The following is a 115343-nucleotide window of genomic DNA, read 5'->3' as shown; positions in this document are numbered from 1 at the left end:
AATGTAGTCAAACCTGTTACTAATGGAGGAAGGGATGAAAATAGAGAAATTACGTCTCAAAAAATAACCCCAGATTGTAGCAAGGAAGAAATTTGTGGATCTTATGCTCGTTTTTATGGAGAAAATGGAAAGATAGGTTATCAAGGTTTTAATACATCTGATTTATTAAAGAATTTGTATTCTGAGATGTACGGTAATCCTAACATTGCACCATATATAGAAAAGGGAGCAGAGGGTGGTTATGGTGCAGTAAATTTTAAATTTGCCTTTACTGATACTCTTAGTTCAATAAGCTACTTTAGTGATATAAAATGTGATAAATGCATTAATAGTCCACAAGAGTTAGCGTGTCAAGAAGAAGGGATTAAGAGTTTCTGCTACTCTAACGACTACTATGCTACTAAAGAATGCAACAAGAATTTTTTTTCTAGAGAATCATGTCCTGATCTCGTTAAAGAGTTCGGTGAAATAAGTGTTATGAAAGCAAAACAAGTTGCACCATTGATACTTGTTAATAACTCAGGACAAATGATAGATAAAGAGGGCAATAACACTCAAATACACTATAATTTATTAAAGCCTTATCTAAAGGCTAATGGTAAAATCAAGGACTGTGGAAATGACCAAAAGTGTAAGAATTATATTCCAGTCATGAAGAAAGTTGCATGGGATACTGATAAGGAAGTACTGTTAAAAACTGTTTTTGATGATATGCAAAGAGCGAGTCCTTACTATGAAGATAATCCTGTTTCTGATGATACTAATTTTATATAAGACTAAATGTTTCTGGGGAGTGTTAAATAAACTGTGTCAAATCGCATTTTTAGTTCAACTCAATTTTTAACCTACTAGGAAAAAAGATATCAAGTTGAGAGATAGTTAAAGCCCAATCATGTATAGGCATAGTCCATTTTTCTCTTACCTTTTTTATAGCACAATATACCTGTTTATACAAGGCATTTGTGCTAGTAAATGAGCCCTTGGTTTTAGTAAATTTTCTGATCTGTATATGTAGTCCCTCAATAGGATTTGTGGTATAAATTAATTTTCTTACAGGGCCAGAATATTTTAAATAACTAGACAAATTTTCCCAATTATTCTCCCAAAACCAACGGATATTTTTCTCCCCATTTTTCCTCCAGTTCAAGTAAATAATTCTCGGCAATTTCTCTACTTGATATGTTTTTTTCAAATCATTCATGAAAACTTTTGCTCGATGCATATTTCAGTGAATTTCTTATCTGATGTACTATACATTTCTGCTTTAGGAAATACACTGTTTATTGCTTTAGGAAAGCTTTTTAACACATACAATCAGGATATCTTCTACTCCTTTCTCTTTTAAGTCATTTAACATCCCTAGCCAAAAGTTAGCTCCCTCACTTTCTGCTATATAAAAGCCTAAAACTTCTTTCCTTTCATTCTGCTAATATATTCTACATATATTTACTTACGCAATGCCCGTCTTCTTTGACCTTAAAAAACCATAAACACTATTGGATACACTGATTGCAGCGGACGACTGCGCCATTCGTTGATTACCGGTAACAATTTGTCAGTAATACTTGATATCTCTGCTGCAGATATTTTATATTTCTTCTACATGCGATGCTATATCCCATGCCACTGGCATATGTACTTAAAACCTTTGCTTCAAGTTCGGTTTGTTTGCCTTTTTCTGACTACTTGTGGCTCGAAACTTCCTTCTCTATCTCTTGGTGTCAATAGTTCAAATACTTGTCCGTAAAGTCTTTGAATTTCTTCGGTTGTTTTCTTCGCTTTCAGCCGACAAATGGTTTTCTATCTCGCCTTCCCTCTAGCAGTTTTTTTATAAATGGTGTTAATGCTCCATCTCTTTCCGTCAATGGTCTTCCTTCTCGTATAGATGATAAGATATTTGTTTCTAATTCTTTATAGTCTACCAAACCGGTAGTTCTGTTTGCTTGACTCATTGTCAAACCTCCATTTTTTTATCAATTTATTACTTTACTTCTCGGTTTGACACAGTTTATTTAACACTCCCAAACTTTCTGCAATTCTTTAATCTCACTTATGGAAAGACCTGTACACTTGACAATAGTATCAATATCAACATTATTAGCCAGCATCGCTTTTGCTACTTCAATTTTCCCTTCAATTTTCCCTTCAATTTTCCCTTCAATTTTCCCTTCAATTTTCCCTTCAATTTTCCCTTCAATTTTCCCTTCCTCTCTAGCGTCATCAAGTTTTTGAGCGAGGATGGCTTCTCCTTTACGTAGATCCATTATTCTCTCTTCATAAGCTACTAAATCTTTTTCATTCCAGCGAAACCTATCTAATTCATCATATGCTAGCTTTATTATTGGCGATTCCTTTGCTATTTTCTTTAAATCTTCATCTGTGGTTTCTTCTGCATATTTAAAAAAGAAACACCACCTTTCTATCGTGCTTTCTAACAGCTCTACTTTATTTTTTGCAAATTTAGGTAATTCAATAAAGATAAATTGCAAATCTTTTAAGTAGTGTCCATTGGTTTTTATATCTCGTATATTATGAGTAGAAATATAGTCAACTTCTTCAGGAAGTAAGTTACAATTAGAAATAGCAATAAAGAAGACCTTCTTTAAATCAATGTAATTACCAGATTTATCTAATTGCCTTGAATAAGCCTTAGCAGCGTATAGTTGAGCACGTTTTTCAAAGCCTTTATCACGAGCGAGCTGCATTTCGATGACAAATCTATTACCAATAGAATCTTTGCAAAGGACATCAACAATACTTTGTTTATCAGAGGCAATCTCAGGGTCCATGATAGTGCTTAAGAATTCAATTTCTTTTATTTCATTACTTCCAGAAAATCCTAAGATATCGTTCAAAAAGTGAATAAGAATATTTTTATTTTTTTCCGTTCCAAAGATTTTTTTGAAACATAAATCATTGCGAGGATCAAGAAATTTAGAAATGGCCATAGTACTCAGAGAAAAATTAATAATTATACACTATTCTGCACAAATATTCAATATTTTTACGTCTAAAACCGTATTTGTTAAGCTTCAAATATAAAGAGTGACTTTTATTGAGTGGAATGTTAGGTAAGCAATTTCAAAAGAGTCTCTCTTTGCCACTCCAGTTCATTTAAGCGTAAGCCTCTAAACAATAGTATGTTCCTCATTAGTTACAAATTCTTCGACATTGCTATTTTCAAGTGAATTTGAAGGCCTATCATAATAGGATACGATTGCAGCAGCAATTAGACAACAAACTCCAACTGCTATTCCTACCGCTAACATTCCTGAGTAAACTGCAATAGCTACTCCTAAAGCAACTCCAGCTATTGCTAGCGTAGAAGCGGCTACAATAGGTAGTTTACTTTTCTTTTCACTTCGCGTAGCATCATTATTTAAATTACTCGGCTGTTGATTATTATTTTGAATACCATTTGTTTGATCTGTTGCTACAACTGAAGTTTCTGAGTGTAATCTTCTTAAAACTAACGGTGTGTTATTTTCCTCTAGAAAAATTGACTCATTAACATCTTTAGATTTTTCATCTGTGTCGCTCTCTCTAATAGTTGCACGACTTTCATTATAATCTTCTGCATCAAAAAACTTATCATCACTGTTCTCATCAATTTGAGCTTCCGTTTCTCTTGTAATATTCTCTTGCTGATTAGATGGCTCTTGTGCAAAATCTTTCATTTCTTTTACCCCTGACAGTCCATTGATGATAAGTTTGTATTCATCCTTATTTGGTATAATTCTATCGTAATTCGGTAAAATACCCTTAATATTTTCACTAAAATATTTATTTATCTCTGCTAAAATTTTTTGCTCTTCAAAGGTAATTTTTTCAGGATCACCAATATCTACCTTACACATAGCAAAATCTTTAAGAGCTTTTTTCAATTCTGAATGAAGTTTCGCATGTTGAACTAGATTCTTAGCCAAATCTTGCAGAAATAGTTTAATATCTTCTTCTGCGAAAGAGTAATTATTGGGCAAATCATCTCTTCTTTGTTCAGGAATCATACCACATTCAAAGAAAAACTTTTGCATTTGAAGGTCTTGATCATAGACATGAGATAGTGTGTGTCCTTGCTCATTTCTTAAATTAATTAGAAAAGGATATTTATCAGAATCATCCAGCAAAACCTTTATTCCCTCTTTATGATAACCGTGTCGTGCAAGATCAAAAAATAAACTCCTTACAGTGCTTTCATCTAGCTTGCAAACATTACTCTTAGATTTTGCTCTTGCTTGAGACCATGATTTTTTCAGAAGTTCAAAAAGAGCTCTAGTTCCGCCATTATTGTCTATACGAGCAATTTTACCTATGAACTCGCAGCATTTCTCAGATTCGGCTAAAGCTTTTGCTTCTTTGTTACCAATCTTATTGTGACGTAAATTAAGTTTAGTAAGTTTTGTAAGATTACTCTTAGCGAAAGCTTCTACTCCTTCTGCATCAATACTATTATTCGCCAAATCAAGTTCAGTAAGGTTTGTAAGATTACTCTTAGCGAAAGCTTTTGCTCCTTCGTTACCAATCTTATTGTCAAATAAATTAAGTTTAGTAAGGTTTGTAAGATTACTCTTAGCTAAAGCTTTTGCTCCTTCGTTACCAATATCATTGTGACTTAAATCAAGTGTAGTAAGGTTTGTAAGATTACTCTTAGCTAAAGCTTCTGCTTCTTCGTTACCAATATTATTGCCAGTTAAATTAAGTTGAGTAAGGTTTGTAAGATCAACATCAGCGAAAGCTTTTGCTCCTTCTTTATCAATCCCACACCAAGTGAGAGAAAGTTCTGTAATATTTTTGTTCTCTTGCAAAAAGCTTATCAAATTATTGATATCTACTTGTTCATTATAAACATCTAATATGTTGCCTTTAACATACTCACTGAAATCCATTTTTATCCTACTAATGTTATTTGATTAACAATTATAACAAATTGTTTTACAATTATCAACTTTATGAATATATTAACTGAACTATATTATAGTTTGCAGAAAATACTGGATTCTATAGCGTTACAACAAATTTAATCATTTACTCTTTTAAAAGATGCAAGAAAAATGCCTACCTTTGTGAGAACACATTGCGTAAAAATAGGGTTGTGTAAACAAAAATGCAAAACTGTTGCAACAAAGCTAGGCAAGCCATTTCGTATATAGATATGGATGAAATGAGCTAATATGGCTAGTTTTAGCGTATAGCAAAGTCAGAATATAAAAAAGTTCGTATGGATCACGTGGTAGACCAATTGATTCCAAGAAAAACAGTTCTCACGCTTGCTGATTTTAGTTATCGGAAATGGCTGTATTGTTTCAGTTTTGAGTAATATGTAAAGTTGAATTAGTACTTAAAAATAGAAAGAGTACATTGCAGTAAAAAAACAGAAGTGTTTTTGCAAGTACTGGCTTTAGTTTTAAAAATACAAACTAAAATAAAATGCTAAAAAGTTCTTGCTCTGCTAGATCTTTTTAGCTATAATGTGATTCAATGTAAAGAATACATGGGGTGTTAGATGAATTGTATTATGTACATCATTCAGAAAGCAATCCTGGCTTTTTTAAGAATATATCTAGTTTAGTAAGAAATCAAAAGAAAGGCACACTGTTACTCAGCAATCAAAGTTACTTAGGATTACCGTAAAGTTTCTACAGCAAATTGGTTTGGTACAGCTGCATAAGAATCAAATGAATTAGATGTCAAAACCAATCTTCAGAAAAGAGGTTTACGACAAAACAATCAAAATATGAATATTAAAATATAGGGGGCTTTATGTTAGGTAAAGAAAATACAAAGGAACAAGTAACAGATAATCAATCTAGGTTAATAAGAACGCAAAAAGAAGACACATTGTCATCTAGTAGTCAGCAAATATTACAGCTGCCAGAAGGTTTTACAATAGGGAAAGCAGTTGGAGGAGGGGATGGTTTCTTTCACGCGGTTGTACAAGGACTTAAGCAATTAAAGCCAGGAACAAGTGTTACTGTGAAATCTTTGAGAGAAATTTGTAGGAAGCAAGCTTTAATTAGTCAAGAAATGAAAGAAAAGATTATAGCCGATGCTAGAAACCGTGAAGATTCTACAGTAATACCTCCAGGGCCTGGTATTGATGATGATGAATTATGGAAGACTTATTTGGTTGGTATAGAATACAGTAATGAAGATATAGAAAGAATGCAGAAGGACAATAAAGAAGTGGCTTCATCATTAACTGATTTAAAGTATGGAAATACGTTGCAGGTTCCTATATGTGGCAGACCTAAAATTGAGGGAAGCATGATTTGTAATGAATATAATGTTAAGCTGCATGTTATTGAATATCTTCCCATATATGAATGGTCAGGGTCTCTTATTGATGGATTAGGATCCAAATTTGTAAGTACAGATTATAATGAAAAAGATACTATACATATAATAAATAAAGGAGATTTTCATTTTGAGCCAATCTTGAGCGAGACACTATTAATAAGTGAAATACAGAAAGAATTTACTAGTATTCTAGAGGGTTCTAATCTTATAGAAGATAGAAAGCTTGAAAAGCTAAAAAGTTTTTTTGAAGCATATCCGAGTCTAAACGTTAATTTTCAGGTGAATCAATATAATGATACACCGATACATATTGCTGTTCGTGCTGGAGAATCAAAAATTGTTAGGTTTTTGCTAAAGATAGGAACGCAAGTTGATGTTTTAAATAGAGAGGGAAAGACTCCTATAGATATTGCTAAAGATAATAACAGAAAAGATATCGCTAAGATACTGCAACCGCTTATTTCATATAAAGAAGTTGATATACCAGGAGATGGCAGTTGCTTATTTTGGTCTGTTGCTTTAGCTTACTTAACTCCCGTAAAATTTGATGATTATGCCTTTCATGAAAGGTTTAAAGAATTATTTGCGAGCGACTATGATGTACATTCAATTCAAAGGCTAATACAAAGTAATGCAAATATTTATGAAGATAGTGTAATGAAGCAATTAGTAACGAAGACATTTCGTTGTGAGGTTGCTGATGAAGTATGTTTCAGCCAAAGAAGATTTGAAAATAAGGTTGAAATTATGGATCTTTTTGAGAGTCACAGTGGAAGTTATTTTACAGGAGGTACCTTTAAAAAAGAGTTTGAACATGAATTCGGTGCTGAAAAAATTGAGCAGTATAATATTGACACTAGTAAACTCCAACCCAATTTTTTTGATGAAAGTGCAATAAAGGAAATTTGTACTGAACTTAATAAGATAAAAAAACGTGATCAAGTTCAGGAATTTATATTTGATACATACTTGAAATGCATGGAAATGACTCAAACTTGGGGTGGAAAGAATGAAATAAATGCAATGTCTGATCTACTAAATACAGCGATAATAGTGTCTGAGAAAGATTCAAAAGATCTTATATACAATGAAAAGAAAAAATACTGTAACAAAATACGCTTGTCTTATAAAGAAAATAATCATTATCAATTTTATCAAGTAGAGTATTCAAATTTGATGAAGTTTGTTCTGAGTTTCATTCAATCATTTGAAACGAGGCTTATTATATATGATATACTTGCAAGTACACTGAGAGAGGGGAACAGAATATTTTCGGATGGGGTGAGCATTAACAGGTTTGTGCAAAGTATTTTTGGATGTTCAACACATGATGATTGGGAGATGTTTGGTATGAAAGCATCTTTGAGAGAAGGTAATGTAACAAAAGCGACAAAAAGTTTTATTAATCTATCAGACTTAATAGGAACGTTTAATGAATATAAACTGGGCTTTAGAAAAATATTAATGGATGCTGGATGCAATATTTTTCAAAGTTTTGAAATGCAGTTTGAGAAAATAGGCTTTGATCATATTTCAAAGATAGCAGATGATATCGTAGATAAGATAATTGAATATTACATTCAGAAAGAATACAAGGGAGATTTGAGCAATATAAGAATAGCTGAAACCCTTGTTCTAAATACATACTTTCAAGGTATGTCTGCGCAGTATGGAGAAATAAGTTATAATCTTAGAGACCTATATGAAAATATCGGAATTGCAGAAGGCAGTGAAGGCTCTTTCGTCTATTATAGAAAGAAAAGTGAGGATAAATCTAGTCAGTATGGTTATCGCCGTTCCCTTATGGGTGAAAAGTCGAAAAGAACATATGATACAAGATATATTAGAGTAGAAGCTACAAACGTAGAACTTGAAAACTATGTGTATACTTTAGATGCCTTAAATATACAAGAATTTAAGGCTAAAGTGGAGAAGGTATTTTATATTGTCAATAAAGAAATCCAAATTCCAAGCAAAAAGATAATTGAGGATCTTATAGTAAAAATTAAATCCCATATTGAACAAGAGGTAAGCTTTTTAAACGAGCATATCTTATTTTGTTGTCAAGAGCGCAAACAAAATTTAGATATGAATTTGAAATACTTAGTTAAAGAAGAGGGAAAAAAAGAACAACATATAATAGGAGGCAAAGAGTTAATAGGAAGAACTGAAAAAAATAGTGATGTTGTATCTTTGATGGAAAAAAATTTAAAAACAATTCCAAATTCGTTTTATTATCTAAAAGTAAAAGAAGCATTTGTAAATCATGCTGAAACAGTCTCTCAAAACTATAGCAACCTACTTGAATCAGAGCATGGTAATACAGCAAGATCTAGGAGTTTTTGGCCTAGTATAAAAGTATCAGATATAAAAAGATTATCATCTCTACTTGGGAAAATGAATTTTAAGGATGTATGTGCTCCAGTAGAAGAATTCACTGGAAGAAAGAAACAAATAGAGGAGATATATACAAAATTACATGGGGGAGAAGTAATAATAGTAGGTCCATCTGGAATTGGCAAAACTCAACTAGCTAGAAAATTTGTTGAAGAAAACAAAGGAGTTTATCTTCATATCTATGAGGTAAATACTCAAGATATATTGTCCATAGAAAGTTCTTTTGATTCCCTTGTCCGAGATAGGCTAAGCATGTGTATGGAAAGAGAAAGAAATAAAGGAGAGGAAAAATGCCTATTCCTTTTTCAGGGAGTTAAAAAAGAAGATCTAGAGAGAATTTTAAAGATCAGAGGTAAAAGAGGTGGTTTTGACTGCTTATTTACTTCTTCTGATCAAGGTTATCAAGATATAGCAGAAGTGTCTTTAGATAGTCTTGGAGAAAAAGAAGCTATACAACTTGTAAAAAGAATTTTAGAGATAGCAGATAAGTCGCAAGATGAAAAAATAAAAGCACTAATAAGAAAACTCGAAGGTTTTCCATTAGCTATAAATCTAGCAGTAGCATGTATTAAAAACAAAGGATCAAGCTCTTTGAGCGAAGCATTTGGAATTTTTGAATATTTAATACAATACGAAAGGTTTAATCAGAAATTTCCACGAAACACTAGACAAAATGCATACGATAGAATACTGCAAATAACATTACTAATCTCGATGGAAACAATAGAAAAGATGAGTTCTGGAGAGAAAGTTCTAAAAATTTTAAATGCTATGGCTTATTTTGGTCATGGTACAATTGATCCCAATTTATTTCTTCCCTGGATTAGATATGAGGATAGGCTATACTCCATTTTTAAATTGCTAGAACAATATTCGATAATTTATCCAAAAAAGGAAGGTAAATACAAGGTCTATACTATGCATGAATTAATAAAAAAAGTAATACGTTCACAGTTTACCATAGATGAGGAAAAATACATATTAAGTTGTATCATAGAATTGGTATCTGAAACTGAAGGAGGGTTTTTAGATGTAGTTCACCTCTTATCTTTGTTTTATCATGGTCAAAAATATGACTATCTAATAGAAGAAAATAAGAATCTTCCTTGTTTAATTTTAAGTGGCTTAAATGAGTTATATGAGTATCAAAAAGTTATCAATCTTACGTCGCAATTATATCAATTACTTGCTGTAGATGATGGATATTCAAGGTTGATCAAATATGAGTTTGCCTGTGCGCGAGCTGGTTTGGGATGGTATGATAAAGCATTAAAAGTCTTTCTAGATTTGAAAAAATTAGAGAAGGTAAATGATGTATTTCCTTCTCTTGCTTTGGATAAAAAAATACTTTCTATTTATCTCAAACAAAAAAATTATAAAAAAGCATTGTCGTACAGTAAATACAATAACTTTATATTTACTAGTTCATTTAACGAAGAAATCATGGAACTTATAGAAGAACATCTAGATATGGCAGTTATTATAGCTGAAGTATTTGTAATGCAAAAAAGATATACTGATGCATTTACAACTTTGTACTATGTAAGACAACTGAGAAATGAAATTTTCCTTAAAATAAGTGATTTTAACTCCGATGATGATCCTTATCTTGATCCTTCCGAGGTGTATGAATTTTATAATTTAGATACAAAATATATCTATGCCTTAGCATATTTCTTTATGAGTCAAGAAAGAAAAAAAGTAACTATAAATGAAGAAGCGTTACCACATAAAGAAGATTTACCTCGTGAATTGAGTATAAAAGCTTTATTTAGGCAGCTACAAGATATTCTGATAAATCAAGAGAGTAGTCAGTACTTACAACCGGCTCCTTATTTTGTTGCAATAGAGGTAGGAAAAGTAATTCAAAGAGAATTAAGAGAGAAAGCATTGCAATATTTTGAGAAAGTGCTGAAGCTACAAAAAAATTATGGATTTTTAGATAATCATCCTAACGTACTATCTGTGAAGTTTTATATAGCTGTTTTACATAGTTGCTTAGAGGATAAAGAAAAAGCATTACAAGAACTTCAACGATTGCAAGAATTACAAGAGAAGGTTATAGGGATAAATCATCTTGATACTTTAGATACTGTATATGCTATACAAAAGTTGTTTACTAGAGATGAAGATAAATCAACATATTTAAAAAATGAGGTAGAAAAAAGAGAATCGCTCTTACAATTTGAAAAATCTGATTTGAATGCTAAGGGTGTTTCAATCTTAAAAGAGCTTTATGTAGAAAAAAATAGCGAAAGTTCTTCTTCAGTATCAAGTGAAGAGTTACTGCTAGGAAACAAAAGGTTTCTAGACATAGAGAGTACAAAAACTAAAAGGAGAAAAATAGATAACCAGCCAGCCAGTAAGATTTATCTTAACGATGTCAACGTAAATCTTAGCCGTCAGCAAGATGCTATAGTCAATTTATAATATTGACTGGCAAAACATTATCTTCTTACAACAGATGGGTCTAGATGCTTAAATTTTTAATATTATTTAATGATAATCTAAGGACAATTACAGTAAGGTTTCAGCAGAAGTTTAGATACATGGTTCCAGAGTGTGATGGTAGTGTAAATACATGAGGAGCACTGTAAACATATAAATTCGAAAGGTGTAAGACCATTAAGAGTTTTAATTCTTCTAGCATAATTGTAAGCCATCATAAAATTGTAAAGATGCTTTTTGAGCTGCTGATGTGAGCGGTGGTAATATTTTTTAACTGTAGCATTTTTAAAAGTTTTATTCATACGTTCAACTTGCCCATTTGTCCAAGACTTTTGTCAAACGGTGTTCAGTGTCATTTTCTTCACAAACTCTATTAAATATGTGTTGAAAAGCGTATTTATGGTGCTTCTGGGAGGCTTTGTTGAATGGCAAGGAATGAGGAGGAGTAATGAAAGGAATTTACGAGGCAAATTTGAAAATAGGCATACCTATATCAGTAAAGTTATTAATCAAATAGCATTTTAAAAGCACCTCTTTGAGAGGGAGTGTTAAATAAACTGTGTCAAATCGCATTTTTAGTTCAACTCAATTTTTAACCTACTAGGAAAAAAGATATCAAGTTGAGAGATAGTTAAAGCCCAATCATGTATAGGCATAGTCCATTTTTCTCTTACCTTTTTTATAGCACAATATACCTGTTTATACAAGGCATTTGTGCTAGTAAATGAGCCCTTGGTTTTAGTAAATTTTCTGATCTGTCTATGTAGTCCCTCAATAGGATTTGTGGTATAAATTAATTTTCTTACAGGGCCAGAATATTTTAAATAACTAGACAAATTTTCCCAATTATTCTCCCAAAACCAACGGATATTTTTCTCCCCATTTTTCCTCCAGTTCAAGTAAATAATTCTCGGCAATTTCTCTACTTGATATGTTTTTCCTGGTAGGTTAAAAATTGAGTTGAACTAAAAATGCGGTTTGACACAGTTTATTTAACACTCCCAAACTTTCTGCAATTCTTTAATCTCACTTATGGAAAGACCTGTACACTTGACAATAGTATCAATATCAACATTATTAGCCAGCATCGCTTTTGCTACTTCAATTTTCCCTTCAATTTTCCCTTCAATTTTCCCTTCCTCTCTAGCGTCATCAAGTTTTTGAGCGAGGATGGCTTCTCCTTTACGTAGATCCATTATTCTCTCTTCATAAGCTACTAAATCTTTTTCATTCCAGCGAAACCTATCTAATTCATCATATGCTAGCTTTATTATTGGCGATTCCTTTGCTATTTTCTTTAAATCTTCATCTGTGGTTTCTTCTGCATATTTAAAAAAGAAACACCACCTTTCTATCGTGCTTTCTAACAGCTCTACTTTATTTTTTGCAAATTTAGGTAATTCAATAAAGATAAATTGCAAATCTTTTAAGTAGTGTCCATTGGTTTTTATATCTCGTATATTATGAGTAGAAATATAGTCAACTTCTTCAGGAAGTAAGTTACAATTAGAAATAGCAATAAAGAAGACCTTCTTTAAATCAATGTAATTACCAGATTTATCTAATTGCCTTGAATAAGCCTTAGCAGCGTATAGTTGAGCACGTTTTTCAAAGCCTTTATCACGAGCGAGCTGCATTTCGATGACAAATCTATTACCAATAGAATCTTTGCAAAGGACATCAACAATACTTTGTTTATCAGAGGCAATCTCAGGGTCCATGATAGTGCTTAAGAATTCAATTTCTTTTATTTCATTACTTCCAGAAAATCCTAAGATATCGTTCAAAAAGTGAATAAGAATATTTTTATTTTTTTCCGTTCCAAAGATTTTTTTGAAACATAAATCATTGCGAGGATCAAGAAATTTAGAAATGGCCATAGTACTCAGAGAAAAATTAATAATTATACACTATTCTGCACAAATATTCAATATTTTTACGTCTAAAACCGTATTTGTTAAGCTTCAAATATAAAGAGTGACTTTTATTGAGTGGAATGTTAGGTAAGCAATTTCAAAAGAGTCTCTCTTTGCCACTCCAGTTCATTTAAGCGTAAGCCTCTAAACAATAGTATGTTCCTCATTAGTTACAAATTCTTCGACATTGCTATTTTCAAGTGAATTTGAAGGCCTATCATAATAGGATACGATTGCAGCAGCAATTAGACAACAAACTCCAACTGCTATTCCTACCGCTAACATTCCTGAGTAAACTGCAATAGCTACTCCTAAAGCAACTCCAGCTATTGCTAGCGTAGAAGCGGCTACAATAGGTAGTTTACTTTTCTTTTCACTTCGCGTAGCATCATTATTTAAATTACTCGGCTGTTGATTATTATTTTGAATACTATTTTTTTGATCTGAAACTGGTATTTTAGTACTGCCACTTTCAGTAGTTATGTTACTAGAGTTACCGTTGGTTGTTAAAAATTCTGGTTGTGTACTTTGTTGATTACCATTACTTTCGAGTTCTGAAGAAACTTCACTGTGCTCACTAACGTTTGTACTTATCTGTCCAACATTGCCAGTTGTTTCACTTACATGCTGAGGAACTTGCTCATCAACACTGGAAGAATAAGATTGACTAACTGCTTGCAGTTGCTTATTGCTTGGATTGCCAAGGTTTCTGCTTGGTGCATTCAACACTGCAACGACTGCACATAATTGCAGCCTTGGAGCGTGCCGTACTGCAACATCTTTAAAGTTAACAAAGTCAATCAGAGATTTTTTATGAACCCCAAGTTTTACTTTCAGCTCATCTCTGTTTTCTTCCAAACAGGCTTTTATTTTATCAATTGCATCAAAAAAGTAGAATCCTTTTTGCCGACAAAATTTGATCAATGGCTTATGGTTGTCTTCGAATATTCTAGCCTCTATTTTAGGCATTATTTTAGCTTTAAGCTGCAGATTTTCCGGACTGACATATAAACCATCAACTTCCAGCTTTGTAATAGTTTAGACTTGATCTGACAGGCATGAATTATCTGACAGAAGAATTGACAGAGTCAAAACCAAAATCAGCATCCTGTTTAATGCTATCAATATTTTTCTGATAAGCAATATGCATACTATCAAAAAAGGTTTGCATAGGAGTCTTACCATAGCAATATTTACCCGAATGCGGTCTAGATCTATTGTAAGAATGCACCCAATGGTCTACATCTAACTGAAGTTCTGCCAAAGAGGTGTAAATTTTCTTTCTAAAAATAATATTGTAACATTCATCTTCTGTGGAACCTTTCACATATGCCATTAGTCTGTGGAGAACGAGCTTTGGTTCGAGAATGATCAATATTTTCTACCCCTAAATATAGCTGGTAAGCTTGATTTTCAGGTCTGCCACAATACTCTGTACCACGATCCGTCAAAACACGTAGCAATGATACTTTCTGTTCATCAAAGAACGGTACTACTCTATCATTAAGAAGATCAGCAGCTGTAATAGCAGTTCTTTCCGTTAGCAAAAGCAACTCTGGAATAGGTATCAACAAAGGTTTGCTGGTCCAATACCTTTGATATTACCAACATAATAACTGTCTTGGCTACCTAAGTATCCTGGATGCTCTGTTTCAATTTCTCCATGGGCCTCTTTTTCTTCCTTAGCCTTTTCTAGAGCTGTTATCTGTTCTTCTGTTAAAATGATACCATCCTGAGCTACTTTTGCTTCTAATGCCTTTAACCTCTTTTTAAAATTTTCAAGATCGTTTCTTTGCCACACTGATCTTATTCCACTTGCGGAGATCTCTCTTTTTCAGTTCGTTTGCTGCTCTTTCTTGTCCGTATGCTGGAAATTCTATTGCTATTTCAATTACTGCTTTTTCTATATCCTCCGACACTCTATTTGCATACAATGGCTTGCTTTTGCTTATCTCGTATAAAGCTTCTTCCCCTCCTGTTTCATACAGTTCTTTGAAGCGGTAAAATGTATCCCTTCATTACTTTACACGCCTGTGATACATTTCCTAATTGCTTTGCAAGTTCTAGCAATCCCAACTTTGGTTTTAGTATTTTTTCTTGTGTTGTACTCATATCTGACACTCCTTTAAAACTTGTTTATATTTTTATCTTACTTTATTTGCCTGTCAGATTAAGTCTGAACTATTACAGTTAAATAGAGAAGGTTACCGAACAAAATCAGATATCTTTAAAAAAGCGACGGTAAGGAGAATAATAACAAATCCAATATATATGGGAAAAATCAGGCATTATGAAAAAGAGTATGAAGGAAAGCATGAAGCAATAATAGAAGAAGAAAAGTGGCAAAAAGCGCAGGAATTGATAAAGAATCAGCCATATAGAAAAGCAAAATATGAAGAAGCATTGCTAAAGGGAATAATAAAGTGCAAGAGCTGTAATGCAAATATGACGCTGACGTACGCAAAAAAAGAGAATAAAAGGTATAGATATTACGTATGCAACAATCATTTAGTTGGAAAAAGCTGTGCGTCAAAGAGTCGGAATATAGTAGCAGGAGAAGTAGAAAAAGAAGTAATGAAGAGAGCAGAGCACCTATACAAAAATTGGCAAGAAAAAGCGGAAGAGTGGAAAAATTTAAGTTTCAGAGAACAGAAAGAAGTAGTGAAAAAGTTAATAAAGGGAGTAATGGTAAAAGAAGATGGAATAGAGGTACGTTCTGAATCAGAGGAAACATTTATACCAATAAAGAAAAAAGGAAACAAATGCACAGTAGTAGAACCCGAAGGGAAAACAAATAATGCATTGCTAAAAGCAGTGGTGAGGGCTCACCTATGGAAACGGCAACTAGAAGAGGGAAAATATGTAAGCGTAGGAGAACTGAGTGCCAAAATTAATATAGGTACAAGACGTATACAGCAAATTTTGAGGTTGAACTATTTAGCACCAAAAATTACAGAAGACATAGTAAATGGAAGGCAGCCAAGGGGTTTGAGGTTAGTGGATTTGAGAGAAATACCGATGTTGTGGAGCGAGCAACTAGAGAAATTTTACGGGTTTAAACAAGCTGTCCGCCAATAAAAAATAAGATAATTTCTTTAGAAGAATCTTTGGATTATTAAACTTTCTGCAACTCTTTAACCCCAATTATGGAAAGATCAGTAAATTTAACACTCACACTGAATTGGATAAATTGATTGTAAAAAAATAAGATTTTCAATAAGTTGCTTGTATAGTCGGCCTTTCATAGGTAACAAAGCCAACTCTCCTGCTATATCTCCTTACCCCCTTAAGTTATAATTTTGCACTGTTATTTGATTTACTACAGCTTCAGCATTGCTATTCTCAAGTGACTTTGAAGGCTTATTACAATAATATATGATTGCAGCAGCAACCAGACAACAAGCTCCAACCACTATTCCTACCACTAACATTTCTAGGTGAACTGCAATAGCTACGCCTAAAGCAACTCCAGCTATTGCTAGCATGGGAGCAGCTATCGTAGGCAACTTACTTTTTGCATCTTGTGGATTAGGGTTGTTTTTGTTTTGATAACTAAGTTGTTTGCTGTTTACTACAGACTCTTCTTCATCACTTCTAGATGTCGAAACATTCTCACTTACATAACTTGGTACTGTAGGTACTGTTAAATTTTGCTGATCATCTTGCTCATTAGTTAGTTGTAAATTTTCTGTTTCTCTTGAGTTACATCCTCTAAATGCAACAATAGGTTGTCGATTACGTGGATTTTTTCCTAAAAGGAGAACCATTAACATACTCTTTATATCTTTATTTAAAGAAACTATATCCATTTCTTTCTTCTTTTTTGCTTCCTCTAATTTTTCTTTAATCTCTTCCAACTTCTTTTTTTTACTATCTCGTTCATGTTGTGGAAGTTTTTTAATTTCATCTTTCGCCATCATAAGGAAGCCATCAAGATTATGTAAATGTGTGTAGACTTCTCCTGTGTTTTCATTAATTGAAAAAACCCTTATACAATATTCTTTTATAGTCTCAAGAGTTATAGGATCCATATCAAGCTCATCATCCACAAGATCTGTATCTAAGTTTGTATCTGAAATTTCTTGACGTACTACTGGCGTGATATAAAGAGTATTTGTCATATTCATCGAAACAGAAGAAAATGAACTTAATGCGTAACGACGATTATTTTCGGAAATTTCCTTCATGAATCTATATATTTTAAGACGTAATTCGTTATATTCTTTATAATGTGGAACTTTATAAAATAATTTACTAAGATAAAATTTTGTTTTTTCAATGCTATTTCTTTGTTTCAAGTAACTTTCCTGTATTTCAAGAAATTTATTATTGATCATATTTGAGCAAATTTTTTCGTTATATTCACCTACATTACCTGTAACATTAATTTCTTGCTCTATTGGTTTATGCCGATCAAAACACACTTGAATAGTAATTTTGTCCTCATTTAATAGATTTGGATCTATAGCAAATAAAAAATCTTTTTCTTGTGAAGTAACAATGCACTCAGGTATTGTGCATATTTTTTTATCTTTATTTTTAATGGTAATATTCGCATTAATACGTTTACCTTTCAATAATCCAGCATTTTGGACTTTACCAAAATCAGATTGAAGTTGAACGTGGGTTAGTGGTGATCCATCCACCTGCAATTCCGTAATATAGGTGAAATCATAATCTTTACCTACTCCTACAGAATAAATTCTTGGTAACTTCTTATCATTGGAATTGTTCTTAATCTTCTTTATTACCTCCTTCGGATTCAGATCATCTACTACATATTCGCTATTTTTTCCATCAGTAATCACAAATATAGCAGTTTCTTCAGGGTTAAATTTCGTATAAGATTCTAATTTTAATACCTCCAGCACTCCTTTGCCAATATTAGTACCCCCTCTTACTTGAAGATTTTTTATTTTATCATGAGAACTTTTACTTTCTCCATCTAATAAAATAGTAGCTTTATTGTCAAATTGAATAACACTAATCTTAGTATCATCTCTTAATTCAGAGATTATCTTACAAACACCTTTTTGCATCGCTTCTATTCGTGATATATATTTTTGTGTTTCGTAAACAAAAACATCTCTTTCAGACATTGAACCACTAATATCAAGTACAAATATCAGATGTTTTAAGTCATCCTTATCTTCATTATCTATTGTAGTAAATGAAAGCTGCGCTAACTGACCTTCTGAAAATGGGTCTTTACCAACAACAAAACTTGCTTTTTTTATACTGAACATATTGTGAACATAAATATACTATAATATAACAACAAATATCTTAAAATGTCAATAAATATTATTTTTTCTTACTTATTTCATGTAATGCTTCTTCTTCTCCATTTTCATATAACTCCTTAAATCGATAAAATGTATCACGAGAATAACCCATCACTTTACACGCTTGTGATACGTTACCTAGTTGCTTTGCTAATTCTAATAACCCTAACTTTGGTTTTAGTATTTTTGTTTCTCATATCTAACACTCCTTTCTTTTATTATTTTATAACTTACTTTTCTAAAGTGTCAGATCAAGTCTTGTTTAATACAACTAATGTTACGTGAGTTAGATCAATAACAAAATCAACTAAAATCCATATTTTAAATTCATCATTCCAGATGCGTGTGATTCATGGAAGTTATTACAATAAAAATGTAAGATCAACAAGACTTGATTCATTAGATAGGATTTAATCTGATAAGTCAGCAGCCATAATCTCTATGAGTCACAAAGTGAAAGCACCATATTAATTAGTGTAACAGTAAATCCGATCATTTACTGTTTTTAAAAATAGTGCGTATATTTGTGAGAGCAGCTCAAGTAAAGGCAGGGTTGTGAAAATAAAAGCCTGGAATTTTTGCAACAAAATTAGGCAAAACAGTTCGTATGTAGATATCGATGAAATAGGCTAATATGGGTAGTTTTAGCGTATAATGAAACTACCATATAAAAAAGTTCGCATGTATCACTTGGTAGACCAACTCATCCCAAGAAAAATTGTTCTCACGTTCCTTGGTTTTGGTTACGGAAGATAGTTATTTTATTTAAGTTATTAGTGAAATATGTTGCTAGATTAATAGCAATTTTCTTGACGAGGAATTTACGGCAAAAACGAAATTTGAAGATAGAATGAAGTAGTCTAAAAATAAAATGTCAAAATACACATAAAAATCACTTGCATTCCCGATTTTATCTACTAATATATAGAAAATCTAGTATAACATTAGGTTTTATGTGAAATAGATGGAAGGGTTTATGACTGAAAGCAATGTATCCAATAGATAAAGAAAGGGATAATTCAGGAGCTAATCAATTTCAAACACCTGGTAGTGGTGGTTGTTTTTTTGGCGCTGTTGCTTTGAGTTACTTAATTCCTGTAAAAGACGATGAGTAAAGATTTGGTACAACATACAGGGATTCGTTTAGAGATGATAGTAATAAAGAAAAAAGGCAATAATTTAAAAGGAGATGTAAAATATTACTACTTTAAGTTCTTTTTTTAGAGTTAAATAAAACAGAAATATTAAAAAATGTAAAAATAAGGAGTTTATATGGGTTTTTTTAATAAAAGTCAAAGTCTCACTCAGCAGGACATTAATTCTATTAGACGGGTATTTGGTTCTAATAAAACTAGCTTTGAATCTATAGAGACACTTTATGATTTATCAGGCCGTTTATCTGAGGTTAATAGCGAAGAATTTTTGAAATATATAAAAGGAAAATCACCGCAGGAAAGAGAGTTTTTGATTCGCTTAGCTGGAGAAAAAGGAGTAATCATTAAAGGGGAGGATAAAAATATATTATCAGAGTTGATTAATATTCAAAAAAACTCTGAAAAATTTTTAGAAAATTCTCAGACTTTTATTGAGCTATACCCTGTAACTGGTAATTCTTTAGACAAAGAATTTATGAAAAATAGTCTAAAAACTGGTGATAGAAATAGTGTGACCCCAGGGGTAGAAATAAATACTATACGAAAGAAAAGAGGAGCAGCTCAGAGTACCATCCTTATATGCCCCCCTTCTCCTATCCCTAGTATTCGGAGCCAAGAAGAGTTTAAAAACAATCCAGCTGCTTGGCTTGGTAAAAACTCGGTTAGTACTTTTGTGTCAGGATCTCTTGCACTTAGGGCAAAAGTTGATTTGAAAAATGGGGTTATATACCCCTTTAGTTTGACTAAAGTTGGTATAGACAAATATGTTTTATCTCCTAATACGAAGGATGTTAACGGTGTCAAGGGGTATTGGTTAGGGACTGGAGATAAAATTACTATCGATCCTCATCATGGTCCTAGTTTTATTTTCACAGGTGAGCTTCAAGGATGCTCAATTCATATAAAATACGACAAAACTACGAATAAAATGGAGGTTTTCCATCGTAATAGACAACACGTCTATCAGATTCATTTTGATGCCACAGGAAAACCTATAGATAGCTATGGCAACCCTATTAGTGAACTAGCCGGTGTTGAACAACTGTTAGATAAGAATGGCAACCATATAGAAGCAATACCCAACGGTTCACTCTCTCTAAATGATGGGGTGTTGGGTAAAGATGGTCGACCTATTACTACGATTAATGGCAAAAACATAGAAGAATTATTGAATGAAAATTTAGATAGGGGAACTGATGAGTTAAAACAGTTTTTAGATTACGATTTGAAAGGCGGTACAACTATAAGTTGGGAAGAATATACTGTAGGATTACCTAAGAATTATATTGCTATTAATGCCGCTAATCCTGATCTTCCTCCCATTTATACAACGCCTTTTTTATACCGACAAGATAACGGTAAGTGGGTTTTTATATCCCAGCAAATTAAATACACTCCTTGGGCTGCAGCGGGAAAAGACATCCCTAATTTTGAAGGAACCGGTAAGATTTTTACAAAGGAAATCGAGGGCATTCCTTTACCTCCTCGAGGAAGAAAAAGGCGATCAGCGCAAGCTCATTGTGTTATCACTTTAAAAGGGAGCAAGAAATCTAACATTGATAATGTAAGACTTTCTGATTTGTCAGTTGATAAAATTAAAAAAATAGATGGAGATATGTTATCTGATTATATTAGAAAATTCCCTGAACATGAACATCAGTTACTTGGAATTGTCTCTCAAGCAAGGGAAGCTGGTGTACCAGTTGTTACTGGTGAATCGTCTAGGAAAGCAATAGAGAAAGAGAAAGTTCAAAAAAGTGGTTCAGAAACGGGTTTAACCCATAGAAATACTGGATCAGATGCAAGAGAAGTACAGGTTAATGCTCACCCTCGTGAAAATTCTATCTCTAGAGAGAGAGTTCAAAAAAGTGGATCAGAAACGGGTTTAACCCATAGAAATACTGGATCAGATGCAAGAGAAGTACAGGTTAATGCTCACCCTCGTGAAAATTCTATCTCTAGAGAGAGAGTTCAAAAAAGTGGTTCAGAAACGGGTTTAACCCATAGAAATACTGGATCAGATGCAAGAGAAGTACAGGTTAATGCTCACCCTCGTGAAAATTCTATCTCTAGAGAGAGAGTTCAAAAAAGTGGATCAGAAACGGGTTTAACCCATAGAAATACTGGATCAGATGCAAGAGAAGTACAGGTTAATGCTCACCCTCGTGAAAATTCTATCCCTAGTAAAACAAAACGAGGATTCGCGGCTTCATTTGGTGCTGACCTTGCGGCAGGAATAGTTATGGAGGGTGTCAGGGAGATACCTGTGGTTGGTTGTCAGATAAAACATGCAAAGACTTATATAAAAGATCAGGGTCAAAATATTTTGGATACTGTTACATTCAAGAAAGCTCCATGGATTGGTATATTGGATTCGTTAAAAAATGGGTGGAATCTTGCTAAAAATACTTTTAAAAATATCAAAGAAGGCGGAAAGGGAGAAAATTGCAAAGATCCTAATAGCATAGAGGCCATGATGAATAAGCAACTTAATGCTATAGAAAACAATTCAAAAGGAATAGATAGGAATTATGATGCTATTAGAGAAAATTATGCTGAAATTAAGCACGTATCAAGTCAAGTAGATAGGAATTTTGATGCTATAGAGAGGAATTCAGAAGCTATAGGTGCTAACTATAATGCTATTAAAGAAAATTATGGTGCTATTAAGCAAAACTATGGTGCTATTAGAGATGTTGCAAATAAAGCAGATAGAAACTTTCATGGCATAGAAAATAATCTGAGGGCTATAGATAGAAATTATGAGGGCATTAAACAAAATTATGGTGAGATAAGAAAAGTTTCAGGGCAAGTTGACAGAAATTTTGATGCTATAGGTATAAACTACAATGCGATTAAGGATAATTATAGAGCTGTTAAACAAAACTATGGTGCTATTAGAGATGTTGCAGATAGAACAGATAGGAATTTCGGTGCTATTAGGGAAAATTATGACTTAATTAGAGAAAATTATGGTGCTATTAAGCAAAACTATGGTGCTATTAGAGATGTTGCAGATAGAACAGATAGGAATTTCGGTGCTATAGGTATAAATTATGGTGCTATTAAGAAAAATTATGACGCTCTTAGAGAGAATTATGGTGCTATTAGAGATGTTGCAGGTAGAACTGATAGGAATTTTGATGCTATAAAAGATAATTTGGAAGCAATAGGTACAAACTACAATGCTATAAAAGAAAATTATGGTGCTATTCAAAATGTCTCAAGACAGGTAGATAGAAATTTTGATGCTATAGAAAACAACTCAAGAGCGATAGGTATCAATTACGATGCTATAAAAGAAAATCATGGTGCCATTATGCAGAACTATGGTGCTATTAGAGATGTTGCAGGTAGGGCAGATAGGAATTTTGATGCTATAAAAGATAATTTGGAAGCAATAGGTACAAACTACAATGCTATAAAAGAAAACTATGGTGCTATTAGGGATGTTGCAGGTAGAACAGATAGGAATTTTGATGCTATAAAAGATAATTTGGAAGCAATAGGTACAAACTACAATGCTATAAAAGAAAACTATGGTGCTATTAAGCAGAATTATGGTGCTATTCAACATGTCTCAAGACAGGTAGATAGAAATTTTGATGCTATAGGTATAAATTATAATGCAATTAGAGAAAACTATGATGCTATTAAGCAGAACTACGGTGCCATTCAACATGTCTCTGGTCAAGTTGATAGGAATTTTGTTGCCATAGAGCGTAACTTTGACGTGCTTAGAATAAATAATGGTCTGATTCGAGTAGTTGATGGAAAAGTTGATAGAAATTACGGTGCAATTCAACATGTCTCTGGTCAGGTAGATAGAAATTTTGGTGCTATAGAGCGTAACTTTGACGTGCTTAGAATAAATAATGGTCTGATTCGAGTAGTTGATGGAAAAGTTGATAGAAATTACGGTGCAATTCAACATGTCTCTGGTCAGGTAGATAGAAATTTTGGTGCTATAAAAGATAACTTGAAGGGAATAATTGTAAATTATCATGCAATCAGGGAAAATCTTGGTGCAATTAAAAATGTTGAAAATAAGGTAGATAGAAACCTTTATCTTTTAAGTTATGGTCTGGATAAAAATTATGGTGCTATCAGAGAAGTCGAAAATAAAGTAGACCGAAATTATGGTGCCATAATGGAGATTGAAGATAAGGTAGATAGAAATTATGTTGGGCTTAGGAAAGTTGAAGGTAAGGTAGATAGGAATCTTTACCTTTTGAGTTATGGATTAGATAAAAATTATAATGCTATTAAAGGAGTTGAAAGCAAAGTAGATAGAAATTTTTACTTTTTAGGTTATGGATTAGATAGAAATTATGATGGAATTAAACAGGTTGAAAGTAAGGTAGATAGGAATCTTTATGTTCTAAGGTACGGCTTGGACAGAAACTATGATGGAATTAAACAGGTTGAAAGTAAGGTAGATAGGAATCTTTATGTTTTAGGCTATGGCTTAAATAGGAACCTTAATATTCTAGGACACGGCTTGGATAGAAATTTTGATTCCATAAGGCAAAATTTCCAAGAAATAAATAGAAATTATCAAGCAATTAAGCAGGTTGAAGATAAGGTAGATAGAAACCTTTTAGCAATGTTAGAAGGATTTAAATTTCTAGAAAGTAAAGTTGACGAAACAAGAAATGAGATAAAGGAAGGCTTTAAAAAACTACGTGAATTTGTCAAGACATCTAAAATAGAAAATGTAGCTTCAAAAATAATTACATTTATTGATTACTTTATAACAGAGAAAGATTTAATTAGACAGTTTAACAAGGACCAGCTTGTGATTAAACTTGAAGCTAGGAACAGTATATTACATCGGTTACAAGATACTCTTACTTTACAATCATCAAGTACTCTGCATGTAAGTTTAAATGATATCATTAACCAAAGGTTTGCTATTCCGGAAGATGCATATGATGAAATAGCGTTTACTACCCTTGACTTACTTTATTCTGGAACACAAGCTTATGTTTCTGTAATGTCTTTTCTTGTTCAAGGCTATGGTTATCTTGCTGATTACTATTATCAGAAGAATGATATAGAAAAGTACAATTATTATCTTTCTTTGCTTTCAATAACTTCTAAGGACTTTGTAAATTCATTAAGTGCTAGTAGTGGACTATTGGATAAGGTAACTAGTATACTTGATGAAGTTCAACAGTTACATTTTATACAGGAAGAGAGAGAAGATATAGTAGAGGTTTTGTCAGAGAGAAAGGATGTTATAAATCTAGTTAGATCTGAACTTAATGATATCAAGAATTTACCTGAGAATAGACCAACGATACAAATAGGTTATAACTTTTTAAAATCAAATATAAGTACACCTATTGTAGAATGGGAAGATGGGAAGAGAGTTAGCTATGCAGTACATTTCAAAGATCAAAGTACTTACTCTCAAGTTAGTGATTGGTCTATACCATATACGGTACATGGTAAGGCAAATCCGTTTCTTAATATAGGTATTGATTTGCAAGGAAGAGAACGTCTTATCTTTAGGAAATTTGGTAACAGTAGTCCAGAGTTAGTTGGTATAATCACAGATAGTAATCAACAAGAGTTTAGAGATATTAATCATGATCTTTATAATGCTGTAATGCGACCAAATGAACAAATAGCTATAAATGAAATAGATCTTCTAATGAAAGGTGGTGCTGATATAAATACTGAATATCAAGATGGAAAATACATAATGCATGCCGCCGCAGAATCAGGCAATTCTAATATTACTTTAGCTTTGATAAAGAACGGAGCTGATATTAATGCAAGGGATATAGATGGACGTACACCACTTTATATCGCTTCTGAACTTGGGCATAAGAACCTTATCAAAGATTTAATAGCAAATGGTGCTGATGTAAATGCAGACACTTATTTAAGTTGGACTCCTTTACATGCTGCTGTTCATAAGGGTAATGAAGATGTTGTTAGAATATTAATGCAAAATGAAGCTGTTGTAAATTCTACAACTCAAGAAGGATTTACTCCGTTACATTTTGCCTGTTCTTCTGGTAAAGATGCGATAATTGATCTTTTACTTCTAGATAATAAAGTTAATATTAATTCAAGTTCTGATCAAGGACTAACTCCTTTACATCTAGCTGCAATTGGTGAATATGATTCTGCTGTGGAGTTATTACTCAGAAATAGCACGATTAATGTAAATGCTAAGGTTAAAGGTGAGCTTACACCTCTCCATTTTGCATCTTCATCTGGAAATTTAGGGATAGTTAAACTTTTAATTTTACAGGATACGATAAACGTTAATGAACAATCTGCTGATGGATGGCTTCCATTACATCTTGCAATTCTTTTTGAAAAGGAAAATGTAGCCCTTGAGCTATTAAAAATTGAGGGGATTAAGGTAAATTTAAAAGGAAAAGTTGGTTTAACTCCACTTCACCTTGCAGCTATGAAAGGTCAAAATAGTGTTGTATCAAGTTTACTTGATAAGCAAGCGCTGGTTGAAGAGCGTGATCAGTATAATTCTACACCTCTTCACTTTGCTGCTGAGAAAGGAAATTTAGAGATAGTACAAACTCTCATTAACAAGGCTAATGCTAGTTTCAACGCTAAGCAACAAGATGGTTATACACCTTTAGCTCTTGCTGCTCTCAATAATAAGTTAGATATAGTAGAGTTTCTTGCTGATAAGGGTGCAACCGTTAATACTAAAAATAAAGCTGGTATTTCTCCTATAGATTTTGCTGCTTGGAAAGGCAATTTAGAAATGGTTAAACTGCTTGAACAAAAGGGCTCTGACCTAAGTAGTGTATTATATTGGGCTGCATATGGTGGTCATTTGGATATAGTTAGCTATTTAATAGAAATAAAAGGTCTTAACCTAAATACAAAAGATAACGATGGTAAAACTCCAATACACGATGCAGCAAAACAAGGTCACTTTAGTGTAGTTAAGTACTTAATTGAGAAAGGAGTAGATTCTAATACTAGGGATAATCGTGGAAACACCATCATACATTTTGCTGCTTATAGTGGTAATTTAGAAATGATAAGGTACCTTGCAGAAAATGGAGTTGATGTAAAAGCCACTAATAACTACAATACTACTTCTCTTCATTTGGCTAGTTTGAATGGGCATTTGAATGTAATAAGATATCTTGTAGAAGAAAGAGGTGCAGAACTCAATGCAAAAAATAACGGTGGAGATACTGCTATGCACTTTGCAGCCTCAAATGGCTACTTACGTATAACTAAATATCTGCAAGGAAAAGGAGCGAATGTTAACCTTTCTAATCAAGTTGGTTGGACCCCTACACTAGAGGCGGCATATAGAGGAAAATGGTTTATTGTAAAATTTCTTGCAAATCAGGGTGCAAATATCGAGAAAATCAATGTACATGGTAACTCTGCTCTACACTTTGCAGCCCGAGATGGTAAAATAGATATGGTAAGCTTACTTATAAAAAATCAGTCTAATGTTAATGCTATTGATCAGGATGGGTATTCACCTGCATTCTGGGCTGCTAGATATGGTCATTTGGAGATAGTGAAGCTTCTTGTAGATCAAAAAGGTGCAAATTATAAAATTGCCGATAAATCTGGTATGTCTTTCTTACATACAGCTGTCCTGTCGGGCAACTTAGATTTAGTAAAATATCTTGTAGAGGAAAAAGGAGTGAATGTTAATGTGCCTGATAACAGTTTTCATACCAGTACACCTCTACATCTTGCTGCTAACAACTTTGAGATAGCAAAATACTTGATAGAAAAGGGTGCTGGGATAAACACTGTTGACGAAAATAATGCTACACCTTTGTTAAAAGCTGCTAATCAAAAGAGCTGGAATGTAGTTAGTTATTTAATAGAAAAAGCTGCAAATGTAAATCTAGCTGATAAAGAAAATAATACTCCTATTCATGAAGCTGTTAAAAGTGGTGTTTTAGATATTGTAAAATTTTTGATAGAGAAAGGTGCTAACGTTAATGTAAAAAACAATTATGGTTATACACCTCTACATCTTGCAACTTTAAATAGTCACTTTGATGTGCTCGTGTATCTTGTAGATGAGAAGGGTGGTGACTTTAATATCAAAGATAATTATGGTAATACTCCTTTACACTACGCTGCTTTGATTGGTGACTTAAGCATAGTCAAATATCTTGTAGGAAAAGGGTCGGATTTTAACATTAAGAATAATGAAGGCAAAACTCCTTATACTTTAACTAGTAGCCTAAATGTAGCAAAATATTTTATAGATGAAAAAAATGTTGGTTACAGTACCAATATATTTAATGCCGTTAAACACAACAATTTAGGTATATTAAAGTATTTAGTAGAGAGACAAAGTGCCAGCTCTAATGTAGTAGATGATAGAGGTAAAACTCTTTTGCACTACGCTGCAGAAATGGGCTACTTAGATATTATAAAGTACCTGATTGGGGAAAAACACGTGGATGCTGGTAAAAAGGATAATTTTGGTAATTCTGCTTTGCATTATGCAGCTTTGAATGGTCATTTAAATATAATAAAGTACCTAGATGAAATGAATACGGATAAGGAAGTTCTGAGCTATAGTACTAATATATTTGATGCTGCGGGAAAAGGTTATCTAGGTATAGTAAAATACCTTATAGAAGAAAAAAGTGCTGATTTTAAGTCAAGCGATAGTAAAGGAAAAACTCCTTTGGAGTACGCTGCCATAAATGGACATTTAAGCATAATTAAATACCTAATAGAAGAAAAAGGAGTGGGGTATAATGGTGATATATTCAATGCTGCTGAAAAGGGTTATATAGGTCTTATAAAGTACTTTATAGAGGAAAAGGGTAATGATGTGAACTCTAAAGACAGTTTAGGTTGGACTCCATTGCATAGAGCTGCTTATAACGGTCGCTTAAATATAGTTAAATATCTTGTAGATGAAAAGCATGCTAATGTTAATGCTAAGAACAATGTTAATTTTGCACCATTACATGCAGCTGCAGAAAAAGGTCACCTAGATATATTGAAGTATCTGATAAGTAAAGGTGTTGATGTTAATTTGAAGGCTGGCAATGGATATACTGCGCTAGATTATGCTGCTGTAAATGGCCATTCGAACATAACTAAGTATCTAATAGAAGAAAAAGGTGTAAGTTATAATGTGTTTGATGCAGTTAAAAGTGGATACTTAGATGCAGTAAAATATTTTATAGAAGATAAAAACGTTGATGTTAACGTAAAGGACAGCGATGGTAAAACGGCTTTGAATTTAGCAGCTTCTTTAGGTAAGTTGGATATACTAAAATATCTTCATAGTAAGAATGCTAGTTTGACAGCTGTTGATAATAAAGGTGATGGGCCTTTACATTCTGCTGCATTAAATGGTCATTTAGATATAGTCCGGTATCTTTTAGAGAAAGGGGTTGATATAAATATTAAAACTAGTGATAGTTATCATTATACGCCTTTGCATTGGGCTGCCCAAAACGGTAAGTTGGAGATAATAAAGTATCTTTTAGAGAGAGGAGCGGATTCTAATGCCAAGGATAATTATGGGTATACACCCCTACATCGTGCTGCTTTTTCAGGTAAATTAGAGGTAGTAGAATACCTTATAGGAAAAGGTGCGAGTACTAATATTAAGAATAATAATGGAAAAACGCCATTAGATATCGCAAGAGAAAAAGGTTACCTAGGCATAATAGAATATATTACAAAAATAGAGGTTATAAATGTTAATAATATATTTCAAGCCGTTAAAAATGGTGATCTAGAAAAGGTAAAATACCTAGTAGAGCATGGAGTTGACATTAATGTTAAAAATAATGAAGGCAAAACACTTTTGCATTATGCAGCTTCGAATAAATATTTGCATATAGTTAAATATCTAGCTAACGATAAAAATGTTGATGTAGATGTCAGGGATAGTTCAAACAATACTCCTTTACATGAATCTGCTTATTATGATGCCTTAGAAGTAGTAAAATTTTTTATTGGGGAAAAGCATGCTAATACTAATTCTCGAGATATTAACAACGAAACACCTCTTCATAAAGCAGCATGGAATGGCAATTTGGATGTTGTAAGGTACCTGATAGAAGAAGGAGCTACTATTGATTCCAAAGATAAGAACGGTAAAACACCTTTACAAACAGCTGAGGCAAATGGTAAGCAAAATGTAGCACAATATCTTATGTCAGAGATGCAACGTTATTCTAGCCGTAATATCTTTGATGCTGCTAAAAATGGTGATCTAGGAACAGTAAGATATTTAATAGAAAATGGTACTTCAGCTGATGTTAAAAATGATAAAGGAGAAACACCATTACACTATGCTGCTTTAAATGGTCACTTAAATATGGTTAGGTATCTTATAGATAACAAACATGTCAGTATTAATGATAAGGACTACTATAACCATACCTCTTTGCATTTTGCTGCTTTAAATGGTCACTTAAATGTAGTAAGGTATCTTGTAGATGAAAAAAATGCTGATTTTAATGTGAAGAATGGCAATGATGATACTCCTTTGCATAAAGCAGCAGAGAATGGATACCTAGATGTGGTAAAATACCTCATAGGTAAAAAACATGGAGATTTTAATGTAAGAAATAAACAACTTGAAACACCTCTACATAGGGCTGCTTGGGCTGGTAGGTTAGATGTAATCAAATATCTTGTAGATGAAAAGCATGCTGATATTAATGTCAAAGATAAGAGAGGTTTTACTCTGTTAGACTATGCTAGCTGGAATAATGGATTCAATGATAAATCAGAGATGGTTAGCTACCTTGAATCAAAAGGTGGACGTCATCGTACTCGTCGCAGTATTGTGCGTGGGGGAATCCCAGAGCATTCTAGTATCTCAAGTAACCCTTCAGGAGATCATAAAATAAAGGATGAAGTACTTTTTAATATCCAAAACTATTCAATGGATCAACCTGAAATAGCAGCAAGTAGTGGTACAAGACCATCTTCATGGATAAACGATTTATCTGGTTGGGCAAGAAGCTTTGTGGGTGGATTGTTAAGTTCTAAACCTGAAAGTACTAAAGGTCCAATCTCACAAGTAGATGCAAGAGTGGATGTAAATGGTACGATAATGTTACTTGACATACTCATTAGAAAAGTTATAGGTCGGAAATATATTTCTACAGTAGATCAGTCTATATCTCAACTAGAAGCACAGGGCTATGCGCTCAATATTACAAAGGGATTTGAGAAAGTAGTAGAGCAAGCTGGATTAAAAAGTGGTGTATCAATACATCGATTAAATATTGATTATATGGGAATGCAAAAAGAGATTACTAGAAAAGTCATGAGTGGTAAATTTGATGAGGTTTCAGGGATTTTAAGCTCATATGTAGAGAAAGCGTTACCTGGTAGAGAAGCAGGATACCCTGGTAAATTAAGCGAGAAAAGGTTTAATGAGTTTATGATTAAATTTAATAAGGGGCTAGATGTGACATTAAATCAATCAATAGAGCAGATATTACACAACGGAGATGATAGATTAGAAGTTGATGGTGCAAAACAAATGAGTTTAGAACCTCAAAGTTATTTAAGTAATGCTTCAGTCCAAGGTCATTTGACTCAGAATAAGGTTAAATTAATTTCTTAATATCATCTAAAGAAAGGCCGGTTATTTCAGCGATAACATCAATAGATACACCGGCCTTAAGTGAGTTTTTTGCAACTTCAATATCCCTTTCTTTTCTGCCTTCCACTTTGCCTTTTTGATGGCCGATGAGGATGCCTTCTTGTCTACCTTCTAGTTTAGCATCATCGAGTTTTTGAGCAAGGACAGCCTGTTCATCACGAATACGCTTGATCTCCTGTTCATAGGCAATAAATTCTTTTTCTGACCAGTTGAATCTATTTAGTTCTTCATATGCTCTTTTAATTATTAGATCACTTCCTATTATTCTCTCTAGCTCTTCTTCACTAGTTTCATCTGCATATCTAAAGAAGTAGACCCATTTTTCAACTATACTTGAAAGCTGATCTTCTTTTGTTTTTGGAAATTTAGGCAACTCAATAAATATAAAGTAAAAATCTTTTAGATCATGTTCATTAGTATCTTCATCGCGAATGGTATGCTTTGACTTATACTCAGACTTATCAGGAAACAGTATACAATCTGCTATAGCAATAAAGATAATTTCCTTAAGGTCATGGTATTGATCACCTTTATCAGCCTGCCTTGAGTAAGCTTTAGCAGCATAGTATTGTGCACGTTTTTCAAAGCCTTTGGTTTTAGCGACCTGCATTTCGACTATCACTTGTAGCCCATTTTCATCTCTACAAAGAACATCGACAATGCTTTGTTTTTTGGAGGCAATCTCAGGGTCTTGAATAGTACTTAAAAACTCTATATCCTTTATTGCACTTTTACCAGTGAAGCCAAGAATATCATTAAGAAAGTGAATAAGAATATCTTTATTTTTTTCAGTACCAAGTGCGTCCAGAGAAGGCGAGTATTGTTCAGTAGGAAATAGACCTACCAGGATAAAAGTCGGAATCCTGTAGCTTGGGTAGCAGCATAAAGGGAAACCAAAATGTTGAAGCCTACCGACAACATTATCGTAGGATAATGGCGAATTACCAGGCCGTAGCGAAAGCGAATGCACAGATTGCCTCGAAAGGAATATTCTGAAGGTCGAGCCATCTTGGTACTGGCGAAGACAGAATAGACCAGACGAAAAACGAATGAAACGATTGGTCTACTTCAGCGGGGTGTTAGTAACAGCATGGCAATGAGGACATACAAAGCAACTGGAGAAGCCCTCCTCATCCCAAGGAGAAACACCTTGGAGAGGTAGGTTCTATAACTGGAAAACAGGAAGTGAACTGAAGATGAGAGGGTGACGGATGGGTGCGTAGTAGTGAAGAAGTGAGGTAACGCTCATGGAGCAAAGGCACCCTACTAGCAGGGATCTTTTAACAAAAGGAAGGTAAAGGTAAAAATGACAAAAATGCCGATAAAATTACAAGACCTGAGAAGAAAGATATACACCAAAGCGAAGGCAGAACCGGAATGGCGATTCTGGGGAATCCATGTTCATGTCTGTAAAATGGAGACACTGGAGGAAGCTTACAAACTAACGAAGAGGAGTAATGGGGCACCAGGGATTGATGGGGTGACATTCGAATCGATAGAGACAGAGGGCTCAAGAAAGTATCTTCAACGAATAAGACACGAATTAATAACCAAGACCTATAGCCCAAATAGGAACCGGAGAAAGGAAATACCAAAATCTGGAGAAAAATTCAGAACGTTGAACATACCCTGCATCCGGGATAGAATAGTGCAAACAGCACTGAAGCTAATACTTGAACCGATATTCGAATCAGACTTCCAAAAAGGATCATACGGGTATAGACCTAAGCGTAATGCGCATGAAGCAGTACAAAAAGTAACGGAAGCAGCAATCAAAGGCAATACAAAAGTAATTGACGTAGATCTAAAATCCTACTTTGACAGTGTGCGACATCATATTCTGATGGAAAAGATTGCCAAAAGAATAAATGACAAAGAAATCATGCGCATGATTAAGCTAATCCTCAAAATAGGAGGAAAACGAGGAATGGCACAAGGATCACCACTTTCACCACTACTAAGCAATATATACCTAAATGAGGTAGATAAAATGTTGGAGAAAGCAAAAGAGGTGACCAAAGAAGGAAAGTACCAACGTATGGAATATGCCAGATGGGCAGATGATTTGGTGATACTGATCAGAGAATACCCGAAACGGGAATGGCTAGAAAGAGCAGTATACAGAAGGTTGGAAGAAGAATTAGCAAAACTAGAAGTGAGAGTAAATGAAGAAAAGACAAAAGTCATTAACCTAAAGAAAGGAGAAACATTTAGCTTCCTAGGGTTTGATTTTCAAGAGAATATCACAAAACAAGGAAAGTGGAATGTCAGGAAAACACCGCAGATGAAAGCACGAACAAACCTGCTACGCAAGTTGAAGGAAATATTTCGGCGCCATAAATCGCAACCGATAAAAAGAGTGATAAATGACATCAATCCGATATTGAGAGGGTGGGTAAACTACTTTAGGATAGGAAACTCTAGTCGAAAGTTCAGTTACGTAAAACACTGGGTGGAAAAGAAGGTAAGACGCAATTTAATGCGAGCCAGGAAAGCAAAGAAAGGGTTTGGTTGGAAGAAATGGAGTAGCGAATGGATATACAAAACGCTGGGTCTATATTCAGACTACAGAATAAGGTATTACAGACCGAAAGCATCACCAACACAATATGTGATAAACTTTGGTAAAGAACTTGCTAGGAAAGCGTAGTGCGGGAAAACCGCATGCTGCGTTTGACGAGGCGGGAGCTGGAAACGTTAACATGGGAATTTGGATTGAGGCCCAGGATGAAAATAATGGATCAGCCACCAAACCCTAAAGAGGCGCGCCAGTTCTCGACCCTACAGATGCGCTTGAACGATATATCATTCTTAGGATCGAGAAACTTGGAAAGAGCCATGAGAAAGTAAGATAAAAAGCATTCATAATTATACACAATTGTGAAGAAATATTCAACGTTTTTGTGCTAAAGTCTATTAAAGTTAGCTAAATTTCAAGAGTTGGCAAAAAACTACCTTCATAGATGACCATAGAATGCTACTGCGCACCTTAGCTGTTTATTTTATCATCTTTTACAACTCCCTCCATAAACCCCAGCAAATGAATTCATGAGCTATAAAGAGCTTTAAAAACACTTATTTTGGGTGTGAGAGATTAACCTCCTAATAAAAATACAAGCCCAAAAGCTCAATTACAATTTACCTAATATCGTGAGGACAGGTTCATTAATCTCCCACACCTTTACAGGATAAAGATCTTGAAACTTAGTGTCAACATTTCAGTAGCAAATTTATGTTAAATCTATATCCTGTCAATATGGACAAAAAGAAGGTTATAATATATACAGATGGAGCTTGTTCTGGAAACCCTGGTCCCGGTGGATGGGCAGCCGTGGTAATGTATGAAAATAAAAGTGTCTTTATCAAAAAACGTATCTCTGGAGGTGAAGAAAACACAACAAATAACAAGATGGAGCTAAAGGCTGTAATTAATGGACTAAAGATGTTAAAAATTTCCTGCAAAGTTATTGTACACACTGATAGTCAGTATATTAAACAAGGTATAACAGAGTGGATCAACAAGTGGAAAACAAATGGTTGGAAGACAGCCGATAAAAAGCCAGTGAAGAACAGAGAATTATGGCAGGAACTAGATGAAGTTGCTTTGCAGCATGATATTAATTGGAAGTGGGTTAGAGCTCACAACGGTAATATGTACAATGAGGAGGCAGATAGACTTGCTAGAAAGGAATCTAAAAATCTAAAATATAGAGATTGTGAGGTCAAGAAATCACCAAAAAATAGAGGGAACTCTAAGTTTCATAGATTGGGTGGAGTATTATGGCAATAATTCTTTTAGATACAAAAACAATAAATCGTATAGCAGCAGGTGAAGTAATCGAAAGGCCAGCAAGTGTAGTAAAGGAATTAGTAGAAAATGCAATAGATGCTGGAAGTTCAGAAATAGAGATCAAAATAGAAAGTGGTGGGCGTAACCTTATCACTGTGACAGATAATGGAAATGGAATAGAAAAGGAAGATTTGGAACTTGCGTTTATGCGCCACGCTACTTCAAAATTAAGCGATGGTGAATTAATAGAGATCAGACATCTTGGCTTTAGAGGAGAGGCTCTGCCTTCAATTGCAGCAGTAAGCAGAATGAAATTATCATCCAAGGCAAGTGGAGCAAAGGAAGCATGGTCTATAAGATATGAGGGAGGAGAAAAAGTAAGAGAGATTACCCCTTGTTCTTTGTTGCAAGGTACATATATTGAAGTTTGTGACTTATTTTTTGCTACACCAAATAGACTAAAGTTTCTAAAAATCGAAAGGGCAGAAACACAAAGTATTGTTGATATTGTGAATAACTTAGCGATGATTAATTATAGTATTGGGTTTACTCTCACTTCTGGTAATAAAAAGCTCTTAAAATATGTTAAGCAAACTTCGCTGTTCAACAGATTATGTGAAATAGAAGAAGAATTTCAAAGCAATTCACTGGAAGTTAAAGAGGAAGAAGAAGGCATCAAACTTAAGGGACACATCTGTAAACCTAATGTCAATCGTGGCAACTCAACTCAGATTTATACGTTTGTTAATGGAAGGCCAATAAAAGACAATCTACTTGTTGGTGCAATTAGATATGCGTATCACGATTTTATTCCAAACAATAGGTATCCTTTTGCAGTGTTGCATTTAGAAGTACCATATGACCAAGTAGATGTAAATGTGCATCCAAATAAATCGGAAGTAAGATTTCAGAATAAAAGGCTAATATATGAAATAGTGAGAAGAGGGATAATAAAAACACTATCAACGAGATTTGCAGCGGGTGATCAAGGTATTGAAGAGGAGCTAATTTTTAATGATAGTAAAAGCCAAGAGCAGGTTGATAGTCAAGAGAAAAAAGATCAAAAAGAGTTTTATGAAAAGAGACCAAGTCTTTTAGAAAATCGTCTAATGAAAGAATTCAATGCACCAGATGAAAGAAGGCAAAGCTTACCAGAAACTTTTAAGTATGGAGAATCCCCAGCCCAAAAGGGAACGATGGTTTTAGAAAGGAAGCAAATTGATTTGGTAGAGGATCATCCCCTAGGATATGCACGTTGTCAGGTCCACAATACTTACATTATTGCTGAGGCTGGAGATAGGCTGATTATAGTAGATCAACATGCAGCCTATGAGAGGTTGATATACGAGTGCTTAAAGCAAAAATCAAGCATAAAAAGACAAAAACTTCTTCCTGAAACAGTTGAAATTAAAAACCAAGCTGTAATGGGGATGGTTAAAACTTATAAAGATGAGCTTTTTGAAATGGGTTTTGATATTGAAATACAATCAGAAGATAAAGTAACGATAAAAGAAATACCTGCAATCTTGGGAACAATAGATATAAAAGAGATGCTAGTTGATATAGTAGATAAGTTAATGGAAATGGAAGATACGTTGCCAATAGAGGATAAGGTGAATAAAATATCAGCCACAATCGCTTGCCATGGAGCAGGAAGAAAAATGAAATTGGAAGAGATGAATGAGATACTAAGACAAATTGAGAAAACTCCATATCCTGGTCATGAAAGACCAACGTATATAGAAATGAAACTAAGTGATATAGAAAAATTGTTTGAAAGGAGATGAGTTCAGTTTGTCAAAAAGGTTCCCAATTAAGTATACGTAACAGCTCTTCTGGTTATGGAGTATAAAATGTGAAAAAAGAGAATAAATGCTCTAATTTTTTAGATTACAAAGTAATAGGACAGGAAGTAAGAAATCGTAGATTAGCAAAGGGATATACTCAAAAAGATTTAGCAAAAAAAATCGGAACAACATATCAGGTAATACTTCAATACGAAAAAGGAACACGCAGAATTTCAATTAAGAAGTTATATGAATTAGCAGAAGCATTATCAACAACTGCTAGAGATCTAGCTTGCGTACAAGAAGTATCAAATGAGGGAAGGTATGAGGGAGAAGAGGTATTAAATCTAGTAAGAAGACATAGAGAGATTAAGGATCAAGAATTACGTGAAACGTTTTATTTATTAACTAAATTCATCCGTATTAGTGAGGAAGAAAGTGGAAAGGCGGTAAAAATAGAAGTAGCAAAGGGTTTGGTTAAGGAAGGAGTTTCTGCTCATGTTATCTCTCGAACAACCAATTTATCTGTTGATGAATATGATAATGATGAGAAAAAATTTTCCATTCCGTATAAAGTAGGTCAAAGAGTAAAAGAATGGAGGTTGAGAAGAGGATACACTCAGGAAGATTTAGCAAGTAAAGTGGGCATAATAAATCAAAGAATATATGAATATGAACAAGGACGAGCTGCTGTTTCACTTAAAATGTTAGATGAAATAGCAAAGATGCTATTAATTAATATTACAGATCTGCTTCCAGAAACAAGAGAAAATGAGAATAGTGAAGTGGAACTATCAAGGTTAATAGAAGAATACAAAAAGATTAAAAGCCAAGAATTACGTCATGTACTCATAAAATCTCTGTTTGAAAGCATACAAGTTTGCAAAGAGAAAGTGAAGAGAGTAGAAAAGATGAAAATTGCAAAGAATTTAGTTAAGGAAGGAATTTCTATCAATATTATTTTAAAAACAGTAGGCATCTCTTTAGACGAAATTCAACAAATTTAAAATAAAAAAATCAGTATCTATTAATATCTTTACTTTTTGATGAAAAAATAAGTAAAAAAGATTTAAAAATTGATTTGACTTCACTCAAAAGCTATGGCTTTATGCCAATGCTGACAAAAAACAGCAGTAAATATATAAAAACATTTTGTTATTAGTGAAGGGTAATTTTTATGAATAATAAGGAAAACAGTAAGGATCGTAGAGAAGAAATAGAATTCAGAGCATTAGAAAGCAACGGTAAAGCACTACTTGATCGTGAAGTAATAGAAACGTTTCTAAGTGCAGTGCATGACAGGGAAGAAGCTCGAATTATTGCTAGAAAGCTAATAGATAATTTTGGAATAGGAGGAGTTTTAGGCCAGGAAATAGATGACTTGAAAACTATAGAAGGGATAACCGACTCTACAGTAGCAGTAATTTTATGCCTAAAGGAAGCTGCAAAGAGAGTACCAAGAGAAGAGTTAAAGAAAGGACCTGTAATGGATAACTTGGAAACCATCGTAAAATATTTAAGGGTGAGTATTGGTTATTCAGAGGAGGAAAAGATGAAAATAATATATTTTGATCAAAAGTGCCGTTTAAAGGGGGAAGAAGTGTTCACTGGTACAGTGGATAAGGTACCTTTTTACATAAGAGAGGTAACAAGAAAGGCATTAATAAGAAAAGCGATGTCAATAATAATATCGCATAACCACCCAGAAGGAAGGTTAAAGCCATCTGATGAGGATGAAGCTGTAACTAAAGACTTGGCTAAAGCTTGTCAGACTATAGGGATTAGGTTACTGGATCACATTATCATCACAAGTGTTGGGTATTTTAGCTTTAAAGAGCAAGGACTGTTATAAAGCAGATATTTGAAGATTTTCATGAGTTGTTTAACTACTTGAATGAAGAAAGTATTTGCAAGTGCATTAATTATTGCTTACAATTAATGAGAAAGTATATATTAAATTAATAATAAAGTAATAAAGTCGGTTATAGACTTAGTTAAATATATTTAATAGCGGAGGCTAATATGAGTAATAAAATAATTGTACCTTTTGATGATCAAGAAGGAGGTACTTACGAGTTAAACATTGATCTTGATAGATTATCAAAAGGTGAGGTGTTAAATGCTATTGTGGGGATTGGCCGTACTAAGGAGCAATCCACCTTTGTAAGCAAAATTAATAAGGCTAAAAAGTTTGGAGAAGTGCCCTTCCCTAATAGAGACGTTCAAATCAACTACGGAAAAGGGCTTGACTACATATATGGCACAAAACCTTTGAGTAATCAAGCAGATTATCCAGAAGGGTTGAATCCATTTGCTTCAGCTTTGCAAAAAATAAAGCCAAGTGCAGGTGAAAGTGAAACTTTGAGCTGGTTTAAAAGTGAAGTGGTAGAGGCAAAGAATGTAAATGAATTGCACAAAGTTATAGACAAAGTACTAGCTTCTGGAGGAAGGCTAAATGCATGTAATGATGGAGAGTGGAGCTTTGCTGAATATGTAGTATTGGGTACACATTTTCATAAATTAGAAAAAAGTGATCGAAAAAAGATAATGCGTAAATTAATGCTAAGCGGTGCAGAGTTTCATGATACTTTATTGGAGAATAAATTGATAGGTGAAATCTATAATGAGCTACAACCAGAAGTTCAGCCACAGATAGATAAGCAACTAGAAGAACTAGAGAAAGCTGGCGAAAGTGCTGTTCAGGAAGGAGAATTAATAGATATCGAGATAGATAATAAAATGCTTTTTATGGAATTCTCTGAAGATAGCAAGGTAGAGGTAGCAAAAATACTGAGAGAGTTAGGGAGTAATATTTTAAAAATGGGTAATAATGCAGTTGAGATCAGAAGGGAGGAAGGAGGTGTAAGAAATTACGTTGATGTATCAGATGGTAGCTCTGTTGTGTTAGAAATTCCTACAAGCGCTGGTAAACTAAATATTATATTGTACCATGATGTAAAAAAATATGATCAAGTACAAGTTAGAGTAGAAAACAAGGAAATGTGGGCTGAGCTACAACAAAGAGGGGAAGAAATTGGAAAAAATTGTCTTTTTGCTGGAGTAAAACTTAAAGAAGCAGTAGAAAAGGGAAGTTTTATGAGATGTGGCATATGGAATAGCAAGCAGCTTATGAAGGAGGTTGATAGCCCAAGTGAAAAATTGTCTTCATGGGTAGATAAAGTACGTGAAAATAGTAAAGAATCTTTTAGGGGGCTTTAATTCATTTATTTTAAGGTTCCAGAGTCTACCATTATATCTGGAGCCTTTGAGCTATAGTAGAAGATATTATATGTATGGTTCTTTGTATGGAAAAAAGTCTAGACTGTGAAGTAGGGCAAAAAGTGAAAAGTTGGAGGTTAGAGAGAGGGTATACTCAAAAGGATTTAGCTGAGAAAATTGGTGTAAAGTACTGGGTAATACTGCAATATGAGAAAGGGAACCGTAAAATTCCAATTAAGAAGTTATATGCCATAGCAGAAGCATTATCAGTAAATGTTAAAGGTCTAGTTTGTGGAGAGACACTACCAAATAAAAAAAGATATTTTGAAGATGAAGAAATATTAAATTTAGTAAAGGGGCATAAGGATAAAGAATTAAGCGAGGTATTTTATTTATTAACCAAATTTATTCGTTTGAATGAGGAAAGAAGCAGAAAATCGGTAAAAATAGAAGTAGCAAGGGGTTTGATGAAAGTAGGAGTTTCTGCTCATGTTATCTCTCGAACAACTAACCTATCTATTGGTGAGTATGAGGAGAACAAAATTCCTGTTCCATACAAAGTAGGGCAAAGGATAAAAGAGTGGAGATTGATACGAGGATATACACAAAAAGATTTAGCGAATAAAGTTGGCATAACAAATCAAGGAATATACGAATATGAACAAGGGCGAGCTGCTGTCTCACTTGAAATGTTAGATGAAATAGCAAAGGTATTATCAATCAGTATCATAGATCTACTTCCCGAATCAGATGAGGATAGTGAAGCGGAAGAAAAGCTATCAAACTTGATAGAAGAATACAAAAAGATTGAGAGTCGGGAATTACGAAATGTGCTAATCAAGTCTTTATTTGAAGGTATACATGTTTGTAGAGAAAAGGTCAGAGAGGAAAAGAAGATTGAAGTTGCAAGGAATTTAGTGAAAGAAGGAATTTCTGCTGATATTATCTTGCAAACGACAGGCTTATCAAATTATATGATTGAGAAATTTTTGTGATTTCATAAAAACTTAGCCAATAGTGGATTTTTTTTGTGATAGAATATATGTTTGCTTCTGTAGGAAAAACAGCTTTTAGAGGATTTATCTATGATAATTCAGAGCATATTGGCTCAGTAAGCTACGAGCTGGGGAAAAAAATAGAAGGTTGTAGGATAGTACAAGGGTATACTCAGGCAAAATTAGCAAGCAAAATTGGTTTAACACATAAGGAAATACATAACTTTGAACTAGGGTGCAAGGCTATTACAATCAAAGAATCGTATATAATAGCAGGAGCATTGTCAGTTAATGTTATAGATCTACTTCCAGGACCAACAGTACTAAGAGAAAACAGTTGGTATGAAGATGAGGATAAAGAAATAGTCTATCTAACAAAAATACATAGAGAAATTAAGGATCAGGAATTACGAAAGAAACTGTATCCATTAGTAAGGTTTGTATATATTAGCGAAAAAATTAGTCAAGAAGAAGCGAAAATAGAAGTAGCAAAGAATCTAGTGAAAGAAGGAGTTTCAGTTGATATTATTTCCCAAGTGACTCGCTTATCTACTTATGAGTATGATGATATAGAGAAAGAAATTTGTACTGATTCTATACTCTACAAAGTGGGGAAAAGGATAAAAGAGCAGAGATTAATACGGGAATACACTCAGGAGGACTTGGCAAATAAAATAGGTTCAACACCTAAAGAAATACACGACTATGAACGAGGATATACAGACATTCCAATTGAAATATTATATAAGATAGCAAAGACATTATCAGTTAACATTAAAGCTCTTGGACTAACAGAATATGAAAATGAGCCAGTTTTTAGGTTTATAGGTAAATGCGAAAAAATTGAGGATCAAGAATTACTGGATACGGTAGTTAGATCTTTATCTGAAGGAATGCAAACTGGTAAAGAAAAGGTTAAAAAAGCAGAGAAAATCAAGATTACAAAAGATCTAGTTAAGGCAGGTATTGCTATTGATATTATTGTGCGAGCAAGTGGCCTAACTGCTGATGAGTTGGGTGAGTGTGAAAATTAAATGTGTTTAAGATATAAGTAAAGTTAGTTAATGATTTAACCAGCAGAATTTGCTAACCAACTTTTTTGGCTCAGTTGAATTTTGCTTGGTATAAATTAAGATATGAAATCGCAAAGTTTATCTATTAATTTCTGATTGTCCTCTATCATTGCCTTTGCCTCTTGTTGAAGAGATTTGATATTTTTTGATGTAATGTTATCCATGTCAGCCGACGCTAGCTTCAATTGCGATTGTATTCTTACGTATCTATTGCCTATTACTTGATTCATCTGATAATTTACGCAGTCCAATCCAGAGGCAAACATCACATTTAACAAAGGTTTTATCCAGCCTATTTTTCCAAATCTCTTTGAATTGGCATACTCTATGCTTCTATCTGTTCTTCCAGTACCTATCGATAACAGTAGAATATCATCATTTGGAAATAACCTCTTACCACTTGCATATGCACAAGCCGCTGGATTATTTGCAAATACCCCGCCATCCACTAATACCATTTCCTTGTGGTTGATTTTAAGATATTTAGGTGCAAAGTAAGTAGGTGCAGCCGTTGCAGCTCTGAGTGCATCTTTCAGCTTAATATTACCTTCTTTCCAGCTTTTGAAGAAAAATGGGCAATTATTCTGAATGTCGTAACTGGTAAGCAGTACATTATTTAAAGTGTTTTGTAGAGTATCATCACCAAAATATTTGTCCAATACAAATTCAATATTTTTATATGGGTATTGTGCACAGTTAAACCAAGATAATATTGATCGCCTAAAAAATGAAGACTTGAAAATATATGGTCCATATTCCCGATAGAACTCGACTAAATCATTAGCAGAATATTGAGGTTTATCTTTTTTACATAATCCAGCTACAACAATTCCACCGGTTGAGGTCCCTGCCATAAGATCAAAGATTTCAGCTATCGGTTTTCTTGTCCTTTCCTCTATTTCTGCTAGAATAATGGCTGGTATGATGCCTCTAATGCCACCTCCATCAACGGATAAAATATATTTAATCATTGTGAATTTGGGTAAAGGTATTAAGATTTAATTTTTCCGCTTAGAACGTGTAATTTAAACTCATCCAATTCCTCAGAAAGATTTTTCACCCTTTCCTCAAGTACTAACACTTTTTCCATTAAACCATATTCAATAAGTTTATCGTGAAATTGTACCCTTGAGTCTAGCTTGGATAACCACCATATAAATGCTACTGTTTGGATTAATAACGTGATAATTACTGTAATTGGGATTTTTTGATTTTGCATAATAATTTAAAATGTGAATTTATTATGGATAGTTTTGGAAGTTTATGTACAGATTATAGAAAACTTATAGCTTTAGTGATTACTTTTTGTTGATTCGTATTGATCCTCTGCTTCTGCAAGTAACTTTATTATTTGATCGTAGGGCTTGTCTTTGTTGTGCCTTGACCTTAACACAGCTACATTTCTAGGTTTTTTTCCATCATCGTTTATAATGTTAGGATTAGCGCCTTTTTCTAGCAAAAATTTGATAATCCTTAAATCACCATAATATGCAGCATTATGTAGTGCTGTGCTTCCATACTTGTTAATAATGTTTACGTTAACTCCCTCATCTATTAAAAACCTAACTATCTCTAAACATCCCCCTTCTGCAGCGTAATGTAACGCAGTTAACTTAGGCATGTGTGTATCAATATCTAATAAATTTTTTACTGAGAATTTTACAGTCTCTAAGTTACAATTTTGAGAAGCAATGCGTAATATCGTTTTATAATTATCTACAGCTTTTGCCTTCATGTAGGAATAGGTAGCAATAATACATACTATTACTGTTATAAGCCACCAAAAATGCAGCTTGTTTTTTGTATCTTGACCCAATTTATCCATATTCAACATCTTTTTAATATTAAATAGATCATTTACTCATTTTTTATTAACATCACTTACTCAAAGATGCTGACAACATAGTAAGGTAACCTGAGCTATTTAAAGTATGCTCCGCTCTATTAACTATCCATTCACTATCTACTGCTTGATTGAAACCTATAAGATTAAGTTTAGCTTCTGCAAATAACTCTGGATTACCAGGCATAGTTATATCTAAAGTTTCATTGTTACGTTTCAATTGTTTTAACTTGGCATTTGCTGCACTTAGTGCTGACTCTGCATTTGAGTAAAGTTCCAGCATAATATAACTTGGTTCACCGCTACCAACTGTTTCTTTAATAGTTTCACCTTTTTCATAGCTATACCATTTTGCTACTACTGAATTATACTTATCACGTACGGTAAAATGCACTTTCCAATTAATTGTGTCTTGAGGTATAATAGTAGTTGTTCCTAAAGCTTTTCCTGTGGCTGATTTTGCCATATTTTTTGAAATAAACAATATATACCCACCAGCTAATTTTGCCATTGCTTCACGCTCTGTTGCGATCTTTGTTAACAGACTTATATCACTTTCATCTGCCTGATTAATATGGGGTATCAATACATTCTTAAATTCCTCAGCAACTTTATGTCCATATCCATGTTTTTGAGCTATTTCTTTCACTAAGTTTTCTATGGTAATTTGATGCCATTCTTTTGATACCTTTGCTTTTAAAGATATTCTTAAATTTGTTGCATGAGCTTTGATTAATAGAGTCTTAGGTGGACCTTGTATCGTAACTTCGTTGACTGTATATATACCCATTGGAAAGATTCCCGTTTCCTTATAACCTAGTGCTATGTTCAATTCATTTGGAACTTCTACATTTTCATTGCCATAATCAACGCATACCTCTGCAACATCATCTATAGTACCAGATTCATCAGTAAGATGCACCGATATTACATGATCTTTTATTCCTTCAATGCTAAATTCAGGTTTCATTTACTCCCACACTTTTAACTTCGATTTTTTTAATTGCTCTTGTATTATAGGTAACTTAATTTTTAATCCTGCAGGCAAAAAACTTCCATACTCCGCAAGTCCAGGATTTTCCTTCAATACTAATTCTACTGCTCCAGAGCTATGTCCATAGTGTTTAAAGCATATGTAATCCAACATTTCATTTTCTCGTGCTATATAATGTACTGTCATACATAACTCCTTAAACTTAAGCTAAATTCAACCTTTTTTGGTAATCCACAGGGAAAATACGACGTTTGCTTTTCTTCTAACCGCACAATAACAAATCTTCCCAAAACATTCCCTAAATTATCTACTAAGATACTTGGTTCATGATTTTTCTCAGTTTCTTTCATACTTTTTAATTGATTTAAATCATTCAGATTATGGAAATAAATTACTCCTTCTAAGTCTACATTTTCTGCACCTTGACCAATATTTTGTAATGAAGGTATTTTACCAATGCACTCAATTGTACTCCAACGATTTTCTTTACTATACCTTACACTTGTTGGAGAAAGCTTATGTTGACCAAGTGATAGCATTAATAAATTGGTTCTATTGAATCAAATAGAACGTCTCGCGATTTTTCTCTTATTCTTTTTATCACTGCATCGGCAAGACTACGTACGTCTTGGTTAGGTTCTGCTTTTATACTTATATTAAATGTAAAAGTTTGATTGAAAATTTTTTGTTCACACTTTTCACAGTCTTTTAAAACTTTCTCTGAATTATCTGCTACAGAACTTTTTTCTGTAATCACACTTTCAATAATATTCGTTCTACTATTTGAAACTCCACTAAAAGCATTATTATTCAATAAAGGATTTCCTTTACTAAAAACATTATTTTCACTAGTTGCACTGCCTATTTTTGCTTCTACTGGTTTCTCTAATGCTTTTATTGGACTATCATTAAAAAATTTTCCTATACCAGTCCAATTTTCTATAGATTTTGTAATTGATTTCCAGAGACTTGAAAAAAAGTCCTTTACCTTTTGCCAATTAGCAATTACAAGCGCTGCACCAACTGATAGTCCAGCAATAGCAGCTCCTATAGGATTGGTTAGCGTTAAAGCTTTCAGTCCCATGATCACTGCTGGAATTACTCGCGCTGATAACGAAGTTAATACTGGCAAAAGTGTTCCCTGCAAAATAGCCTTAAAAGTTAATATTCCACCTTCAGCCAATGCAAATGCATAACCAAAACCTACTACTGCAATCTTGCCAATAATAAGAGCTGAAATTATGCTCATAACTCCTGTAGTCAAAATTGGACACTTCTCTGCGAACCAAGCTATACCTGTAGATATAGACCTCAAAATCTTACTTATCCAATTTAAAGTAGGTAGCATAACTGACCCTAAGTTCATTCCTAGCTCTGCTATTGTATTTTTGAGTAGCTGCAAATTATTTGCTGTAGTACTTGCGCGATTGTCAAATTCTTCTTGCATGGAATGTTTATACTTTTCTTTGTCAGCTACAAGAGCTATGGCACCTTCATATTTTTTTAGACTTCCAACTATCAATGCAATATCATCTTGATATTCTTGACCAAAGAGATTGAGAAGGATTTGTGAACGTTCCTGTCTATCTACTTTTTCTAGAGTTTCAAAAAAATAAAGTAGAGCGTTTTGCCCGTTTTGAGCAACTTTTTGTGACATCTCTTCTGCAGTTATGCCCATGGATTCCAATGTTGCTTTAAATTCTTTTCCTTGTCCCTCAGCAGTTTGGAGCTTAGAAAGTAAAGCGTTTATGGCAGTTCCTGCTTTTGCTGGTTGTTTACCTAAACTAACGAAGGCATTTACTAAACTACTTGTCTGATTAATATCTAAACCAAATTGTTTTGCAGTACCACCAACTATTGCTAGAGCTTCAACCATATCTTTTGCTTTGGCAGCAGTGTTATCTGAGAGGTGATTTATAACGTTGCCAACTCCTTCCATTTTTTCTTCTGCAATTCCATAAATGTTAGCGAGTTTGGCAATAGAATCACCAGCTTGTTCAGCAGACATGTCAAATGCTGTAGCCATTTTAGCTACTGTTGTGGTAAATTCAAGTAGCTTATTTTTGTCAATACCAAGTTGACCACCACTTGCAGCTATTTGTGCTAACTCTGCAGCTGATAGCGGTATTTCACGAGATAACTTCTTTAATTTTTGAGCAAATTCATTAGCTTCGTTTGTCCCTTCTTGAAAGCCTACTACTTTCTTAACATCAGCCATAGCACTTTCAAAGTCAATAGCAACTTTAATTGGCGTTGCAAGCGAAAGTCCTAGTCCTATAGTCTCCATTACTTGTGATCTATAATGCGCTTTTTTTGCCAAAGCATTTTGCTGTTTTTGTATTACAGATCCTAATTTATTGTATTTCCCTTTTAGCACTTCAATAGATGAACCAAGTTTAGTTTGATCCCTCACTAAAGATTTAATATCCTTTCCACTTTTCCTTATTTCTTCATTTAATGTGTGAAGTGCATCTCTCTTTTTAATATAAGCCTCTTTTGCCCTTGATGCCGATGCTTTCAATTTTTCGAATTCATTTCTCAGTGCTTTGCTTGGCTCTTTTTTTTCCTTCTTCTCTTTAGCAACTGCTGTAGCTGATTCTTTCGCTTTCTTCTCCGCTTCCTTCCAATTCTTCATGGCTTCAAGGGCATCATGATTTAGTTGCTTAAATTTGGAAACAGATTTCATTGATGAATCAAGCTGCTTTATACTATCACCCAACTTAGAAAGCTTTGCTGCACTACCTGTCATTGCATTATTAAAACTGCCATCTAACGTTGCACCTATTTTTATTGAAAGCATTGACATTTTTTTGTTACTCCTTCACTTACTTCTAACCACTTTAGAAACTCTTTTGTACTCATATTAATAATTTGCTCAATTCCACTTCCTGTTGTTGAGCTAAGTTTTAAAATATTGAATCTTAACTCCTCTGTTCCAGCGGCGACAAAAAACCTTTTAGCACCTTCTGTATTTCTACATAATCTTTAATACATAAATCTTCAACTACTTCTTTTGGTACGGATGCTAGATTAGCAATTAAAGCTACTTCTTTCAAAGCTTCTCCTTCTATGCGTTCTATAGCCAGTAAATCTCTTACTTTAGGTTCACGCATCGATAATTCTGAGACAGAAATACCATCAACTGTTATTGGATTATCAAGTTTTACTATTGTCATACTTTCTCCTAAAAAATAAAATTCTAAAATCTTTTTAAAACTAAACCTAAATACCTAGAACTGCTTGTAGCAAGGCCATCTGATCAACACCATTAATCTTGCGAATCATATTCTCAGCATCGATTTCTATCAGCTCATTGCCACCTATCGTAAGTTTATAATAATGGGCAGCTACAGTGCATTTGAGAGTGGCTTTTTCAGCAGGTTTCCAGCTACCAAAATCAAATTCTCTGAATATGCCCCTAAGGTTGATTATTACTCCTTCAATATCATTGCTACCACTTCCTTGCATCCCTCCACGGAGCGTCAAAGCTACTGAATTCCCATTTATCAGCCCAAATAGCCGAAAGAGCTCTGTATCGTATTCAGAAAAAGTGAAATCTGCTTCAAGCTTTTCCATGCCCATGTCAATGCTAATTGGTATGTCCATACCCCCTGCACGGTATTCTTCTGTTTTGATAGTGAGCTTCGGCAAGGTTATTTCATCTATTTTTCCTGCATAACCACGACCATCAACGAATACGTTAAAATTTCTCAGTATTTTCGGTAACACTTCGCTTTCTCCTAACTTATATTTACAAGATGGGATCTGAATATTATTTGCTCAGCTGGATATGGCGGTGTAAACTCAAAATCAAAATATACTTTTCCACTTGCAATATTTGTTGGTGTATTGAGTTCTGGGGTTGCATAACATTTTCCGCTGATAATTGCTCCTTGCGCTTTTAAATTAGCCAAATAAGAATTCACCCCCTCAATCACATCATCTATATAAGTTTTGGTAATATTGCGATCAACTGCCCATAGATGAGCTCGAAGTAAACTATCATTGATTAAATCTGCAGTACGCCTCACTGACAGAAAAGCCCATTTCGAATCATTTGAACATGTTCTATTTCCCCAAAGCCTATAGCCATTTTGATGAATTATCGTTGTTACTTCATTTTCATTTAAATGGTTTGCTCTACAATTTGTATTACCGAGCGTAAAATCAATAGGCCTGCTTGTTCCAACAATACCGTTTATTTCTTTATTTGAAGGTGAGTGCCAGAAGCCTTGTTCGCTATCTACTTTCGCTATTAAACCAGCTACAAATGGGCTTGCTGGCAAAATTTCTTCTTTTACCTTAACCCATGGATCAACTACGTAAACTCTTGAGCTGCCTACACTTTTTCTCCACTTGATTGCTTCTTCATCATTAGTATTTGGTCCATCTGCAACTATTATAGCTCTTAATTTTTCTGCTATAGGAATTAATGCTGAAACCACTGAATTTTTGCCATCTTCTGGTAGTTGGTGAGTAAATTGAGGTGCAATTAATATTCTTGGGGCAACATGAACTATACTTTCACTGCTGAGGAATGCCTCTATCCCTTGATACTCTCCAGTCTCTTTATCAACTCCACCAATTATATTTTGAATAGTTTCGCTTTCTTTGAGCTTTGAATCGCTGTTTTCACTTTCTTTAACTCGAATAACTACTACTGTTGCACCAATTTGGGAAAATATTCCATTTATTGCAGAAGGTAAACTGCCACTCTTTCCGAGCTTTGCTGCTTCCTTTAAGCTTCCTGCAACTAACACTGGTTTATTTAGCGGAAATTTTTGCTCGTCAGCATCAGGTGCAGTACCAATTACACCTATCACTGATGATTTAGCTGTACGTACTGTCTTTGCTCCTGAGGTTACCTCAATAACATTTACGCCATGTAAAAATTCTTCAGCCATTTCTTTGTATTTTTTTCCTGAAATCATCTAGCAAAGTCTGTAGCTCATTTTCACTTTTAGCTTCTTCAATCTTTCTTTTGGCTAAATCTTCAAGCTCTTCACATTTAATTATTGCTTTTACTGCTTTTTTCACTTTTTCCTCAATTATTCTTGCCATTTCAATAACCGTAATACCACGGACTTTTGCTAAAGGTTCTATAATTTCTTTATCCTTTTTATTCATAGATTCTGGTGCTGCTAGAATGCTTTTTGCGGCTTCCGCTTGAATCTCATAAGATTTAGCTTTTTGGTGAGAATGACCTGCATATTGGTGAGTATGATTATCATAATAGAAACGCATACTATCAAATGCACAAAGCTTCGCATTATCCAGTAACTCCTTTTGTATATCTTCTTTAGTACGCTGAGCAATTTCTCCTCCCTCTGTTAAACAATAACTTTTTTGCCAATCAAAATCTTCTGGTGCTTCATACCAATCATTTCCAGTTGGCTTACTTTTAAGCGTTGTTGTTTCAACTTGTTTATCATTCTCAAATCTAATGTAGATAGACATTGTTTGTTACCTCCAGAGCTCATAGGTTTCAGATAATCCTGGACATTGCCACGCTCTTAGTGTTCTCTCTACATCTATTTCAAGTCCTGTAGTCAGAAAATTGCTGCGAAAATTATATATTCCCCACTGAATAAATTGACCATAGATTGTGCTATACGTGTGCTCACTTGCAAAGAACTCAGGTGTCTCACCAACTCTTTCACCTTCTGAGTGAAGATTAGATGACGTATAAAGTAACACTGTAACGGTTTTTCCTGCTGGAATGAGTATGTTACCTGATGCAATAAATTCAGGACTGTTAATTTCATGCTGGTAAATACGTGTCCAAGTAATTCTCGAAATCTCTGACTTCCTTGTATTAGTTTTATCAGGTGTACCTATAAATAATCCTGCTCCTCCATAATTAACTTCATCTTTATACCACATTGCAGATCCAACAAAGTTTAGAGTTTTACTTATATCTACATTGCTTGTGTTTTTTACGAATATTACTCCCAATGCAGCATAAGGGTATTTCAGCATATTGAATTGCTCAGAAAATCCATCATACATAAATCTTGGGTATGATTCTCCATAGATAAATGTACCTTTGCTTCCCTCTAAAAAACTGAGTTGTCTTGGCCGATAAAAACTAACGTAATCTGTATTGTACGTATGGCTACCTGCTAGTAGTTGTAACATATAGTCAGTTTTTGTTATATCACTACTCCACTTTCCAAGCTCTGTCGTAAAAGTTCCGTGGCCAAAATAATTATTTTTTCTGCCAAGTACACCAAATAAGAAAGGTAATGACCCTGGTTCAACCATGTTGCGCTTTCTTATTTCATTTATAAGAGACACTTTTAACTGTTCATCCCGAGTTTTTACCTCATTTATCAGGGATGTTTTTAATTGGTTATCACGAGTTTCTATTTCCCCAATAATTGATGAGCCAGATGGTACATTATTAACAGCACGAAAATCTTCTACTAAACCTTTAAGACCATCTTTATGACTATTACTAATGCTATTTATTGCTGCAATATTGGCATTCTTTCTCGTATCAAGTAGCGATAAATTTGTTGTTCCTTTTTCATCAATTCTCTTTAATAACTGCTTCTCTGATTCAGAGATCACTGCTAAAGAACTAGCTTTTTTATTATCCAGATCAGTTAAGTGTTTTTTTGCACTATCAAGAAGCTCTTTTAGCTTACCATCAGTCATCTGTACAATTTCAGAAACTGCACTTTTGTCGACTATTGATTCCAATGCTTTAGCAAGATATGCTAATTGATCTGGTGTACTGTTTGCTGCTAAATCCTTAAGCCTCTTTTGTAGTGCATCAATTATTCCTTTTACTTCAGTCATCTGCACAACGTTGGAAATAGCTTTTTTATCTGCTATCAATTCCAGCGATTTTGCAAGATATGCCAGTTGATCAGGTGTGCTACTTGCTGCTAAATCCTTTATCCTTTGGTATATTGCTTCTTTCATTTCCAAAAATTTAAAAAAGTCTCAAAATTAAACCGCTCAAAATTACTCTTAAGTTGATTATGCTCATCTTCTCTTTCGGTAATATCTTCATCTATTTTTTCTATAGCTCTTCGAATACGTACCACATCTTGAACTGCAATATTTTCTGGATGAGGCAGTGGATATCCTCGTTTGGTTTGGTCAACAGTCATTATGTGACAATCACTCTGAGATTTTTTACCTTAGGGCGATAAACAACTGTTCCACTTAAAACTAATTTTACCCTAGTCTCATTGCCATTAAAATTTGATAGTACATGAGTTCTCTCCACCCAATTTTCCCCAATTGGTTTTCCTGATGTTAAATTTACTAATTGCCAATCCACATTTTTTTGCACATATGCTTTTACATCTGCAGTGCCAGGTATTAGCGCATCATACGTTATGGTAATTTTAGTGTTAGCTCCTGCTGTAATACTTCTTGTAACATAATCTCCAGACTCTGAAAGATTACCTAGAACTAGCTGTAACCCAGGATATAGCACTGGACTTTTTTCTTTTGACCCTTTTAAATTTGCCTTTACTGTTAACTCTCCAGATAGTCTTTCACGCAGCGCGAGCGGCAAGTTATCAGATAGAAAATTTTCTTTTCCTTCTTCATCTGTCAGAATAAATTCTACATTGGTATCAAATGCTACTTTTTCGACGTTCGTCAAAACAATTAAATCTGATACGTTATTTGCAGTAACTTTACCAAGATCAATAACGTGAGAATTTTCAGTGAACTTCGTTGCTAAAAGCCTAAAAGTTAGATCTAAATTTTGATGTGGTGTCCAAGTACTTGCGTTGCTAGATGAAAGTAATACTCCTACTTGATATGGCTGACTTGTTACCCAACGGCTATTTACTGCATCATATTTGCCAAGTTCTGCTATTTTTACTGCAGTACCAGGATCATCAGTAAGCAGTACTATTGCATACTCCTCTCCTGCATGGCAAAACACTGGTGACCACTTTATACGTGTTGCTGTGCCATCTATCTTTATATCTTTTGGCTCAATATAGCTTTCAGCAATGACAGTTTGTGAGGGCATTCCCACTGCTGTTTCTCTAATCTGCACAGCAACACGTTTTTTGCCTCTATTTATAAACCATAACTCTAGACCTCCTATGTGCCTGCTTTCATTTAGAGTAAATGTTTGCGCTAAAGGATCAACTCGTCTTGCTGAGATCACTCTTCTTCTTTCTTCTATGGTAATTGTTTTTTTACCAGTATAAGTTGCCTCTCCATAGCTTCCTTTATCCCCATAAAACTGTACTAATTTAGTACCTGCTGGAATATTTGCTGGGATTTTTATCTTTCCCTTTAATTTTCCCTGGTTGTTGGCTGTGAGCATATTTTTACCTCTTACGCAGTAGGCTGAATGAAGATACCATCGAACTTCACCTCCTTGAGCTTTTCATTTGGCTCAAAGCCTTCGATCTCAAAATTCTGTACTGCTTCTCGCATAAATTCAGTTTCATAAGAATTACTTGACAATAGCTCTGTTGTTTCTCTAGTATTAAACACTCTAGTTACTGGACTTTTCCAATTCGTGGTAACCTCTGTCCAGTGATCTATATTTTTATTTAGAGTAATTTGTGCCGGGACTGGATCAAAAGCTTGATATGGATTGATCTTTTCTCCTTTAGTCTGTAAAAGCTGCTCCAGTACCGGTTCAAGTTCATATGGCAAAAGATATCTTTCCCCACCTTTTTCAATATCTGCAACTTCTACATCTATTGGCAGAACTAGCTCTCTATTTACTATTGCTGCAGACTGGGAAATTCCTTGATCACGCATATCATCATCAAAGAATGAATCAACAAATACTCCTTTTTTGGTGGTAGGTTCTCTTGAATTTGCATCATTGCGTAAACGTTCCTGTGCAACTAGAGCATAAAGATCATTTATTCCTTTTTTCATTGCTTCAAGCTCATTCATCGGTACAGCATGAATAGCATTATTCACTATTTTTACCCCTTCTTTTTCTCCGTTTTTCCACGTCTGATGAATGTAGCAGAGCAAAAGTTGTCCAGAGGGCGCTTTAGGCATCGATGGTCGCCAAGGGTGAGCTATACCTTTTATTCTCCTTACTGCTCCTTTGCTATCGATAGTAATTAAATCATAGCGGGGCATTTTCCAGGTGTAATCAATCAGAACCAAGCTGTTATCAACTGCTCCTTTTACTTTGCATCCCTGTTCACTTATATCTTCAGGGCTTACATGAGTACGACAGCGGTAAGTTATTTGATAACTACTTCCAGGAGCTGGTTCTTTACCTGGTAATGACCAATCAATGTTTCCTGCGTTTAATTTGTAATCTATACTATTTTCATAAATAACATTGCCTTGTTTAACTTGAATAATCTCAAGTACTGCAGAGTCAGGTATCGGATCAATAGCTCCAGAGTATGAACCATGAGTAACAGTAATGGTTTTCTGAACAGTTATATCTACTTTTTTAATTTCACTTATTGGAAAATCATTAACTTTAAGTTCCATTACTCTTTGGCTATTTGGCTGAAAAGTATGCGGTTCTGATTCAACTAATTTTATATCAGGATCTTCATCAAAGGAAACACGAATACTGTGAGGTAACTCAATTTCATAGCCATCAACATGAGCTTTGCCCTCATTAATCACAAATATTTTTTTTCCTCCTTCTCCCTCTTTCTTTTGCAAGAACATTACTTCAAGACCATTTACGACGTAGGAACCATTGGCTTCTTTGTCATAACGAGCAAGAGCAGTAGTTACTATGTTTGCTTGTGGTGGAGGTGAATGTTCTATTAATACTCCATTTTCAATATTGTAAATTGGGTAAAATTCGCCATTTGTAGAGTTAACAGTAACACTTTCTACTTGGTATCCCCAAATGGTGGAAACTTTAAGCCTTGCTGCTCCTACTTCCTGATAATTTCTTGTACCAATTGCAGGATCACGAAGGTTTTCATCCTCAAGTTCTGTAATGGTAGATTCTACATAATAAACACCTATGCGAACTATAGTACTCAGTGGAATAGTAAATTCTTCTTTTTCGACTTTTCTAACTGCTCCACGCAGATAGATTTTTCCTCCTTCAAGAGTAACTTTACCAGTTTCTCTATCTATAATACAATTACTTCCTGTTACAACATCACCATCACGAAATATTGCATCTCCTATGCCTTTAAGCTTAGAAAGAGCATACTCCTGAGTTTCATTTAATTCTGCAGACTGTAAACCTCTTCCTGCCAGGAACAAGCTTTTTTCGTATTCTTTGTCAGGATTAAAACGGTTATAATAGGCGTTTAAAGTCATTTTGTTTCAAAAAGTTACAACAAATGAAAAAGTTTCCCGAGTTGCAGATGTTCTGATAAGTGGTACTGTATGTTCCAAAACCAATAAAATCCCATGGTCTTCTATATCTTGAGGTTCAAAATATCTCTGTCCTTCAGGTAATTCTTTTTTTACTTTAGTACCAACCATAACCCCTAGCTCTCTGATTACTCGATTTGCTGCATCCGTGAAATCGAAAGTGAATTTGAGAAAAAGATTATTGGTTGGTACATCAGAAGGCCTAAACCTTCCAGAAGGAGTTATAAGTTCGCCGTTTTCATCACCTGTGCAGAATAGCACTTCATCTGCAGTACGTCTGCCAAGTTCATTCAAGAGCTTTATAGAATTTATAGGTTCAGGTGGTGTGCTTTGAATGTACTCTATGGTAACTTTATCACTTACTGGAATAGAGCTATTTTCCGTACGTTTAATTACACCAGTACTGCTATCAACTATATAATCTATACTTGGCTGATAAGTTGTTTGTCCTGTAAAAACCCTTACATCTTTAATAGTATGGTGATCTAGAGCTATTTCATCCTCAACAAAAACTTTTTCGACTTGATGACTACTTTCCCAATTGGCATCACCACTGCCCCAAGCAAGATGGATAGATTGCTTTTTGATGCTGGCTGCTATTGCTGCTCTGCCTGATTGCGTTAGAATTGACATTATCTGTTTTCAACCCTCCTATTATATATAATCGCTTTTTCTCTTCAATTTGTTCAATTTTTTTTTATTATTTTTTTATGGTAGTATTGACACAACTGTTTAATATACTACAGTTGTCATAATATTTTTTCTTTTGGATAATGATTGCCAATCAAGAATTCTGGGAAGATGATCTTGAAGTTCCTGCTACTGAGTTACTATTGAGTTTTCAAAATCCTGATTTGTGCAAAAGTTGGATTAACTCTCTTAATAATAAGCAATTAAATGTTATTCTTAAACAACACTTCAATTATCAACAGCATTTGTTTGATAATAGTCCTTATTATGACTATAGGTCAGTTCAGCAAAAGCGTAAATTCCTTATCGACAGCAACCTTGATTATTTACCTAATTATTATTTAATCAGCTACTTTAGCCGTTTGAAGTCTGATTCAGCCATAATTGAGATAGCAAAGCCTATATTGAGTGGCGATGTAAAATATGATAAAAAATCTATACTATTTACTCTCTTTCTTATTGACCATAACTTGCTGAAGCACGTCTTTCTTTTTAATAAAGTTCAAAAAAGAAGTTTTTCATCATTTATTTTAAATAATCCTCCAAGACAAAGACAGAGCTCATTTAAAGATTTTTTGTCGAAAGAGGTACTGCGAGAGATATTAACTCAACATGATTCTCTAGCAAATGACAACTTTGAAAGTAAGTTCAAAGGTTTTTTTTACTACCAAGACCGCATTTACTTATTTATACGTCGTGCTAGTGATTCAGACCTGGTACTTAGCTCAAACCAAGTAATACACGGTTACAAACCTGACTGGATTATTCTTGACTTCTCTTTAAATAGCAATCAGGTAAATTTGTGTACTAAAAACCTCAAACGTGGCTTAGAAATAGCAAACAGCATTGCCAGTCGATATTTTCAACGTGAATGCTCATTTATTAATCTACGTAATCAGAATAAAGTTGCCCAAGTGCGTACATTCTTGACTGACTGTGTACATGAATTAATAAAAGACATCAAATTAATTGAATTAAAGTTTACGTCACCTGAACCAAGCACTTATTTTACATTAAACACAAATTCCATAGAAAAGTGGTTAAAGGTGTTAGAGCCTTCAATTGGCAGTATAATCTACAATATTAGTCTTGTTCAACATATAAAGGTGATATTTAGAAACAAAAAAGTTACTCTATCTTTTCATGCCAATACAGACTATATAGCGATCAATTATTCAGAACACGTACTTGATAAAAAAGAACGTGAAGATTTTAAGTTAATGTTTTCCAATACTTATGGACTTACCATTCTGTCAAAAGCAAAATCCAACTTTCTACAGGCAAATAGTTACTAATCTGCTACGGTGGAGTGACTCTTATGATACACCTAGCAGAGATTATTTAGAAGTTGCACAATACCTGTCAAGTCTTGGGTTTGTAAATTTAAGAGAATATTACTTTATAATCTGTGCTAATGATGAAGATGAGTTTGATTTTCATGTAATAAATCCTTTCTGCAACAATAGATTAGAAATTGTCAGCGATTATGATGAAGATTATGATAACCCAATAATGTGTGACCTCTGTGAACGTGATATTTTACCTGATACTTATAAAAAACAGCGTTACTTTTCTTTAGAGGTAAAAGTTAATCATTTGAAAGTTATAGAATGGTTTGAAAAGCAATTAGCAAGTTTAAAGATTACTTGTAATAAAGTAGCAACCGGAGTTTATTATGTTATTGTTGACACAAGCCTTATCAGCTTAATTATTCCCGAATGCTGTCCTGATAACTCATACTCTGCTGTGGATAAGTTAAAAACCACCCCTACTGCTTTAATAACTTTTAATAAGGAGAGTCTTAAGCCACCACTGAATCTACACATTGTTCCTATAGCAGATCTAATTTGCGAAGATCAAAGTTTAAATGAAGTATTGCATCAAACAGTAGAAAAAGGAGTACCAGAATTATTACCTAATGTTTCTTTTCAGGCATTCAATTGCTATTCTTACATTCCATTGCAACAGACTAAGTCTACTCCAGCAGAAAAGACTTTTCAGCTCCATATTAAAGGCAATGACATTTGTGTTAATGGTATAGGAGTTATCGAAACACAGTCAAAGTCTGGAAGAATATTTTTTATTTTCTTAGATCAATTTTTTCATGACTTTAAAAGTGGAATTTCTCCAGAGCAATACAAAACTTTAAACGTTGGAGAAATTGCAAATCGCTTAGAAAACATTCACGATGTTGAACAACAAATTCGCAAACCAATAAATAGAATGCAAAAAACTATAGCAGAGAAATTGGCTATAACTTTAGGTTTAAATGTCAAAAAAGACGATATTATTCAAACTCTGCCATGGTCAGGGATAGGTACTAAGGAATATGGCTACAGGCTTAATCCTTTTACTATTGTTCTTAAAAAATGAGTGTTATTAAATATCTCTCCTCGTTAAATGCTCAGCCACTTTCATAACTTTTACGCGCTCTGGTATTTCTTTTTCATAGAATTTAATATAACCTGAAGCAACTAATGCGTTAACATATCTACGAATGGAATGACAACTCTTCAAACCAAATGTATCTTCAAATAAATAGCAAAATTGGCTTTTAGTATAAAATTTTCCCTTAGCTGCTCTCTCATTAATTAACCGTAAAATGATGTCATAACTTTTTTTTCGACGTTGTTTTACAGTTGGTTTTTCTGATACAGTTTGCCAACTGTCATTTACTTTTTCGATCTGCATAGGTAAAATAGATTTACCATTTCTAAGTTCAAATATCAATTGACGAGTATTTTGTTCTCCGTTTGGCTTGATCATCATTATCCCTGAAGTATAAAAACTTCTTAAAGCCGATGCTCCGCTAAAGTTTTGAAATGGTTCCTCTACTAATGACTTTTTCGATACCTTGTTAGTATTGTGCGTTAAAATGATTCCACAACTAGGGTTTGTTATAGACCTCAATTTTTCAACTCTATCTTTTAAAAAACAAAACATCGAGCTATTACTATTTTCTCCTTTATATTGATTGAAATCAAAAACACCACGTAGTGTATCTATAGCAATGATATCAACTGTTTTAACGTCTAGTCTCTCTGCTATAATATCTTTTACTTCTTCTACTCCTTGAGAATTCAAAAGTAAGCTTGTTTTTGGTGTAATAATTAAATTTTTTGATATTAATTCTAGAGATTTATCATCAAATTTCAATTGTTGTAGCCGTTCCTTAATGTAGGGATATTCAAGATCAGTTTGAAGATAAAAGATCTTTAATGGTCTAATTGGAACCATACTCAAAAACGGTAGTCCCGCTGACAGATGTGCTAACCAAGAAAGCAGTAGATCAGTCTTGCCAACCTTTGGAGCTCCTCCAAGTAGTAAAAGTCCTCCAGGAGTAAGAATTCTCGGTAAAATTATATCCTCTGGTGATGGAGATTTATCATTTAGATAATGACTAGCAGGAAATGCTTTTTTCTCAGATAATACACTTAAACTTTCACGGTTCTCAGATGATATACCTAAACTTTCAGGATTCTCACAGGACATACCTAAATTGTCTAGTTCCACTGCTACTTTTTTAACATATTGTTCATCTTTTTCCGGCCAAATTATTATATGCTTATCTGTTAGCATAGACCAATCCGTTTTCTCAATATCATCATCTATTGCAGTTGTTGCTGTAAAACCTCTCTTTATTAAACTATCAGCACGGTTTTCACCTTTAACTATAATCACTTCATCAGACTTAATAATACCGGGAATGTTATATAATGGCTTCAGACCATTCCTAGAGGTTCTTAGATTCCATATATGTCTATAATTGTTTTTATACAAATAAACATAAGCTATAGCCTCATTATTTTTATCAAGGTAGCTATATTTTGCTATTATACGCTCACTAAGCCACTTGGTTATAAGGCTGGTAATCTCAGAAAAATCAGTTTTATTGGTTATTATGCTCCAGAGTTCAATAATATCTCCGTTAGTTTTCTTATCACAGTTATACCAAGTGCCAGTTTGCTTACCTTCTGCCACTACCATCAAGTGGTCTTTATTAATATTTCCAGAATAGAACCCATAACCAAATTTACCACCAGGCAATAAGTAAGACAGACACTCTTTAATATTGTGAGCCAATAACATTTTTATCTCTTGTCTTGATTCAGTAATGCAAAACTCCATGTAACCTCCGATTAATTTACTATAAAAATAGTTGCAATTTATTTAGAATGGTATCCAATCAGCGTCTGAATTTTTCTCTTGTTCAGGAGTAATGACCGTAGCAATTCTGTTCCTATCTCCATAGGTATTATTAGCCTCAATGCCTACTTTTGCTGTGAACTCCAGGCCGTTTAAATCTGCAATTGAGTTGATTTTTCGCGCAAGAACTGCTTTTTCTGATGTGTCATTTGTATGAATATTACGAGCTGACTCTAAAATACTGCGAATCATAGAACGTCCAGATTCTCCCCAAGTATCTTCTTTACCTTCTGATTTGCCACTTTTAATACCAATTATTTGGTAAATCTTACATTTTGCGTATGGACCTTCAATGACGGTAAATTCAGCGTTTAAATAGATGCTGCCAGTATCATAGCTTTTAGTGAACCAATTTTCGTAACCACCAGGCTTAATTGCCATTTTTACCTTGACTATTGTACCTTTAGGTATTAAACTACTCTGTAGTTTCGCATTATTGAAATCAGTTAAAAAATCTTGCAGCATAAGTTGCCCCCTATATATCAATTGATTTTAAAAAAAAGCTCAGTTATTCCATTGATCAAGAAGCTGCCAGCTACCGTTGATCTTATCGATAAGTTTATTTGGCACACGTTCACCATTGCGTAGCTCAAATACTATTTGACGTCTGGTACTTTCCTCATCATAAGCAACCATCACCATGCCAGTAGTGTAAAATCCCCTGAGAGATCCAGCACCACTTAAGCCCTGAAATGGATCTTCTTCGAGCATTTTCTTGGATAATTTTTTCGTGTGATGCGTTAATATTATTCCAGCATTTGGGTTAATAGCATTACGTAGTTTTTCAAGAGTTTTTTGCAGAAAGAATAGCATAGCGCTATTATCGTTTTCATTGCCATACTCACTATTAAAGATGTTGCGCAGAGGGTCCACTGCCAAAATATCAGGCTTAAAGCGTTCCTTCGCAATTTCTTTTATGTAATTTATTTCTTCATGGCAAAATGATAAATGCACTTTTGGCGTAATTATTAGGTTATTAGCAGCTATTGCCAAAAGTTCTGGATCAAGTTGAAGACATTGCAAACGTTCCTTCATATATTCGTATTCAATTTCAGTTTGCATGTAGAAGATTTTCAAAGGTCTACTTGGAGTCATACCAAGAAAAGAAACACCTGCAGCCATATGGACAAGCCAAGAGATCAAAAAGTCACTTTTACCTATTTTAGGAGGGCCACCTAGAACCAATAAACTTCTCTGAGTTAAAATTCTTGGTGAGACGATGTCTTTCGGTATAGATGATTGGTCATTCAAATATTCTTTCATACTGAAAAAGGGAATCTTTTGACCAGTAGTTAAAAAGTCTTGTAACATATGTAACCTCCAAAAGTTAGTTGTGTGGCATAAATTGAGTAGAAGTAGAAAAGGTTTTAGTTTTGATTTTTGTAAGTAATTTACCTAAATGCGGCTCTTCAACCATATCAAGGCAACCACTACGATCTTTAGCAGGATATCCCCAAGAATTAATAGTATGGCAAACAAAGGAACGTACCTCTGTACCATCATCCTTCTTGATGCTTACCATGCTAATTACTTCATCAACAATACCAGGTATTTCACTGGCAGTTTTAGCTCCTTCGCATTGTGGTAGCCAAGTTGGGCGATTGAAGTCATCTAAATATTGACCTAACGTACCAACTGTAATGATATCTTTATTGGGAATATGTTGAAACTGATTGAGCCAAGCCATCATTTCTTGAGCAAGTAACCCGTATGCAGCTCTCATGTCTTGTTTGCCATTTCTGTCAGAGAAAGCTTCTGGTTGCATTTTTGCCCATAAAAGACATAACCGCGAGGCTACTGTAATACTGTCGATAAAAATACAGCTATATTTAGAGAATTCTAGATCTTTGTACTTACTGAATACATGCTCATAGTGTCTTTGACTATATGCTGAATCAGATTTTAATGCAGGATTAGGTCCACCAATTAGGCAGGCAATATCGCGAGCTTGATTCCAGGTACGAATACTTATAGAATCCCCTTGCCAATCTTGAACAGCAAGTAGCCCAGCTTCAAAATCAAGACAAAGTGTCGGTTCATTCAAAGTTTTAAGCAGACTGGTCTTACCAATTCCATATGGTCCGAAGATTACTATCTTCACACCTGTTACCATTTTTACTCTTTGTTCACTATTTATTATTTTTAAAGTCATAGTTTTATTACCCCTTCATAATATGTAATCGCAAAATGACGACGATTTGTTCAAAAATTTTCATAAATATATTTTGAGATGAGCAAGTTTAGCGCGTATTTGTTCTCTAATGTCATAGATGGTTGTTCTAGATATTCCATGTATTTCTGCGATTTCAGAGATACTATGAGATTCAAGCTGATAACAAATGTCCTGCCAGAGCTTTGGTAGTTTTGAAATTGCTTCGTTTATATCAACACTAGCTGCTACTTTATCTGCAAAATTACTATTTTCATCAATAACATCATCCAAGTCAGTAATATCAACAAATGCTACGCCTGCTTTACTACCACGTTTAGCACAGGATTGTTTGCGTAGAAGGCTTATTGCATGGTTTTTTATGACACTATGAATAAATGCATTTCTACCACTTTCTTCACCATTATACTGGCTTAAATCAGACCAAGTTTCACATAAGAGCTGCTGCTTTATATCTTCAATATCAGAATTAACACAGCATTTATAAGATTTAATTTGTCTAGCACGTTTTCGTATTTGTTTAATGATTGAAGGATCAATACCAGGATATTTATTTTTAGATTGCATATAGCACTCCATGAAAGATTGAAAGGAATAAGGATGAAGGGTTTTAACCTCACTTTGTACGGCATGGGAAAAATTCGTTCCCCCATATGAAAAAATAAAACTATTGATATTCTGGCCTTTTTTCTTGAAGCATCCCCCATGTGAAAAATTTGTTCAGACATGGTTCGGTGAAAAGAAGAAAAATAGGTTGATCCAATAAGATTTCTACTAAAGAATTAAAGATTTTATAAAACTTTTTTAACCCTATAAAGAAAGGTGAATTTTTTTGTCAGGCTTGTAAGAAATTTCTTTACAAACAACAAGCGTTATTGCATAGAGGTGGTATAATTCATTACAGAATCGTCTTGAAACGCAATTGAAGGTCATTTTATTTTTTTCTAAGCATTTGTTTAACCGCTTCTTTCTGGAGCATCTAAAATTCATAGTCCTCTATAATAATTATACCGGATTAGTCACAACTTTTTCCGGAAATTTTTCAAAAAAAGTTTAAATAATTTTAAAATTGGTTCGATAAAGCTCATCAAAAAGACAAAAATGATTAGGCCTTTTAAATCTACTAAAGACTTTGATTTTAAAACTCAGCATGTTTATCCTTCCACTGTTTGTTAGGTTTTTTATGTTCTTTCAAGTTAATTCAGCTTTAAAAAAAATTTCTTTATAACTAAAATAAAACATGATAAAGTTGGGCAGGAATCTTTTGCGAAGTTAAAATGTAGTGTTAATTGCCTTTTAATCGGTTTTAATGTGGTTTATAAGCGTTCTTTAGTTCAAGGTAGTATAATTGACCTTAAAGTCGTAGAATCTTTTAAAAACGCTATTGTGAGCCATTTGTTCTTTTTTATTCAATTTAAATATCTTAGTAATATTTTTGTAGTCTTTTTACTTTCATTAACATTTTATACTGTTTGTAATTTACTATTATTTATTATTACTTTTATTTATTACTCATATATATTATATAATAATATAAGGGTTTTAGGAACGTAGAATCAGCCATAATGGCCAACTTTAGAGGGGTGCTTTCTAGGAACACTTTTAGGAATAGAGAGTATAAAGTTTAGGTTTCTAGAGGTATTTTTCATTCCTTAATTTCTGATTACTGATTCAGTAACGCAGGAATAGGAACATAATTCAATTATTAGTGGTATGATTTTTTATATATTCTATCAACTTCTAGTTGAAGTTATAATATATAATGTATTCCAATGCTTGTAATAAAAAAATAGGGTAAACCCTCAGATGCTTGAAGAGCTTACCCGTAATTTTATCTACAACTAATTTTGTTATTGGAAAGACAAATAGAACATATTATGAATTTGCTTAAACTCTTCAATTATAGTCAAAAAGGGCTGTTTCTAATTTGTCTTGTTAGCAATGAGATTTGGTATAAGAGGTTGTCCGGAAACTAGTAAAAGGCTATGATATTTGAAATTTTAGTATGGGGTAAAGATGAGAAAAAAGTATCCAACAGATCTAAGTGAAAGGGAGTGGGCACAAATAGAGAAGTACTTCAGAGTATCATACAAAAAAGGAGGAAGACCGCCAAAATATAGTAAAAGAAAAATGTTAGAGGGAATTTTCTATGTATTGCGTACAGGGTGCCAATGGCGGTATTTACCAAATGATTTTCCGCTATGGAAGACTGTATATGAGCAGTTTAGGCAATGGAAGAAACAGAGGATTTTTGAGAAAATGAACTATGATATCACTAAATATAGTAGGTCAAAAATGGGAAGAAATGAAGAGCCGAGCGCATGCATAGTGGACAGTCAGTCGGTAAAAACCACGGAAAAAGGGGGATCAAAGGTTATGATGGTGCAAAAAAGGTAAAGGGGAGAAAAAGACATATAATCACAGATACTCAAGGATTTGTGCTTGGTTGCTATGTAGGAGCTGCAAGCGAAAATGACAGAGATGGGGTGAAGATGGCATTGGACAATATGAAGAAAAAATACAGCAATATTAAGAAAATGTGGGCTGATATGGGGTACCAAGGAAAAGATTTAAAAACCCATATAGAGGAGGAATATGGGATAGACATTGAAATTGTGAAAAGGCCTCCATGTAGGTTTTGGGTGCATAAAGATACACCACTAGAACTATTGCCACAACGGGATCCTGGATTTTCAGTACAGCCGAGAAGGTGGGTGGTAGAGAGGACTTTTGCTTGGATCAATAGAAATAGAAGACTATCAAAGGAGTACGATTTACTTACAACATCTACTGAAAGTTTCATATATCTGGCTATGAGTAAAGTTATGTTAAGTAGGAAATATGCTTGAGTTTACTAGTTTCCGGACAACCTCTAATACCTTCAGCTCCATGAATAAATTTTCCAACACCACGAGCAAAAGGGCCTTCTCTAACATCAAGCCATTTATCTTCTCTCGAGCCTGTAGACATTCCTTTTACTAACTTCTTTGTTTGTAGAAGTTCTTGTACTATACGCTCTAGTCTATCTCTCCCTAGACCATGAAGAATATCAGGTAATCTGTGCCGTTGTTTGTATACTCCTGTATTTCCTGTATGAGTGAATGGATGCCCTGCAACAGCAGATCTTGCAATTGCATCAACAAGATACATTTTAAGGTCTTTTTCACTAGCATTTTTACCTTTTAGTTGCACTGTTATATCTTCTAATAGCCCTGTTTCTTGGTTTCTCAGGTAAGTACGTACAGTTCGGTCAGCTAAACCATTTGCCTTAACAACTGCTCCATAAAATAACGCATTCTGTCTTGGAGCTTCTCCTATTGATTGAAAGATCTCTGGCTTAGCTGTACCTTCTACTGGCCAAAAAGCATATGAGCATCTGACACCATTAACAAGAGCAGATGTGCCTCTAATTGCATCACGTGCTTGTTCAGCAGTTAATATAGGCTTTTCTCCTTTTGGTTTTCTCAGATGATGAGCAGTAACTATCGAAGCTCCGGTACTACATGCTAAATCAGACAAGAAACACATTAGATAATCTCCTACAGCAGGATCAGCATTTATGTCTGCATGAATAAACGATGCAAGAGGATCAAACACAACTAATTTTAGATCTTTAATTTTATCAAGTTGTTTTATTATAGACTCAAATTCAGGCGAAACTTCAATAATTTTACCACGAATACTTCTCAGTATTGTCAGTGATCCTCTTACGTTTGGTAGTGGTACTATAAACAGCTTATCTTTAAATTTTAATCTTTTACATTCAGGATCAAGACGTTCAAGCCGACGGTGTACCTCGCCTGCATCATCTTCTGCTGAAAAGATTACTACTGATCCATGTTCAGTAACAGGTGAACCAAAACCACATATCTGATCTGTGTCACTTGCAACCTTAAGCGCCAAATCGAGGAGTAGCATACCCTTACCTGTATCTCCCATAGCAGCTACTATTGAAGTAACACCCAAGGGAAATATTCCTTCAACAAGAAACTTTTGCTCTGGTACTGGACCTACAAAACGATCTGCACTCCAGTCTAAAATGTTCAGTGGTGGTCTAATAATTACCTTTTTCAAGTTATTTTCAATGAAGTCAGAAACATTTGTGTTTTCTTGTACATAGTCCGCAGCATCCCAACCTTTTGGTTTACCTTCTGGAATTTTGACTATAGAAAGCGATGCAATACCTAAGCTGAGAAGTTTTGTAGTAGCATTTTCAGCATATTGTTTACCAGGCTCATCGTTATCCGGCCAAATAACAATATGCTTGCCTTTAAGTTGTGACCAGTCAGTTTTGTCCGCATCTGCATTTGCTCCAGACATTGTGGTTGTTGCAGTAATTCCTTTTTCTATTAGTGCTTCTGCGCATTTTTCACCTTCAACAAGAATGATTTTATCAGACTTCAAAATACCAGGGATATTGTATAGTGGTCTTGTATCAGGTGCTTTATAACTCAACGTTTTAACATTAAAAGGCTTGTATACTTTTTTCTTTCCAGGAAAATCAGAACGGTAAACTTTTACAATCACCTGACCATTTTCATCATAATAATTCCAACTGTAGGTAATAAATTTCTCAAAGTCTTCGTCAATGTATTGCTTCTCTGTATATTTTTTGTTATACCCAAGCCACTCAGCTATAGAAGCCATTATCTCATGAAATTCTGTTTTGGAGTGTACTTCTGCCCAAAGATCAATAATATCACCACCTTGATTTGTTGCAAAATCTTTCCAAAGCCCAGCTTTACTACCAGTTAATTCTACTACTAAACTTTTTCCTCGATTACCATGTACATCACCTACATAAAACCTATTACCATGAAAAACCCCATTTGGTAGCAAGTAAGAAAGACAAGATCTGAGATCGGCCAGAAGCCTTAATTTTATGTTCGCTGTTTCTTCTGATGATGGTAGATAACTTTGTGAAATAGTATTGTTGAAATCGCATGAAATATTCATAAATTCTCCATTAAAACTTATCAGGGATTTTTTCTGTTTCCTCATAAGTAATTAATCGCAAAATGAAATGAATTTGTTCAGCGTAATTTGAAAAAACATAAAAAATAATATTTTTTTGAACATTCTGTGAAGTTTTTGCGATATATATTAGTAGAGGGGTATGAAAGTTTGAAACTCGTAATTTTCACTCCCACTATTTTCAAGAGGTAACTTAAGTGTCCATGTTATTGCTTAGGCTACCTCCAAACAAATATCTTACAGAATGTCAATCCTAACACTGGACCTCGGCAAACAAACGGGCTGGGCTATTCTACATGATGGAATAGTTCAAAGTGGCAGTGAGAGTTTTCATACTAGTCGTTTTAGTGGAGGTGGCATGTGCTTCTTAAATTTTCGTAATTGGCTTAATTCTTTGAAAGAGATTTCTGTAGTGTATTTTGAGGAAGTAAGAAGACATCTAGGAACTGATGCAGCGCATTGCTACGGTGGTTTTCTTGCCGTTCTATCTGCTTGGTGTGAAGAACATCATGTGCCGTACAAAGGTGTTAATGTTAAAACTATCAAACGCTTTATAGCTGGTAATGGTAACGCAAGTAAGAGTGAAGTTATTGAAGCGATACGTGAAAAAGGTTTTTTACCTAGAGATGATAATGAGGCCGATGCTTTGGCATTAATGTTCTATATTAGTAAAGATATTAATAAGACGAAAAATCCATAAAAAGTGGGTCCTTTCGGCCATACTGGCGGGTTTGGTGGGTCAGACCCCAGGCCTTCTTTAGCGTCAGAGATATTTTGAATATTAACTTTTTAATTATTAAGATATGAATTTAGCAATCCACTACTATCCTGTTGAAAACCTCGTCGAATATAAGCGTAATCCTCGTAAAAATGATGATGTAGTAAATAGAATGTGTGCTTCTATTCGGGAATTTGGCTTTCGTATACCAATAGTTGCAAAAAGCGATGGAACTGTGGTTGATGGTCATTTAAGACTTAAAGCAGCAAGAAAACTTGGTATGGAAAGTATTCCAGTGGTCTTAAGTGATAATCTAAATGAACCACAAACCAAAGCTTTTCGGTTACTGGCAAATCAATCAGCTAATTGGGCAAAGTGGGATGATGAGCTTTTGAAAGTAGAAATTCAAGAGTTAGAAGATTTACAGTTTGATCTTAAAATGACTGGATTTGAATTAGAAAAAGTTCAACATTTCCTTGATGATTTAGATAGTGAAAAAGAAGATCTTTCTGACTTAGCTATTGATGACAAAAAAGTAACAAAACCAGGTGATCTATGGATTTTAGGTGATCATCGAATCTATTGTGGTGATAGCTCTGTAGTTGAATCATATAAAGCGCTGTTAGATGATAAAATGGCAGATATTACTGTGTGTGATCCTCCATATAATGTTGATTATGGTAGCAGTCAGGAGAGAGAAGATAAAAAAATATTAAATGATAATCAAGGTGAAAAGTACGAACTTTTTCTCTACGACATCTGTTCCAATATTTTAGCATATACGAAAGGTGCAATTTACATCTGCATATCATCATCAGAGTTTTCAACGTTGCAAAAAGTATTTGAAGAAGCAGGTGGTCGTTGGTCAACATTTATCATTTGGGCAAAGAATCATTTTACACTAGGCAGATCAGATTATCAAAGACAATACGAAGCAATGCTCTACGGTTGGAAAAATGGCAATAAACGTGAGTGGCATGGAGGAAGAAATCAAAGTGATCTGTGGTTTTATGATAAGCCAACGCACAATACACTACACCCAACGATGAAGCCAGTAGAGCTAATGGAGAGAGCAATAGTAAACAGCAGCAGATCAGGAGACATAGTTCTTGATCCATTTAGCGGCTCTGGAAGTACACTGATTGCATGTGAGAGAACAGGAAGAATTTGTAGGACAATAGAGTTAGATTCAAAATTTGTAGATGTAACCATAAAACGTTGGCAAATATATACCGGAAGAGATGCCCTTTTAGCCAGTACTGGTAAAACTTTTGCAGAAATTCAAGAAGAAAATTCGTAAAAAGGAGCAATAAAGAGAGGAGGAAAAGAGTGGAAAAAATCACACAAACAGAGTGGGCAAGAGAACAAGGATTTTCAAAGCAATACGTCTGTTATTTAGTAAAGAAAGGAATAGTTGAGCTGGAGAATGGACTCATTGACCGAGAACAAGCAAATAGGGCTATAGAAACAATCAGAGATCCAAGTCAACCGCTGAGAAGAAAAAACTATTCAGAAAACGGAGAAAAGCTTTCCACAATGTTGCTAAAAACGCGAATAAAAAATGAGATGGAACGTGGTAAATTGCTTGAGGCAAAAGCTAAGGCTGAAATAGGAGAACTTGTAGCAGTAGAGGAAGTAAAGCGCGATGCATTTAACGTAGCAAGAGTTGTCCGTAATAATTTGCTTAATATTCCAAATAGAGTTTCAGCACTGCTTGCATCACTGAGTGACACTGAAAAGATTCATATGGCGCTAACCGAAGAGATTACAAACTCATTACAAGAATTATCTAACGCTAAATTTGAATAATGTCTGCTAAGTTAAGTTTAGAATTAATAAAGTGCCTCATTAATCAACCTGGATTAGATGTTAATGTCAGAGGATCAAACGGAAAGACACCACTGCATTATGCAGTAGAAATTAACGAGCTTAGTATGGTTGCACTCTTACTGAACAGGAAAAATATTAATCCACTGATCGCTGATGATGATGGTAAAAGTGCGCTTTCTTGTGCAAGAGAAGAAATATTACAAGCACTAATCAATCATAAATATGGATCAGAGGGAGATAGCTTGCTTCACTTAGCTGCGATGTTGAATGAAGCAAATGCTGTAAGATTTTTACTTAACAAAGGAGTTAATGTTAATGAGCAGAATGCTTTACTACATACACCATTACACTTAGCGGCAGGAGCTGGACATGAAGAAATAGTAGAAATTTTAATTAGAGAAGGAAACGCGGATAAGGATGTTCTTGACGTGAGAAATCATGCAGCAATTCATTATGCAGTAAACAACAAGAAGCTAGAAGTAGTAAAATTACTTTCAAATCTTGGTGCGAATGTCAATATAGCTGGTAGCGGCAGAAATGCAATGAAATTATCTTCTTTGCACGTAGCTATAAGTAGTAGTAATTACGACGAAAGGGACTTATGTTTAGATATTGTAAGATGCTTAATAAATGTTCCTAATGCTGGGGTTAACTTACAAGATTATGAAAATAAAACGCCACTACATTATGCTGAAAGGCTGAAAACAATAGAAGTTTTACTAACGCGAGAAGATATAGACCCTTTAATTAAGGATGATAATGGCAAGACACCATTTTGTTATGCAAAAGAAGCAAATAGATTAGATATAGTAAAGATTTTAGCAAGTAATAGATACGGAGCTGATAAAAACAGTTTGCTTCATTTAGCTGCCAGAAAAGGATATGAAGACCTAATAGACGGTATTCTTGGTGAAGGAGTTGAAATAGATGCTGTAGATGAGAGTGGAAAAACGGGAATTTATGTTGCTGCAAAGCATGGTCACTTTAACGTAGTAAAGTTGTTGCTAAAGAGAGGAGCAGATGCCACGGATGTTTTTCAGTATGCAATAATAACGAACAACGCAAAATTAATAAAATTACTGAGCAAAGAGAAGGAAATAGTGCTATTTGGAAGACAGAAGAACTTTCCAACATTTCATTTATTGAGCAATAAATATTTTGAAGAAAGGAAAATAGCAGACAAAAAAATAAAGAAATATATCAATATTGTCTGTGTTTCTATAACAGTATGTGCAATAGTGATAGTGGCTAACATTATAGCTGCGGTAATGGTGGGAATAGTTGCGTTCATAGCTGCAATAACAATGAGTAATTTAACTCAGAAGTACATAGAAGAAGCACTTGAAAAGAAAATGTTTATTGAACTTGAAAGTGAGAAAACAAGTGAGTGCAGTTCTATTTTAAGTGATGTTGAGGTATCATCTAATGATGGTGAAGAGCTAGCGATATGATATATGCTACATCTTTTTCTGAAGGTTTAAAACCAGATCCAGAGCTTAAAGTATCAGAGTGGGCGAATGAGTATCGAGTTCTAGCATCAACTGCAGCATCAGAGCCAGGTAAATGGAGAACGGAAAGAACTCCTTATTTAAAAGAAATAATGGATTCACTATCACCATCTTCACCTGCAGAAAAAGTAGTATTCATGAAAGGAGCGCAGATTGGGGGAACAGAAGCTGGTAACAATTGGATTGGCTACATCATAGATCAGACACCAGGTCCAATGCTGGTAGTACAGCCAACAGTTGAAATGGGAAAGCGTTGGTCAAAAGGAAGGTTTGCGCCGTTAATAGAGAGTACGCCATGTTTAAAGAGTAAAGTAAAAGACCCAAGATCAAGAGATTCAGGGAATACTGTACAAAGTAAGGAATTTCCAGGTGGAATAGTAGTAATAACCGGAGCAAATAGCAGTGTAGGACTTCGTTCTATGCCAGTAAAATATCTCTTTCTTGATGAGATAGATGCATATCCAGGAGATTCAGGAGGAGAAGGAGATCCAGTTTTACTCAGCATAGCTCGTACCAATACATTTGCACGGCGAAAGATTTTTTTAGTATCAACACCAACGATTCATGGAATAAGCAGAATTGAGAAAGAATTTGAAGCAACAGATAAGAGATATTTTTTTGTTCCCTGTCCGTATTGTAATTACTATCAAGTTCTAAAATGGTCACAAATAAAATGGGAAGATAAAAATCCAAGTACAGCACACTATATATGTATAGAATGTGGTGAAAAGATAGAAAATCATCAAAAGACAGAGATGCTTGAACGTGGAGAATGGAGAGCTACAAATCCAATGAAAGGTGAGAAAAAAGGATTTCATCTTTCAAGTCTTTATAGTCCAGTAGGCTGGTATAGCTGGACTCAAGCAGTAGAAGATTTTCTTCATGCAAAAGAAAGTGAACAATTACTGAAGGTTTGGATAAATACTACACTTGGAGAAACCTGGGTAGATAAAGGAGAAGTACCAGACTGGAAGCAATTATTTAACAGGAGAGAATTTTTTCAGATTGGCACAGTACCAAGGAGAGAAGTGGTACTTACTGCAGGAGTAGATGTCCAAAAAGATCGTCTAGAGGTGGAAGTTGTAGCATGGGGAAAAAGTCGTGAAAGTTGGTCAATAGACTACCAGGTATTTGAAGGTGATACTGGAGGAGGAGAAGTATGGGGAAAACTTTCGGAGCTCCTCAATCATCATTTTATCGGTGAAAATGGTCTTGAATACATGATAAGTATGATGGCGGTTGATGCTGGGTATGCGACACAAGAAGTATACAATTGGGTAAGAGGTCATCAAGGCTCTGGAAGAGTAATGGCAGTAAAAGGTGTAAATAAAGCATTAGTACCACTTAGCAGCCCAAGTAGAGTTGATATAACAGTTGGTGGTCAAAAGCTAAAAAGAGGAATAAAGCTCTGGCCAGTGGGAGTATCGATATTAAAATCAGAGCTTTTTCAGCTACTTAATATTTTAAAAGAAGGTGAAGAAGCTCCAGCAGGATACTGTCATTTTCCTGAGTATGCACCTGAGTATTTTAAGCAGCTAACGGCAGAGCAATTAGTCAGCAAGGTAGTAAAAGGATACACTAAACAAGAGTGGCAGAAGGTAAGAGAAAGAAATGAAGTACTAGATTGCCGAATTTATGCGAGAGCAGCATCTATTGCACTTGGAATTGATCGTTGGCCAGAGAGTAAATGGAGTAGTTTAAGTGGAAAAATAGAAAGTAAAAAACCTAAAAAAGTGAGACAGAGTAAATGGCTTAGTAGTCAAAATGTACAGTGAAGAATATTTAACTCAAGTTGAGAAAGCAATTCAAAAACTGCAAAGCGGAGAGCGAGTAGTATCAATTGCATATGGTGACCATGTGGTGAGATATGCTGAAGTTCAGATAAATGACTTGCTGAATTTACGGCAACGTATTAAGGCTGAATTGAAAATTGCAGGTGTGAGACCGAAGAGAAGAATTGTGATTGCGACAAGTAAGGGGATTGACAAAATTAATTAAAAATATAATACTATATATTGAGAATATTATAACTATAGGAGGTAACATGAATATAAAAGAATTACAAGAAGAACTAGTTGGAAAAATTGCGTTGATTCCTACAGAAAATGATAAAGTTAGTGTTGAAAGAGCATTAAAGATTGTCGATGAGGTAAAAGATCATATTAACGATACCATTGTTTTCGGTGATCAGCGTCTTACAGCTTTAGATTATGTGATTATTGCTGACAGCCAAGGTAGTAATCCAAAAATAAGTGAAAGACCAAGAATAGGTAATAGAGCATTAAAAGAGCTAGAAGATGCTATTAGAAATATTGGAGGAAGAACATCAGAGGAGTTAGGGCTGGTACAAAACATCTCCTATAGTCGAAGTGAATTTCAGAGAGCTGTAAGAGATTTCCTGGAGGGAACTAGAGAAATGAATCTTATAATGACCGGAATTGAAGGCTCATACAGAAATTCATATCGTCGAACAACGAGAGATATTCCTCGTATTTTCGCTCATTCTGCCCTATTTGCAGGTTCGCTCTACCTAGTATGTACATCTGGAAATTATAATGATGAAGAGTTTTCAATGTCTAGGTATTTAACAGGTATATTTGGAATAGGAGTTTTCACTATGTTGCAAGTACCACAGATCATGAATTGTTTAAGAGAGCTCACTCTTGGTCAACAGGAGAGACAACCTTTTATGAGTTTAGAAAACGCCACTGTGCAACCTAATATAGAAGAAAGGAGTCTATCTTAAATTTAAGTGTACTTCTGGTAAAAATTAAATAGAGATGTGCTTGTATAGGAACTGCTTGAATAAATAACAGGTGTTGATAGCTTATTGACTGGATTTTCTAGCAGTTCACTTTAGTTACAAATAGTGCAACAATCTGTTGCGTAGTTAACAATCTAAATGTTACTCAAATCATTCAAACAACTATTTAACAAACCAAAGATAAAAAGTTCTGCATGGGATGCAGCAGGCTCAGGGAGAAGATTTTTTCACTTTCAACCAGAGTTAGGAAGTATAAACAATTTGCTGTCTCAAAGCCTTGAAACTTTACGTAGTAGATCACGTGATATGGTGAGAAAAAATCCATATGCAGCAAATATTATTGATACAATAGTAAGTAACTCTATTGGAACAGGAATAAAACCGCAATCAAAAGCAAGAGATGGGGAATTTCGAAAGAAAGTGCAAGAGTTATGGCTAAAATGGACAGATGAAGCAGATAGCTGTGGAATAAGTGATTTTTATGGATTACAAGCTCTAGTATGCAGAAGTATGATAGAGGGAGGAGAATGTTTTGTACGTTTAAGAACGAGAAAGCTAGAGGATAGATTTTCTGTACCGCTACAACTGCAAGTACTTGAGTCTGAACATTTAGATAATAAAACAAATCAAACTTTAGGAAATGGTAATGTAATAAGAAACGGGATTGAGTTCAATAGACTTGGGCAAAGAGAAGCATATTACTTATTTAGAGAACATCCAGGAGAAGGCTCATTTGGAGAATCAGTGAGAGTACCAGCAAATGATGTTTTACATATTTATAGACCTTTAAGACCTGGGCAAATTAGAGGAGAGCCATGGCTTTCGAGTATACTTCTGAAACTTTATGAGCTTGATCAATACGATGATGCAGAGCTAGTGAGAAAGAAAACTGCAGCAATGTTTGCGGGATTTATTACAAGACTCGATCCAGAAGCAAATATCATGGGAGAAGGTGAAGCAAGTGAGCAAGGAGTAGCACTATCTGGCCTGGAACCTGGAACAATGCAGCTTTTAGACCCAGGAGAGGACATAAAGTTTTCAGAGCCATCTGATGTTGGAGGAAGTTATGAAGCGTTTATAAGACAGCAACTCAGGGCAATAGCGATTGGTACAGGGATAACATATGAGCAGCTAACAGGAGATTTAACCGGCGTTAATTATTCATCCATTCGAGCAGGGCTGATAGAGTTTCGTCGTCGATGCGCTATGCTGCAACATAACGTTATAGTATTCCAATTTTGCAGACCAGTATGGAGTAGATGGCTAGAACTTGCCACTTTATCTGGAGAGCTTTCTACAACAGATAATCAAGTATTTAAAGATGTAAAATGGATACCACAGGGATTTGATTGGGTGGATCCACTGAAAGACCAGCAAGCACAGCAAATGGCAGTAAGGAATGGATTTAAGAGTCGATCGGAAGTAGTATCAGAAATGGGTTACGATGTAGAAGAAATTGACCAAGAAATAGCAGAAGATCAAAAGCGTTCTGATTCTTTCAACCTTTTCTTTGATTCTGATGTCAGGACACAAACAAAATAAATCTCATTTACATTATGAAAATTTTACAAACCAACTGGCTATGTAGGCCGATGATGATAGAGCAAAAAAGCTTTGACCTGTTGTCACTATATAACGGAAAACAACCTATCTTTAAAAATATAAAACATGCAGTAAATCAGAATATAGAAAAAACAGCAGTAATAGCAATACATGGAATTTTGACCAAAAAACCAGGGGCTTTTGACGATTTTCTGGGAATGACATCATATGAGAAAATTCAAGAAGAAATAGAAGAAGCATTATCAAACAAAGATATAGAAACTATTCTGCTTGATATAGATAGCCCCGGAGGAGAGGTAAACGGTATATTTGACCTAGCTGACTTTATTTATGAATCAAGAGCAAAAAAGAGGATAATAGCGATAGCAAATGATGATGCATACTCTGCTGCATATGCTATAGCCTCTAGCGCTGAGAAGGTATTTGTGAGCAGAACTTCTGGTATTGGCAGTATAGGAGTAATAGCAAGTCATATAGATCAAAGTGGGTTTGATGAAAAACAGGGAATAAAATATACCACAGTATTTGCAGGAAGTAGAAAAAATGATTTAAATCCACATGAGCCAATGACGTCTGAAAGTCTGGAAAGCTTACAAAAAGAAGTAGACCGACTATATGAAATGTTTGTGCAGCTAATAGCGAGGAACAGAGGTCTTTCAATTGAAAAGATTCGATCAACGGAAGCAGGGCTATATTTTGGGGAGAAAGCAGTAGAGATAGGTCTTGCAGACGGAATTACAATTCTTTCATCTATTAATAAAAACAGGAGTATTACTATGAATGAACAAACTACAACTGACCTAGAAACTGATAATTTAACTAATAAAATCAAAAATGACAGTTATCATGCTGAAGTTCTTGAATTAATACGTTTATGCAACTTATCACGAATGCCAGAGAAAATAGGAGAATTTATAGAGCAGAATGTTAGCAGCAAACAAGCACAAGAAATATTAATGTCGATACTTGCAGAACGAACAATGAAGACTGAAATTTTAAGCACATTACCACAGAATTCGTCAGAAGATTTAATGATACAGGTAGCAAGAAGTCGTGCACAATCTGGCATTTAGAATATTCGTAGTATAACAAAAGTAAAAAATAAAGGGGAAAAGCAAAATGAGTACTATAACAGAACAAAATAACCTTGGGGATCTTCTGAAATACGAAGTTTCAAATCTATATTCAAGAGACCAAATAACAGTAGCTAAAGGTCAAAATCTTAAGCTTGGTGCAGTAGTTGCCAAAAAGACGGAAGATGGTTTTATTAGAGTACTTAATCCTGCTGGAACAGATGGCACACAAACAGCAATAGGTGCAATAGTAAGTGATGTAAATGCGACAGAAAATGCCAAAGCAGTAATTATTACTCGTGGTGCAATACTAGCAGATCATGCAGTTGTGTGGCCAGCAAATATCACTGAAGAACAGAAAGCTGAAGCAATAAAGCAACTTGAAGGACGAGGGATCATTGTCCGCAAGGGAGTGTAACTTAAATTAATAAGGGGGAAAAAGAATGCAAAATCCATTTACAAATACAGCATTTAGCATGACGGCACTAACAAATGCGATGAATATATTGCCGATAAATTATGGACGAGTTGAAAATTTAAATTTGTTTCCAAGTAGGTCAGTAAGATTTAGACATATTACCATAGAAGAACACAACGGAGTTTTAAGTCTATTGCCAACACAAGTTCCAGGAGCACCAGCAACAGTAGGAAAAAGAGGAAAAAGAAAGGTAAGAACGTTTACGATTCCGCACATTCCGCATGATGATGTAGTGCTGCCAGAAGAAGTACAAGGAATAAGGGCATTTGGATCAGAGAGTGAACTTAAAGCGCTTGCAGATGTAATAACTGATCATTTGCAGCTAATGAGAAACAAACATGCAATAACATTAGAGCATTTGCGAATGGGAGCGCTAAAAGGAATAATTTTAGATGCAGATGGATCTGAATTACTTAACCTGTACACAGAGTTTGGAATTACAGCAAAAACAGTAAACTTTGCTCTTGGCACAGCAACAACGGATGTAAAGCGTAAGTGTATGGAGGTACTAAGGCATATTGAAGATAATCTAAGTGGTGAATATATGACAGGAATTCATGCCTTGGTAAGCCCTGAGTTTTTTGATGCATTAACTTCGCATAGTAAAGTGAAAGAAGCATATGAGAGATGGCAAGAAGGAGCAGCACTAAGGAACGATATGAGATCAGGATTTACGTTTTGTGGCATCACATTTGAAGAATATAGAGGGCAAGCAACTGACCCTGAAGGAACGGTGAGAAGATTTATTGAGAAAGATACAGGGCACTGTTTTCCAGTAGGAACAGCGAGCACATTTACAACATATTTTGCACCAGCAGATTTTAATGAAACAGTAAATACACTAGGACAGCCACTTTATGCAAAACAAGAGCCAAGAAGATTTGATAGAGGGACTGATTTGCATACGCAGTCAAACCCTCTGCCAATGTGCCACCGCCCGGCCGTTTTGGTCAAGGTCGTTGCAATATAACAATACTGATAGAGCAACAAAAAGGCAGTTAGTACTCTATCAGCATATACCTTATTAGCATACTGATGAAAACTTAATGAATAAAATAGAAGAATGCAAGAGAGTATTAAGCGATTATTTAAAGATTGTTTTGCCCATCTAGGAGAAGTAGCTTTGTATGAGTCGAAAAATAAGGCATACATGGTACAAGTATTAAAGCAACAGCCAGATAAATTATACGAGATTGGTGAAGGACAATTTGTGAGGGAGATGTTGATTTTGGAGGTGAGTGTCTTTGATATATTAAAGCCAATGGTAGGAGATATCTTCGTTATTGGTAACTGTAAGTATAAGGTGCACTCACCACCACTTAGAGATAAATCTGGAATGATCTGGCGAATCGAAGCATCTGGGGTATAGAATGTCTATTCATATAGAAGTTAATAGTAATAAGGTAATAGAAAGTGTAAACGCTAAAAGAAGAAAAATAGAATTAGCAATAGTGAGTGCATTAAACAGAACGGCACTATGGTTAAAAGCGCAAGCAGCTAAGGAAATTAGTGAGGAAAAGAAAAGTTTGATAAGAAAGAGATTAAGAATTTTTAAGGCGAAAACTAGCAGATTAGAAGTGTTAATTAGAGCAAATCTCTATGACATTAGAGCATCGACAATTGGCAAGATACAAAAAACAAGAAGAGGATCGAAAGTAGGAAAGCATGAGTTTATAGGAGGATTTGCAGCAGTTATGCCAAAAGGAAATAGCGGTATTTTTAAGCGTGAAGGAAGAGCAGCATTGCCAATAAAGGAAGTTAAATTGTCACTCGAACCTGAGGCTTCAAGGATAATAGGGAATCTTGTTAATTATGAAGTTGAAAAGGTATTTGAAAAATATTTTATACATTACATGAGTTAAATTATATGCATGACAAAGTTCTGGAAAGATTTACATCAAGCAATTTGCAGCACACTGAAGGAAGAAATACCGGCTATACAGACATGTGAAATTTATCCAGCAATAAGAAAAGAATTAGTAGCGCCAGCGGTGTTTGTGGAACTAGCAAGTTTAGAACCAGGTAAAGATCCAGGTACTGAAGAATTAGCTCTGAAAGCAAGATTTGAAGCACGAATTGTGATTGATAGCACAATAGAAAATGCTCCTCTTATTGTCAGAACATTAGCTGCCGAGGTGGCAAAAGTTGTAAACAAAAATACATGGAATATAAAAAATGTTTCACCAGGAGAATTTATCTCTGCAGAAATTGACGGATTTAGACCCGAATTAGATGCATATTTGGTGTGGATGGTTGATTGGAGTCATCAGCTTCATTTAGGTAAATCGATATGGACAGAAAATAAGATTAAGCCACATACGATTATAATAGAAGAAAATGTTAGAGAGTAATTTTGCTATTTCAGAGCTGCAAAGAAAGTTAGCAAATATTGTACGAATAGGAGTTGTAAAAGAAGTAGATTATGAGAAAGCAAAAGTAAGAGTGAAGATAGGAGAACTTTTAACAGATTTTCTTCCATGGATAACTTCTAGAGCAGGAGAGGAAAGAAGCTGGCTACCACCAAGCATAAATGAACAGGTAGTAATATTGTCACCATTGGGGGAGTTATCATTAGGAGTAGTACTTCCTGGAATATATCAACAAAAGTACTCTGCACCAGAAAATAAAAAAGAGGTGAGTAGCTTAACATTTCAAGATGGAACAAAGTTGTCATACGATAAAGATAAACATCATTTAGAGATTGAAGTAGTAGACAAAATAACACTGAAAGTTGGGGGATCAAGTATAGAAATGACAAAAAGTGGAATAAAATTGAAGGCAGATAAAATAAACCTTAATTGATGAATAAATCGGTTGTGCGAGTAGGAGATTATTGTGCAGAAGCAACACCACATTTTTGCATTAGTGGCAGTAACAATGTTTTTGTAAACGGTAAGTCAATATGTAGACAAGGAGACAGTTTTAGTGAAGGAAAAGTAATGATTCAAGGATCAAAAACAGTGTTTGCAAATGGTCTTGGTATAGGAAGAGTAGGAGATATAGTTTCCTGTGGATTTAAAGTAATAAAAGGCAGTGAAAGCGTTTTTGCAAAATAGAAATGAAGGGTATGGATGCTAAAACAGGAAAAGCGTTAGAAGGAATAGAGCACTTAAAGCAATCGATAATTGATATACTGACCACTCCAGTAAACAGTAGAATCATGAGGAGAGATTATGGCTCAAGATTATTTGAATTGGTGGATAAGCCAATAAATAGAGATTTAACTTTGGAAATCTATGCAGCAACAGCAGAAGCACTGGGGAAATTTGAGAAGAGATTTAAGTTAGAAAAAGTAAAGATTGCTGAAGCTAAAGAAGGAAAAATGACTCTTGTACTTGAAGGTATGTATCTTTCAGAAGGCAAATTCATAGGTATTAGTGGAGTAGTTGTTTAGAAATGCAGACATCTAATATTATTGAAAAACTAAGCTATGAGGAAATCTTTTCCAGAATGAAGGAGGAATTAGTGTGTAGAGATGAAACCTTTTCAGCGTTAGTAGAATCCGATCCAGCAATGAAGATTCTGGAGGTAGCAGCATGGCGAGAACTTTTACTCAGACAAAGGATAAACGAAGCTGTAAAGGGTAATTTACTGAAATTTGCAAAGGGAGAAGATCTTGATAATTTGGCTGAATTTTATGGAGTAGAGAGGCAAAAAGAAGAAGAGGATGAAAGATTTAGAAAGAGGGTAAAAGCAAAAATAGCAGGTTGGTCAACAGGAGGAAGTAAGGAATATTATAAATATCATGCACTGTCAGCAGATAGTAGAGTAAAAGATGCATTAGTAGAATCACCTATACCAGGGAAAGTACAAATTTCAATCTTATCAACACAAACTGGCATATTGTCAGAAGAGCTACTAGAAATTGTAAAAAAGCAGGTTACTAGAGATGATATAAGGGTTTTAACAGATACAGTAACAGTAGTTGGTTGCAATATTACGGAAATAGATATTCACAGCAGAATGAGCATAAGTCCTGTGATATCAAAGGAGGAAATCAAGAAGCAGTTCATCAAGAAGTTTGAAGCAAGTAGAAGGCTGAGATGGAATGTTACAAGATCATGGATAATAGCAAATTTATTTGTAGATGGTGTAGAAAACGTAGAATTAATCGAGCCAAAAGAGGATGTTGTGGTTCTGGGAAATGAATGTGCAAATTTGAGAAATTTAAAGATTGAGTAATGTTACTGCCACCAAATGCAACAAGGCAGGAAAGAGCGCTAGTAGATGCGATAGATTATAAAGTAGATCCAAACTGTATCAGAGGATTTAAGTTTAGTCTTAAAGAAGAAACATTGCCGTGGTTGATTGAGGAATATGAATTGGGGGAAATACTACGCTGGGTAAAAGATAGAAGAAAAGCCATAGTAGAAGGAGTAAAATTTCAGCGTTTAAGAGGAACCCCAGAATCACTCAAAATAGCACTAAAGTGGGCAAATATAGAAGATATTACAATCATTGAGGAGCCACCTGGAAAACATTTTTTTGAACTGCAGATAGGGATAAGGGATGTTCCAAATAACTTTTTTGTGGATGCAGTAGTAGAACTTGCAAAACTATCGTTACCAGCAAGATCGCGGCTAATGAGGATTTTCAATGATCACTATAACGTTGATAGGTTTATTTTAGATGAAAGTTTATTTGGAAGTTTGTTATCAGACTACTCTGGTATAAAAGTTGAAAAAAATGGGCCAGTGTTATCGTTTGGAAGAATAAATTTTTTCAGTTCTAGAGGTCCGTTAGTAGAGATTGTAGACAACTATTTAAGAGAGCATTATGAACAAACATTTAGTAATGACATATATCGATTAGATGTAGCAGTACTTGGAGAAACAGAGGCTCATACAAAGGATTACAAAGGCATTTATGAAAGAAGTCATCAGTGGTACAACTTAAAAGCACTATATCCTCTATCACAGAGCTTATTACCAGAAATAAAGTTTGCCAAAGCACAGATTGTACTGTCAGATAGCTGGAAATTAGGAGAAATAAATGGGTGCTTTCCAGTAAGTAGCGTAGAAGAAAAAGGAAATAAATTTGTATTGGGAAACGATAAACTTTCAGGGCAACGTTGGAATTTAAAACACAAGCCAATTTTAGAAAGATTCAGTATTATCCATCGTTACAAAGTAGAAAATTATACAGATCAGAAGGTCAGAAAATATGTTTTAGCAGAACACAACATTTACTATAAAAACGACTTATATTCAGAGCAAAAAGACTCAATACACGAATTAGAAAAGCACATTTTAGTGTTTTACCCGGGAGTACTGAAATGGCACGAACATCGACATTTGCACAGAAGTTGGAAAAATAGTCAAGTAATATCTATAATAAGTTAAATGCTTATATTTAGATCCTCATATATTATATTAATAATAGGTAAAAGTGTATGAAATAAAAAGAAAAGGACTTGCTTTCTCATGCTAAAAAGGACATGACTTGAATAGCAGCAGGTAAATATAAGAAATTTATCTAACGCTAGAAAAGCTAGTTTTGTGAGGTAAGTATGAAGTTTAGCAAAGAATCTTTTAGTAAGTTTTTTAAAGAAGTATCAAGTAACGATATTAATAAAAGAAATGAAGAAGGAGAGACGATATTGCACCAAGCAGTGGAAATCTCTGATTACAAAACAGTGAGGTTATTAATAGAAAAAGGGGCAGAGGTAAATGCAAGAGATAAAAATGGTTATACGCCACTACACTGTGCAGTATTCGCAAAAAGTTTAGAAAACGTAAAAGTACTGCTAAGGGAAGGAGCGGAGGTAAATGCTACTCAATATATTACTGGATGTACGCCACTGCACTCTGCGTGCAAAATAGGAGGAGCAGGAGTTGAAATAATAAAAGAGCTGGTAAAGGCCGGAGCTGAAGTTAATCAACTAAATAAGTATGGTGCAACACCAATGTATTACATCTGGGAAAGTGAAAAGTATTGCCTATGTGATAGCAAAGAGAGTGAAAAGGTAAGTAAATTTTTGAGAGAACAAGGAGGAGTAACAAAGAGTAGAGAACTGACGTGCTATGGAATAGAGAGGCTAGTGGGAGAAATAGCAGACATGTTGAATAGGAGTTATTTACCGGAGTTAAAAATAATAGAGATAGGAGAAATAAGAAAGAGAGACAAATCACTAATAAAGGAAGAATGTGAAAATTTAGTAAGCAAGATAATCAGCCAAGTGAATGCAATGATAGATGAGGTGGTAAAAAGGAAGGCTTAAAGGAGAGACTTAATTTTCAATAAAGGTGGGGTAGATTATGGTAAAGTTTGATAAGAAAGAGAAGTCAGCAAAAGAATTATTAGAGAACTCATATAAAAATATTTATGAAAGAGACGAAAAAGGAAGAACAGCTCTACATTATGCAGTAGAGGTAAAAACAGTGGAGTTGTTAGTCGAAAAAGGAGCGAATGTGAATGCAGCAGATGTGAAAGGATACACAGCACTGCACCTAGCGGTAACGGAGAAACGTCTAGAAACAGTTAGAGAATTGATAAAATCAGGAGCCGATGTAAATGCGGAAGAATATAGAAATAAATGCACTCCATTGCACCTTGCATGTATGGTGGGGAAGGTGGAAATAGTGGAGGAGCTAGTAAAAGCAGGGGCTGAAATAGAACAAGCAGATAAATTTGGAATGACAGCGATGGATTATGCGAAAAATAGTAAAGAGGTAACTGAAGTATTGAAGAAAGAAACGGATAGAATTGAAAAGTTATTTATGAGAGGCTAAAGATATGGAGGAAGAAACAGAAAAGAAAGTAATGAATTTAGAGAAAAAATCGCTGGCAGAACTGAGGAAAATATGGAAGAAGGTATTTGAGGAAGAGGCACCTAGACATTCAAAGAAGTACCTGATACCAAGATTGGCGTATAGGTTACAGGAGAAAGTGCATGGAGAAATATCAAGAAAGGGGGCAAAAAGACTAGAATATCTAGCAGATCGACTAGAGAAGGGAAAAAGAATAAGTAGCGATAAACTGCCAGTAGCAGGAACAGAGCTGATATTAGAAAGGGGTGAAGAAACACATGCAATAATGGTAACAGATAAGGGTTTAATCTACAGAGAAGAATTTTATACGTCATTATCAGCAGTGGCAGGAAAAATAATGGGAATGAGCTACAATGGGCCGCTTCTATTTGGTTTGCGTAATCAAAAGGGAAGGGAAAATGTGTAAAGGGATAAGATGTGTAATATATACGAGAAAGTCAAATGAAGACGGTTTAGAGCAGAAATTTAACAGTCTTGATGCCCAGCGAGTAGCATGTGAGAAGTACATAAAGAGCAGAGAGGGCTGGGTAATATTGGCCAAAAGGTACGATGATGGAGGCTATTCAGGAAAGAATTTAGAAAGACCAGCAATAAAAGAATTATTTGAAGATGTAAAGGCAGGAGAAGTAGATTGTGTAGTAGTATATACGCTCGATAGGCTATCAAGAGAAACAAAAGACAGCATAGAAGTGACATCATTTTTTAGAAGGCACCGAGTAAATTTTATAGCAGTAACGCAGATATTTGATAATAACACACCAATGGGAAAATTTGTACAAACGGTATTATCAGGAGCAGCGCAACTAGAAAGAGAAATGATCGTAGAAAGAGTAAAAAATAAAATAGCAACATCAAAGGAGCAAGGGTTATGGATGGGAGGAACTTTGCCGCTTGGGTATGATGTAAAAGATAAGGAATTAATAATAAATGAAAAAGAAGCAAAGACGGTAAAACATATATTTGAGAGGTATATGGAGCTGAGATCAATGGCAGAACTGGCAAGGGAGTTAAATAGTCAAGGTTATAGAACAAAATCAGATATCTTTAAAAAGGCAACGGTGAGAAGAATAATAACAAATCCAATATATACGGGAAAAATAAGGCATTATGAGAAAGAGTATGAAGGAAAACATGAGGCGATAATAGAGGAAGAAAAATGGCAAAAAGCACAAGAATTGATAATGAATCAACCATATAGAAAAGCAAAATATGAGGAAGCGCTGCTAAAGGGAATAATTAAGTGCAAGAGCTGTGATGTAAATATGACGCTGACATATGCAAAAAAGGAGAATAAGAGATATCGATATTACGTATGCAACAATCATTTAAGGGGAAAAAATTGTGAATCAGAAAACCGAAATGTAATAGCAGGAGAAGTAGAAAAAGAAGTAATGAAGAGAGCAGAAGATTTATATGAAAAATGGGGAGAAGAATGGAAAAATTTAAGTTTTGGAAAGCAGAAAGAAGTAGTGAAAAAGTTAATAAAGGGAGTAATGGTAAAAGAAGATGAAATAGAAGTGTGTTTAGAGGGTAAGGTAGAATTTATACCAATAAAAAAGAAAGGAAACAAATGTACAGTAATTGAACCAGAAGGAAAAACAAACAATGCGCTACTGAAAGCGGTGGTGAGAGCCCATTCGTGGAAACGGCAACTAGAGCAAGGAAAATATGGAAGTGTGAAGGAGATGAGTGCCAAAATTAATATAGGCACAAGACGTATACAGCAAATTTTGAGGCTGAATTATTTAGCACCAAAAATTAAAGAAGACATAATAAATGGGAAGCAGCCAAGGAGTTTGAGGCTAGCTGATTTAAAGGAAATACCGATGCTTTGGAGTGAGCAAAGGGAGAAATTCTATGGTCTTAATTTATAAAAGCCACAGGAGATAGATGTGCCAGAAAATCAAAAGGTACCACTATTGCAAAAGGAGCTGCCACAAAGGGCCATACCAAAAGATGTTGAGATTGATGTAGAAGAGCAAATCAATGTTACAAAATCAATTATGCGAAAATATCAATATAAACAATGAAGATTTTAGTATATCGGATGCAATAGTGACAAAAAATGTATCCAATTTTAGCTGCATATTTTAATAGTAAACCTGGAGTGTAAAAGGCAGCTCAGCCAATTGTATGTTCCATATCTTCATTTTGTAGCCAGCTTAAAAATGATATAAAAGAGTATTCTTAAAAGACATTGGTATGAACTCCTTAATCTATAAATTATAGCAGTTTATATTTAAATAATAATCTTTAACTTTTTTGGCAAATTAATCTACCTAGAAACTTCTCTCCTAGGATCAGAAGTCCTTCTTAACTCTTCACGTTCTGCCCATTTCTTGCTAGATTCTCTTATTACTTCAGGATGCATTAATTTTCCAGACCTTTCAAAATATCCCTGTTCAATAGCATCGTAGACACAACAATTACCAAGTTCACAATCCTCGCCTAATTCTTCTTCATGACCTTCGAATTTTTCCAATACTTCCTCTTTATTACTCACTTCTACTATAATTTTGCTTTTATCTTGTACGTCAGGATACAGTTTAATGTCTATCTTTCCCAAACTAGTATGGAAAGTCAGTACTATATTGCCCGTAAGGTTAGTATAATTTCTTATCCCATCTTCCGTTATAATTTCTACCTCACTTTCACCGATTGCTATTACATCTCTTCTATATTCTATACTTCCATGAGTTAAATTTGCTTCATTTATGATTTTTGCAACTTCAACTACACTATTTTCTGAATATTCCAAATAGAGAATAGAGTTGTCCACTTTTACATTTTTCACCTTGCCAGTAGTTGCACTTTTAACAATTTCCATAAATTTCAAAGTACGCTTTGCATAACTTTCATAGGCTTTTACCATATTAGCTTTGTGGCTTTTAAACCCTTCTAGTTCATCAATGACAAGAATGCTGCTTATAGTATGTAGTACTACTCCTTTTGATACTAAGTTACATACTATACGACTAGCAACCTCTACATCACTTGCAATTTTAGAGTTCTTTTTTAATTCACTAATTTTTCTTATTACACAATCTGCGAAGCCATATTTACTCTCATATTTCTTGTCATATAAACTTCCTGACACAGCAAAGTTCAGCATTACTCCTGCTTCTATAGCTCTTTTTACAACTTGCTCTAACTCGTTCATGTTTTCAGCTGCATTGGCCATATCTAAAAAAGCTTTCAATTCCTCCCGTTGGTTTAATATTAAAATGTCCCATAAAGTGGAAGCTTTAGGTAAATGTTCTTTGTCCTGCCATCCTTTGTAATCAATTGCTCCTGCTTCTAACAGTAACCTTTCTGCTTCTTTAAAACGAATTTTATCACCATAACAAGTATCTCTAATCTTTTGAAAAATACGAGACTTTCCTTTGCAATCACGAAGATTTAAAATCTCTTTAAGACCTTCATTTCCTCTGTGCTGATTTAAAAACTCTCTTAGTTGATTAGTGTCAAAGCTATGACCGCAAATATTTTCTAAATGGCTTTTTGCTCTCATTTGTTCCTGAGTTAAAAAGATTTGTTCTAAAATATTCACTTCAAAAGGTTTTTTGTTAATAATTACAATATCTAGAGGAGTTTTTCCTTGTTTGTCAGGTTGATTACGTGCTCCTTTGTTCAGAAGTAAAGGTATATTTAAAGTATTATAATAAGCAGCATAGTGCAAAGGTGTTTGTCCTTCACTGTCAACTATGTTAGGGTCAGCTCCAGCCTTTAAAAGTAAAGTTATAAATGTTCTAACTGCCCAGGCCATATCTTTTTCTACTGCCAAATGCTCCATACTTTGTATTACATGCAGTATTGTCAACTTGGACTTTCCTCTTTGAAGATTGAGAACAATCTTTAGATCATCATTACTTTTGTTGTCTTGTAAAAAATTCTCAAACCTTGTAATGTTACAGAATGGAAAGTCTTTTAGGAGACTTAACAACGCCTTATTCAAATTTTTTTGGCCCTCTTTTAAGTCAGATGCGCCTGAAGACCACTCAGATATTAAATTACTGAATTCTTCCCTTTTTATAATAGAGATCAAAGAGCTGTTATCACTAAGCAGCAGTGAGTATTTAAGTGATTCATATTCATCATCCACTTGCTCTTCTTCCTGTTTTGCTTCTCTCTTCTCCAAATTATCTATATCACCATCTCTAATGAGTGCAATTAAATACTTCAAAAATTCAACATTTCTATTTTCCAATAAGGGACATGCTCCATTCTTCATGAGAATTGAAATCATTTTTGTATTTCGGCCAGCCAAGTATAATGGAGTCCTACCTTTTTCATCTACTGCATTAACATCAGCCCCATTGTTTATTAGGTGCTCTACTATTTTTGTTTTGTTACCCAAGATAGCATGATGCAAGGGTGTACTTCCATCATTATATTTCTTCCTAACACTTGCCCCATTTTTTATCAGGACCTCTACCATTCGTGTATTTCTATGTAAGATAGCATAATATAATGGATCACGATTGTATATATCCATTCTATTAACATCAGCCCCTTTTTGTATAAGAGTCTCCACTATTCGTTTATTGTTTTTCAAAACAGCAAGCTGTAATAGGCCAGATGTATCTACTTGTTTTAGCTTTTTTTCTACTTTTCCGACCACGTTACTCTCACTTAAACCAACGTCAGTATCAATAGAAGCTAGTATTTCTTCCAACTTGTCAAAACTCATAACTCTCCTCAGTTTAAAAACTCATATTTTATTATTATATACTTGACATAAAAAACAAGAGCTATGTAACATTTACTCTTAAGATGTTATCGGTTTCTGGTAAACTTTGTATCTCTACTTCATATTCATTTAGCTTAGTACTAGGTTTTAATATTCTATATGTAATGCTGCCAGCAATGGCTCCAACTATCAATGCAGCAATAACTAATATTGATAAGCTCACATGAGTAACAATACATCCCATAGTTACTGTCAACATGGCTATTACACCTACAGAGAAACCAGTCTTTATTGCTTTTGAAGTTTCAGAATGCTTCTTTTTTTGAAAATTAAGATACTCAACTATATTTTTGTGGCCGCTTCCATCAGCTAAATCCAAAGGAGTATTACAATCAACGTCCTTTACGTCAATAGTAGACTTTTTTTCCTCTACAAGATATTGAACTATGTCTGAGCGACCCATTCTAGCAGCTTCATGCAACGCAGTACTGCCATTTTTGCTTTTTGCTTCAATGTTAGCCCCTTTTTCTAACAGAGCTTGAACTACTTCTAAGTGACCAGTTTCAGCGGCAATATGCAAAGCAGTACAGCCTTCGTTGTTTCGTGTTTCAAAACTAGCACCCTTTTCTAACAGACATTGAACTACTTGCAAATGACCACGTCCAGCAGCTTCATTCAAAGCAGTATCGCCATCCTTGTTTTGTGCATCAATATCAGCACCTTTGTCTAGTAGAGCTTGTACTATTTTTAAGTAACCCTCTCGAGCAGCAATATGCAAGACATATTTGAAACTCTTCTTTAGTATGTCAGCATTATCCATTTTATCTAATAGAGCTTGAACTACTTCAAAGTGACTATTTGTAGCAGCATAATGCAAAGCAGTTAAGTCATCATTTTCTTTTGCCTCAAAAACGGCTCCTTTTTCCAACAGAAATTGAACTACTTCTAAGCGTCCCTCGCTAGCAGCAATATGCAAAGGAGTTTCATTATCATCGTTCTCTTGGTTAATATTAATTCCTTTTTCGTCTACAAAGTATTTAACTATTGCTAAGCAACCGTTTTCGGCAGCAAGATGCAAAGCAGTATCGCCATTGTTGTTTTGTGCATCAATATCAGCATCTTTATCTAATAGAGCTTGAACTATTCCTAAGTGACCTCCTCTAGCAGCATAATGCAAAGCAGTACATCCTTCGCTGCCTGGTTCCTCAACACTAGCCCCTTTTTCTAACAGAAATTGAACTACTTCTAAGTGGCCTTCTTGAGCAGCTATATGTAAAGCAGTATCGCCATTGTCGTTTTGTACCTCAACATCAGCACCTTTGTTTAGTAAAGCTTGAACTGCTTCTAAGTTGTCATCTTTAGCAGCACAATGTAACTCAGTATTACCATTACTTTCGTGTACATTAGGATACATAATTTACCTCACTCTAAAAATCCATGTTTTGATTATTATACACTTGATATAATTAGCAAGAGTTTTATGTATTTTTTAGAACAGCAAATTTGTTGTATATAGGTGTAGAAAAATATCTTTTATTTCAAATTGGATAGAAAAACACTCAACTTAGTGTCATAAGGGTTTCAATTATTTACTCCTTCAAAAAAGGTCATACATTTGCGAGAACAAGCCACGTAAAATAGGTTATAAAAATAGAAAATTTAAATTATTTCCATAATCTTAGGCAAAACAGTTCGTATGTAGATATGGATGAAATGTGCTAATGTGGCTAGTTTTAGCGTATAATGAAATCACTATATTAAAAAGTTCGCACGAATCAAGCGGTAGACCATAAGATCCCAAAACAAACAGTTCTCACGCTTCTTGGTTTTGGTTGCTGGAAATGGCTACTTTTATTAGACTTTTAGTAAAATATGATACTAGATCAATAGTAATTTATTTAATAGCAAAGGAAAACTGAGGTAATGTAGAGAAAATAAAATTTAAAGATAAAACGAAGCTCTTATATAAGCCCAGCTTAAAAACTTCAACAAAATACCATAATATTCAAAAATCCTTTGTTTTTCTGATGTATCTAATTACTATATAAAAGCTTTAGGTAATATAGGGGGTGTGTATGCTGAGGACACAACATCGAGTAAGTAATCTAAAAAAAGAGATTGATTCAGAAATCATTGATCGGTTGAAAGAGCAGCTGAATAAGCAACAAAACAGTAAATCTTTTCAATTTAAAAATAGAATAAGACGTCAATATAATCCTGATGATATTAACATTGCTAAATTGTTTCTGGCGATACGTGAGCATAGAACGGATAATCCTCAGCTAAATAAGATTAGTGAAATTGAAGGGTTACTTACTCAAGTAGAAAATATTAATGATATTGATCTCAATGATGGTGGTAATACACCATTACATGTTGCTGTAAGCAAAAATCATCAAGACATTGTTGAACTTCTTTTGAATGTGTCTGGTATAGATGTAAACATTCAAAATAATCAAGGTAATACTCCTTTACATATTGCTATTTCTAAAGGTAATGAAGAATTAGTACGATTACTCCTAAGTAAAGGAGCAAAGATTAATATTAAAAATAAGGATGATAAAACTCCACTAGATAATGCTAAGCAATCAAATAAGGAAAAGATTATTAAGACTTTAGAAGAACATTTAAAAAAATCTTCTGATCAAGTAAAAAGACTTTCTGCACAGGAGAAGGAAGTGCATGAAAAGCTCAGGAAGTTTGTTGAAGATTTTGTTTTTATTTATGAACGCTCTTTATCAGAATACTATGAAAGACTAGAAAATCAAAAAGGAAAAACAGGTAAGTGGGCTGATTTTGCTAATACGATAATGGGAACAGGACAAGGTGGAACAGAAGGAGTGGAGATAACAAAAATAAAGGCATCTTCTCTTGTTGTGATTAACGTTCTTCGATTAGCAATATCCAGCATTGGTGATAGTTATAATAGAGCAGAGCTTAAAAAGCTGGTAGATCAATTGTATATCTTTAAAAAAGATCCGGTAAAAATTAGGAAAGAGTTAGTAAAATCTGGTATTGAGATTTTTCAAAGTTTTGAGAGCCAATTTGTACAAGTTAAAGTAGATGGAAGTTGGCAGAGAGCAATGACAAAATTAGCAGAAGATGCTGTTAGTAGAGTGGTTGATTACTATAGAAAAAATACCGAAAAAGAGTTTTGTACTTACTCAATTACTGAAGGTATCGTTTTTGGAAAGTCAAAAAAATATAAACAAACCTCCACTGGTATTCCTCACATTAAGCCAGGGCATAGTTTAGAAAGTAAAAATTCAAATTCATGGAATACTGCAGAATTATTTGATAAAGCGGGGTTAGTAACAATAAAGAGTGATGGTAGCGCTGATAAATACTACAAGAGAATAGATGAAAAGAGTGATACTAGCAAATATGGTTATCGTCTTCTTTTTAAATGGGAGTTGGAAAATAAAATAAAAAAGTTCGTGAGAGAATACAGTGAAGAAAAGCCTCCTAGAGAAGAGTATAGGTATGTTTTAAAGTTAGATGGGAAAACAAATGAAGAATGGGAAGGTGAATTATTGAATGAGATTAATAAGCAAGATCCGAAGTTAATTGAAGAGAGGTTACTAAGCAATTTTAAAGAAGAAATGAAACAGGAAGCTGAAAAAAACTTCAATGAATTAGAGGGTTATATAGGTAAGAACTTTAATGAGCTATCAAGTTACATAGAAAGTAATCAAAACGAGGTTAAGAAAGTCTTTAGTGAGATAATAAAGCAACATCAGGAAGCTAGTCAAAAGATAGCACACTCTATTGCAGAGGGAAGAAAAGAAAGTCTCGAAAGTTTCGAGAAAGTAGATAAAAAGCTTGATGAAATACATAGTATAATCGTAGCAAGAGAGCAAGTAAGAGAGCCAATTTGGTTTGATGTAAAGAAGCCAGTAATTTTGTTTGCTGGAAGAAGGGAAGAGTTAATTGACCTACATAATAAGATACAACGTAGTTCAGAAAAAGTAACAGTAATATCACAAATAACCTCAATTAGCGGTTTAGGAGGAATAGGAAAAACTGAGTTAGCTAGACAATATGTTCAAGAATATAGTAAAAATTATTATGACAACGTTATATGGATCAACGGTGAAAGCGAGGTAGCTCTTATTGAATCATTTACTCGATTAGCGAAGGATAAGCTAAAAATTGATACAAAAGATGCAAATGGAAAAGAAAAGGATATAAGATCTACCGTAGAAGAAGTTTACAATTTTTTTAGTAATAGCAAAAGCTTATTTATTTTTGATGATGCTGAGGAAAGTAATTATTTGAATAAATTTTTACCACTACATGATTCATTACCGGGTGGTAATGGACCTTATATTTTAATTACTTCTCGTAATCTAGAGTGGGACAAAGGGATAGAAATTATTAACCTGAACGAATTAAAGCCAGAAGAAGCGATAGAATTTGTAAAAAAGGGCTTGAGTATAGAAGATGAATCTCAAAACGAAAAGATAAAAACCTTAGTAGAAAAATTGCAATACTTTCCTTTAGCTATAAAACAAGCAATAGCATACATTGAGGACCAAAGAGTTACCAGGGAATTTGATATAGATGATTATCTGAATGAATATGAAAAGAAGACGAAAGACCTGCTTGATTCTGCATTATTCAGAGGAATTGATAATGATTACGCAAAAACAACTTTCACCACTTGGAAAATTACAACCGATGAAATAGCAGGTAACAAAGGATATGGAGAATTAGCTTTAAGGATTTTAAATATTGTATCTTATCTTGCACCTGAGAAGATTAGCAGAGAAGTATTTTTAGGTTTGACAGGGATTAGCGAGGAGGAATTAAGGTCAGCTGTTCGTTCACTTATAAAATATTCTATGGTGAGTGGCGAGCAAAAGCAAAGTGTGTTGAGTGCCCATAAATTAGTTCAAGAAGTGACAAGAATAGCGTTAGCAGAGGAGGGTAAAAGCAAGGAGGTTATGGACGAGACTTTCAAGTTACTAGAAGCAAATTTTCCTTATGGTGGTGATAAATTAGAAGACTATCTTAGGAAACGAGAATTATTACCACACTTAGAGGCATTTTTATCACATATAGATAATTGGTTAAAAAAGAACCCTCAAGATAAAGAAAAAATAGAAGAAGATTACCTTGAGAATTTATTAATATGGATAAGTGATGGGTATTTTAGCTTTGGTAATCCCAAAAGACAAAAGGAGTTGCTAGAAAGGGCTTTACCTATTGTAGAGAAGCATTACGGAGTAGAGCACTTTGAAGTTGCTAAAACATTAATAAACTTGAGCATCCCTTATGAGGCTTTAGGTGGTTATGAAGAAGCAAAAGAGTTACTAGAAAGGGCTTTACCTATTTTAGATTATATGGGAAATCATGTTGAAGTAGCTAAAACATTAGTAAACCTGAGCATCCCTTATGGAGCTTTAGGTGATTATCAAAAAGCAAAAGAGCTGCTAGAAAATGCTTTATCTATTTTAGAGAAATATTATGGAGAAGATCATTTTGAAGTAGCTATGGCTCTAGTAAATCTTAGTACCACTTATGGAGCTTTAGGTGATTATGAAAAAGCAAAAGAGTTACTAGAAAGGGCTTTACCTATTTTAGAAAGACATTATGGAGAAGATCATTTTTACGTAGCTCTGGTTCTAGCAAATCTTGGTGTTGTTTACGAGATTTTGGGTGATGCTCAAAGAGCAAAAGATTTGCTAGAAAGGGCTTTGCCTATTTTACGAAAGCATTATGGAGAAGATCATTTTGAAGTAGCTATAGCTCTAACGAATCTTAGTAACTCTTACGAAACTTTAGGTGATTATGAAGAAGCAAAAGAGTTACTAGAAAGGGCTTTGCCTATTTTAGAGAAGCACTATGGAACAGGGCATTTTCAAGTAGGGATAATGCTAGAAAGTTTAGGTATGTCTTGTCTAGTTTTAGGTGATTATGAAGAAGCAAAAGAGTTACTAGAAAGGGCTTTACCTATTTTAGAGAGACATTACGGAGAAGATCATTTTGAAGTAGCTGAAACATTAGTAAATCTGGGTATCAATTATGGAGCTTTAAATGATTATCAGCAACAGAGTGAGTTGCTAGAAAGGGCTTTGCCTATTTTAGAGAAGCATTATGGAGAAGATCATTTTGAAGTAGCTATAGCCTTAGAAAATTTAGCTTTTGCTGAGAAAGCTTTAGGTAATCATCAAAGAGCAACAGAGTTACTAGAAAGGGCTGATAAAATATATCGAAAAGGTAAAGTTGAAGAATGTTTGCCGAGTACAAGTTTAGGAAGAAGAAAAAGAGAAGTAAAGATCGGGGAATGTGAGCTTTCTTGGGAAGATGTAGATAAATTTAACACAGAAAAAGATGAGAAAAGAGATTTTAGTAAAATTAAGATAGATAGTGAAAAGTTCGTTAATTATATTAAAGATCTACCAGAGGAAAAGCATTCTCAGCTAATTGAGCTAGCAGGTAAAGTTCAAGTTAAGGGTAAGTTTAGCAATTTGGTTGATAAGCTTACCAGTAATCAGAAAGTCATGAATCATTTAAGTAGAGTAAAGAAAATCTCTAGCATAACCATGCATGGAATGATGGTTAAAAATGTTTTAGCTGACTTTTTTAATGGAGATTATCAGGGTGTAGCAATTAATGTTGGTTTTATAGCCGGTGGTCAAGGGTTTGCTAAAGTTGCTGAAGCTGCATCTCGTAAAGGATTAAATTTACTCTCAGAAGGAAAGGCATTACTTGGTAGGTCTTTAAGGGTTGCATCACCTTTTCTTGCTCGAGGTACTTCTGCGTTTGTTATTTATGATCTAGTAAATCAGATAAAAGCATTTAAAAATAGTACTGAAGAAGCACTAGTTGGCGTAATAGGAGATAGTATTTATCTTGGAGTGGATAGCGCAGAGATTGGTATAGAAGTTGCTGAAGGTTTTGAAGTACTAGAAGGAGTATCAAGTGTTACTGGACCTATTGAAGCAGGAATTGGCGCTGTAGTATTTGTTGGAACTGATATTTATACGGCAATAAAGAGAGTTGATAAAATTGATGAAATAATTCACTTAACTGGAAGGGAAAAATTTATTGAGGGATTGCATGCATTTATAGGTATGCAACCTGAACAATATATAGAAGAATTAATGGAGGAAAAACAACTTTATAACCAATTAGTTAAGCAAGGATTTGAGTATCTAAAGAAGCATAGTGATATTCAAAGCTATGTCTTTCCTACTGGTAAATCAATTGTAGATTTTTGTCGTGAAATGTCATACCCAACATCAATTGGAATGATATTAGGCTATCATACTGAAGAATGCACAACTAAGTTTGAGATAGATTTGAACAGTACAGTACTACTTGATAGAAAAAGAAATGATATAAAATGGAGTAGAGCAAGACCGGATGATCCAAGCGGTGGAAGATTATTTTGTTTACCAAGGGGAGATGATGAACCTGCTTCGAGTTATGGGTCGTATTTATGTAAAAATGCAATTGGTTTATCTGATAACAAAACAGAAGGGTATACTCTAATTAATTTAGGAGAAGGTGAAGATTATGCAAAAGGATTTAAGGATAGCCCGAACATATTTGTAGTGAATGATGGTTCTAAAGAATACTATGGGGGAAATAAGAATGATATATTTGTTTTACAGGGAGATCTTATAGCAGGATCCTTGTACGGAAAGGGTGGAATTGATACCTTAGATCTCACTGGATTGACTCAAGAAGATGTAAGTGTGGCGGTTAATTTAAATGCAAACATTGGTCTTATCGTACATAAGCTCCGTGGTCATTCTGGCTTCAAAATTAATTCAGTGGAAAGAGTGCTTGGTAGAAAAGCTAAGGCAGATCATATATTTAGTGCATGTAAAACTAAATTTTTGGATGGTAATAGTGGTAGCGAAGAACAACTTGATTATTTGCAAATAGAAAGTAATAACTGTGCCTATAATATACAAGTAATAGTTAGGCCTTATACTGAAGTAAATAGTCTGGCACTAAAAGGTAACTTTAGCTATATTGTACCATTTCAAAAAGGTAGTGCATCTGTTAAATTACTTACTAATTTAGAAAGTAATCATAGGATTATATTCGACTACTTGCTTGCTGATATTCAGAGTGTTGATGTTAAAGATCAAAATAGTATAAAGTTCAATTTTTTTCCAAAAGTTGCAAATGGAAACTTTAGTATAGCTATCTCATATAACATAATGAACAATATAACCTATCAATTAAAAGACAGCGCTGAAATAAAAGTGGGTAAGGAAAGAAATTTGTATGCAATACAGAGTACTAATACAACTATTGATGAAATTATAAAAAGTTATCCAGCTATAGCGAATAAACTCAATATGACTATCGCTGTGCAATCAGGTGGTGAATCTATACTTGTTGGCCATGGGAAATTTGAGGCACTTCACAATCACCCGATCCATAACAGTCACTTAATTGGAAATGGTGGTGAGAATATATACGTAATTACTATAGCTTCAGGTAAGAAAAGATATGAACATAGTATTTCTTCTATGCCAGAAGTAAACATCTATAATTTTGATAAAGGAAGTTCCATAGATACGTTAGATTTACGTAACGTGGTAAAAATAATACAAGATGATTTGAAAATACATATTAATCTGCCAAGAATTTTTCAAGATGGAAATGATTTGCTAGTTAAGTTAGAAACAGAAATGGGACAAAGTTTTTTATTAGAAGTGCTAACAATAAGATTAAAAGACGGTTTGGATTGGTATGAAAATCTTCATATTATCTCAGATAGTGCGCCTATGAAAATAAGTTCTGAATTAGAATTAAAACCACAACCTTTGATATTTGAAAAGGATAAGGAGATTATTGTAGTAACGAATCAAGATGTGGAGAAAGGTACTGAGCTTATCACGCCTAGAAAAGGAGGAAACTATACTTTTGTTCGTAACAATTTCCGTGATTTAATAATAACTAATGCTTTTGACTCGACTATTACTAAAGATAATCTCTGCAGTATTACACTTAGTAAATTCTATAAAATACCTAAGATGAAAGCGTTATCAATAAAATTTGCTGATAAAGAGATAGTGTTAAAAGATCATGAGAAGGAAATAAATGCTGCAAGAGATATAAATATTGTAAAAAGAGAACATAGGAATCAAGTTTATAGTGATGTTTTCACAGAAGTTATGATGTTATCTGACCAACCTCATAGACATAGGCAGCACATTAGAAATCGTAGAAGTGAGTACGCAATTAGTAGTGGTACAAGACCATCTTCATGGATAAATGGTTTATTTGGTTGGATAAAAAGCTCTATAGGTGGGTTTAGAGCTGCTTTGCCTGAAACCTCAGCAAATTATTCTAATACAGCTGGTACTAGCCAATTTAGCAGTGAAGTTTGTGTCAGCAATAATATTGGCTTAGGATTCTTCTTATTACAAAGTTTCTTAGATAAAAAATATCCTCTTCCTAAGTTTTGTTCTGTTACTCCTGAAGAAGCTCTGGCTAACACACTGAATATCGTAGAAGAATTTGAAAAGATATTTGAAAAAACAGCTAAACAATCTGATGTACTAGTAAAAGATGTTAACTTTTTTAAAGTATATTTAGATATAGCAGGCCACGTAAGGAACGAGAGTTACTCCCAAATACCAAATATTTTATATTCAGCTGCAAAAGAAGCTTGTCTGAAAGATGAAAAGTTTTTGAGTATTTTAAAAGGCAATATTGAAAAGATGTGTGATGAGCAACAAATGGTTAACAGTAATAATCAGGAGCAAGGTATAGCTAATGTAGATCCTTCATCTTTACTTAATAGGGTTGTTATAGAATTCGCGAATAATAAGGGCTTGAAAGGAGTTTATTTAACACTCCCTTTGAGTTTAGATCAAAGATTGTAAGGTTAAATCTTCCATCCAAATAACCACGCACTCTACCTGCTTATCTGGGTAGACTTCTTGCACTAAGGTTTTATAGATCAACATTTGCTTTTTTATTTCATTTGATGAGGAAATAGAAACGTTATGGTGTGATTTATAGTCAATTATGATTGCTTTGTCTTCTGTTATACACAGTCTGTCTAGCCGCACTAATACTGGTTTTCCGTCAATTGTTCCACTAAGTGGAATTTCTGATTTGCCCTCCAAGTCGAACAGGTAATCATATTTTTCATTAAAGGTTAATATTTTGCTGTAAATTTCATCCTTATCTTCACTAGTGTTTATGCTATCAAGATATTTCCTAACCCAATTTTTTCTCCTGTCTTTCTCTATCTTGGGCATATATTGCAATATACTGTGAATTATTAAGCCTCTTGCATAGCTGTCTGTCGTCCCAATGCTCCTTTTTGTCATTCCAGCATTCTCATCTGTCATCCCAGTGCTTGACACTGGCTTTTTTTCTCCAGGTTCCAGCGTTACGTGCTGCAATGACATTGATAGGTTTGATGGAGGTGAAATCACTGGAACATCAAAATAATCACGTTTTTTATAAATAGAAGGGTAGTTTGCATTCATGCATAGCACTTCAACTTTTTCTTTAAATATCGGCTGTAAGTATAGTTTTTTCCTCTCATATAATGCTCCATATTGAATAACTAGATCATACCAAGAGCCCTTTTGCACTGGCTCTTTGCCTAAAATGTATAACTCATCTTCAGCACGCGTAAGTGCCACGTACAGCAAACGCAAATATTCGTTATAATCCTCTAGTTTTTTCTCTCTTTTTACTTGATTACAATAAGCATTACTATTTTTGCCACACCAAAATGGTGCTTCCGTTGCATCAAACAAAATATTTTCACTGTTTCTTGGTACTGTATTTGTGTCAACTAAAAACACTATTGGAGCTTGTAGACCTTTTGATTTATGAATTGTCATTATTCGTACAGCATTGAGTTCTGATTGCATATCGTTTTTAATCTCAGGATTATTTCCTTTGATCCACTGAACAAATGCTTGAAGAGATGGGTGCTCAAATTGCAATACGAGGTTCATAAATTCGTCTAGAATCTCGAAGCACTCAAGACCTAGCCTTGCAGCAAATTTCTTCTTGCCTGTGCGCAATATATGCGTGAATAGTGTAAGGGGGGATTCTGTCTGAGATAAATTAATTAGATAGTTTAATTCATTAGAGATAATCTCCTGATAATCTTGAAGTTTTTCCCACAACGACTGTTCTTTACGATCGTATGCAATATTGAATAAATCATCCTCAGTGAAGTTAAATAGCGGTGATTTTAAAACATTTGCAAGAGCAAGATCATTTGCCTGGAGGAGCAAAAATTCAGCTAAAGCTATTAAGTCCTGCACAGCTATGTAATCCATAATTCTAAAATAATCTCGGCCTATAACTGGTACATTTACTTTTTTTAGTTCACTTATTATGTAATCAACTAACACATTTCGCTGCCGTACCAAAATCATAATATCCCTTGGTTCTATATGACGATCTTTGGCGACTAAAATCCGCCCTTCGTTTAACCAATTGTGAATTCTTTGGGCTATTGCCTGAGCAAGTAATCGATCTGTTACTACATAATCTTTCCTCTGTATTAAATGAATTTGTAAGGCTTGCTGCTCTTCCTCTTTATACCTTGGCAGTAACGGCCAGATTTCAATGTACCCTTGATCGTTTTCTCTATATGGAATATGTTTTATCTTGTTATCATTGAAAGATATTTCTTCACGAAAATTGTTAAATATTCTGTCTACAAGCATCAAAACTTCTGGAGTTGAGCGAAATGACTTTTCAAGTTGACATGATACCCAATCTCTGCCACCGGTTTTCGTGTGAAAATATTGCTGCATGTAATTAAATAGATGGGGATTTGCTCCTTGAAATCTGTAAATTGATTGTTTTACATCGCCAACAACAAATAAAGTTCTCTTTTCATCACTGCCGGTAAAAAATTCATCGCAGAGACTTGTTATAATTTTCCATTGACTAATACTATTGTCTTGTGCCTCGTCAACAAGAATGTGGTCTATTTTTTGGTCTAGATTAAACAATATCCAATCTTTATTGCCTGGATTGCTAAGGAGATTTGTTGCTAAATTGATGATATCATCATAATCAAGCAGTGCATTCTTTGATTTTTCATTATTATATAGATCAACATATACTTTAAATATACTAAGTAAACTACTGGTTCTTCCGAATATTTGATAAGAATTCATGTCTTTTACGTGAGTGGATACTGTGTTTTGAATGCTTTCTATCATTTGCTCTGCATCTTCAAATTTTTCCAAAGTACCCTTTGTTATAATTGATGATATGCTTTTTTTTTCCTGCGATTCTGACTTCAGAAATACTTTGGCTAGATTTTCTATCTTAGTTTCATCCCACTTTATTCCGGTGTCATCCAAGTAGCTGACACTGGGATCTGCTAGGCCTGGTGTCATTCCAGTGCTTGACACTGGAATCCACATATTTTCTTTCTGGATCCCAGCTGGGATGACAGTAGAATAAAGTATCGCACTGTAACTCTGATCTCTTTTGCTTCCCTTACTTAATATTTCAGCTAATCTTTTTATCTGCTCAATCGTTTCATTCTGTAAATTGTCAATCTTGTCTGGGACGCTTAGTTTATCTTTTATATATCCTAAATTATTTTCTAGAGCTGATCTCTTTATACATAAGGTATAGAGCAAATCACGCAGCTTATTTTCATCAATTTCAGCTGCAACGATATTGATATCGTCCTGCACAGTTTCATTATGAAGCGTTTTTTCAAATACGATGGAATGCAATTCTTTACATTCGCTCAACGTACAATGTGGAGCGATACCAGCTTCTGTAGGAAAGCTGGAGATTAATTTGTAACAAAAGGCGTGTATAGTTTGAATATTAAGACCAATATTTTCCAGTTCAGAAAAAAGCCTTCTTGCTCTTGTTAAATAATCTTTATTTTCTCTGGTCACACACTGGGCTAATTGTTCTAAATCTGTGACCAATATACCCTCTGGACATATTGCCCACTTACTAAGTGTACTGTAAATGCGATCCTCCATTTCATTTGCTGCAGCATTGGTAAATGTTAAGCAGAGAATATTTCTCTTATTCTCTAATAGAAGTCTTAATACTCTGTCTATTAAGATCTTTGTTTTACCTGTACCAGCTGATGCACTTACCCATACAGAGAAGTTAGGATTTATGGCATTTGATCTCATTAGGAGTGTATAAAGTTTGACTGAAGTGGCATTTCAAGTATAGTAAATAAGATAGTGTTAGTGAAGATATACAGATGGAAAGTTTTTGTGTAAAGGCTCCTGCAAAGATCAATCTTTTTTTACATATTATAAATAGAGAAGAAAGAGGGTATCATTTAATTGAAAGTTTGGTTGTCTTTGCTAAACTTTCTAATTTTTTAGAGATAAAAGTAGGAGAAAAAAACTTTAGATATGATAACTCTACAGTTGAATTTGTAAATTCTGAGTTTAGAATAAATTATCGATATAATACTATAACGAAAGCAGTGAGTCTACTGCTTAGGCATGCTCCTGTACGCACTAAAGTCACTGTGAAGGTTGTAAAAAATGTACCAATTGCTGCGGGATTTGGTAGTGGTTCCTCAGATGCTGGAGCTGTGATACGCATGCTGGGAGAGCTTTGGAACATTGATAGGCAAATTTTAAATGATATAGCTTTAAGAGTTGGTGCTGATGTGCCTGCAAGTATAGATAGTAAGCCAGTTTTTGTCAGAGGTGTTGGTGAGGAATTATGCCCCATTAAACAATGCTCTTTACCCACAAGTCTGGTACTTGTGAAACCAAAAAAAAAGTTTTTGAATACATCAGAAGTATTTTCCAAGTATAAAGAGGATTTCTCTAATCCAATTAAGTGGAGTGATAAAACTGAGGAGAATTTGTTAGAGCTTCTTAAAGAGACAAAAAATGACCTTCAAGAAGCAGCAATAGGTTTTGTACCTGAAATTCAGAATGTAATATCAACACTAGAGTCACAAGAAGGCTCTATACTTTCTCGTATGTCAGGTAGTGGTGTAGCGTGTTTTGGAATGTTTGATAGTGAAGAAAATGCAAAAGCTGCAGCGGCAAATATCAAAAAGGAATATCCAGAATGGTGGGTGTGCGACACGGAATTAATAGTTTGATTTATGCCCTTAATTTCCAAGAAGAAAAATCTTATAGATGGTTACAGGGAAGAAAGATTTTGGGTAAATAATCAAGAATATCATGGCTCAATTATAATTTTTCCTGAAAAGGTGATTGAATTGAAAGAAAGTGATATAAATAACAAGGAGTATTTTAAATCTTTTTTAACAGAGGAAATAGAGATTTTGATAATAGGTACTGGTAAGATACGCGATTGTTCAATGAAGTCTTATCTTATGGAGCAAAAGAATTTAAATTTTGAATTTATGACGACGGGTTCTGCATGCAGAACCCATAACGTTTTAATATCTGAAGATAGATTTGTTGTCAGTTATCTGATAGCATGTTAGAGATATTTACACAGAGTTTTTTTATAAACAGTCTAATTGCGGTAATTATGATTAGCCTAGTCACAGGAGCTCTAGGGTCATTTATGATATGGCAAAGGTTATCGTATTTGGGTGATAGTTTGTCCCATTCTTCATTGCTTGGTATTGCACTTGCTTTGATCTTTAATATCAGCCCATCGGTAAGTATAATGCTCATTGCAATTATGTTTGCTATACTACTTTCTCTTAATTTTAATAAATTATACTCTGCTGATACGATATTGAACATAGTTACCAATGTAGTTTTATCATCGAGTTTAATACTTATGTCTTTTCTTCCATCAGGTAATAATAGTATTATTAGCTCACTTTTTGGTGACATATTAATGATTGACCAAAGTAATATAATATCAATTTTTCTAACCTCCGTAATAGTTACTTTGATATTAATATTTAGATGGCGCTATTGGCTGATGATTTCGATTAATCAAGATTTGGCAACAGTTGAGAAAGTAAATGTTAATTTTGTTAGGCTAGAATTTTTGATTATACTCGCTATCTTTATTGCAATTTCTGCTCAATTAATAGGAATATTACTCATTGCTGCATTTTTGTTAATACCTGCTGCATCAGCAAGACTCATTTCAAAAACTCCAATGCAAATGATTATTGTTGCAACAGTTTTTTCTGTGATTTCTGGAGTATCAGGTTTGATATTATCTGCAAGTTTTGACTTATTAACTGGACCTGCAATTATACTTATCGCAGCTGTGTATTTAATCATTGCTTATTTTATAAGATTGGTGTTAAGTAGATCGACTTAATTTTGGTCTCGGAAGTTCATAATTCATTAACAAATGAGTGTAACTATCTGAGCGTAAAGTAGTTTTTGCTACATTGTTTTTATGTGCTAATTGTTAATTTGTGGAGTGAAAGATATGGCCGAAGGATTTTTTTCTAGATATATAGGACAGCCTATAAAAAATTTTTATAATTATGTTACGGGAAAGAAAGAAGTGTCTGATGATATGCAGAATACAGCAAATCAAGAAAGCTCAGAATTGTTGGAAACTGATGTGCAATCAAATGATGTACCACCAAATAGTGATCATATAATATAGATGGCATGAGAATCACGCCATCTAAAGTTAAAAAATTCCTTGAGAAACCCGATACTTTAAGTGGTGTATTAATTCATGGGAGTGACAATAGTAAGGTCGATATTTTTGTACAGAAAATAATTGCCAACTTGAATGAGTATTCAGTTCAGGTGATGGATTTTGCAGTAGTGAATAAGTCGCCTGGCTTGTTATTTTCCGAGTTGGCAAACATTTCGATGTTTACTAAAAAAAGGTTAGTTAAGCTGATAAATGTCAGTGGAAGTATATCTAAAGAGTTAAGAAACATATTGGATCATAATATAGGCGATCATTATATAGTAATGATCGCAAATGATCTTCCATATAGTTCTACAACTAAAAGTTATATGGAAAGCTCAAAAATTTTCGGTGTCATTACCTGCTATAAGGACAGCGGTAGTAATCTTTGTGATATTATATCAAGTTACTTGAAACAAAATGATATAGAGTGCACAAGTGAGATAATCTACCACTTGCAGTCTTATTTTAATCATAGCAAACTGCCTATATATTCAGAGCTTGAAAAATTAGTTTTATATCTAGGAAAAAGAAAAGATCTTAAACTTGCTGATATAGATCTATGCTTTTCAACCTCCGGCAATGATTATGTTACACTTGATAATCTGTGCTCTGCAATAGTGAGTAAAGACATGGGACAATTCATCAAAATTTCCGATGTATTGATATTACAAGAGAATTTTTCACCGATAGCATTAATCCGTATTATATCAAATTATTTTCTACGGCTAGAAAGCGTTTTGCTGTTAATACAAAATGGAATGAATGAACAAGCTGCAATTGACCAGCTGAGTCCTCCATTGTTCTTCAAACAATTACAGAGTTTTAAATCTCATTTGAAAAGTTTGCAACTTTCAGAACTTAAGAAGATCTTAGAAAATTTGATGAGCTTGGAAGTGACCTGTAAAAGAACTGATCTGAATCATAAAATGATCTTTCAGCATGAGATTAACTATTGGTGTCATTCAAATACATTCGGTGCATTTAAACCTTTTGTATGATTTTCTTCTAACCTTGCAACAATGCTCTCTCTACCGATAAAAATTAATAATTTAGCGAGTTCTGGACCTGTTTCTGTTCCTGTTAAAGCGAGGCGCAACTGCATAAATAGATCTTTTGCCTTTATATCAACTGTCTGTCGAATATTTTTAACCCATTCTGATAACGTATTTTCATTACAATCACCTTGAGGTAATGTGCTTAGCGCTATTTTTATAAATTCTTTATTAATAACCACAGGCTCTATATTGGATTTACATACTTGCCACCATTTGGCCACCTCAGAAAACCTGTTTATGTTGTTTCTTATAAAATACCAAAACTCTGAACCAATTTGACTTAAACGATCTTGCACCATTTCAAATGGCATTTGTTGCAGCACTTTGCTATTTAGCTTATACATTTCACTCAAGCTGAATTGTAAAGATGCTGAGCTAAATTTTTTGATATCAAATGAGTCAATTAAAGGCTGCATATCAACATGAGCTTCTATTGGATCAGATGTTCCAAGTTTTGCTAAATAGCTAATTAGCGCCATTGGTTCAATCTCATCTTCTCTTATGAACTTGACATCCAGCCCGCCTTTCCGTTTCGATATTTTGCTATCATCAAAGTGTAGTAGGGGAAGGTGGGCAAAGATAGGAATTTTCGCTTTTAATGCTTGAATCATTTGAATCTGAACTGCGGTATTAGTTACATGATCTTCCCCACGTACAACATGGGTTACATTAAAGTCAACATCATCAATGACAGAAGGTAGCATGTACGTATAAATTCCATCTTCTCTTTTTACTACAGGATCGCTGATATGAATTGTTGCAATATTTATTTCGCCTTTAACTTCATCATTCCATTTTACAGTTTTATTTCTATCCAATTTAAATCTGAAATGTGGTTTTCGTCCTTCTTGCTCATAACGAATTTTCTCTTGCTCAGTTAGAAGCAACGTACCTTTATTGTAAATAGGGGGAAGACCTTGTTTTAATTGCAATTTTCGTTTAGTGTCTAATTCTTCTCTTGTTTCATAACATGCATAAATATGACCTTCTTTCATTAACTGTAAGAACACCTCGTTATAGCGCTCAAAACGCTCTGATTGCTTAAAACTTGAATTCCAATTTATGCCAATCCATTTTAGGTCTTCTATGATATTATCTACATATTTGATATCTGAACGCTCAAGATCAGTATCATCAAAACGTAGTAAAAATTTTCCATTTTGATTACGTGTGTACATCCAACAAATGAGTGCAGTGCGTATGTTTCCTACATGTAGGTAGCCAGTTGGGCTTGGAGCGAATCTTGTTAGCATTTAAATGATTACTTTAGTTTATTTTAATTTTATATAAATGTACTGCTAAAGCAAGATTCTTCTTCTTTGTCTTGGTGTTAGTTGCTACAAAGTACAGCGAACATGAAACCTTTTTGTTAGAGTTCCATGATCTGCCTAAAATACTCTGAAAGCACGGCTTTAGTTATTTACTCTAAATATATTATACGTATACTTGTTATTAAATTAAATTTGAAATGATAAGAAATGAGTGAATTTAAATCAATCCGCAATATTGCAATAATTGCACACGTTGACCACGGAAAAACTACTTTACTTGATAACATGTTAAAACAAAGTGGCACGTTTCGTGAGAATCAAGAAGTTCAAGAACGAGTGATGGATAGTGGTGATCAAGAACGTGAACGTGGGATTACAATACTTGCAAAATGTACGTCAATAATGTGGGGTGATAAGAAAATCAATATCATTGATACACCAGGACATGCGGATTTTGGTGGAGAAGTGGAAAGGGTGCTCTGCATGGCAGATGGTGTATTACTACTGGTTGATGCTGCAGAAGGTCCAATGCCACAGACTAAGTTTGTGTTGTCAAAAGCACTAAAGGCAAATTTAAAACCGATTGTGATAATCAATAAGGTTGATCGACCAGACAGCAGAATTGATGAAGTACTAAATGAAATATATGAGTTATTTTTTAACCTTGATGCAACCAACGAGCAACTAGATTTTCCAGTACTCTATGCTTCAGGTAGAAATGGTTGGTGTGCTAAGGAGCTATCTGATGAGAGAAAAGATTTAAGCCCATTATTTTCAACGGTGATAGATTACATAAAACCTTCCGTTTATGATCAAAATGCACCTTTTGCTATGCTAGTTACTTTACTTGAATCTGATAAATTTCTTGGCAGAATATTGACAGGAAAGATTTACCAAGGAATCGCGCAAGTTAACTCAGATCTTAAGGTAATTGATCTTGATGGTCAAGTGGTTGAGCGAGGGAGATTAACTAAGTTACTCTCATTTTCTGGCTTAAAACGCGTTCCAGTAGAGCAAGCTGTAGCTGGTGATATCATTGCCATTGCAGGACTTGAGAAAGCTTCAGTTTCAGACACTATAGCAGCACCAGAAGTTACAACTGCGATCAGCTCAACTCCAGTTGACCCGCCAACAATGGCGATTACTATAAGCGTGAATGACTCACCTTTTGCTGGGCAAGAGGGAACAAAACTTACCTCAACTGTTATAAAAGATCGTTTATATGCAGAAGCAGAAACAAACGTTGCAATTACTGTAACTTTGGCTCCAAGTGGTGAAGCATTTGAAGTAGGTGGACGTGGTGAGTTGCAGCTTGGGGTACTGATTGAAAATATGAGAAGGGAAGGTTTTGAACTTTCAGTTTCACGGCCTCGAGTGCTGTTTAAAGAAGAAGATGGCAAAAAACTTGAACCTATAGAGGAAGTAGTAATTGATGTAGATGATGAGTATAGTGGAATCATCATGGAAAAACTTAGCTTTCGAAAAGGTGAAGTAACTGACATGAGACCTTCTGGTAGTGGCAGAACTAGGTTGACATTTTTAGTACCATCAAGGGGATTAATTGGCTATCAAGGAGAATTTTTAACTGATTCTCGCGGCACTGGTATAATCAACCGTTTATTTCACAGTTATGCTCCACATAAAGGTTCAATTTCCGGAAGGCGTAATGGGGTTTTAATTTCAACAGACAAAGGCGAAGCAGTAGCGTATGCAATTTTCAATCTGCAAGATAGGGGAATTATGTTTGTTAAGCCACAAGATAAGGTATATTGTGGTATGATTGTCGGTCAGCATAGTCGTGACAATGATTTAGAAATAAATGTACTTAAAGGTAAGCAATTAACAAACGTAAGAGCTTCAGGTAGCGATGAAGCTATAAAGCTTACTCCACCAAAAATAATGACACTGGAGGACATGATAGCGTATATAGATGATGATGAATTGGTAGAAGTAACTCCAAAGTCTATACGTCTGCGCAAGAGATTCCTCGATCCAAATGAACGTAAACGTGCAGGAAGGGCGAAGAATAAAGAGTAATCAACGTTCCTGATAAAAATCTGAATCCCAGTGTAACTACTTGCATGATAGGAGAAGAAGTACTGTCACGACATTATTGATACTGGGCTTTTTTGCCACTCTGTTGAACGGACACTGATTAAGTTCTTCTATTTTCTTGTAGTCTATGAGAAATAGATACATTATCTAATGCAGTTCTAACATTAGTACCGTTCTGATGAATAACTACAGATAGCTCAAAAGCATTTAAAGTATATTCAACATATGGAGACAGTACAGTACTTACTGCAATAAAGACTTCTTGTAGTATACCACTATTTCGAGCTTGTATCAAAATAGAATTGATACATTCGTTATTACCTTTATATATAGCAAAGGCAAGTGGTTTGATGACATACGTCAGGCTTGGAAATTGCATAATATCTTTAGAAGTAAGGATATTGTGTAGTATACCACTATTTTGAGCTCTTATTAAAATAGAATTGATACATTCGTTATTGCCTTTATATATAGCAAAGTTAAGTGGTGTGATGATATACGTCAGACCTGGAAACTGTACAATATCTTTAGAAGCAAGGATATTGTGCAGTATACCACTATATTGAGCCTGCATTAAAATAGAATTGATACATTCGTTATTACTTCTATGTATAGCAAACGCAAGTGGTGTCAAAGTGTAAGTATAACCTCTTATTGTATAGTTCATAGTACTTGAAGTCTTAAGAATTTCTTGCAGTATACCTTTGTTGTTAGAGTGTGTTAAAATAAGATCAACAGATTCATTATTATCTTTATATATAGCAAGGTTCAGCAGTGTTAGAGTGCGTCCCCCACCTCTTGGAAATCGTGTAGTATATCCAACTGTAAGAACTTTTAGTAAATCATTCTCTGAGGCTGCTTCTAAAATATTATTAATGCTCTTTCTATTCCATATGGCCCTTTTTAACTGAAAATACAAATCTTTTTGTTTTCGTGTTAAATTTTGATGATTTAGCATATTTTTGTAACCTCGCTTTAAAGTCAATGTAGTTTAATTATTAAAATTAATGTGTCAATATACGCTAGAATAATATTAAAGGGTTTTTTAGAGAGCGTATATAGACAATGAAAGTACACTTGATCCGAATGAACGTAAGCGTGCAGGAAGGGCGAAGAATAAGGAGTAATCAACGTTCCTGATAAAAATCTGGATGAGCTACTCGGATAACACCATCATAAAGGGAACCAGTGTCAGTTACTTGAGCAGGTACTGGGATGACAAGAGAAGGCTACAAAGGTGTCATGCAAGTAGCTCATCCAGCTTTTTTATAATCATCGAAAACATTGTATTTTAACATTACTTTTATACTTATAAGTTTCTAGGCACTGGATTTGTTGTAGACTTACTCTATCACTTTACCCTCTTATTTTACCACTCTCCTGCCTATATATTTTTATATGAGGATTTTTGCAAAAGTTTCGCATTTTTTGTAACATGATTTTCAGTATGTGTAACCTAAATGCAAATTGATCACGAAACTAGTGTAATTATTGAGGCCATAGAGAAATTTGGTGGTGAGGCAAGACTTGTTGGTGGATGTGTTAGAGATTCAATTTTGCAGCGTGAAATTCACGACATTGATCTTGCTACTAATCTGCTGCCTAATCAAGCAGTTAAAGCGTTAAAACTCCGTAATATAAAAACTATTCCAACTGGCTTAAAACATGGAACTATTACTGCGATTTTAAATAAAAGATCCTTTGAGATTACAACGCTAAGGCATGATGTAAAGTGTGACGGTAGACATGCGAAGGTAGAATTTACTAATGATTGGCAAGCTGATGCTTCAAGGCGCGACTTTACGTTTAATGCTCTTTATGCGGACAAGCATGGCCATATATACGACTACTTTGGTGGCATTCAGGACTTAAAAACACGAAAGTTAAACTTTATAGGTAACGCTGAAGATAGGATTAAGGAAGACTATCTACGTATTTTAAGAGCGTTTCGTTTTCACGCTAAAATATGCATAGGAGATTTAAGTGATGAAATATTGGATGTGTGCAAAAAGCATTCACACATGATTCAAAACCTCTCTGGAGAGAGGATAAGAGAAGAAATATTTAAACTCTTGGAATGCAATGATCCTGCTCCAACACTTAAGAGCATGCAAAAATCTGATGTTTTACAAAAAATTATTCCAAAAGAAGTAAAATGCGAAATTTTATCTTCACCACTTCTTATCAACACTAAACCTCCTACAAAACCCTCAGCGTATGTCCATACGCCTTTCCTAGATCCCACAATCGATGCACTAACAAAATTAGCTTTGCTTCTTAGGACTGCCGAAGATAGGATTAGTCTTGGGGAAGAAGTGAGCAAGTTTTTACGTCTTTCAAATAAGCAAAAGAAAAAAATATTATTTTTATTATCAAACAATATCAAAACAGAGCTTTCAGAAAAAGAGCAAAAGAAATACATATCTTTATTTGGTAAGGAATTATATTGTGACTTAATGAAGATTTGTGGTATTGAGTCTGGAACAAATGTTGATGAGTATATTTTATTTGCCAATATATTCAATGTTCCAAAATTTCCTTTATCTGGGGATGATTTAATAATCATAGGTCATCAACCAGGGAAAAGTTTAGGTAGAAACTTAGAATTGCTACGACAACATTGGGAAGACAGCTCCTACACTTTAACAAAGGAGGAGCTGATACTTTATGCTAAAAGTTTTATCTAGACATTGCTTCTTGCTTCACACTTACCGGAGTGCTATTAGTGTGACTCATGGAAGGATTAGGTGTTAATTTGTATTTTTCTTTAGCTTTCTTTGTTAATTGATACTCGTTTACTCCTCCTTGAGTCTGATTACACATTCCCTGATTTGGGGATAAAAATGTATCTCGTATGCTTGATGCTAGTTCTAGTACTTGAATATTAATTGAAAAAAGTTCCATTTGAGCTTTTGTTAACTTCTGCACAACAAATTTTGTGCATGAATCATTATTGCTATCATTTCTGTTAGCCAAAAAAACTGTGAAAGAATTTAGTATTGCTTTACTATCTTCTTCATTTAAATACAACTTGTTTACACAATTTTTAACAAAATCTCCATTTTTAATGGAATGTTTTTTACCAACTTCTGTAACAACTTGTTTAACCCGATCTTCTATGATCTCTTTTCCAGATTTAACCAAATTCTCTTCCAACAGTGCAAGTAACTTATCACTTTTAAATTTATAACCATTTTGATATGGTAGAGATTGTATAGTTTCCTTAAGCACGTTATGGCAAAAGTGTTTTCCTTCAAATTCAGGAAAACTTTTTTTCAACTTTGTATTTTGATCAGATAAAAATTTATCGAGACTGTCATTCCCGCGAAGCTTAGATAAAGTATTTGAAAATTTTAACTTCACAGAACCAGAAGTAGAAAAAATACTCTTTGCATCTAGTGCTTTAGTTTCTTTATTAATATCTTCTGGCTTTTTACTAGCGTCTTTTTGCTTGTTTTGTAACTTTTGTTGTTCTTGATTATTTGACAATTGCTGTTGCTCCAACTGCTTTGGCGTGCTTGATAAGCTTCTCTTTAATTGATCTATTTCAGCTAACAGACCTTTTTTTTCTTCCTCTAGTTTTGTAGTATCAGCTTTCGCTTGATTTTCTGTTCCAGCTGATTCCCACTCTTTACTTTCTTCTAATGTCTGTACTTTTTCTTGTAATTTGTTCACTTCACTTTCCAAGTCTTTTTTCTTTATTTCAGCAGCATTTAGTTTACCTTCCCAATCACTTTTGTCTTTCTCTAATTGTTGCTGAGTACTTTTCAATTTTTTTCTAAGATCCTCTAATTCAGCATCTTTTTCCTTAGCTTGTTCTAATTCTGCCTGTTTCTCCTCAAGTTGACTTTCTAATTGCTTTATTTGAGTACCAAATTCTTTTTTTAACTTACTAACTTCATTCTCAAGTTCTGTGTTTTGAGCTTGTAGGTTTTCATTCTCTTTCTTCACAGTTTCATTTATATCTTTATTTTCACGAAATGAATTTATTAAATCCTCTTGTTCTTTTATTTTTTGGTCTTTTGTAAATATAGTTTGCTGTTGTTCGTTCTTTTTATTCTCCATTTCCTTTTTCTCTTGTTCTAATCTTTCATTTAATTGCGTTAAACTACCTATTTTCGCGTCTTTTTCTCCTACCTTTACTGAGAGCGTTTCTGTTTTATTTGCAAATTCTTTGCTGCACTCAATTAATTCTTTCTGCAAATGTAATATCTCCTCAGACTTTTCCTTGAACTGTGCTAAAAATTCTTCTCCTCTTTTTTGTGCAATTTCTACCAATTCACTATAGTTCTTTTTAAGTCCTGCAAGTTTAGACTTTAACTCTTCATTTTCTAATTCTAAGTCTTCAATCTGCTGTGCTTGATTATTATAGAGCCCAATGAACACCCCTAGTGCCTGACTTACACCTTCCAGTTGCTCCTTTAATTTTTCATTCTTATCCTCTGTCTCAACAAATTCAGTCTGAATTTCTGTATCTTTAAATGTAGTTTTACCTTCACTAATTATTTTACTTTGGACCTCTTGTGCTACAACTTCAGAAATTTGAACACTTTGATCTACTACTTCGGGAGCATCAGTTTGAACTCCATTATTCACAATAACTTTATTGTGGTGTAGGATATTCTCTGCCCATTGATTCCATCTCCCTGGCAATATTCGTCCGATTGTTTTTAGATATAGCCAAGCAAGCACAGTGGATAAGCTATATTTTTTTTCCTTTTGTTTAATACTAGGTTTGTAATTAACCTTATTGTTAGCATTTACCATAAAATTACCTAATTTTTAAAGTATTGAAGTTATATATATTAATATAATTATTAAATAAATAATAATATAAATGTTAAATTGTGTGAAAATTTTTATAGATTTTAAGTAGAAATACACATGTTCGTAAGCACAGAATTTGCTTTTTCTATTGCTCTTGCTAACATTTCTTGTTCATTGTAATGATTCTTCACATTGATTACCTGAGCTGACAAATTTGCAGGGAAAGTGACTAAACTAACTTCCCATAGCTCCACTTGTTTTAACACTCGAGCTCCGCTTTCATGATCAACATCATACTCTATCGGTATATAGCCAATCGAAAGCCCGTTAATAGTTCCAGTTTTTAGCATTAAATATGCTTCCTCTGCTTTTTGAATACCAAAAAGCAAATGTGCAGTTATATATAGGCCAATATCATTTTCGCAAATATCTGTAATATTACCTATAGGCTCACTTGGGTTGTGCTGCCAAAGAAGTTTTATCTGACTTTTATTTAAGTTGTTCTTAAATGCTCCTGGTAATATCAGATCATTTTGCTTATCAACTATATTAAAAACGCTCGCATAGCCAGAAAATACTCCGTTTTCTTCTATGCTTTTTATTGACAATGGTGAATAGAGAAATTTCTTATTCATAAGTCCTCCTTGTAAATTATGGTATTGGGTTTGCCAGCGCTCTGAGCCAGCTTAAAATGTTGTATAGATTGTTTTCCTATATCTCAGGATGAGTATAAGGCACTACAATATAATTCTATTGTATGCAGTGCTTTGAAAATGGGGAAGTACTTTTTTAGTTATAAAATTTGTCATTTTATATACATAAGGGTAGGGTTTGTTGCACATTGGGTTGTTCAACAGCAGCGTTTTCCAGATTTGTAGAAACAGCTTCATTTGTAGGATTAATTATTTTTCCTAGAAGGAAGCCAAATCCCAAAGAAACAGCGGCTATAAAACCATTCATTAATGACTCTGTCCATGTTTCTCCCTCGTATTCTTGATAGATTTTAGAATATATCATTGTGCCTAAGAATGCTCCAATCATTGATCCAACCAGTTTACTTGTTTCAGCTACTCTCTGTCTTCTCAACTCAACTTCTCTTAGACCTTTATTATTGGCTTCATTCAGGTTTAAATTTCTTTCCAACTCTTCTGATGTTTTCTCCTCAGCATCTTGGGATTTTGTTGATGAACTTTTCTGTAAGTTTTCTAATTCTTGTGTGTCCATCAACACCTCACTATTAAAGCTTAAGTACAAATCATACAGCACTATAATTGTTTAGTCAAGGTAAATACTAGTATATTAAGTAAATATTTACTATATTAATATGATTGCTTAAATTAATCACTAAAAGAAAATAAATTAAGCTTTTCTGGACTGCAAAAACCAGCTATATGATTTGCAGTGAGTTGTAATTTCAGTAAAAACTGTACGAACATTTTAGATAATTTTCATAGTAGAAAGTGCTATCCCAGTTTTACAACACTGGGATAACGGTAAAAGTAGCTATATGCTCTGTCCTTGAATATTTTGTTGTTCAGTGGTAGCATTTTCGGGAGTGTTAAATAAACTGTGTCAAATCGCATTTTTAGTTCAACTCGATTTTTAACCTACCAGGAAAAAAGATATCAAGTTGAGAGATAGTTAAAGCCCAATCATGTATAGGCATAGTCCATTTCTCTCCTGCCTTCTTTATAGCACAATACGCCTTCCCTCTAGCAGTTTTTTTATAAATGGTGTTAATGCTCCATCTCTTCCTGTCAATGGTCTTCCTTCTCGTATAGATGATAAGATATTTGTTTCTAATTCTTTATAGTCTACCAAACCGGTAGTTCTGTTTGCTTGACTCATTGTCAAACCTCCATTTTTTTATCAATTTATTACTTTACTTCTCGGTTTGACACAGTTTATTTAACACTCCCAACTCATGTTCGTATAGTAGCTACTTGCATTTGTTGTAAACTCACTTTTACTCTATAGTTATCTTTTTACTACCTTATCTATTTTCTGAACTGATTTTCGTATTAAAAAACATCCAATAAGAAGAATTATAAAAGGAATAAACCATAAAATGTAG

At 34.2% G+C, this 115343-nt stretch carries 84 protein-coding genes and 7 pseudogenes (2 of these 91 cut by a window edge); 48 read left to right on the top strand and 43 right to left on the bottom strand.

The genetic code is table 11. The annotated features are described in order from the left end of the window. A protein-coding gene (locus OPR30_RS04420; RefSeq protein ID WP_265030497.1) for a hypothetical protein crosses the window boundary here: on the top strand, positions 1 to 774 show its end. Its footprint begins 1395 nt before the window's first position; the window shows 774 of its 2169 coding nt (coding positions 1396-2169); its start codon lies beyond the left edge, outside the window; the stop codon is at positions 772 to 774. 49 nt (positions 775 to 823) lie between these two features. Here OPR30_RS04420 and OPR30_RS04415 read toward each other — a convergent pair. The 3 genes and pseudogenes from OPR30_RS04415 to OPR30_RS04405 all read right to left on the bottom strand — a co-directional run bounded on the left by OPR30_RS04415 (position 824) and on the right by OPR30_RS04405 (position 4886). Then, positions 824 to 1952 (bottom strand): annotated as a pseudogene (locus OPR30_RS04415) (IS256 family transposase). A 60-nt stretch (positions 1953 to 2012) separates the two neighbouring features. Beyond that, the gene (locus OPR30_RS04410; protein WP_265030496.1) at positions 2013 to 2948 is read right to left on the bottom strand and encodes an Rpn family recombination-promoting nuclease/putative transposase; all 936 of its coding nucleotides are present in this window, start codon (positions 2946 to 2948) and stop codon (positions 2013 to 2015) included. A 180-nt stretch (positions 2949 to 3128) separates the two neighbouring features. Beyond that, entirely contained in the window at positions 3129 to 4886 is a 1758-nt protein-coding gene (locus OPR30_RS04405) for a TomO hydrophobic C-terminal domain-containing protein (protein WP_265030495.1), read from the bottom strand. 874 nt (positions 4887 to 5760) lie between these two features. Here OPR30_RS04405 and OPR30_RS04400 point away from each other — a divergent pair. Continuing rightward, positions 5761 to 11124: an ankyrin repeat domain-containing protein gene (locus tag OPR30_RS04400; RefSeq protein ID WP_265030494.1), complete on the top strand. Its 5364-nt coding sequence runs from the start codon at positions 5761 to 5763 to the stop codon at positions 11122 to 11124. A gap of 77 nt (positions 11125 to 11201) precedes the next feature. Here OPR30_RS04400 and OPR30_RS04395 read toward each other — a convergent pair. The 5 genes and pseudogenes from OPR30_RS04395 to OPR30_RS04375 all read right to left on the bottom strand — a co-directional run. Further along, positions 11202 to 11538, bottom strand: a pseudogene (locus OPR30_RS04395) (integrase core domain-containing protein); the annotation flags it as partial. A gap of 179 nt (positions 11539 to 11717) precedes the next feature. Beyond that, positions 11718 to 12072, bottom strand: a pseudogene (locus tag OPR30_RS04390) (transposase); the annotation flags it as partial. 62 nt (positions 12073 to 12134) lie between these two features. Further along, positions 12135 to 13022: an Rpn family recombination-promoting nuclease/putative transposase gene (locus OPR30_RS04385; RefSeq protein WP_265030493.1), complete on the bottom strand. Its 888-nt coding sequence runs from the start codon at positions 13020 to 13022 to the stop codon at positions 12135 to 12137. 180 nt (positions 13023 to 13202) lie between these two features. After that, entirely contained in the window at positions 13203 to 14027 is an 825-nt protein-coding gene (locus OPR30_RS04380; RefSeq protein WP_265030492.1) for a TomO hydrophobic C-terminal domain-containing protein, read from the bottom strand. 94 nt (positions 14028 to 14121) lie between these two features. Next, positions 14122 to 15170 (bottom strand): annotated as a pseudogene (locus OPR30_RS04375) (IS481 family transposase). Between the two features lie 75 nt (positions 15171 to 15245). Between OPR30_RS04375 and OPR30_RS04370 the strand changes: the two are divergent. After that, positions 15246 to 16136: pseudogene (locus tag OPR30_RS04370) on the top strand (recombinase family protein); the annotation flags it as partial. A gap of 200 nt (positions 16137 to 16336) precedes the next feature. Here the strand turns inward: OPR30_RS04370 and OPR30_RS04365 are convergent. Together OPR30_RS04365 and OPR30_RS04360 are read right to left on the bottom strand one after the other, a co-directional pair. Beyond that, positions 16337 to 18304, bottom strand: coding sequence for a TomO hydrophobic C-terminal domain-containing protein (locus tag OPR30_RS04365; protein ID WP_265030491.1), 1968 nt, complete (start codon positions 18302 to 18304; stop codon positions 16337 to 16339). 61 nt (positions 18305 to 18365) lie between these two features. Beyond that, positions 18366 to 18527, bottom strand: a pseudogene (locus tag OPR30_RS04360) (helix-turn-helix domain-containing protein); the annotation flags it as partial. A gap of 805 nt (positions 18528 to 19332) precedes the next feature. Between OPR30_RS04360 and OPR30_RS04355 the strand changes: the two are divergent. After that, entirely contained in the window at positions 19333 to 19458 is a 126-nt protein-coding gene (locus tag OPR30_RS04355) for a hypothetical protein (protein ID WP_265030490.1), read from the top strand. A 157-nt stretch (positions 19459 to 19615) separates the two neighbouring features. Next, positions 19616 to 31081, top strand: a complete 11466-nt coding sequence (locus OPR30_RS04350; protein ID WP_265030489.1) for an ankyrin repeat domain-containing protein — start codon at positions 19616 to 19618, stop codon at positions 31079 to 31081. Here OPR30_RS04350 and OPR30_RS04345 read toward each other — a convergent pair. Beyond that, positions 31065 to 31970 carry an Rpn family recombination-promoting nuclease/putative transposase gene (locus tag OPR30_RS04345; protein WP_265031122.1) on the bottom strand — a complete coding sequence of 302 codons (906 nt, stop codon included), beginning with the start codon at positions 31968 to 31970 and terminating at the stop codon, positions 31065 to 31067. The genes OPR30_RS04350 and OPR30_RS04345 overlap by 17 nt on opposite strands. A 456-nt stretch (positions 31971 to 32426) precedes the next feature. Here OPR30_RS04345 and ltrA point away from each other — a divergent pair, with 456 nt between their 5' ends. The 8 genes from ltrA to wmk (OPR30_RS04305) all read left to right on the top strand — a co-directional run bounded on the left by ltrA (position 32427) and on the right by wmk (OPR30_RS04305) (position 41945). After that, positions 32427 to 33770, top strand: coding sequence for a group II intron reverse transcriptase/maturase (gene ltrA / locus OPR30_RS04340; protein WP_007302360.1), 1344 nt, complete (start codon positions 32427 to 32429; stop codon positions 33768 to 33770). Positions 33771 to 34376: 606 nt separating this feature from the next. Then, complete coding sequence (rnhA, locus tag OPR30_RS04335; protein ID WP_012481786.1) at positions 34377 to 34910, top strand: ribonuclease HI; 534 nt, start codon at positions 34377 to 34379, stop codon at positions 34908 to 34910. Then, positions 34901 to 36697 (top strand): DNA mismatch repair endonuclease MutL, encoded by a 1797-nt coding sequence (gene mutL, locus OPR30_RS04330; RefSeq protein ID WP_265030488.1) that lies wholly within the window; start codon positions 34901 to 34903, stop codon positions 36695 to 36697. Before rnhA ends, mutL begins: the two co-directional genes overlap by 10 nt. 68 nt (positions 36698 to 36765) lie before the next feature. Beyond that, positions 36766 to 37704, top strand: a complete 939-nt coding sequence (gene wmk, locus OPR30_RS04325; protein WP_265030487.1) for a WO male-killing family protein Wmk — start codon at positions 36766 to 36768, stop codon at positions 37702 to 37704. 170 nt (positions 37705 to 37874) lie between these two features. Beyond that, positions 37875 to 38549, top strand: a complete 675-nt coding sequence (locus OPR30_RS04320; protein ID WP_264682438.1) for a JAB domain-containing protein — start codon at positions 37875 to 37877, stop codon at positions 38547 to 38549. A 170-nt stretch (positions 38550 to 38719) separates the two neighbouring features. Further along, positions 38720 to 39916 carry a hypothetical protein gene (locus OPR30_RS04315; protein ID WP_264682437.1) on the top strand — a complete coding sequence of 399 codons (1197 nt, stop codon included), beginning with the start codon at positions 38720 to 38722 and terminating at the stop codon, positions 39914 to 39916. A gap of 86 nt (positions 39917 to 40002) precedes the next feature. Further along, positions 40003 to 40911 (top strand): WO male-killing family protein Wmk, encoded by a 909-nt coding sequence (wmk, locus tag OPR30_RS04310; RefSeq protein ID WP_264682436.1) that lies wholly within the window; start codon positions 40003 to 40005, stop codon positions 40909 to 40911. A 47-nt stretch (positions 40912 to 40958) separates the two neighbouring features. Then, a complete protein-coding gene (gene wmk / locus OPR30_RS04305; protein WP_265031121.1) occupies positions 40959 to 41945 on the top strand; it encodes a WO male-killing family protein Wmk in 987 nt (328 codons plus the stop codon). A 95-nt stretch (positions 41946 to 42040) separates the two neighbouring features. On the opposite strand, the gene OPR30_RS04300 is transcribed toward wmk (OPR30_RS04305), so the two are convergent. From OPR30_RS04300 to OPR30_RS04225, 16 genes are all read right to left on the bottom strand, one after another. Beyond that, the gene (locus OPR30_RS04300; RefSeq protein WP_007302998.1) at positions 42041 to 42955 is read right to left on the bottom strand and encodes a patatin-like phospholipase family protein; all 915 of its coding nucleotides are present in this window, start codon (positions 42953 to 42955) and stop codon (positions 42041 to 42043) included. 20 nt (positions 42956 to 42975) lie between these two features. After that, positions 42976 to 43203: a hypothetical protein gene (locus OPR30_RS04295; protein WP_007302999.1), complete on the bottom strand. Its 228-nt coding sequence runs from the start codon at positions 43201 to 43203 to the stop codon at positions 42976 to 42978. A gap of 72 nt (positions 43204 to 43275) precedes the next feature. Continuing rightward, positions 43276 to 43809, bottom strand: a complete 534-nt coding sequence (locus tag OPR30_RS04290; protein ID WP_038227557.1) for an ankyrin repeat domain-containing protein — start codon at positions 43807 to 43809, stop codon at positions 43276 to 43278. 52 nt (positions 43810 to 43861) lie between these two features. Further along, entirely contained in the window at positions 43862 to 44797 is a 936-nt protein-coding gene (locus OPR30_RS04285) for a contractile injection system protein, VgrG/Pvc8 family (RefSeq protein WP_012481834.1), read from the bottom strand. Then, a complete protein-coding gene (locus OPR30_RS04280) occupies positions 44798 to 45007 on the bottom strand; it encodes a tail protein X (protein ID WP_007301893.1) in 210 nt (69 codons plus the stop codon). It lies immediately after the preceding gene. Further along, positions 45004 to 45360, bottom strand: coding sequence for a phage tail protein (locus OPR30_RS04275; RefSeq protein ID WP_265030486.1), 357 nt, complete (start codon positions 45358 to 45360; stop codon positions 45004 to 45006). Before OPR30_RS04275 ends, OPR30_RS04280 begins: the two co-directional genes overlap by 4 nt. Further along, complete coding sequence (locus OPR30_RS04270; RefSeq protein WP_265030485.1) at positions 45360 to 47627, bottom strand: phage tail tape measure protein; 2268 nt, start codon at positions 47625 to 47627, stop codon at positions 45360 to 45362. The genes OPR30_RS04275 and OPR30_RS04270 overlap by 1 nt, the downstream gene beginning before the upstream one ends. Positions 47628 to 47742: 115 nt before the next feature. Next, positions 47743 to 47997, bottom strand: a complete 255-nt coding sequence (locus tag OPR30_RS04265) for a phage tail assembly protein (RefSeq protein WP_019078857.1) — start codon at positions 47995 to 47997, stop codon at positions 47743 to 47745. 46 nt (positions 47998 to 48043) lie between these two features. Then, entirely contained in the window at positions 48044 to 48550 is a 507-nt protein-coding gene (locus OPR30_RS04260) for a phage major tail tube protein (RefSeq protein ID WP_265030484.1), read from the bottom strand. Positions 48551 to 48561: 11 nt separating this feature from the next. Further along, on the bottom strand, positions 48562 to 49725 hold the full coding sequence (locus OPR30_RS04255; RefSeq protein WP_265031120.1) for a phage tail sheath subtilisin-like domain-containing protein: 1164 nt from the start codon (positions 49723 to 49725) through the stop codon (positions 48562 to 48564). Continuing rightward, positions 49718 to 50278: a hypothetical protein gene (locus tag OPR30_RS04250; RefSeq protein ID WP_265030483.1), complete on the bottom strand. Its 561-nt coding sequence runs from the start codon at positions 50276 to 50278 to the stop codon at positions 49718 to 49720. Before OPR30_RS04250 ends, OPR30_RS04255 begins: the two co-directional genes overlap by 8 nt. 6 nt (positions 50279 to 50284) lie before the next feature. Continuing rightward, the gene (locus OPR30_RS04245) at positions 50285 to 51751 is read right to left on the bottom strand and encodes a hypothetical protein (RefSeq protein ID WP_265030482.1); all 1467 of its coding nucleotides are present in this window, start codon (positions 51749 to 51751) and stop codon (positions 50285 to 50287) included. Next, positions 51748 to 51942 (bottom strand): hypothetical protein, encoded by a 195-nt coding sequence (locus OPR30_RS04240; RefSeq protein WP_264376462.1) that lies wholly within the window; start codon positions 51940 to 51942, stop codon positions 51748 to 51750. Before OPR30_RS04240 ends, OPR30_RS04245 begins: the two co-directional genes overlap by 4 nt. Then, positions 51942 to 53126, bottom strand: a complete 1185-nt coding sequence (locus OPR30_RS04235) for a hypothetical protein (RefSeq protein WP_265022332.1) — start codon at positions 53124 to 53126, stop codon at positions 51942 to 51944. Before OPR30_RS04235 ends, OPR30_RS04240 begins: the two co-directional genes overlap by 1 nt. A gap of 11 nt (positions 53127 to 53137) precedes the next feature. Continuing rightward, positions 53138 to 55072, bottom strand: a complete 1935-nt coding sequence (locus OPR30_RS04230) for a DUF4815 domain-containing protein (protein ID WP_265030481.1) — start codon at positions 55070 to 55072, stop codon at positions 53138 to 53140. A 6-nt stretch (positions 55073 to 55078) separates the two neighbouring features. Further along, complete coding sequence (locus tag OPR30_RS04225; protein ID WP_265030480.1) at positions 55079 to 55762, bottom strand: hypothetical protein; 684 nt, start codon at positions 55760 to 55762, stop codon at positions 55079 to 55081. A 140-nt stretch (positions 55763 to 55902) separates the two neighbouring features. On the opposite strand from OPR30_RS04225, the gene OPR30_RS04220 reads away from it, so the two are divergent. Beyond that, positions 55903 to 57114 (top strand): hypothetical protein, encoded by a 1212-nt coding sequence (locus tag OPR30_RS04220; protein WP_007301877.1) that lies wholly within the window; start codon positions 55903 to 55905, stop codon positions 57112 to 57114. Beyond that, entirely contained in the window at positions 57056 to 58192 is a 1137-nt protein-coding gene (locus tag OPR30_RS04215; RefSeq protein WP_007303017.1) for a hypothetical protein, read from the top strand. Before OPR30_RS04220 ends, OPR30_RS04215 begins: the two co-directional genes overlap by 59 nt. A gap of 6 nt (positions 58193 to 58198) precedes the next feature. Here OPR30_RS04215 and OPR30_RS04210 read toward each other — a convergent pair whose 3' ends face one another. Genes OPR30_RS04210 through OPR30_RS04190 form a run of 5 tightly spaced genes read right to left on the bottom strand, consistent with a single transcriptional unit; the run spans position 58199 to position 62762 of the window. Beyond that, positions 58199 to 59947, bottom strand: coding sequence for an AAA family ATPase (locus tag OPR30_RS04210; protein WP_012482040.1), 1749 nt, complete (start codon positions 59945 to 59947; stop codon positions 58199 to 58201). Positions 59948 to 59989: 42 nt separating this feature from the next. Next, positions 59990 to 60490, bottom strand: coding sequence for a hypothetical protein (locus OPR30_RS04205; RefSeq protein WP_007301871.1), 501 nt, complete (start codon positions 60488 to 60490; stop codon positions 59990 to 59992). Between the two features lie 39 nt (positions 60491 to 60529). Beyond that, complete coding sequence (locus OPR30_RS04200) at positions 60530 to 61336, bottom strand: AAA family ATPase (protein ID WP_007301870.1); 807 nt, start codon at positions 61334 to 61336, stop codon at positions 60530 to 60532. A gap of 16 nt (positions 61337 to 61352) precedes the next feature. Beyond that, entirely contained in the window at positions 61353 to 62177 is an 825-nt protein-coding gene (locus OPR30_RS04195; protein ID WP_012482039.1) for an ATP-binding protein, read from the bottom strand. Between the two features lie 60 nt (positions 62178 to 62237). Then, entirely contained in the window at positions 62238 to 62762 is a 525-nt protein-coding gene (locus OPR30_RS04190) for a sigma-70 family RNA polymerase sigma factor (RefSeq protein ID WP_007301868.1), read from the bottom strand. A 1449-nt stretch (positions 62763 to 64211) separates the two neighbouring features. Between OPR30_RS04190 and OPR30_RS04185 the strand changes: the two genes are divergently transcribed. Then, a protein-coding gene (locus OPR30_RS04185; protein ID WP_265030479.1) for an IS5 family transposase occupies positions 64212 to 65044 on the top strand; the annotation gives its coding sequence in 2 pieces (ribosomal slippage) (positions 64212 to 64578 and positions 64578 to 65044; 834 coding nt in all). Here OPR30_RS04185 and OPR30_RS04180 read toward each other — a convergent pair. Beyond that, on the bottom strand, positions 65019 to 67151 hold the full coding sequence (locus OPR30_RS04180; protein ID WP_406829196.1) for an AAA family ATPase: 2133 nt from the start codon (positions 67149 to 67151) through the stop codon (positions 65019 to 65021). The genes OPR30_RS04185 and OPR30_RS04180 overlap by 26 nt on opposite strands. A 262-nt stretch (positions 67152 to 67413) precedes the next feature. Here OPR30_RS04180 and OPR30_RS04175 point away from each other — a divergent pair, with 262 nt between their 5' ends. From OPR30_RS04175 to OPR30_RS04060, 24 genes are all read left to right on the top strand, one after another. Further along, complete coding sequence (locus OPR30_RS04175; protein WP_265030477.1) at positions 67414 to 67869, top strand: crossover junction endodeoxyribonuclease RuvC; 456 nt, start codon at positions 67414 to 67416, stop codon at positions 67867 to 67869. 103 nt (positions 67870 to 67972) lie between these two features. Next, complete coding sequence (locus tag OPR30_RS04170; RefSeq protein WP_265030476.1) at positions 67973 to 69187, top strand: DNA modification methylase; 1215 nt, start codon at positions 67973 to 67975, stop codon at positions 69185 to 69187. Positions 69188 to 69216: 29 nt separating this feature from the next. Further along, positions 69217 to 69696 (top strand): hypothetical protein, encoded by a 480-nt coding sequence (locus tag OPR30_RS04165; protein ID WP_262986455.1) that lies wholly within the window; start codon positions 69217 to 69219, stop codon positions 69694 to 69696. Beyond that, a complete protein-coding gene (locus tag OPR30_RS04160) occupies positions 69696 to 71168 on the top strand; it encodes an ankyrin repeat domain-containing protein (protein ID WP_019078512.1) in 1473 nt (490 codons plus the stop codon). The genes OPR30_RS04165 and OPR30_RS04160 overlap by 1 nt, the downstream gene beginning before the upstream one ends. Next, positions 71165 to 73000: a phage terminase large subunit family protein gene (locus OPR30_RS04155; protein WP_265030475.1), complete on the top strand. Its 1836-nt coding sequence runs from the start codon at positions 71165 to 71167 to the stop codon at positions 72998 to 73000. Before OPR30_RS04160 ends, OPR30_RS04155 begins: the two co-directional genes overlap by 4 nt. Then, positions 72990 to 73223 (top strand): gpW family protein, encoded by a 234-nt coding sequence (locus OPR30_RS04150; protein WP_265030474.1) that lies wholly within the window; start codon positions 72990 to 72992, stop codon positions 73221 to 73223. The genes OPR30_RS04155 and OPR30_RS04150 overlap by 11 nt, the downstream gene beginning before the upstream one ends. A 46-nt stretch (positions 73224 to 73269) precedes the next feature. Further along, positions 73270 to 73971: a hypothetical protein gene (locus tag OPR30_RS04145; RefSeq protein ID WP_265030473.1), complete on the top strand. Its 702-nt coding sequence runs from the start codon at positions 73270 to 73272 to the stop codon at positions 73969 to 73971. Positions 73972 to 74127: 156 nt separating this feature from the next. Beyond that, the gene (locus OPR30_RS04140; RefSeq protein ID WP_265030472.1) at positions 74128 to 75531 is read left to right on the top strand and encodes a phage portal protein; all 1404 of its coding nucleotides are present in this window, start codon (positions 74128 to 74130) and stop codon (positions 75529 to 75531) included. A 14-nt stretch (positions 75532 to 75545) separates the two neighbouring features. Beyond that, complete coding sequence (locus OPR30_RS04135) at positions 75546 to 76625, top strand: S49 family peptidase (protein ID WP_265030471.1); 1080 nt, start codon at positions 75546 to 75548, stop codon at positions 76623 to 76625. Between the two features lie 46 nt (positions 76626 to 76671). Next, positions 76672 to 77043, top strand: a complete 372-nt coding sequence (locus OPR30_RS04130) for a head decoration protein (RefSeq protein ID WP_265030470.1) — start codon at positions 76672 to 76674, stop codon at positions 77041 to 77043. A 25-nt stretch (positions 77044 to 77068) separates the two neighbouring features. Then, positions 77069 to 78073 (top strand): major capsid protein, encoded by a 1005-nt coding sequence (locus OPR30_RS04125; protein ID WP_265030469.1) that lies wholly within the window; start codon positions 77069 to 77071, stop codon positions 78071 to 78073. A 93-nt stretch (positions 78074 to 78166) separates the two neighbouring features. Then, the gene (locus OPR30_RS04120; protein WP_265030468.1) at positions 78167 to 78472 is read left to right on the top strand and encodes a head-tail joining protein; all 306 of its coding nucleotides are present in this window, start codon (positions 78167 to 78169) and stop codon (positions 78470 to 78472) included. Between the two features lies 1 nt (position 78473). Next, positions 78474 to 78965, top strand: a complete 492-nt coding sequence (locus tag OPR30_RS04115) for a phage tail protein (protein WP_265030467.1) — start codon at positions 78474 to 78476, stop codon at positions 78963 to 78965. 9 nt (positions 78966 to 78974) lie between these two features. Further along, complete coding sequence (locus OPR30_RS04110; RefSeq protein ID WP_265030466.1) at positions 78975 to 79454, top strand: hypothetical protein; 480 nt, start codon at positions 78975 to 78977, stop codon at positions 79452 to 79454. Then, positions 79441 to 79905 carry a phage baseplate assembly protein V gene (locus OPR30_RS04105; protein ID WP_265030465.1) on the top strand — a complete coding sequence of 155 codons (465 nt, stop codon included), beginning with the start codon at positions 79441 to 79443 and terminating at the stop codon, positions 79903 to 79905. Before OPR30_RS04110 ends, OPR30_RS04105 begins: the two co-directional genes overlap by 14 nt. Then, positions 79905 to 80159 carry a PAAR domain-containing protein gene (locus OPR30_RS04100; protein WP_265030464.1) on the top strand — a complete coding sequence of 85 codons (255 nt, stop codon included), beginning with the start codon at positions 79905 to 79907 and terminating at the stop codon, positions 80157 to 80159. Before OPR30_RS04105 ends, OPR30_RS04100 begins: the two co-directional genes overlap by 1 nt. A gap of 2 nt (positions 80160 to 80161) precedes the next feature. Continuing rightward, positions 80162 to 80497 carry a GPW/gp25 family protein gene (locus OPR30_RS04095; protein WP_264683278.1) on the top strand — a complete coding sequence of 112 codons (336 nt, stop codon included), beginning with the start codon at positions 80162 to 80164 and terminating at the stop codon, positions 80495 to 80497. Between the two features lie 2 nt (positions 80498 to 80499). Further along, entirely contained in the window at positions 80500 to 81285 is a 786-nt protein-coding gene (locus tag OPR30_RS04090) for a baseplate assembly protein (protein WP_265030463.1), read from the top strand. Further along, entirely contained in the window at positions 81285 to 82445 is a 1161-nt protein-coding gene (locus OPR30_RS04085) for a phage tail protein (protein WP_265030462.1), read from the top strand. The genes OPR30_RS04090 and OPR30_RS04085 overlap by 1 nt, the downstream gene beginning before the upstream one ends. Positions 82446 to 82612: 167 nt before the next feature. Further along, on the top strand, positions 82613 to 83323 hold the full coding sequence (locus OPR30_RS04080) for an ankyrin repeat domain-containing protein (RefSeq protein ID WP_264685640.1): 711 nt from the start codon (positions 82613 to 82615) through the stop codon (positions 83321 to 83323). Positions 83324 to 83360: 37 nt separating this feature from the next. Next, positions 83361 to 83834: an ankyrin repeat domain-containing protein gene (locus tag OPR30_RS04075; protein WP_264685641.1), complete on the top strand. Its 474-nt coding sequence runs from the start codon at positions 83361 to 83363 to the stop codon at positions 83832 to 83834. Between the two features lie 4 nt (positions 83835 to 83838). Next, the gene (locus OPR30_RS04070; protein ID WP_264685642.1) at positions 83839 to 84279 is read left to right on the top strand and encodes a DUF2924 domain-containing protein; all 441 of its coding nucleotides are present in this window, start codon (positions 83839 to 83841) and stop codon (positions 84277 to 84279) included. Then, entirely contained in the window at positions 84272 to 85747 is a 1476-nt protein-coding gene (locus OPR30_RS04065) for a recombinase family protein (RefSeq protein ID WP_265030461.1), read from the top strand. The genes OPR30_RS04070 and OPR30_RS04065 overlap by 8 nt, the downstream gene beginning before the upstream one ends. Positions 85748 to 85765: 18 nt before the next feature. Continuing rightward, positions 85766 to 85903, top strand: a complete 138-nt coding sequence (locus OPR30_RS04060; RefSeq protein WP_265030460.1) for a hypothetical protein — start codon at positions 85766 to 85768, stop codon at positions 85901 to 85903. Positions 85904 to 86148: 245 nt separating this feature from the next. Here the strand turns inward: OPR30_RS04060 and OPR30_RS04055 are convergent, their stop codons facing one another. Both OPR30_RS04055 and OPR30_RS04050 read right to left on the bottom strand, forming a co-directional pair. Further along, positions 86149 to 88563 (bottom strand): ankyrin repeat domain-containing protein, encoded by a 2415-nt coding sequence (locus OPR30_RS04055; RefSeq protein ID WP_265030459.1) that lies wholly within the window; start codon positions 88561 to 88563, stop codon positions 86149 to 86151. A 61-nt stretch (positions 88564 to 88624) separates the two neighbouring features. After that, positions 88625 to 89977 carry an ankyrin repeat domain-containing protein gene (locus tag OPR30_RS04050; RefSeq protein ID WP_265030458.1) on the bottom strand — a complete coding sequence of 451 codons (1353 nt, stop codon included), beginning with the start codon at positions 89975 to 89977 and terminating at the stop codon, positions 88625 to 88627. Positions 89978 to 90638: 661 nt separating this feature from the next. Here OPR30_RS04050 and OPR30_RS04045 point away from each other — a divergent pair. Next, positions 90639 to 98420, top strand: a complete 7782-nt coding sequence (locus tag OPR30_RS04045) for a tetratricopeptide repeat protein (RefSeq protein ID WP_265030457.1) — start codon at positions 90639 to 90641, stop codon at positions 98418 to 98420. Here the strand turns inward: OPR30_RS04045 and OPR30_RS04040 are convergent. Further along, positions 98403 to 101690 (bottom strand): UvrD-helicase domain-containing protein, encoded by a 3288-nt coding sequence (locus OPR30_RS04040; RefSeq protein ID WP_265030456.1) that lies wholly within the window; start codon positions 101688 to 101690, stop codon positions 98403 to 98405. The two genes, OPR30_RS04045 and OPR30_RS04040, sit on opposite strands and share 18 nt — an antisense overlap. Before the next feature lie 74 nt (positions 101691 to 101764). Between OPR30_RS04040 and OPR30_RS04035 the strand changes: the two genes are divergently transcribed. From OPR30_RS04035 to holA, 5 genes are all read left to right on the top strand, one after another. After that, positions 101765 to 102631 (top strand): 4-(cytidine 5'-diphospho)-2-C-methyl-D-erythritol kinase, encoded by an 867-nt coding sequence (locus OPR30_RS04035; RefSeq protein ID WP_265030455.1) that lies wholly within the window; start codon positions 101765 to 101767, stop codon positions 102629 to 102631. A gap of 3 nt (positions 102632 to 102634) precedes the next feature. After that, positions 102635 to 102982 (top strand): Mth938-like domain-containing protein, encoded by a 348-nt coding sequence (locus OPR30_RS04030; protein ID WP_007302686.1) that lies wholly within the window; start codon positions 102635 to 102637, stop codon positions 102980 to 102982. Next, on the top strand, positions 102976 to 103785 hold the full coding sequence (locus OPR30_RS04025) for a metal ABC transporter permease (protein ID WP_015588476.1): 810 nt from the start codon (positions 102976 to 102978) through the stop codon (positions 103783 to 103785). Before OPR30_RS04030 ends, OPR30_RS04025 begins: the two co-directional genes overlap by 7 nt. A gap of 114 nt (positions 103786 to 103899) precedes the next feature. Continuing rightward, complete coding sequence (locus OPR30_RS04020) at positions 103900 to 104082, top strand: hypothetical protein (RefSeq protein ID WP_264374746.1); 183 nt, start codon at positions 103900 to 103902, stop codon at positions 104080 to 104082. A gap of 5 nt (positions 104083 to 104087) precedes the next feature. After that, the gene (gene holA / locus OPR30_RS04015; protein ID WP_265030454.1) at positions 104088 to 105119 is read left to right on the top strand and encodes a DNA polymerase III subunit delta; all 1032 of its coding nucleotides are present in this window, start codon (positions 104088 to 104090) and stop codon (positions 105117 to 105119) included. Here the strand turns inward: holA and gltX are convergent. Next, the gene (gene gltX / locus OPR30_RS04010; RefSeq protein WP_265030453.1) at positions 105080 to 106429 is read right to left on the bottom strand and encodes a glutamate--tRNA ligase; all 1350 of its coding nucleotides are present in this window, start codon (positions 106427 to 106429) and stop codon (positions 105080 to 105082) included. The two genes, holA and gltX, sit on opposite strands and share 40 nt — an antisense overlap. Positions 106430 to 106654: 225 nt before the next feature. Between gltX and typA the strand changes: the two genes are divergently transcribed. Further along, a complete protein-coding gene (gene typA / locus OPR30_RS04005; protein ID WP_265030452.1) occupies positions 106655 to 108484 on the top strand; it encodes a translational GTPase TypA in 1830 nt (609 codons plus the stop codon). A gap of 118 nt (positions 108485 to 108602) precedes the next feature. Here the strand turns inward: typA and OPR30_RS04000 are convergent, their stop codons facing one another. Next, positions 108603 to 109460, bottom strand: coding sequence for a WD_0033/WD_0034 family tandem repeat-containing protein (locus OPR30_RS04000; RefSeq protein WP_264374750.1), 858 nt, complete (start codon positions 109458 to 109460; stop codon positions 108603 to 108605). Positions 109461 to 109962: 502 nt separating this feature from the next. Here OPR30_RS04000 and OPR30_RS03995 point away from each other — a divergent pair. Beyond that, entirely contained in the window at positions 109963 to 111189 is a 1227-nt protein-coding gene (locus OPR30_RS03995; RefSeq protein WP_265030451.1) for a CCA tRNA nucleotidyltransferase, read from the top strand. On the opposite strand, the gene OPR30_RS03990 is transcribed toward OPR30_RS03995, so the two are convergent. The 5 genes and pseudogenes from OPR30_RS03990 to OPR30_RS03965 all read right to left on the bottom strand — a co-directional run. Next, a complete protein-coding gene (locus OPR30_RS03990; protein WP_265030450.1) occupies positions 111182 to 113269 on the bottom strand; it encodes a coiled-coil domain-containing protein in 2088 nt (695 codons plus the stop codon). The two genes, OPR30_RS03995 and OPR30_RS03990, sit on opposite strands and share 8 nt — an antisense overlap. Positions 113270 to 113370: 101 nt before the next feature. Further along, complete coding sequence (locus tag OPR30_RS03985) at positions 113371 to 113904, bottom strand: HK97 family phage prohead protease (RefSeq protein WP_264330406.1); 534 nt, start codon at positions 113902 to 113904, stop codon at positions 113371 to 113373. Positions 113905 to 114079: 175 nt separating this feature from the next. Continuing rightward, a complete protein-coding gene (locus OPR30_RS03980; RefSeq protein ID WP_264377900.1) occupies positions 114080 to 114493 on the bottom strand; it encodes a hypothetical protein in 414 nt (137 codons plus the stop codon). Between the two features lie 486 nt (positions 114494 to 114979). Next, positions 114980 to 115117, bottom strand: a pseudogene (locus OPR30_RS03970) (IS256 family transposase); the annotation flags it as partial. A gap of 129 nt (positions 115118 to 115246) precedes the next feature. Then, positions 115247 to 115343 carry the end of a cytochrome c-type biogenesis protein gene (locus tag OPR30_RS03965; protein WP_010401557.1) on the bottom strand. 305 nt of this gene lie beyond the right edge of the window, so 97 of the gene's 402 nt are visible here — the last part of the coding sequence; its start codon lies off the right edge, out of view; the stop codon is at positions 115247 to 115249.

It is taken from the genome of Wolbachia endosymbiont (group B) of Athalia cordata, from assembly GCF_947251845.1.
Lineage (GTDB): Bacteria > Pseudomonadota > Alphaproteobacteria > Rickettsiales > Anaplasmataceae > Wolbachia.
This window is presented reverse-complemented; position numbering and strand designations above follow the sequence as displayed.

Excerpts from the sequence above, each read along its gene's own strand:
- OPR30_RS04040 (WP_265030456.1), bottom strand. The coding sequence starts at position 101,690 with ATGAGATCAAATGCCATAAATCCTAACTTCTCTGTATGGGTAAGTGCA.
- OPR30_RS04190 (WP_007301868.1), bottom strand. The coding sequence starts at position 62,762 with ATGCAATCTAAAAATAAATATCCTGGTATTGATCCTTCAATCATTAAA.
- OPR30_RS04130 (WP_265030470.1), top strand. The coding sequence starts at position 76,672 with ATGAGTACTATAACAGAACAAAATAACCTTGGGGATCTTCTGAAATAC.
- OPR30_RS04225 (WP_265030480.1), bottom strand. The coding sequence starts at position 55,762 with ATGTCAATTCTAACGCAATCAGGCAGAGCAGCAATAGCAGCCAGCATC.
- OPR30_RS04035 (WP_265030455.1), top strand. The coding sequence starts at position 101,765 with ATGGAAAGTTTTTGTGTAAAGGCTCCTGCAAAGATCAATCTTTTTTTA.
- OPR30_RS03995 (WP_265030451.1), top strand. The coding sequence starts at position 109,963 with ATGCAAATTGATCACGAAACTAGTGTAATTATTGAGGCCATAGAGAAA.
- OPR30_RS04410 (WP_265030496.1), bottom strand. The coding sequence starts at position 2,948 with ATGGCCATTTCTAAATTTCTTGATCCTCGCAATGATTTATGTTTCAAA.
- OPR30_RS04240 (WP_264376462.1), bottom strand. The coding sequence starts at position 51,942 with ATGACTGTTGACCAAACCAAACGAGGATATCCACTGCCTCATCCAGAA.
- OPR30_RS04095 (WP_264683278.1), top strand. The coding sequence starts at position 80,162 with ATGAAGGGTATGGATGCTAAAACAGGAAAAGCGTTAGAAGGAATAGAG.
- OPR30_RS04175 (WP_265030477.1), top strand. The coding sequence starts at position 67,414 with ATGTCAATCCTAACACTGGACCTCGGCAAACAAACGGGCTGGGCTATT.
- OPR30_RS04170 (WP_265030476.1), top strand. The coding sequence starts at position 67,973 with ATGAATTTAGCAATCCACTACTATCCTGTTGAAAACCTCGTCGAATAT.
- OPR30_RS04285 (WP_012481834.1), bottom strand. The coding sequence starts at position 44,797 with ATGAAACCTGAATTTAGCATTGAAGGAATAAAAGATCATGTAATATCG.
- OPR30_RS04350 (WP_265030489.1), top strand. The coding sequence starts at position 19,616 with ATGGGTTTTTTTAATAAAAGTCAAAGTCTCACTCAGCAGGACATTAAT.
- OPR30_RS04270 (WP_265030485.1), bottom strand. The coding sequence starts at position 47,627 with ATGTCAATGCTTTCAATAAAAATAGGTGCAACGTTAGATGGCAGTTTT.
- OPR30_RS04030 (WP_007302686.1), top strand. The coding sequence starts at position 102,635 with ATGCCCTTAATTTCCAAGAAGAAAAATCTTATAGATGGTTACAGGGAA.
- OPR30_RS04180 (WP_406829196.1), bottom strand. The coding sequence starts at position 67,151 with ATGAATATTTCATGCGATTTCAACAATACTATTTCACAAAGTTATCTA.
- ltrA (WP_007302360.1), top strand. The coding sequence starts at position 32,427 with ATGACAAAAATGCCGATAAAATTACAAGACCTGAGAAGAAAGATATAC.
- OPR30_RS04255 (WP_265031120.1), bottom strand. The coding sequence starts at position 49,725 with ATGGCTGAAGAATTTTTACATGGCGTAAATGTTATTGAGGTAACCTCA.
- mutL (WP_265030488.1), top strand. The coding sequence starts at position 34,901 with ATGGCAATAATTCTTTTAGATACAAAAACAATAAATCGTATAGCAGCA.
- OPR30_RS04205 (WP_007301871.1), bottom strand. The coding sequence starts at position 60,490 with ATGCTGCAAGATTTTTTAACTGATTTCAATAATGCGAAACTACAGAGT.
- OPR30_RS04250 (WP_265030483.1), bottom strand. The coding sequence starts at position 50,278 with ATGTCTATCTACATTAGATTTGAGAATGATAAACAAGTTGAAACAACA.
- OPR30_RS03985 (WP_264330406.1), bottom strand. The coding sequence starts at position 113,904 with ATGAATAAGAAATTTCTCTATTCACCATTGTCAATAAAAAGCATAGAA.
- OPR30_RS04300 (WP_007302998.1), bottom strand. The coding sequence starts at position 42,955 with ATGATTAAATATATTTTATCCGTTGATGGAGGTGGCATTAGAGGCATC.
- OPR30_RS04160 (WP_019078512.1), top strand. The coding sequence starts at position 69,696 with ATGTCTGCTAAGTTAAGTTTAGAATTAATAAAGTGCCTCATTAATCAA.
- OPR30_RS04235 (WP_265022332.1), bottom strand. The coding sequence starts at position 53,126 with ATGCTCACAGCCAACAACCAGGGAAAATTAAAGGGAAAGATAAAAATC.
- OPR30_RS04020 (WP_264374746.1), top strand. The coding sequence starts at position 103,900 with ATGGCCGAAGGATTTTTTTCTAGATATATAGGACAGCCTATAAAAAAT.
- OPR30_RS04070 (WP_264685642.1), top strand. The coding sequence starts at position 83,839 with ATGGAGGAAGAAACAGAAAAGAAAGTAATGAATTTAGAGAAAAAATCG.
- OPR30_RS04265 (WP_019078857.1), bottom strand. The coding sequence starts at position 47,997 with ATGACAATAGTAAAACTTGATAATCCAATAACAGTTGATGGTATTTCT.
- OPR30_RS04210 (WP_012482040.1), bottom strand. The coding sequence starts at position 59,947 with ATGGAGTTTTGCATTACTGAATCAAGACAAGAGATAAAAATGTTATTG.
- OPR30_RS04140 (WP_265030472.1), top strand. The coding sequence starts at position 74,128 with ATGTTACTCAAATCATTCAAACAACTATTTAACAAACCAAAGATAAAA.
- OPR30_RS04090 (WP_265030463.1), top strand. The coding sequence starts at position 80,500 with ATGCAGACATCTAATATTATTGAAAAACTAAGCTATGAGGAAATCTTT.
- OPR30_RS04280 (WP_007301893.1), bottom strand. The coding sequence starts at position 45,007 with ATGACAGTACATTATATAGCACGAGAAAATGAAATGTTGGATTACATA.
- OPR30_RS04400 (WP_265030494.1), top strand. The coding sequence starts at position 5,761 with ATGTTAGGTAAAGAAAATACAAAGGAACAAGTAACAGATAATCAATCT.
- OPR30_RS04405 (WP_265030495.1), bottom strand. The coding sequence starts at position 4,886 with ATGGATTTCAGTGAGTATGTTAAAGGCAACATATTAGATGTTTATAAT.
- OPR30_RS03980 (WP_264377900.1), bottom strand. The coding sequence starts at position 114,493 with ATGGACACACAAGAATTAGAAAACTTACAGAAAAGTTCATCAACAAAA.
- OPR30_RS04110 (WP_265030466.1), top strand. The coding sequence starts at position 78,975 with ATGACAAAGTTCTGGAAAGATTTACATCAAGCAATTTGCAGCACACTG.
- gltX (WP_265030453.1), bottom strand. The coding sequence starts at position 106,429 with ATGCTAACAAGATTCGCTCCAAGCCCAACTGGCTACCTACATGTAGGA.
- OPR30_RS04065 (WP_265030461.1), top strand. The coding sequence starts at position 84,272 with ATGTGTAAAGGGATAAGATGTGTAATATATACGAGAAAGTCAAATGAA.
- OPR30_RS04135 (WP_265030471.1), top strand. The coding sequence starts at position 75,546 with ATGAAAATTTTACAAACCAACTGGCTATGTAGGCCGATGATGATAGAG.
- OPR30_RS04150 (WP_265030474.1), top strand. The coding sequence starts at position 72,990 with ATGTACAGTGAAGAATATTTAACTCAAGTTGAGAAAGCAATTCAAAAA.
- OPR30_RS04080 (WP_264685640.1), top strand. The coding sequence starts at position 82,613 with ATGAAGTTTAGCAAAGAATCTTTTAGTAAGTTTTTTAAAGAAGTATCA.
- OPR30_RS04085 (WP_265030462.1), top strand. The coding sequence starts at position 81,285 with ATGTTACTGCCACCAAATGCAACAAGGCAGGAAAGAGCGCTAGTAGAT.
- OPR30_RS04315 (WP_264682437.1), top strand. The coding sequence starts at position 38,720 with ATGAGTAATAAAATAATTGTACCTTTTGATGATCAAGAAGGAGGTACT.
- OPR30_RS04355 (WP_265030490.1), top strand. The coding sequence starts at position 19,333 with ATGTATCCAATAGATAAAGAAAGGGATAATTCAGGAGCTAATCAATTT.
- OPR30_RS04380 (WP_265030492.1), bottom strand. The coding sequence starts at position 14,027 with ATGCCTAAAATAGAGGCTAGAATATTCGAAGACAACCATAAGCCATTG.
- OPR30_RS04275 (WP_265030486.1), bottom strand. The coding sequence starts at position 45,360 with ATGCTATCACTTGGTCAACATAAGCTTTCTCCAACAAGTGTAAGGTAT.
- OPR30_RS04045 (WP_265030457.1), top strand. The coding sequence starts at position 90,639 with ATGCTGAGGACACAACATCGAGTAAGTAATCTAAAAAAAGAGATTGAT.
- OPR30_RS04245 (WP_265030482.1), bottom strand. The coding sequence starts at position 51,751 with ATGAAAGAAGCAATATACCAAAGGATAAAGGATTTAGCAGCAAGTAGC.
- OPR30_RS04025 (WP_015588476.1), top strand. The coding sequence starts at position 102,976 with ATGTTAGAGATATTTACACAGAGTTTTTTTATAAACAGTCTAATTGCG.
- OPR30_RS04050 (WP_265030458.1), bottom strand. The coding sequence starts at position 89,977 with ATGTATCCTAATGTACACGAAAGTAATGGTAATACTGAGTTACATTGT.
- rnhA (WP_012481786.1), top strand. The coding sequence starts at position 34,377 with ATGGACAAAAAGAAGGTTATAATATATACAGATGGAGCTTGTTCTGGA.
- OPR30_RS04200 (WP_007301870.1), bottom strand. The coding sequence starts at position 61,336 with ATGTTACAAGACTTTTTAACTACTGGTCAAAAGATTCCCTTTTTCAGT.
- OPR30_RS04105 (WP_265030465.1), top strand. The coding sequence starts at position 79,441 with ATGTTAGAGAGTAATTTTGCTATTTCAGAGCTGCAAAGAAAGTTAGCA.
- wmk (WP_265031121.1), top strand. The coding sequence starts at position 40,959 with ATGTTTGCTTCTGTAGGAAAAACAGCTTTTAGAGGATTTATCTATGAT.
- OPR30_RS04100 (WP_265030464.1), top strand. The coding sequence starts at position 79,905 with ATGAATAAATCGGTTGTGCGAGTAGGAGATTATTGTGCAGAAGCAACA.
- OPR30_RS04155 (WP_265030475.1), top strand. The coding sequence starts at position 71,165 with ATGATATATGCTACATCTTTTTCTGAAGGTTTAAAACCAGATCCAGAG.
- OPR30_RS04320 (WP_264682438.1), top strand. The coding sequence starts at position 37,875 with ATGAATAATAAGGAAAACAGTAAGGATCGTAGAGAAGAAATAGAATTC.
- OPR30_RS04385 (WP_265030493.1), bottom strand. The coding sequence starts at position 13,022 with ATGGCCATTTCTAAATTTCTTGATCCTCGCAATGATTTATGTTTCAAA.
- OPR30_RS04125 (WP_265030469.1), top strand. The coding sequence starts at position 77,069 with ATGCAAAATCCATTTACAAATACAGCATTTAGCATGACGGCACTAACA.
- OPR30_RS04075 (WP_264685641.1), top strand. The coding sequence starts at position 83,361 with ATGGTAAAGTTTGATAAGAAAGAGAAGTCAGCAAAAGAATTATTAGAG.
- OPR30_RS04290 (WP_038227557.1), bottom strand. The coding sequence starts at position 43,809 with ATGGATAAATTGGGTCAAGATACAAAAAACAAGCTGCATTTTTGGTGG.
- OPR30_RS04215 (WP_007303017.1), top strand. The coding sequence starts at position 57,056 with ATGGACTTACCATTCTGTCAAAAGCAAAATCCAACTTTCTACAGGCAA.
- OPR30_RS04220 (WP_007301877.1), top strand. The coding sequence starts at position 55,903 with ATGATTGCCAATCAAGAATTCTGGGAAGATGATCTTGAAGTTCCTGCT.
- OPR30_RS04365 (WP_265030491.1), bottom strand. The coding sequence starts at position 18,304 with ATGTTCAGTATAAAAAAAGCAAGTTTTGTTGTTGGTAAAGACCCATTT.
- typA (WP_265030452.1), top strand. The coding sequence starts at position 106,655 with ATGAGTGAATTTAAATCAATCCGCAATATTGCAATAATTGCACACGTT.
- OPR30_RS04000 (WP_264374750.1), bottom strand. The coding sequence starts at position 109,460 with ATGCTAAATCATCAAAATTTAACACGAAAACAAAAAGATTTGTATTTT.
- OPR30_RS04145 (WP_265030473.1), top strand. The coding sequence starts at position 73,270 with ATGAATATAAAAGAATTACAAGAAGAACTAGTTGGAAAAATTGCGTTG.
- OPR30_RS03990 (WP_265030450.1), bottom strand. The coding sequence starts at position 113,269 with ATGGTAAATGCTAACAATAAGGTTAATTACAAACCTAGTATTAAACAA.
- wmk (WP_264682436.1), top strand. The coding sequence starts at position 40,003 with ATGGAAAAAAGTCTAGACTGTGAAGTAGGGCAAAAAGTGAAAAGTTGG.
- OPR30_RS04055 (WP_265030459.1), bottom strand. The coding sequence starts at position 88,563 with ATGAGTTTTGACAAGTTGGAAGAAATACTAGCTTCTATTGATACTGAC.
- OPR30_RS04230 (WP_265030481.1), bottom strand. The coding sequence starts at position 55,072 with ATGACTTTAAACGCCTATTATAACCGTTTTAATCCTGACAAAGAATAC.
- OPR30_RS04115 (WP_265030467.1), top strand. The coding sequence starts at position 78,474 with ATGTCTATTCATATAGAAGTTAATAGTAATAAGGTAATAGAAAGTGTA.
- holA (WP_265030454.1), top strand. The coding sequence starts at position 104,088 with ATGAGAATCACGCCATCTAAAGTTAAAAAATTCCTTGAGAAACCCGAT.
- OPR30_RS04120 (WP_265030468.1), top strand. The coding sequence starts at position 78,167 with ATGCAAGAGAGTATTAAGCGATTATTTAAAGATTGTTTTGCCCATCTA.
- OPR30_RS04195 (WP_012482039.1), bottom strand. The coding sequence starts at position 62,177 with ATGACTTTAAAAATAATAAATAGTGAACAAAGAGTAAAAATGGTAACA.
- OPR30_RS04295 (WP_007302999.1), bottom strand. The coding sequence starts at position 43,203 with ATGCAAAATCAAAAAATCCCAATTACAGTAATTATCACGTTATTAATC.